Source organism: Shewanella sp. SM69 (assembly GCF_025653985.1).
Lineage (GTDB): Bacteria > Pseudomonadota > Gammaproteobacteria > Enterobacterales > Shewanellaceae > Shewanella > Shewanella oncorhynchi.
In genome coordinates this window covers 57,672-173,014 of record NZ_JAKKRV010000009.1, presented here as the reverse complement: position 1 = coordinate 173,014, position 115,343 = coordinate 57,672, and the positions used below count along the sequence as shown (strand labels likewise).

103 protein-coding genes (1 of these 103 only partly in view) are annotated in these 115,343 nt (G+C 44.0%); 58 read left to right on the top strand and 45 right to left on the bottom strand.

Features of this window, described 5'->3' with window-relative positions; genetic code table 11:
* The 15 genes from L5M37_RS13875 to L5M37_RS13805 form a co-directional block, all read right to left on the bottom strand.
* Positions 1-783 carry the 5' portion of a hypothetical protein gene (locus tag L5M37_RS13875; RefSeq protein ID WP_173248276.1) on the bottom strand. 405 nt of this gene lie to the left of the window's left edge, so the window shows 783 of its 1,188 coding nt (coding positions 1-783); it begins with the start codon at positions 781-783; the stop codon falls past the left edge of the window.
* 168 nt (positions 784-951) lie between these two features.
* Positions 952-1,440 carry a tetratricopeptide repeat protein gene (locus tag L5M37_RS13870; protein WP_173248278.1) on the bottom strand — a complete coding sequence of 163 codons (489 nt, stop codon included), beginning with the start codon at positions 1,438-1,440 and terminating at the stop codon, positions 952-954.
* Positions 1,441-1,469: 29 nt separating this feature from the next.
* Positions 1,470-1,961, bottom strand: a complete 492-nt coding sequence (locus tag L5M37_RS13865; protein ID WP_263162472.1) for a regulator — start codon at positions 1,959-1,961, stop codon at positions 1,470-1,472.
* Complete coding sequence (locus L5M37_RS13860; RefSeq protein WP_173248282.1) at positions 1,948-2,493, bottom strand: type III secretion protein; 546 nt, start codon at positions 2,491-2,493, stop codon at positions 1,948-1,950. Before L5M37_RS13860 ends, L5M37_RS13865 begins: the two co-directional genes overlap by 14 nt.
* Positions 2,493-2,738, bottom strand: a complete 246-nt coding sequence (gene sctI / locus L5M37_RS13855; RefSeq protein ID WP_006079534.1) for a type III secretion system inner rod subunit SctI — start codon at positions 2,736-2,738, stop codon at positions 2,493-2,495. The genes L5M37_RS13860 and sctI overlap by 1 nt, the downstream gene beginning before the upstream one ends.
* A 574-nt stretch (positions 2,739-3,312) precedes the next feature.
* The gene (locus L5M37_RS13850; RefSeq protein WP_173248284.1) at positions 3,313-3,687 is read right to left on the bottom strand and encodes a hypothetical protein; all 375 of its coding nucleotides are present in this window, start codon (positions 3,685-3,687) and stop codon (positions 3,313-3,315) included.
* 40 nt (positions 3,688-3,727) lie between these two features.
* On the bottom strand, positions 3,728-3,961 hold the full coding sequence (locus L5M37_RS13845) for a flagellar biosynthetic protein FliQ (RefSeq protein WP_173248286.1): 234 nt from the start codon (positions 3,959-3,961) through the stop codon (positions 3,728-3,730).
* A complete protein-coding gene (locus L5M37_RS13840; RefSeq protein ID WP_263162477.1) occupies positions 3,948-5,600 on the bottom strand; it encodes a hypothetical protein in 1,653 nt (550 codons plus the stop codon). The genes L5M37_RS13845 and L5M37_RS13840 overlap by 14 nt, the downstream gene beginning before the upstream one ends.
* Positions 5,601-5,604: 4 nt before the next feature.
* The gene (locus L5M37_RS13835) at positions 5,605-6,000 is read right to left on the bottom strand and encodes a hypothetical protein (protein WP_173497860.1); all 396 of its coding nucleotides are present in this window, start codon (positions 5,998-6,000) and stop codon (positions 5,605-5,607) included.
* On the bottom strand, positions 5,954-7,216 hold the full coding sequence (vscN2, locus tag L5M37_RS13830; protein ID WP_263200855.1) for a type III secretion system ATPase VscN2: 1,263 nt from the start codon (positions 7,214-7,216) through the stop codon (positions 5,954-5,956). The genes L5M37_RS13835 and vscN2 overlap by 47 nt, the downstream gene beginning before the upstream one ends.
* Before the next feature lie 2 nt (positions 7,217-7,218).
* Complete coding sequence (locus tag L5M37_RS13825; RefSeq protein ID WP_263200854.1) at positions 7,219-8,682, bottom strand: secretin N-terminal domain-containing protein; 1,464 nt, start codon at positions 8,680-8,682, stop codon at positions 7,219-7,221.
* Positions 8,672-8,959: a hypothetical protein gene (locus L5M37_RS13820; RefSeq protein WP_173248293.1), complete on the bottom strand. Its 288-nt coding sequence runs from the start codon at positions 8,957-8,959 to the stop codon at positions 8,672-8,674. Before L5M37_RS13820 ends, L5M37_RS13825 begins: the two co-directional genes overlap by 11 nt.
* The gene (locus L5M37_RS13815) at positions 8,952-9,629 is read right to left on the bottom strand and encodes a type III secretion system apparatus protein VscT2 (protein ID WP_263200853.1); all 678 of its coding nucleotides are present in this window, start codon (positions 9,627-9,629) and stop codon (positions 8,952-8,954) included. Before L5M37_RS13815 ends, L5M37_RS13820 begins: the two co-directional genes overlap by 8 nt.
* A 7-nt stretch (positions 9,630-9,636) precedes the next feature.
* Positions 9,637-10,332, bottom strand: coding sequence for an EscR/YscR/HrcR family type III secretion system export apparatus protein (locus L5M37_RS13810; protein WP_168826332.1), 696 nt, complete (start codon positions 10,330-10,332; stop codon positions 9,637-9,639).
* Positions 10,333-10,381: 49 nt separating this feature from the next.
* Positions 10,382-10,660, bottom strand: coding sequence for a hypothetical protein (locus L5M37_RS13805; RefSeq protein WP_014620520.1), 279 nt, complete (start codon positions 10,658-10,660; stop codon positions 10,382-10,384).
* A gap of 557 nt (positions 10,661-11,217) precedes the next feature.
* Between L5M37_RS13805 and L5M37_RS13800 the strand changes: the two genes are divergently transcribed.
* Together L5M37_RS13800 and L5M37_RS13795 are read left to right on the top strand one after the other, a co-directional pair.
* Positions 11,218-11,859, top strand: a complete 642-nt coding sequence (locus tag L5M37_RS13800) for a hypothetical protein (protein WP_263200852.1) — start codon at positions 11,218-11,220, stop codon at positions 11,857-11,859.
* Positions 11,860-11,951: 92 nt separating this feature from the next.
* Positions 11,952-12,311, top strand: coding sequence for a C58 family peptidase (locus L5M37_RS13795; protein WP_263200851.1), 360 nt, complete (start codon positions 11,952-11,954; stop codon positions 12,309-12,311).
* A 240-nt stretch (positions 12,312-12,551) separates the two neighbouring features.
* Here L5M37_RS13795 and L5M37_RS13790 read toward each other — a convergent pair whose 3' ends face one another.
* From L5M37_RS13790 to L5M37_RS13775, 4 genes are all read right to left on the bottom strand, one after another.
* A complete protein-coding gene (locus tag L5M37_RS13790; RefSeq protein ID WP_168826328.1) occupies positions 12,552-13,418 on the bottom strand; it encodes a hypothetical protein in 867 nt (288 codons plus the stop codon).
* Between the two features lie 233 nt (positions 13,419-13,651).
* A complete protein-coding gene (locus L5M37_RS13785; RefSeq protein WP_263200849.1) occupies positions 13,652-15,028 on the bottom strand; it encodes a hypothetical protein in 1,377 nt (458 codons plus the stop codon).
* Between the two features lie 395 nt (positions 15,029-15,423).
* The gene (locus L5M37_RS13780) at positions 15,424-15,975 is read right to left on the bottom strand and encodes a transcriptional regulator (RefSeq protein ID WP_263200847.1); all 552 of its coding nucleotides are present in this window, start codon (positions 15,973-15,975) and stop codon (positions 15,424-15,426) included.
* A 517-nt stretch (positions 15,976-16,492) separates the two neighbouring features.
* Positions 16,493-17,953 carry a WH2 domain-containing protein gene (locus L5M37_RS13775; RefSeq protein ID WP_263200846.1) on the bottom strand — a complete coding sequence of 487 codons (1,461 nt, stop codon included), beginning with the start codon at positions 17,951-17,953 and terminating at the stop codon, positions 16,493-16,495.
* 297 nt (positions 17,954-18,250) lie between these two features.
* On the opposite strand from L5M37_RS13775, the gene L5M37_RS13770 reads away from it, so the two are divergent.
* The 4 genes from L5M37_RS13770 (at position 18,251) to L5M37_RS13755 (ending at position 23,989) form a co-directional block, all read left to right on the top strand.
* Complete coding sequence (locus tag L5M37_RS13770) at positions 18,251-19,333, top strand: hypothetical protein (protein ID WP_168826321.1); 1,083 nt, start codon at positions 18,251-18,253, stop codon at positions 19,331-19,333.
* 472 nt (positions 19,334-19,805) lie between these two features.
* Positions 19,806-20,531: a two-component system response regulator OmpR gene (gene ompR, locus L5M37_RS13765; protein WP_006079507.1), complete on the top strand. Its 726-nt coding sequence runs from the start codon at positions 19,806-19,808 to the stop codon at positions 20,529-20,531.
* A 42-nt stretch (positions 20,532-20,573) separates the two neighbouring features.
* Complete coding sequence (gene envZ, locus L5M37_RS13760) at positions 20,574-21,890, top strand: two-component system sensor histidine kinase EnvZ (protein ID WP_173497854.1); 1,317 nt, start codon at positions 20,574-20,576, stop codon at positions 21,888-21,890.
* 128 nt (positions 21,891-22,018) lie between these two features.
* Positions 22,019-23,989: a methyl-accepting chemotaxis protein gene (locus L5M37_RS13755; RefSeq protein WP_263200844.1), complete on the top strand. Its 1,971-nt coding sequence runs from the start codon at positions 22,019-22,021 to the stop codon at positions 23,987-23,989.
* A 37-nt stretch (positions 23,990-24,026) separates the two neighbouring features.
* On the opposite strand, the gene L5M37_RS13750 is transcribed toward L5M37_RS13755, so the two are convergent.
* Positions 24,027-25,319, bottom strand: a complete 1,293-nt coding sequence (locus tag L5M37_RS13750; protein ID WP_263200843.1) for a DUF5666 domain-containing protein — start codon at positions 25,317-25,319, stop codon at positions 24,027-24,029.
* 86 nt (positions 25,320-25,405) lie between these two features.
* Between L5M37_RS13750 and L5M37_RS13745 the strand changes: the two genes are divergently transcribed.
* The 3 genes from L5M37_RS13745 (at position 25,406) to L5M37_RS13735 (ending at position 27,855) form a co-directional block, all read left to right on the top strand.
* The gene (locus tag L5M37_RS13745) at positions 25,406-26,074 is read left to right on the top strand and encodes a response regulator transcription factor (RefSeq protein ID WP_131525518.1); all 669 of its coding nucleotides are present in this window, start codon (positions 25,406-25,408) and stop codon (positions 26,072-26,074) included.
* Positions 26,046-27,311 (top strand): sensor histidine kinase, encoded by a 1,266-nt coding sequence (locus L5M37_RS13740; protein ID WP_131525517.1) that lies wholly within the window; start codon positions 26,046-26,048, stop codon positions 27,309-27,311. Before L5M37_RS13745 ends, L5M37_RS13740 begins: the two co-directional genes overlap by 29 nt.
* Positions 27,312-27,465: 154 nt before the next feature.
* Positions 27,466-27,855 carry a YgiW/YdeI family stress tolerance OB fold protein gene (locus L5M37_RS13735; RefSeq protein ID WP_113940229.1) on the top strand — a complete coding sequence of 130 codons (390 nt, stop codon included), beginning with the start codon at positions 27,466-27,468 and terminating at the stop codon, positions 27,853-27,855.
* Between the two features lie 71 nt (positions 27,856-27,926).
* Here L5M37_RS13735 and L5M37_RS13730 read toward each other — a convergent pair whose 3' ends face one another.
* Both L5M37_RS13730 and L5M37_RS13725 read right to left on the bottom strand, forming a co-directional pair.
* Positions 27,927-28,400: a peroxiredoxin gene (locus tag L5M37_RS13730; RefSeq protein WP_113940228.1), complete on the bottom strand. Its 474-nt coding sequence runs from the start codon at positions 28,398-28,400 to the stop codon at positions 27,927-27,929.
* 80 nt (positions 28,401-28,480) lie between these two features.
* Positions 28,481-29,425: a choice-of-anchor H family protein gene (locus L5M37_RS13725; protein ID WP_263200842.1), complete on the bottom strand. Its 945-nt coding sequence runs from the start codon at positions 29,423-29,425 to the stop codon at positions 28,481-28,483.
* A 367-nt stretch (positions 29,426-29,792) separates the two neighbouring features.
* Between L5M37_RS13725 and L5M37_RS13720 the strand changes: the two genes are divergently transcribed.
* The 10 genes from L5M37_RS13720 (at position 29,793) to L5M37_RS13675 (ending at position 38,898) form a co-directional block, all read left to right on the top strand.
* Positions 29,793-30,095, top strand: coding sequence for a PepSY domain-containing protein (locus L5M37_RS13720; RefSeq protein WP_105250671.1), 303 nt, complete (start codon positions 29,793-29,795; stop codon positions 30,093-30,095).
* Between the two features lie 2 nt (positions 30,096-30,097).
* Entirely contained in the window at positions 30,098-30,793 is a 696-nt protein-coding gene (locus tag L5M37_RS13715; protein ID WP_113940226.1) for a response regulator transcription factor, read from the top strand.
* Positions 30,786-32,150 carry an ATP-binding protein gene (locus L5M37_RS13710; RefSeq protein ID WP_105250673.1) on the top strand — a complete coding sequence of 455 codons (1,365 nt, stop codon included), beginning with the start codon at positions 30,786-30,788 and terminating at the stop codon, positions 32,148-32,150. The genes L5M37_RS13715 and L5M37_RS13710 overlap by 8 nt, the downstream gene beginning before the upstream one ends.
* 148 nt (positions 32,151-32,298) lie before the next feature.
* The gene (locus L5M37_RS13705; RefSeq protein WP_263200840.1) at positions 32,299-33,801 is read left to right on the top strand and encodes a DUF3300 domain-containing protein; all 1,503 of its coding nucleotides are present in this window, start codon (positions 32,299-32,301) and stop codon (positions 33,799-33,801) included.
* Positions 33,802-34,060: 259 nt separating this feature from the next.
* Positions 34,061-34,711, top strand: a complete 651-nt coding sequence (locus tag L5M37_RS13700) for an alpha/beta hydrolase (RefSeq protein ID WP_113940224.1) — start codon at positions 34,061-34,063, stop codon at positions 34,709-34,711.
* Positions 34,712-34,780: 69 nt separating this feature from the next.
* Positions 34,781-34,954 carry a YezD family protein gene (locus L5M37_RS13695; RefSeq protein ID WP_105250676.1) on the top strand — a complete coding sequence of 58 codons (174 nt, stop codon included), beginning with the start codon at positions 34,781-34,783 and terminating at the stop codon, positions 34,952-34,954.
* Between the two features lie 89 nt (positions 34,955-35,043).
* Positions 35,044-36,057, top strand: coding sequence for a sulfate ABC transporter substrate-binding protein (locus tag L5M37_RS13690; RefSeq protein WP_113940223.1), 1,014 nt, complete (start codon positions 35,044-35,046; stop codon positions 36,055-36,057).
* Between the two features lie 68 nt (positions 36,058-36,125).
* On the top strand, positions 36,126-36,950 hold the full coding sequence (cysT, locus tag L5M37_RS13685) for a sulfate ABC transporter permease subunit CysT (RefSeq protein WP_011790693.1): 825 nt from the start codon (positions 36,126-36,128) through the stop codon (positions 36,948-36,950).
* A gap of 4 nt (positions 36,951-36,954) precedes the next feature.
* Positions 36,955-37,806, top strand: coding sequence for a sulfate ABC transporter permease subunit CysW (gene cysW / locus L5M37_RS13680; protein ID WP_113940222.1), 852 nt, complete (start codon positions 36,955-36,957; stop codon positions 37,804-37,806).
* A 27-nt stretch (positions 37,807-37,833) separates the two neighbouring features.
* Positions 37,834-38,898 carry a sulfate/molybdate ABC transporter ATP-binding protein gene (locus tag L5M37_RS13675; RefSeq protein ID WP_113940221.1) on the top strand — a complete coding sequence of 355 codons (1,065 nt, stop codon included), beginning with the start codon at positions 37,834-37,836 and terminating at the stop codon, positions 38,896-38,898.
* 24 nt (positions 38,899-38,922) lie between these two features.
* Here the strand turns inward: L5M37_RS13675 and L5M37_RS13670 are convergent, their stop codons facing one another.
* Positions 38,923-39,399 (bottom strand): cytoplasmic protein, encoded by a 477-nt coding sequence (locus tag L5M37_RS13670; RefSeq protein WP_113940220.1) that lies wholly within the window; start codon positions 39,397-39,399, stop codon positions 38,923-38,925.
* A 97-nt stretch (positions 39,400-39,496) separates the two neighbouring features.
* The gene (locus L5M37_RS13665) at positions 39,497-43,144 is read right to left on the bottom strand and encodes an EAL domain-containing protein (protein WP_263200838.1); all 3,648 of its coding nucleotides are present in this window, start codon (positions 43,142-43,144) and stop codon (positions 39,497-39,499) included.
* Positions 43,145-43,759: 615 nt separating this feature from the next.
* Between L5M37_RS13665 and L5M37_RS13660 the strand changes: the two genes are divergently transcribed.
* The 6 genes from L5M37_RS13660 to cyoE all read left to right on the top strand — a co-directional run bounded on the left by L5M37_RS13660 (position 43,760) and on the right by cyoE (position 49,333).
* Complete coding sequence (locus L5M37_RS13660) at positions 43,760-44,149, top strand: hypothetical protein (protein ID WP_198572438.1); 390 nt, start codon at positions 43,760-43,762, stop codon at positions 44,147-44,149.
* Positions 44,150-44,338: 189 nt separating this feature from the next.
* Positions 44,339-45,442 carry a ubiquinol oxidase subunit II gene (cyoA, locus tag L5M37_RS13655; RefSeq protein ID WP_263200836.1) on the top strand — a complete coding sequence of 368 codons (1,104 nt, stop codon included), beginning with the start codon at positions 44,339-44,341 and terminating at the stop codon, positions 45,440-45,442.
* Between the two features lie 2 nt (positions 45,443-45,444).
* Positions 45,445-47,424 (top strand): cytochrome o ubiquinol oxidase subunit I, encoded by a 1,980-nt coding sequence (gene cyoB, locus L5M37_RS13650; RefSeq protein WP_263200835.1) that lies wholly within the window; start codon positions 45,445-45,447, stop codon positions 47,422-47,424.
* Between the two features lies 1 nt (position 47,425).
* Positions 47,426-48,046, top strand: a complete 621-nt coding sequence (gene cyoC / locus L5M37_RS13645) for a cytochrome o ubiquinol oxidase subunit III (protein ID WP_011787513.1) — start codon at positions 47,426-47,428, stop codon at positions 48,044-48,046.
* Positions 48,046-48,387, top strand: a complete 342-nt coding sequence (cyoD, locus tag L5M37_RS13640) for a cytochrome o ubiquinol oxidase subunit IV (protein WP_011787512.1) — start codon at positions 48,046-48,048, stop codon at positions 48,385-48,387. Before cyoC ends, cyoD begins: the two co-directional genes overlap by 1 nt.
* 13 nt (positions 48,388-48,400) lie before the next feature.
* Complete coding sequence (gene cyoE / locus L5M37_RS13635) at positions 48,401-49,333, top strand: heme o synthase (protein ID WP_263200833.1); 933 nt, start codon at positions 48,401-48,403, stop codon at positions 49,331-49,333.
* Positions 49,334-49,444: 111 nt separating this feature from the next.
* On the opposite strand, the gene L5M37_RS13630 is transcribed toward cyoE, so the two are convergent.
* From L5M37_RS13630 to L5M37_RS13610, 5 genes are all read right to left on the bottom strand, one after another.
* Positions 49,445-49,969, bottom strand: a complete 525-nt coding sequence (locus L5M37_RS13630) for a protein disulfide oxidoreductase (RefSeq protein ID WP_263200831.1) — start codon at positions 49,967-49,969, stop codon at positions 49,445-49,447.
* A 25-nt stretch (positions 49,970-49,994) separates the two neighbouring features.
* The gene (locus L5M37_RS13625; RefSeq protein ID WP_263200829.1) at positions 49,995-50,879 is read right to left on the bottom strand and encodes a thioredoxin domain-containing protein; all 885 of its coding nucleotides are present in this window, start codon (positions 50,877-50,879) and stop codon (positions 49,995-49,997) included.
* Between the two features lie 136 nt (positions 50,880-51,015).
* A complete protein-coding gene (locus L5M37_RS13620; protein ID WP_263200827.1) occupies positions 51,016-53,127 on the bottom strand; it encodes a protein-disulfide reductase DsbD family protein in 2,112 nt (703 codons plus the stop codon).
* A 399-nt stretch (positions 53,128-53,526) separates the two neighbouring features.
* Positions 53,527-53,937: a hypothetical protein gene (locus L5M37_RS13615; RefSeq protein WP_263200825.1), complete on the bottom strand. Its 411-nt coding sequence runs from the start codon at positions 53,935-53,937 to the stop codon at positions 53,527-53,529.
* A 403-nt stretch (positions 53,938-54,340) separates the two neighbouring features.
* The gene (locus L5M37_RS13610; RefSeq protein WP_263176904.1) at positions 54,341-55,090 is read right to left on the bottom strand and encodes a 3-oxoacyl-ACP reductase family protein; all 750 of its coding nucleotides are present in this window, start codon (positions 55,088-55,090) and stop codon (positions 54,341-54,343) included.
* A 185-nt stretch (positions 55,091-55,275) separates the two neighbouring features.
* Between L5M37_RS13610 and L5M37_RS13605 the strand changes: the two genes are divergently transcribed.
* Positions 55,276-56,196 carry a LysR family transcriptional regulator gene (locus L5M37_RS13605; RefSeq protein ID WP_263200823.1) on the top strand — a complete coding sequence of 307 codons (921 nt, stop codon included), beginning with the start codon at positions 55,276-55,278 and terminating at the stop codon, positions 56,194-56,196.
* Positions 56,197-56,242: 46 nt separating this feature from the next.
* On the opposite strand, the gene L5M37_RS13600 is transcribed toward L5M37_RS13605, so the two are convergent.
* Both L5M37_RS13600 and L5M37_RS13595 read right to left on the bottom strand, forming a co-directional pair.
* The gene (locus L5M37_RS13600) at positions 56,243-56,890 is read right to left on the bottom strand and encodes a CatB-related O-acetyltransferase (protein ID WP_263200821.1); all 648 of its coding nucleotides are present in this window, start codon (positions 56,888-56,890) and stop codon (positions 56,243-56,245) included.
* Positions 56,891-57,118: 228 nt separating this feature from the next.
* A complete protein-coding gene (locus L5M37_RS13595; protein ID WP_263200820.1) occupies positions 57,119-57,865 on the bottom strand; it encodes a class I SAM-dependent methyltransferase in 747 nt (248 codons plus the stop codon).
* A gap of 266 nt (positions 57,866-58,131) precedes the next feature.
* On the opposite strand from L5M37_RS13595, the gene L5M37_RS13590 reads away from it, so the two are divergent.
* Together L5M37_RS13590 and L5M37_RS13585 are read left to right on the top strand one after the other, a co-directional pair.
* Positions 58,132-60,396: a GGDEF domain-containing phosphodiesterase gene (locus L5M37_RS13590; protein WP_105250693.1), complete on the top strand. Its 2,265-nt coding sequence runs from the start codon at positions 58,132-58,134 to the stop codon at positions 60,394-60,396.
* Positions 60,397-60,489: 93 nt separating this feature from the next.
* Positions 60,490-61,335, top strand: a complete 846-nt coding sequence (locus tag L5M37_RS13585; protein ID WP_263200819.1) for a 23S rRNA (adenine(2030)-N(6))-methyltransferase RlmJ — start codon at positions 60,490-60,492, stop codon at positions 61,333-61,335.
* A 57-nt stretch (positions 61,336-61,392) separates the two neighbouring features.
* Here the strand turns inward: L5M37_RS13585 and L5M37_RS13580 are convergent, their stop codons facing one another.
* From L5M37_RS13580 to L5M37_RS13570, 3 genes are read right to left on the bottom strand one after another with little or no spacing between them, the layout of a single operon-like run.
* Positions 61,393-62,148, bottom strand: a complete 756-nt coding sequence (locus L5M37_RS13580) for a lytic transglycosylase domain-containing protein (RefSeq protein WP_263200818.1) — start codon at positions 62,146-62,148, stop codon at positions 61,393-61,395.
* Positions 62,148-63,185: a DUF3137 domain-containing protein gene (locus L5M37_RS13575; protein ID WP_131524448.1), complete on the bottom strand. Its 1,038-nt coding sequence runs from the start codon at positions 63,183-63,185 to the stop codon at positions 62,148-62,150. Before L5M37_RS13575 ends, L5M37_RS13580 begins: the two co-directional genes overlap by 1 nt.
* Positions 63,186-63,234: 49 nt before the next feature.
* Positions 63,235-63,801 (bottom strand): LemA family protein, encoded by a 567-nt coding sequence (locus L5M37_RS13570; RefSeq protein ID WP_131524447.1) that lies wholly within the window; start codon positions 63,799-63,801, stop codon positions 63,235-63,237.
* 559 nt (positions 63,802-64,360) lie between these two features.
* Between L5M37_RS13570 and L5M37_RS13565 the strand changes: the two genes are divergently transcribed.
* On the top strand, positions 64,361-65,983 hold the full coding sequence (locus L5M37_RS13565) for an AbgT family transporter (RefSeq protein WP_131524446.1): 1,623 nt from the start codon (positions 64,361-64,363) through the stop codon (positions 65,981-65,983).
* Between the two features lie 56 nt (positions 65,984-66,039).
* Here the strand turns inward: L5M37_RS13565 and L5M37_RS13560 are convergent, their stop codons facing one another.
* The 5 genes from L5M37_RS13560 to L5M37_RS13540 form a co-directional block, all read right to left on the bottom strand.
* Positions 66,040-66,363 (bottom strand): hypothetical protein, encoded by a 324-nt coding sequence (locus L5M37_RS13560; RefSeq protein ID WP_131524445.1) that lies wholly within the window; start codon positions 66,361-66,363, stop codon positions 66,040-66,042.
* Positions 66,364-66,400: 37 nt separating this feature from the next.
* Entirely contained in the window at positions 66,401-66,664 is a 264-nt protein-coding gene (locus tag L5M37_RS13555) for a hypothetical protein (RefSeq protein ID WP_263200815.1), read from the bottom strand.
* Between the two features lie 141 nt (positions 66,665-66,805).
* Complete coding sequence (locus tag L5M37_RS13550; RefSeq protein WP_113940203.1) at positions 66,806-69,940, bottom strand: efflux RND transporter permease subunit; 3,135 nt, start codon at positions 69,938-69,940, stop codon at positions 66,806-66,808.
* Between the two features lie 9 nt (positions 69,941-69,949).
* Positions 69,950-71,095: an efflux RND transporter periplasmic adaptor subunit gene (locus L5M37_RS13545; protein WP_105250703.1), complete on the bottom strand. Its 1,146-nt coding sequence runs from the start codon at positions 71,093-71,095 to the stop codon at positions 69,950-69,952.
* 814 nt (positions 71,096-71,909) lie between these two features.
* Entirely contained in the window at positions 71,910-72,599 is a 690-nt protein-coding gene (locus tag L5M37_RS13540; protein WP_105250704.1) for a DNA-3-methyladenine glycosylase I, read from the bottom strand.
* 206 nt (positions 72,600-72,805) lie between these two features.
* Here L5M37_RS13540 and L5M37_RS13535 point away from each other — a divergent pair, with 206 nt between their 5' ends.
* A complete protein-coding gene (locus L5M37_RS13535) occupies positions 72,806-73,453 on the top strand; it encodes a glutathione S-transferase family protein (RefSeq protein ID WP_131524442.1) in 648 nt (215 codons plus the stop codon).
* Positions 73,454-73,477: 24 nt separating this feature from the next.
* Here the strand turns inward: L5M37_RS13535 and L5M37_RS13530 are convergent, their stop codons facing one another.
* Positions 73,478-74,008 carry a thioesterase family protein gene (locus L5M37_RS13530; protein WP_011791203.1) on the bottom strand — a complete coding sequence of 177 codons (531 nt, stop codon included), beginning with the start codon at positions 74,006-74,008 and terminating at the stop codon, positions 73,478-73,480.
* A gap of 175 nt (positions 74,009-74,183) precedes the next feature.
* Positions 74,184-76,223, bottom strand: a complete 2,040-nt coding sequence (gene prlC / locus L5M37_RS13525) for an oligopeptidase A (RefSeq protein WP_263200813.1) — start codon at positions 76,221-76,223, stop codon at positions 74,184-74,186.
* Positions 76,224-76,492: 269 nt separating this feature from the next.
* On the opposite strand from prlC, the gene L5M37_RS13520 reads away from it, so the two are divergent.
* From L5M37_RS13520 to L5M37_RS13400, 25 genes are all read left to right on the top strand, one after another.
* The gene (locus tag L5M37_RS13520; protein WP_173497829.1) at positions 76,493-77,284 is read left to right on the top strand and encodes a hypothetical protein; all 792 of its coding nucleotides are present in this window, start codon (positions 76,493-76,495) and stop codon (positions 77,282-77,284) included.
* A 152-nt stretch (positions 77,285-77,436) separates the two neighbouring features.
* Positions 77,437-78,003, top strand: coding sequence for a hypothetical protein (locus L5M37_RS13515; protein ID WP_263200887.1), 567 nt, complete (start codon positions 77,437-77,439; stop codon positions 78,001-78,003).
* A gap of 146 nt (positions 78,004-78,149) precedes the next feature.
* Positions 78,150-79,508, top strand: coding sequence for a glutathione-disulfide reductase (gorA, locus tag L5M37_RS13510; protein WP_263200811.1), 1,359 nt, complete (start codon positions 78,150-78,152; stop codon positions 79,506-79,508).
* A gap of 364 nt (positions 79,509-79,872) precedes the next feature.
* Positions 79,873-81,321, top strand: coding sequence for a DUF2235 domain-containing protein (locus L5M37_RS13505; RefSeq protein ID WP_011498005.1), 1,449 nt, complete (start codon positions 79,873-79,875; stop codon positions 81,319-81,321).
* A 178-nt stretch (positions 81,322-81,499) separates the two neighbouring features.
* The gene (gene xerC / locus L5M37_RS13500; RefSeq protein ID WP_263200808.1) at positions 81,500-82,867 is read left to right on the top strand and encodes a tyrosine recombinase XerC; all 1,368 of its coding nucleotides are present in this window, start codon (positions 81,500-81,502) and stop codon (positions 82,865-82,867) included.
* The gene (locus L5M37_RS13495) at positions 82,830-84,569 is read left to right on the top strand and encodes a hypothetical protein (RefSeq protein ID WP_263200806.1); all 1,740 of its coding nucleotides are present in this window, start codon (positions 82,830-82,832) and stop codon (positions 84,567-84,569) included. The genes xerC and L5M37_RS13495 overlap by 38 nt, the downstream gene beginning before the upstream one ends.
* Positions 84,570-84,576: 7 nt before the next feature.
* Entirely contained in the window at positions 84,577-86,700 is a 2,124-nt protein-coding gene (locus L5M37_RS13490; protein ID WP_263200805.1) for a hypothetical protein, read from the top strand.
* A complete protein-coding gene (locus L5M37_RS13485) occupies positions 86,697-87,134 on the top strand; it encodes a hypothetical protein (RefSeq protein ID WP_259527885.1) in 438 nt (145 codons plus the stop codon). The genes L5M37_RS13490 and L5M37_RS13485 overlap by 4 nt, the downstream gene beginning before the upstream one ends.
* Positions 87,135-87,247: 113 nt before the next feature.
* The gene (locus L5M37_RS13480; protein WP_263200803.1) at positions 87,248-87,508 is read left to right on the top strand and encodes a hypothetical protein; all 261 of its coding nucleotides are present in this window, start codon (positions 87,248-87,250) and stop codon (positions 87,506-87,508) included.
* Positions 87,509-87,683: 175 nt separating this feature from the next.
* The gene (locus L5M37_RS13475; RefSeq protein ID WP_263200802.1) at positions 87,684-88,043 is read left to right on the top strand and encodes a hypothetical protein; all 360 of its coding nucleotides are present in this window, start codon (positions 87,684-87,686) and stop codon (positions 88,041-88,043) included.
* Between the two features lie 5 nt (positions 88,044-88,048).
* A complete protein-coding gene (locus L5M37_RS13470) occupies positions 88,049-91,318 on the top strand; it encodes a PIN domain-containing protein (RefSeq protein WP_263200800.1) in 3,270 nt (1,089 codons plus the stop codon).
* A gap of 472 nt (positions 91,319-91,790) precedes the next feature.
* On the top strand, positions 91,791-91,991 hold the full coding sequence (locus tag L5M37_RS13465) for a DUF1656 domain-containing protein (protein WP_131524438.1): 201 nt from the start codon (positions 91,791-91,793) through the stop codon (positions 91,989-91,991).
* A gap of 6 nt (positions 91,992-91,997) precedes the next feature.
* The gene (locus L5M37_RS13460) at positions 91,998-92,861 is read left to right on the top strand and encodes an HlyD family secretion protein (RefSeq protein WP_263200798.1); all 864 of its coding nucleotides are present in this window, start codon (positions 91,998-92,000) and stop codon (positions 92,859-92,861) included.
* A gap of 5 nt (positions 92,862-92,866) precedes the next feature.
* Positions 92,867-94,933, top strand: coding sequence for an FUSC family protein (locus L5M37_RS13455; protein WP_263200796.1), 2,067 nt, complete (start codon positions 92,867-92,869; stop codon positions 94,931-94,933).
* A gap of 163 nt (positions 94,934-95,096) precedes the next feature.
* Complete coding sequence (locus tag L5M37_RS13450) at positions 95,097-95,273, top strand: hypothetical protein (RefSeq protein WP_168826181.1); 177 nt, start codon at positions 95,097-95,099, stop codon at positions 95,271-95,273.
* Positions 95,274-95,276: 3 nt separating this feature from the next.
* On the top strand, positions 95,277-96,773 hold the full coding sequence (gene putP, locus L5M37_RS13445) for a sodium/proline symporter PutP (RefSeq protein WP_263192755.1): 1,497 nt from the start codon (positions 95,277-95,279) through the stop codon (positions 96,771-96,773).
* A gap of 11 nt (positions 96,774-96,784) precedes the next feature.
* Positions 96,785-97,885, top strand: a complete 1,101-nt coding sequence (gene proB, locus L5M37_RS13440) for a glutamate 5-kinase (protein ID WP_105250714.1) — start codon at positions 96,785-96,787, stop codon at positions 97,883-97,885.
* A gap of 48 nt (positions 97,886-97,933) precedes the next feature.
* Entirely contained in the window at positions 97,934-99,181 is a 1,248-nt protein-coding gene (locus tag L5M37_RS13435; RefSeq protein ID WP_168826177.1) for a glutamate-5-semialdehyde dehydrogenase, read from the top strand.
* A 402-nt stretch (positions 99,182-99,583) separates the two neighbouring features.
* Entirely contained in the window at positions 99,584-101,770 is a 2,187-nt protein-coding gene (locus tag L5M37_RS13430) for a TonB-dependent siderophore receptor (RefSeq protein ID WP_263200795.1), read from the top strand.
* Positions 101,771-101,809: 39 nt separating this feature from the next.
* Positions 101,810-102,451, top strand: a complete 642-nt coding sequence (locus L5M37_RS13425; RefSeq protein WP_263200794.1) for a DUF4198 domain-containing protein — start codon at positions 101,810-101,812, stop codon at positions 102,449-102,451.
* A 26-nt stretch (positions 102,452-102,477) separates the two neighbouring features.
* Positions 102,478-103,527: an efflux RND transporter periplasmic adaptor subunit gene (locus tag L5M37_RS13420; protein WP_263200792.1), complete on the top strand. Its 1,050-nt coding sequence runs from the start codon at positions 102,478-102,480 to the stop codon at positions 103,525-103,527.
* Positions 103,528-103,531: 4 nt separating this feature from the next.
* Positions 103,532-106,711 (top strand): efflux RND transporter permease subunit, encoded by a 3,180-nt coding sequence (locus L5M37_RS13415; protein WP_263200791.1) that lies wholly within the window; start codon positions 103,532-103,534, stop codon positions 106,709-106,711.
* The gene (locus tag L5M37_RS13410) at positions 106,704-107,072 is read left to right on the top strand and encodes a hypothetical protein (RefSeq protein ID WP_263200789.1); all 369 of its coding nucleotides are present in this window, start codon (positions 106,704-106,706) and stop codon (positions 107,070-107,072) included. The genes L5M37_RS13415 and L5M37_RS13410 overlap by 8 nt, the downstream gene beginning before the upstream one ends.
* Positions 107,069-108,658 carry a PepSY-associated TM helix domain-containing protein gene (locus L5M37_RS13405; RefSeq protein ID WP_263200788.1) on the top strand — a complete coding sequence of 530 codons (1,590 nt, stop codon included), beginning with the start codon at positions 107,069-107,071 and terminating at the stop codon, positions 108,656-108,658. Before L5M37_RS13410 ends, L5M37_RS13405 begins: the two co-directional genes overlap by 4 nt.
* Positions 108,655-108,981, top strand: a complete 327-nt coding sequence (locus L5M37_RS13400; RefSeq protein WP_263200786.1) for a DUF3325 domain-containing protein — start codon at positions 108,655-108,657, stop codon at positions 108,979-108,981. The genes L5M37_RS13405 and L5M37_RS13400 overlap by 4 nt, the downstream gene beginning before the upstream one ends.
* Before the next feature lie 482 nt (positions 108,982-109,463).
* Here L5M37_RS13400 and L5M37_RS13395 read toward each other — a convergent pair whose 3' ends face one another.
* Positions 109,464-110,405 (bottom strand): hypothetical protein, encoded by a 942-nt coding sequence (locus L5M37_RS13395; protein WP_263200784.1) that lies wholly within the window; start codon positions 110,403-110,405, stop codon positions 109,464-109,466.
* Positions 110,406-110,716: 311 nt separating this feature from the next.
* Here L5M37_RS13395 and L5M37_RS13390 point away from each other — a divergent pair, with 311 nt between their 5' ends.
* Positions 110,717-110,848 carry a hypothetical protein gene (locus tag L5M37_RS13390; RefSeq protein WP_263200782.1) on the top strand — a complete coding sequence of 44 codons (132 nt, stop codon included), beginning with the start codon at positions 110,717-110,719 and terminating at the stop codon, positions 110,846-110,848.
* Here the strand turns inward: L5M37_RS13390 and L5M37_RS13385 are convergent.
* Positions 110,825-112,357 (bottom strand): DUF3612 domain-containing protein, encoded by a 1,533-nt coding sequence (locus L5M37_RS13385; protein WP_168826158.1) that lies wholly within the window; start codon positions 112,355-112,357, stop codon positions 110,825-110,827. The genes L5M37_RS13390 and L5M37_RS13385 overlap by 24 nt on opposite strands.
* Before the next feature lie 255 nt (positions 112,358-112,612).
* Here L5M37_RS13385 and L5M37_RS13380 point away from each other — a divergent pair, with 255 nt between their 5' ends.
* Together L5M37_RS13380 and L5M37_RS13375 are read left to right on the top strand one after the other, a co-directional pair.
* Positions 112,613-113,176, top strand: coding sequence for a malate synthase (locus L5M37_RS13380; RefSeq protein WP_011845404.1), 564 nt, complete (start codon positions 112,613-112,615; stop codon positions 113,174-113,176).
* 286 nt (positions 113,177-113,462) lie between these two features.
* Positions 113,463-114,413 (top strand): YeiH family protein, encoded by a 951-nt coding sequence (locus L5M37_RS13375; protein WP_219251443.1) that lies wholly within the window; start codon positions 113,463-113,465, stop codon positions 114,411-114,413.
* 23 nt (positions 114,414-114,436) lie between these two features.
* On the opposite strand, the gene L5M37_RS13370 is transcribed toward L5M37_RS13375, so the two are convergent.
* Entirely contained in the window at positions 114,437-114,583 is a 147-nt protein-coding gene (locus L5M37_RS13370) for a hypothetical protein (protein WP_105253023.1), read from the bottom strand.
* A gap of 113 nt (positions 114,584-114,696) precedes the next feature.
* Positions 114,697-115,242, bottom strand: a complete 546-nt coding sequence (locus L5M37_RS13365; RefSeq protein ID WP_263141341.1) for a helix-turn-helix transcriptional regulator — start codon at positions 115,240-115,242, stop codon at positions 114,697-114,699.
* Positions 115,243-115,343 lie beyond the last annotated feature (101 nt).

Sequence of the window (115,343 nt, the reverse complement as noted above, 5' to 3'; positions counted from 1 at the left end):
TAGTGCCATACGTAACATAGGCGAGACACCTGCATCACTTGGATATCCAGCATCACCAATAAACGAATATTTATTTTCAAAATTATTTTTAAAGTGGTCGACTAATGCAGATGGTGCGCCTTGTTTATCTTTTAAAAATGTTAGTACTTCATTACACAGGCTGTCTTTCGGAGCATTTTTCAACATAAAGTCAAAGATAGCTGTACTTTTATCTGCGAATTTCTGTCCATTCCAGCCCTCATGATATCCATGTGAACCAGAACCCGTGCTCTCTAAAAAATGCATCATGTCTTCCATCATCTGTGGCGTGAGATCTGGAAAGTCAGCTGAGTGTGAAATGTAATCCATAATGGCTAGCTGAAATAAATCTTCAATTTCATTACCTGTGATACCATCTTTCAGAAAACCTTCGAACATTTCTCTCATTGCACTTTCGAACATCGGCAGACCACCAGTTGTCCAACCTTGTATATGTGCTAATTGTTTACCATAAGCTTCAATGCTTCCCGCCAAAGCAGAGGCGATCGCGCTTTCAGAGCTCAGGCCAACCATTGAGCGTACAACTTCTTTCTGATGGGCAGCAAAAGTAGCAAGCGTCTGAAATGGAGATGGCTCACTCTTAGTAAATGGCAGAGCTTTATTTGTTTTTTCTTCTTGCTGGGAGGCAGACTTAACTAACTTTTCTATATCATTTAGATTTTTTTTATCGGCATCAGTCAAAGATGAACTTTTTTGTTCAAAATTTAGCGCATCTGATAACACTCGTGCATTATTCACTATCATTTATAGAGTCTCTACAATTTAAGAATCCTGTATCCTCTTGATGGTACAGGTTGGGAATGCACTCACACAGAACAGCTAAATGTGTGAGTCATGAAATTGGCTTATATCTCAAGAAAAAACTTAGATTCAAATGGTTGTTTCATATTGACTCTGCAATACTATCTATAATTAAGGTAAATACGGGCTCAGCTGCGACTTAAGATAATGATATCGTTGCAGATAGAAATCATTTAAATTATCTTCTTTTACAATAAGCCAGGTAACACTAGCCTCGGTATATTCATTTAACTTATAATGACACAAAGAAATGTTGAGAATAGTTTCATCTAGATCATTTGTCGGGAAAGTCTTTAATATGTTTAGCACTTCCAAAGCTTTTTTAAATTGCCCTTTTTCCAAAAAAATGGCAGCTAGACATCCTGGGCCTCGATGATCATACGGATTTAAACCAACATAGGCAGAAAAAACAATCTCAGCTTCCTTAAATTGGAAGTCAGTATAAAACTTAACCCCTAATTCATAAATTGATTTTAGTTGAGTTATTGTGATTTTCTGCGACTTACGCATAGCTGCAATATCTTTTTCAATGACTGTGCCACTCAATAGCTCAAAAAAGTCATCACAGGTTTCACCTGGGCGTATTGTATTTTTTTTCATATAAATTCAATCCAATTTTAACGGTTATTTTACCCGCCGCTGAGTTCGATATCTGTATCCTTGGCGACTTGTAAGATAAAGGCATCAAGTCTAGTTGAAGATTTTACTGCTAATATGGATTCTGGCAGTGATATACCTAGTCTTAAAGCCCAAATGATGGCATGACGTGGATTGTGAATAGCCAATAATGCTACTCCAAGTTTTTGGGTGCACATATTTTTTGACACATTAGAATCGAGTTTAATTCCTAGTGTACTTGACCAGAGATATTGACTTTGATTGAGATATTGCTTGCTCAGCAGCCAAGAGCGATCACTCGCGTCACCTTTGCGAGCTTGGTATATGACTACGCTACCCAATACTTTCACTAAAGCAGTAATTTTTGAACGTCTAGGTGTAAACCATACCTGTACCTCACTCTCGGTTAGTGATGTAAGCACACTATATTGATCCGGGGAAAGTCGCCGATTGACCAGTAAATAATGTAAGTATGTTTGATGAAGTTTTTTATACTTTTTCATTACCCGTATTCTGAAAAAAATAACTGACAGTTAATGTATCCAACTCTGAAACTAAGCCTTTCAAAAAACGCTCAATATTCAACTTATTTTCACGTTCGATTTCATCAAAGCTAAAAATAATAACCGAGACTCGCTTATTTTTTTCCCCAGTGACGATAACACTGCTCCGTAGCACATTGGGAATAACACTAATTTTGTTATATATTTCGCGGCTCTCAAGCAAGTTTCCCTTCACTATCTCTAACTTACTCAAGCTAGCAAATTTTGACTCAAGCAGATCATTTAGATCTTCTCGTTCAAAATAGAAATTGAATTTTGTTAACACTTCTCTCGCCTGAGCTAAGTGATCTTTATCAACATAGACAAGATGACGATCCTTACTAATAGATAAAGAAGCGGAAACCTGATATCGGGCCAGCAGAACAACCACTTTATTAGCTGCATCAGCGGAATCAAAATTGGCAACTTCTACTCGGCCCTGATCATTACATCCAAAGAGTACAAGAAAAACTATCCAGTACAGTTTTTTCATCACTGGGCCTTCATGACATCATTTATTGCAGTGGCAGACTTCGAAGCAATTTTAGTTACTGTTTCCTGATACATGCTGTAATGAAATACCGATTGTTGTAAGGCCAACGTATCCTGCAAGGTAATCGTTTTGCCATCATTTATCTTCTGTAAATTATTCATAATCTCTTGAAAACCTTCACCAATATTATTAAAGGTATCTTCAAATACAGAAGGTTGTATCGCTTGTACATTAAGATCTACCATTTCTAAACAACTCTTTAAATCAATACGCTTCACAATGTTTGATATTTAACCGCTGCTATCGTTAGCAAGCAAATGAACAAACTGGAATCAAAGTGAAAAAACACGAGTTTAAAAATAACTTTTTAATACAATGAGTTAATTAATAGCCCCCGAGTTATTAGTTAAACTCCTAACCCGTCATATCCAAATATATGCGCTTTAGGAAAGTATTTATCGGCTTCAGTTTTACGCTTTACCCAAAACTTCAACACCTTTCCTTCTCTAAGTAAGTCATTTGTAGTCGAACAGCTTCGCTATGGCCTACAACATAAATATTCTTAATACTTTATCGGGTAGACAATTGATTGCTAAAAGGGCTATAGATGACACCATTAGTCACATGACGAACACGCGTTGCATTGGATTTAGAATCAATAGCCACTTTTTCAGTGCATTATGGAGCCAGCTTAGTCGGATATACTGGAGACAGTTGATGAACAGATAATAATGAAAGAACATTAAAATTAACTAAATCATTCCTCTTGAATCATCAACTGCAGAAATTTCATTCCTGAATAATGATGTAAATTACTGGCTAGACTTTGATATATGCAACCATGTTATTGAACAGTTTCAGCTTACCGGCCAACACTCGTTCTACATTAGCGATATCTGCGGAAAACTCTGTCACTACTGTTAATTTCTCTTTCTTTATATTGAAAAAAACGTCTTCATCAGACATGAGACTCTCTATTATTTTAGGTGCTTTATTTTTAAGCATGCGTTGATCACGCAAGGGGATTTCAATAAAAGTTTGCAATGTTCTATCATTTATATAAACAAATATCTCTTCTCCGCCATTCAATTCGATTGCGATAGGATCATCACCCTCGATGCGAGATAATAAGCTTGGTGACACATTAAAATCATCTACGAGTGTTTTATAAACAATTTCTCTGAGTTTTTTCATAATACCTTCCGTTTAAAAGTTAATATTTAACTATTCAATGTTAGAGTTGCCCAAAAAGCAGATGGAATTGATCATAAATCCCACCGCCAACTTGTGTAAGTAAAACGATAAATACAACTAATTTAGCCGCCATAGGTAAGCCTGGATCTTGCACACTAAACACAGTTTGCAACAGACCGACAATAACTCCCGTGACGACAAAACTAAGCGAAAAAATAATAATCGCACTCTTGAGAATGTCTAAGCATGCCGCTGTGACATCAATGACGGTCATAATAATCCTCAAGAAAGTTAGTCACTTTGTTATCCTCAAACTGGAATACGTAGTACTTATTGCGAAAAAATACTCGATAGGTGTTCAATTGCGCATATTGGGTAAAATACTCGGGTGCGATTTGGTAATGCAGCATCAACGAAGACAATACAGGTTGGACAGTCATGCCTGCACTCACAGCTCCAATCGCCACAAGTTTAGAACCTAGACTTGGTAATTCCATCTGAGTTACTAAAACTGAAGATTTTTCCTCAATAAAAACCTTATTTATGTGCTGACCTCCCTCCTTTACTTCTAAATTTGAATGAACTGGTACAAAAGCTTTAATAACCGGGTCTTCTTTCTTCTCTCCGGCGGATAAGCCTTTATTAGCATTCGATTCTCGCTGTACTCGAGTCAAAACAGGTACATTAGAGTGAGCAACTGTTAATTCTGATTGCTTTTGAAGATTCACTCCAGACTCCCCCTCCATAGCCGCCAACCGACTTATTGGTGGTGATTTAATTGGTGACGACTGAGTAGGTTGAGGCACTGCCGCCATAGACTGGGGTGGTGTCGTCAGTGAGCGCGTAGCCTGTTCTGAATTCACAACTGGTTGCTCTACTATCAAGGATTTGCCAACCAGCGTCGTTGACACTTGAGCATTCGCTCCAGACTCTCGTCCGATAACAGCGGACGGCTGACTTATTAGTGGCGACTTAATTGGTGACGACTGAGTGGGTTGAAGCACTGCCGCCATAGACTGGGGTGGTGTCGTCAGTGAGCGTGTAGCCTGTTCTGAATTCACAACTGGTTGCCCTACTATCAAGGATTTACCAACCAGCGTCGTTGACACTTGAGCATTTGCTCCAGACTCTCGTCCGATAACAGCGGGCGGCTGACTTATTAGTGGCGACTTAATTGGTGACGACTGAGTCGGTTGAGGCACTGCCGCAATAGATTGAGGTAATCGCGTCTGTGAGCGCGTAGCCTGTTCTGAATTCACAACTGGTTGCCCTACTATCAAGGATTTGCCAACCAGCGTCGTTGACACTTGAGCATTCGCTACTGACTCAAACCCCATTGCCGTAGTAGGTTGCTTTATTAGTGACGACTTGAGTAATGGCTGAGAAAGTTCAGACTTTGCCCTCAGAGGGAGCGTAATCTTATCCGCACCTACTGTTGACTGAGCTGTGTTCAAAGACTTGCTGACTGGCACCGTTGAAGATGACACCTGGGTATTCATCGCAACCTCATCAGTGTTGCTCACTTTTAACTGAGATTGAACATGATTCGCTACTGGTATTGCACGTCTAGGCCGCTGCAAATTAGCCACATTTGCCAATGGTTCACTGGTCTCGAGTTTAAGCCGACTGCCACTAACTGCATCAGACGAATGGATTCTGATAGCTTTACTCGCCGAAAATATATGCTGCCGAAGTGGTACATAAGCCGTGACAGGTACAACATGCCCCCAAATAAAACCCTCTTCTTGCTCAGCCTCATGGCTTTTAATGGCCTCCTTTTCACCATCAAATGTTGATGTATCATGAGAAGAAGCCTGCCGTTTTGATAGATTCAAAAGCTGTTCAAATTCGCTCTCTACTGGGCTCAAACAGGCTATTTGGGCAACTGGGGCAAGTCTATCCATCTTTGTCATTTTGTCACTCATCTCTTAACTGTTCTTGGATCTCAGCTAAAGCGTCCTTTCGTTTTTCTTGCCTTCGCTTTTCAGCGATAACAAGGGCAATCTCGGCTGCTAATTCATTAGCATTTTGCTGGGTCACAGACGCATCGAAGAATAAAGACTCGATATGAGACTTAACGCTTTCTCTTCGCTGAAACAAACGAGAAAGCCCATTTAATTCGTCTTTAACGACTAGACTTTTTAACTTTTGTTGCTCATTGGCGATTAATGCCCATGAGGCCTCTATCGAATCCAATAGCTCTTGATGCTTCAAATTTAGTTTGGCTAATTTACGTTGTTGCTTGCCAATTCTGATGTCAACTACATCAATAAGTTGACCAAATTCGATCCATTGCTTGGAGGGTTTCTTCATATTCGACCCCGTCGTAACCTTGCTTCAAAAACTCCATGATATATGGGAAGCGCTCTATCGCTTCGTCGGTCGCCAAATCGTTACCTTTCTCGTACTCACCGACTCGGATTAACAATTCAACATTAAAATAGCGATACACCATATCTTTGAACTTTTCAGAAAGACTTACATATTGAGGATCCTGAACTTTATTTTGTAGACGGCTCTTACTCTTTAGTACATCAATAGCAGGATAACGGCCAGTAGAAGCAATTGTCGTTGAGTAGACCAAATGTCCATCAATCAGTGACTTAACTTCATGTGCAATAGGATCTTCATCAATTTCTTTTTCAATCAATACCGTAAAAATTCCAGTCACAGAGCCATGAATAGAGTTACCACAATTCTCTACCAGTCGTGACAGTGCCAAAGAGACTCCGATCGGAATTCCGCCCTCGATGGGAGTACCATCTAACATGGCTTGTGCACGTGCAAAACGTGTCAATGAATCGAAATAGAGCACCACTTTCTTGCCCTGAGCCATGTAATGCCGAGCAATAGATACAGCGACTAAACCCGATCTCACTTTCTCCAACGGATTTGCTTCGGATGTAGACACTATAGTGATCGATTTTTGAATCACAGCAGGACCAATCTCCCCCTCCAAAAACTCAACCACCTCCCTTGCACGCTCACCAATCATGGCGAAAATCACCACATCGGCATCCATGTTATTTGCCATGATCGAAACCGTAGTAGTTTTGCCAGCACCTGCGGGGGCAAATAGGCCCAAACGCTGCCCTACTCCAATGGTGAATAAGCCATCAATAATTTTAATTTTTGTTGGAAAGACAGTGTCGATTGGTGCGCGAATATTAAGCGGTATAGGCTTATCGATAATGGGTAAATCATAGTAATCACCCTCACAGCCCAAATATTGTTCACCATACAATGACTCACCATAGCAATTAATGACCTTACCAATAAGAGCGGTTTCATTCAGCGGGAAACAGAAGCGCCGCGGGGTAATTTCAACTTTACTTCCCCGTTGAATAGCCCCAGGCTGAAGCAACTTAATTTCTACTCTTTTACCAGTAATTTTCATTATCTCACCACGAATGCGCTCATTAGCGACTGTGATAATGAAGCACTCCTGCCCCACAAAAGTATTTATACTGACATGACAAATCACTGTATCTTGATAAGATTCTTTAACCTTAAAAAAATGTTTGATCATGACTAGATAACCTTAAATGACACTGATACGTAACGTTTATATTTACGTTTAGTTTCCTTCTTACTCTTAAATAATTCACCTAACCAAGGAATACTTGAAAGGATAGGGACACCACTCTCGACACTATCAGTCACTGTATTGTCAAATCCTCCAAGAATAACGGTCTGCCCTGGTTCAATATAGACTTCTGATGTCAAAGATTGAGAGTTAACTCTAGGCGCCTGAGTCGCTCCGCCCTCTGTCTTATCATCACTCAGTGACTCTTCTATATAGCTAAATTTCGCCTGCACTTTTCCTGATGGCAATAAACGGCCAGTGACATACAAACTATTTTCGGCCTCAATTTTTTGAGTTGATACTTGCTTATCAGATATAAGTACAACTGTAGCCGTTTCTTTTTTACCAAAATGCCCTTGCTGGTTCTCTAAGACTAAGAGATTAGTTTCATATACTCCTCTAGCCATATTATTAGTATACAAAGCTTGAAAATTTTTGAAAAAATCTACTGTATCCGTAAAGGGAGGAACGATAATATCGTACAGACCTCGACTGCCATTCAACCATGAACTATTAACACCTAGTGCTTCAGTTCGCTCTACCGAAACGTCATAAACCCGAAGGAAAAATAGCAACTGCTGCCGTTTAACATCAATAAGAGTGGCAATACGCTTAGCTAACTGGATCTCCTCAGGGGTACCACGAACTAGCAATGCATTACTTCCAGGTAATACCTGGACTTTAGAGGTAAACTCATCCTCTTCAAGCTGTTGTTTATCATTTTGGTTAAGTTTTAGTTTATAAGCGCGCTTAACCATTTCGCCATCGCTAATATTCTCAAACTGACCAATTTTCTCAATTGCCGAAGAGATTAAAGACTGCGCACCAGGAAAAATAACATTACCATCATATGAATCAATTTGGCGATCCATAACAGATATATAATCAAACTCGATCCGTGCCAATTCCAAATTATTACCATTCTCTAAAAACTGATTTTTATCAATCATATTAGAGTAGACAACAACGTCATTAACAAACTTACGCGTTCCTGAAATAAAGATAGAGTTGCCACTGCCCACGAGTTCAATTTTCGTCGTATTATTGGCTCTGAACGTACTCTTTAATTCTTTAAGCAGGCTAGCTGGCGTAATATTTCTTGGTTTAAATGCATGATTTATATAAGCCTGACCAGAGTGAACCGTTAGTGTTCCGCCATATACATACCAATCAAAATCATAAACATCAGAAAGCTGGTCCAACAAATCGAGACCGTCACCAGAGAGTGTTTGAGTAATAGGCTGTTTAGCCTTTTTTTCTTCAATATCATCAACTAACTTTAGCTGCATATCCTTAGCGATTGCCGCCAATGCACCTTTCAAATCGATATCAGACTGCTTGATAAATACCTTTGCCTGACAAGTAAATGCCGTAAACAAAAAGAAAATAAGTAAGATTCTAGACTTCATCAAGTATCTCCTTCATACGTTCCTGACTGACTTTCATTTGTCTGATACTTTGATTAATAATGGCTTGCTCTACTATTTTCATCGTAAACTCTTCTTCAGTAACATAATCATTTTGCTTACTAGCGTGTACTTTTACTTGGCTATCGGAAAATTGTTCACTTAAATGTACTTCACCAGCAGCTTTGAGTTCTGACTCAAACTGAAGGGCATCCTTTTCTGAAGTGGTTTTAATTTGCTGACTATTCAATGTGACATTCAATAAATTAATGTTACTCATACCCTGCCTTTTTCATTATTTGTTTAAAAACATAAAACTGATCTTGTAACAGCCATAGGTTAAGAATAATAATCATGGTGATAGCTTTAATATCTGCTGTTGTACTAATAGATAAAGAAGCTTTTTTGAAAAAAAGGTCAACATAGCCACAACAAATAGTAATACACAACAACAGAACCATGTATTTACCAGTCACCATAGCCATCATAGTTAAGCTATCAGTGATGTAAAAATACAAAGTATCAAAACCAACATTAGCACCTTGTTCAATATTCTCTGAGATCACCGCCAGCAAAGGTCTAAAAACCACACCAGAGTCCAAGGCATACATCAAAAACATCAAAGAGCTAATCTTAGATAGCGCTTCAGACTCATCAGTAAAACGTTTATCTTGTACAGACTGTTCGTTAAGCAATAATAACTGTTGTATAACACTGCCAACCATACCACTGAGCCAATAAGGTACAGATGAAAACATAGCAAAAATAATAACGCTTAATACCCAAAAAGGAGTTGGAATATTTCCTAAATCACTATAATCTATAACAATTGCAAGTCCAACAGCAATAGCAAGTGCCGTCGAATTATCAAGATAAAGACGTGTTGGATTATAAATTTTTAAAAATAAAAATAATCCTGCAAATAACAGCCAGTTAGGAAATAAAAGCATGTCCATATCACTGGAGCGCTCTAAATAAAATAGTCCAACTATCAGAAAAATAAAATACTGCGAGTTTTACAGGTGTCGATATTACCGTCGGTGATAACATAGTCATACCGACACCACTGAGAATCACGGCAATTAAAAAATCAATACTCACAAATATCATGTATAGCTTTAGGCCAAACTCGAAACCTTGATACAAATCTAAAATCAGATTACCAAGAAAATATTTTAGTGTATCACTCCCTGAGTCAAAATTAAGTGGGATGTCAATAATGCCAGTTAGTTCATTAGTTTTACGCTGCGCCCTCGCCAACAGTTCAGGGAAAAACTCAAATACATTGCTGACCAGATAATACATAGTCACTTGTTCTGGCTTTTTATCCTCAAATAGGGAGGATGATTGCAAGACGTCAGGGTCTATTCCTCCATTAATCTGCTCAATAAAATATGGCTTAACCCTCTCTAATCCGGGTTTTATATCAGGCCAAATACTATTAAGCGCCATTAATGCCGCAAGTAAATTCACTACTATTGTAGGTGGAATTTGTTGTGTACCCACCGCATTTTTAATGATGTTAAGTACAATATTATATTTAACATATCCAGAGAAACAGATAAAAAAGACGGTAGACAACAAGATCAGAGTCAGGAGCAAAATTAAATTTGCTCCTGAAAATGCATTATCTGGATTCAATAATTGCAACATCTATAGCACTCTCTATTGCCCATAATGCATTATAAAATTAAAATTAAAGTTAAATGTTTCTTGCCGCTGCAGAAATAGAGTCTTTAATTGATTTTAATGTAGTGGTTGAGGTTTGAGCGGTAATGCTTTGATCTGCCATTAACTGTTGTAGAGATAAAGAATCAGATGCACTCAAAATAAGTGTACCATCTTTATCTGGTGTAAATTTTCCATCTTTATCAACACTTCCAGTATGATCGGTAATGAATGTACTGACCTTATCGTCGGCATTATTAACTAAACCGCCAAAAACACCACTTATATACCCAGTTGATAATTGTTGAGCCATTTAATACATCCCTAGTTATTCATACGTTTATTTCTAATGCTTAACATGCCTACTTATACTTAACATGCCTACTTAATTTTACATACATGCACAAACTTCTAGATAGCTCTAGAATGCGCAAAATATAAGCCATCTGCGCCAGGCCAAGCCAGTGAAAACTTCTGATAAAACACGGAAAAAGCTCATTAAAAGCACAATCAGCTAATGTATTAATTTATCCTTGGCGCTTTGCGCGTCTGTTGAACACGGCCAAAAGCCACTGATTAATATGGTTTTTTAAAAAATCAAATTACCGTAAATCACAATGACCTGTATCTTCTGAACCTTTAAGCTGTAAGCCGCGCCGAACATTCTGCATAGATATTATCTCTTCCCATACATTTAAGTTAAATCAAGCTGCATGACTTATAGTCATTTATATGTTGAATCGACAATTTAAACTCATAAGACTTGCATGGTAACCTTTGCCTTAATATTTCATAAACAATCTTACAATTATATCTAACTAAATATACTAATATTCACTATAAATATTGCAATTAAAATTTTAGGTGTCTATGTCTCTTGTTCCAATTTCAATACGATCTAATCTTGGATTAAGTGTTTCATCGATCGAATTGAGTAATCTTGAAAATATAGATGTAAAAAGCATTAATAAAGTCGACATTTCTCGGTTAGACAAAACATTATTAGTAACAAAAAAGCCTGTTAAACGGGAAAAAGTTATAATATTGAAGGATAAAATTAGTGATGCAAAATATGGTCGAATTTTTGATGTAAAACGAGAAGAAACAAAAAATGAAGTATCAACACTTAGTACTAAAGGATTAACGAAAAGTGTATTAAAAGCATTCAATAAAGATAAACGGCTTGCAAGCATCATTCATAAGACTAATGATAAAACGATTGGCCAATCTGCTATCATTAGAGATTTCCAGCTCGTAGGGGTTAAGCTGACCACTCTCCCTAGCAATTATCGAGAATTATTTGAATTCATAAGAGCAAGCTTCTCAGATAATAGTGTGGTTGATGGCATTTTCAAAAAATATGAAAATCGTGGTCAACTTGATGAAGCTTTAAAACCTAACGCGACTAAAAAAATTCTCTCGATACTTTTTCATTACCACAAAATCAACAACTGCTTGCCAATCATTTCGGTGGATGTCTTGATGTCACTTGGGATCAATCGAGCATACTGAAGAATATTCAAGTAGGTAAAGATGGGCTATGTTCAACGCTCGCCATAAAATGGTGTGCTGACAAACATCAGGGTGTTCACTTTTTTAATGATATGGACACAAAAGAGGGTTTAGAAGAAGTTGTTAACCTAAAAATAAACAAAGAAGTAGCATCATATTTGCAATCTAGTGGGTTAGCTGTCTCGGAAAATGAAACAAACCTTAATATAAAAAAGGCAGGTTTCCATTTATTGGGTCTTTCTCCCAAAAATAAAGGTTATGGACATGAAGTCGCAGCATTTATCGACGACCAAGCGAAACAGTACAAATATTTCGATCCTAATCTTGGAGAGTTTTCTTTTTCAACGTCAGAAAAAATGAAGTCATTTATTCTGACTTCATCGACCAGAATATATACAGACTTAAAGCTGGATCAAGACTTAATATTAACTGCAGTTGAAGAAAATAATTAGCATAGCTCCGAACATTTCTCTGATTTCCCAGTAAAATCCACTTTTCAAAGAAGGAGGTCGTCATTGCGACCTCCACTATCTGCAACTCTTAATGGAGAAATATTAAGCTAGCCTTTTTCACTTCAATTGGTTGCTCGCAGCTTTATAGTGAGGATATTGAGTAACCATTCACTTCCCGACCATTTTTGTCCAGCCGTTTAACACTAACCAATACCCAATGACTATTCAAATTAATGAGTTTTATTTATTATAATCAACATAACGTTGACCATAATAATAAGGACCATGTTGTTGCTTAAACTCACGAACCTCCCTAGAGCGTTCGCTATTGCTCCTCGTTAATCCTATCTGTTTTGCATCAATAGGCAGATAGTCATATCTTCCATGTGAATTTTTGACTTTCATAAAATTATCAGGCTTTACATCAAAAGGTCTAAAACCTGCTTGTTCCATCATAACCAGCACTGAATATGGAATTTTTTCATGATTATCTAGATGCTTTGCACCTGGTATTTTTTGAAAAGTAAACACTCTTACTCGTGGAGAGCCACATACTCTATCATCCCTCATAGTAATAAGGTCATTGTTCGCAAAAATTGCATACTTACCATCATAGAAATTATGATTACGATATACATCATTTACTCTTAAGTCGGCATTAGTTAACGCTCCCCACGTACTATCTTGTTTAAAGATCTTATACCCTCTCCCTGTTTTTTTATCGATAAATACTTCTCGATTTGTCCCCTCAAATTTTTCATATTTTCCCGCCTTAGCCTCCTCTTTTAATTGAGATATTGTTTCTGGATGACGGATGTTTATTGAGTCAACATGACTTGACAGTGCTAGATGCAATGGCAGAACTTCATGCTGCAGTTGTGGCTTCAACCTTGGTCTTGGTAGTAGTAGTTTTTGTGGTGTAGCTAGCTTAGCTAAAAATGTGGCTATTACTTCCCTTTTTTGTATATTCAGGCTCCTTATCAAAGTTTGCTTTAAGCGTAAAATATCCACATTACGAACACTTTTTACATCCAACTTTTTTAATTCACTCGATGATATATTTAACCCAAGCTTTTCTCGAAGGGAAGGAATTATAATAAGTGACATATACACCTCTAAATTTGTTGATGAAAAGCACACCATCTTCCACGAAGAATGCAATCAATGACTATGCAAAATATACATTAATATTATTCTCATACTACAAATGGCTTTAGTTTATAAATATAAAAACATTAACCACATCTTAAATAACATCTGCAATAAAAAACCACTTTTAAAAGTGGTTTTTTATTAACACTGAGACATTGTGATATCAATTAATGCCAGAGACTAACTCATTACCTACGATAAGTCGTTGCCATCAAGTCTGTGATTTTTTTATCTGCATCAGAAATGGCACTCTTTAAACTACTATACATTTCATCATGCTTCATAATTTTATCATTTTTATCCAATACACCTTTATTTATTAGCATATTGGCTATATATGCCCCCTGTATCACTTCAGGTAAACTATGATGCACAGGCTGCTTTACGCTATCACCAACTAAGTGGTCTAAGCATACATCAAGCACTTGTTCGAAATTAAATGTAGCATTGGTGGCACGACAGAGTTTAGCTGTCTGAATGGTATAATGCAGAGCATTTCCAGATACACCTGCAGTGAAACCCTCCATATCAGGACGGCTGAAATTATCGATATTGAGGTTTACAGCTAAATCAAGTATATCTTGGCCTAACGTATCGATATTATTTTGATACATTTTTTCGTTAGGCTTAAAATCAAAATGTAACCCCCCAGAAGCTAAAATCCCCTCATTAAATAAGCCACTTTTACTTTTACTGGAATCGACAGGGTCCCGCATAATACCTTGCAAGGCACCACCAAAAAGCTGACCTAAATTAACTGGCTCACCTTTTTCACTCATAAATGCGTTTAATGCATAGGTTTCATGGAGCTTAGCGCTTGGTCTATCTAAAAGGCTGCTAGGAAAGCCAAAATTCTCAACTAATATCTTATTATTTCTTGCTTCAGTTTCATTTTTAACAACCGCAGCATCACCAGGAAACTCTAACACTAAATTTTCTGGTTTCAAGAGTTTGTTTGTATAAAGGTTATTACCTTGAGTGTCCTTCAATGCATCTTTAGTTAATTTTTCAAATAAGTGTTTCTCTTCACTTTCATTCAATTTTTCATTTTTTGATAATTTGTCTCTGATTGTGTTCAAACGTTCAGATAACTCACTTTGATTAGAATTCATAAACCCATCAAAACATACTGATAACCGTGAAAAGATCTCTGCTTTATGCACTAATGTAAATTGATCAGATGTCACTTTGACAGGCTTACTTTGATCGCATTGAAGAAAGTTTTTCACATATACCTTCTTCCCACTTAGATCTACATCATCTGTTGCCGTATTAAGAATATTAGTTAAACTAGATGCCATTGCATCGAGAGCCCGTTCAGAAGCAGTACTTTTACCATTTATTAATTTATTTTTAATTAAAGAAGAAAAAATTTCACTGCCGCTTTTTAGTTCTACTTTTACTTTTTGGTAAGGTTTTGGACTCAACAATTTACTTAAAGAAACAATGGGATCTTTATTCTCAATGTGGGAAATTTTTTTGACATCTAAATCAATATTTTTTTTATCCATGATTTCAGATGTTTCAGTCTGTCCGCATGCAGCTAGTTTGTTTAATGAAAGCATAATATCTCCTAGAGGTTAAGCTTTAATTATCCATCATCCTGCACATCAATATCACCAGATTACTTATGAAAAAATCCGTAAAAAATAACTATCACCGAACGACATGTATAACAACCAACAGTCGCGCTTATACCAAGATGTAAAAGTGACTTTAAAGGAGCAAAAAAAGCCTTATCCTTGGCTCAAATCTCTGTAGAGAAGCCCATAAATTATAGAATACTAGTAGAATATTTAAGACAATCTTGCGTATGATTTCATTTCGTTTCAAGGTTGAATTTGAACGTGAAAAATTACACTAAAAATCTTTTAGATTGAATCAACTATTATTTTAAAAACAAAAGTCAACCAATATGAATCTTGGCACGCATAAGTTTAAATTTACGTGAAATATAATTTTAAAAAAACTTATTGAAAACGACTATTGCTCCTACTGTTAACATAGATGCAAGAAGAGCAGAGAAAAAACATACCAATAAAAAATATATATTTCTCATTGGTATGTCAGTACGAATTGATAAATTTCGTTCGATTGAATATGGAGAAACATTGATATTACTTAAGGATTCTTTACGACTCTGCTTAATATTCTTTATCTCAAAAATCGGATATTCCTCTTCAATTAAAACGCCTGAAACACTTTCATCCAGAATCAGTATATAACCTTCTTTAGAAATGGTTTTTATTTCGCACGCTAAGTTATCAAATTGCGCAAGAGATTTTCTTAAATTAGAAATGGCTTTGATCAATGATGTTTCACTCACGAAAACCTTACCCCAAACTTTTTCTTGTATATACTCCTTACCTACAACTTCATTTACATGATCACATAGTAGTTTTAATATTACAGCCTCACGTCCACCTATGCTAACTACATTATCCTCAGTGCTAACCTGTCTTTTAAGCACATCAAAAACCATCTGATTTCCTAACGCATAGTTTCTTGCCATTGCTATTCCTCCTAAGAATTACTCGTTCATCACAAAATTAACTCAGAGTTACATTGTGGTCTTTTTTTCAGAATAAAGTAATAAAAAATCGCCAAAAAAAGATGAATTAACCAGAAAAAAATCGAAAAAAACACACTCAAAAAACAAGGTGCGGACCTTTTGCAGCTTTGAAAACAATGGAAAAACAAACGAAACCAAATGTATCAAGCTGCCGAATGTAAATACTAATTATTAAGATTACAGTACATTGTGCTGATATGCTTAGAAGGTGATAAGGAACTACGGGAACCACAGAGAATATAACTAACAAAAACCTAAATATTCATACTTTAAAATATGACACACTTTATTATACTCACCTTAATTATTTTAAATTAAAAATTTACCTTTAGGAAAGTTTAGTGTTGAAACTTAATTTATTAATGTGTACACATATGTTTATGTTTACAAATCTATATACATTAAGTCATAAGCCAGGCCCAAAATATCTACTTAGACCCGACTTACTATTTTTAGCTTAACTGTTAGAATAACCCAGTTTTAATTGTAATGTTTTTATTAACTCACTCTGTTTTTTGACCAAAGCCTCCTGTCCTAAAAAGGTAAAGTCTTCAAATCCAGTTTTCATATGAATCGATAGAAATCTTGATATATCTGCTTTAAGACTGTCGGCTCCATGGATGTTTGCCATGAATTGCTTTTCCAATTTTGCCTGCGCATCTTTACCATTCTTAGTAGCGAATCCTTCCATAAAAGGCATTTCTGTAAGAACTTTGAGTGCTGACTGACGGTAATTGCTACCTAGTAAATTCAATTTTTCTTCATTTGTCGTCAGTTGATTGGCTGTGCGACGAGCCCCATCTAAAATGGCTTCCCCTTTTTTCATCTCAATGGCGCCACGGCTACTATCCGAGCGGAAAAGCCGTGTTTTTCCTGAATCGAGGCGACTCATCGTTTCAGTGGCAACACCTTTACGCTGCGTCTGGAAAGGCTGATCAGACACAACATCGGCTCGCTTCCATAGATCAGGAAAACGTTTCACTTCGGCCCAATAACTTGAAATCGATTTAGACTGCCCGTTCATTGCCGCCTCTAACGCATCAATATCCGCATACTGCCCATATTGATCGAGTAAAATGCCTTCCCAATTAACCTCCATAGCATTGACAACATAATCACTAATTTGTTGGCAGAGCAACTCTCTATTAGCTTGATTCATATTGGGCGCTGTTTTAAGTAATTCATCAGAGTAGAGTTCATCCATGGGCTCATTTTTTGTTGCAGGTGCCTGAACATCGTCATTTTTGATTCCAGTAACTGCTTTTTTAAGGTTGTTTTTATTGAAACCTGTAATTGCATTTAGCAAAGCGTCCTTTCCTCCACCTGACGGCGCAACCACGTCACTTGCCATCGCACCTACTGGCAGGATCGGAGCCGGTGGCGGCAAAGGTGGCGGTGGCGGTGGCGGTGGCGGTGGCAATGTACCACTTGCCATAGTTAATGCGACAGGAGGCTGAATATCTCCTTGCACTGTGGATGGTGCAGTACTTTGGCTGGATAAAACCATCCGAGCGTCTTGCATTTTTTTCAATACTTCTTGTAAAAATGAAGTATCGGCATTGGGCGTCACAGGTCGCGCTTTCTGATCTGCCGTTACCGATCGCAACTCAACGCCATCACGAATCGCTTGCATTAATGACAGTCTAGAATCCGCATTTTGCTTCGGCGCTGTAACTGCCATTTTGGCAACTTGGGCTGGTTTGGCTAACTGAAGCGGTTTATTCGCAACTGACTTTTCTTTGCCATTCTTCGAGCGAGATTTAAGACGGATAGATTGAAACAGCGATAAAAAACGCTTTTTTATACTAGGCCTATTACTCACCTGCTTAATCTCGAGTTTATCAGTTGCGGCGTTACTGACGCCCTCACTCTTGATATCTGATGAAGGTGGATTGATGATGTGATTGGAAATTGGCATCCGGTACTCCTCTGATCATAGGCTCACTAATGTTATAAATGTGTGAGCAATTAACTATCTACTCCATCACTATATAAATAAGTAGAAGAGGGACACACAGACTTTGTCTGAAATATTCTGAGTAAAAGTGGAATGACTTAATCACTCTGTTTATTTAGACAAGTAAAAGTAATCACTAGTTAGTTAAAAATTAGGATTGTGCAAGTAAATTAATCATTTTTTATTCATCATTTGCCATTAACCATTAATAAAATTTTCATTTATTTTAGTATTAATATTCCATTCAGAGATTTGATAATGCCGATTCATACAAGCAATTATTCTAATTTTTCCAGCTATAAAAGCTACAATCAATTCGCAGCTATACCTAACACGCTCAATATCGTAAAACTTTCCCAACGTAGAGCTGATACGCTAAAGCCTGTGAAAACGATAAGTTCATTCGCAGAGATCAACAATGTCAAAAAATCTCTCCATCGAGTGAAAATCGAAGCGGCTCAGCTAATACAAAAAAGTTATCGCTCTTATCAACAAAAAAAAGCTGAAAAAGAGCTCAATACAGTAGGTATTAAATCACTCACAAATGCTAAGGCAGGACGTAGCTACTTCTATAATGCACAAACCGAATTAGTCGCAAAAACACCGACTAAGTTTCAACCTGCTGGGAAAGGAACCTTCAAACAGTTAGTACGCCAAGATAGTCAATTTGTGCAATTACATATTCATAATGACACGTTTGATATAGATAAAAATAAATACAACCAATTAGCAATGAACCAACTTAGATCGCATCCTTCAATTTGTCCTTCTATTTATGTAAACGATTCGACCATGATTGCCCATAATGGTGGCATTGAAGTAGCGCAATTAATTGAACAAGGGGACAAGATTCCCTTAATTCACTTTAAATCACTCTTAGAAGATTTATGTTCCTTACATAGCGAGGAGATATTCCTGCACGATATTAAACCTGAAAATCTAACCTATAAAGGCAGCCATGTGCATCATATTGATGTGGAAAATCTGGTCGCGGCGGATTATAACGATGGCGATAATGGTATTGTCTGCACGCCAGAGTACACCACAGCGCATTTAACAAATGCGATTTTAAACGGGGATCCACTCGCAGACCAAAACCACGATAACTACGCCATTTTATTGAGCATGATTGAAGCCACTAGCGGTGACTTCTTCCCAAATGCCCCAGTTGTAAACCCACAACGTATTTTCGGGCTCATGGGTAAGGATCTAATAAGAGCTCAAGGCTGGATACAAGAGCACATCAAGCCTGAGTACCAAGCGACAGCAGGAGCATTACTTAAGTGTCCAGGAACCAATAGCGATTCAACGCCCTTAATCGATATGATTAATTGGAAATAAACTGTCTCAAACCGCTTGTAACAATAAGCGATTGGAGCTCTATTTCCATAGATGGCTCCATAACCACTTTTTATGGTTATGGAGCTGACAACGGTTCTTAAGTCAGTGATGGTTTTAAGAGCTGAACATGCAAATAGTACATTCATCAAAGTATGTGTACTATTTTTACCCACTAAATCATCTCTGTGCATAATGGCTTTTAAATCACCTCTTTTGCTGATGCCAATTTAGTTACAATTTCAGCTATAGCGTGAATAAACGCGAGTATTCCCATGCAATTTCATTTGCTTAGTATTAACATTGGGCAATCAATGTCAGCATTTATCGCATTCAAGTTACTAAGGTGAGCTAGTCGCCTTGGTTGAATGCGGCTATATTAGGCAGATTCGTTTTCAATTTCAGCCAGTTGGTTAATCTTAACTGTTTCTCATCAGTAGAATAAGCACCAATCTGAGCAATTAAAGGACATCCCATGGGACAAGAAACCTCGAAAATCCTCGTCGTCGATGATGATATGCGCCTGCGAGCGTTACTCGAGCGTTACCTGATGGAGCAAGGTTATCAGGTGCGCAGCGCGGCCAATGCCGAGCAGATGGACCGCCTATTAGAACGTGAAAACTTCCATTTACTCGTGCTCGACTTGATGTTGCCCGGTGAAGATGGCCTGTCTATCTGTCGCAGGCTGCGCCAGCAAGGTAACCCTATTCCTATCGTGATGCTGACGGCCAAGGGCGATGAAGTCGACCGCATTATTGGTTTAGAGTTGGGCGCTGACGATTATCTGCCAAAACCTTTCAATCCACGGGAATTACTTGCGCGGATCAAAGCCGTGATGCGTCGCCAAACCCAAGATGTGCCCGGTGCGCCAGCCCAGCAGGAAGCACAGATTAGCTTCGGTGAGTTCTCGCTGGATTTAGCGACCCGTGAGATGTACCACGGCGACGAATCCATCGCACTCACTAGCGGTGAGTTTGCCGTACTTAAAGTGCTCGTCACCCATCCACGCGAGCCCTTGTCTCGGGATAAGTTGATGAACCTCGCCCGTGGCCGCGATTATTCGGCGCTAGAACGCTCCATCGACGTGCAAGTATCACGTCTGCGCCGCTTAATCGAAAAAGATCCCGCGAATCCTCGCTACATTCAAACGGTTTGGGGTTTAGGTTATGTGTTTGTACCCGATGGTGCTGCGCGTCGATGAGCCGCGCTGCCATCTTAATCTCCTGCGGTTATTGAGCCCACGATGAAACCTAAGTTTTGGTGGCGGTTTGTTCCTCGCAGCGCATTTAGTCAAACCGTGATGCTGATTGGTTGTCTATTACTGATCAATCAGCTGGTGTCTTACGTCACGGTCGCCGTCTATGTACTTAAGCCAAGTTATCAACAAATCAATCAGTTAATCGCTCGCCAAGTCAAATTACTGTTTGTCGACGGCATAGATATTGGCCGCGAACACTTAACCATAGTCGATGCCCTTAATGCCAAAGTCCACGACGATGGCATGAAAATCTACAATCAACAGCAAGCGCATGAAGCGGGTATTGAGCAAGCCACTTACTATGGTTTCTGGTCATCGCAGATGTCGGAATATCTTGGCGGCGATGCTGAAGTCCGCGTCACCCATGGCAGCGTATTACAGATTTGGATCCGTCCACCACAGGCGCCCTCTATTTGGATAAAAGTGCCACTTATCGGCCAAAATGTTTCAGATCTTTCGCCACTCACCCTTTATTTAATGGTGATTGGCGCACTCAGTGTCGCTGGGGGATGGTGGTTTGCTCGCCAGCAAAACCGCCCACTTAGGCGACTACAAAAAGCCGCGATTTCAGTCTCCCGCGGTGAATTTCCCGACCCCTTGCCGCTAAAAGGTTCGAGTGAAATTGTCGAAGTTACCAATGCTTTCAACCAGATGGCACACAGCATGAAGCAACTGGAGCAGGACAGAGCGCTATTGATGGCGGGGATCTCCCACGACTTGCGCACGCCACTCACCCGTATTCGCCTCGCCTCAGAGATGATGGTTGAGGAAGATCAATATCTTAAAGATGGCATAGTCAACGATATCGAAGATATGGACGCCATCATTAGCCAGTTTATTGCGTATATTCGCCAAGATCAGGAAACCAGCCGTGAGCTAGGTCAAATCAATAAACTCATTCAAGATGTCGCTCAAGCAGAAGCCAATCGCGCCGGTGAAATAGAAGTGGTGTTAACTGACTGCCCCGAAGCCCAATTCCAAGCGATTGCCATCAAGCGGGTACTGAGTAACTTAGTCGAAAATGCCTTTCGCTATGGTTCTGGCTGGATCCGCATTAGCTCACAGTTCGATGGCAAGCGTGTCGGTTTTAGCGTTGAAGATAACGGCCCAGGGATCGATGAGTCGCAAATTACCAAATTATTTCAACCCTTTACCCAAGGTGATATCGCCCGTGGTAGTGTTGGTTCGGGCCTAGGCCTCGCCATTATCAAACGGATTATAGATAGACACCAAGGGCAAATTACCCTCTCCAACCGCGCCGAAGGCGGTTTAAAAGCCCAAGTGTGGCTGCCGCTGGAATAACGCGAGATCACATATTTGCAAATCAAATGACAACGCTGACATCCAAGTGAGCACTTGTCATATTAATGTCACCTTAAATTCATAAACTCAGAACAGTTACTGGCTCTGACCATTATGAAGATTGCAAAATGAAAATTTCAACGCTGTCGCTTTCTGCTTCTGCCCTGTTGTTATTGCTCGCGGGATTGCTAGCAGCCGTAGTGCTGTGGAGCAGTGATCAGCGGCAACAAATTGAGCAGCAAACACTTACATTACAAGCTATTCAGCAGGATTTTCTCGTCGGTGTACGCCGCGATCTCGATGGCTATTTAGCCAGTGGCAACGCTAGCCAACTTGAACAAGCGAAAACCAAACTCAGCGCCATTAAGAACCAGCTCACGCAGCTTAACCTCGCAGCCATGGGCGCTACCGACAATGACTTGCAAGCCAGCCTAAGCAACTTCATTCAAGATTTAGATACCAAGTACCGCGCCGCGGGTAAACTCGCAGGCAATCCTAGGCAACTGCTCGCCCACGCCGAATCTGAAATGCTCGACTACAACCGTCGTCTGGGCAGCTATGCCGATAAAGGCTTAGCCACAAATGCGGCGGTCGCCGAACAATATCTGCAATTGAGCCGCGATTTACCTTCTATCGTCTACCAACTTTCCCAGCTGACCGATGGTTATCTGATCGGTAAAAATCAGCAGCTCAAGGGTATTTTAGACAGCACCAGCAAAGAGCTAAATACGTGGCACGACTCCCTCAGCGCACTGCCGTTAATCGGCGTATATGAACAGCAAGAAGCAGATGAATTTGCACTCGGTGCCAGCGAACCGGAACAAATTGAAATAGGCGAGAGTGACCGCAGTGAACTGCTCAGTCTCGCCAATCGATACAACAAAGAAGTCGCCAATACCCACCAATTACTGCAAACCAACCAAGAGATGCAAGATCAACTCATTCAAGCGATTAGCAATGTGGAACAACAGCTTATTGGTTTAGGTGAGGCTCAGGCAGCAAAGAACCAGCAGCTGAAATATGAGTTACAGCTAATCCTCTACACCATGGTTTCCATCATGGCCTTGTTTGCGATTGGTTATTTAATCCTGCAGCAAAATCGTGTCGTCAAACCGCTAAAACGTCTCAACCAAGCTTTTATGAAATTAAGCGAATCGAACAGCCGCGAGCGTTTAGATATTAATCGTCGCTGCGAGACGGGCCAAATCGCAGGTCATTTCAACCAGTTACTGCACAGGTTTGAACAGGAAGACGAGGCACAGCGCCAGCAAATCACGAAGGTTTCTCAATCATTAAGCCAACTGGTAGCGCGCATTACTCAGCTATCACAACACACAGAGCACACCCAAACGATTGTGGCCGATACGCAAACACAGACCGAGCATATCCGCAGCCTCGCCAATGAGGTGAGCCACACTTCGGCACTCGTGGAAGACAGCGCAGCCGAAACCATGCGCCAAATGCAGTCGAGTCAAGCACAAGCAGAGGCGGTATTGAGCGCGACCGAGCAAACACAAACCGCGGTCGGTCTGTGCCATTCGTCCCTTGAAAGCCTAAATAACTCAGTGACGGATGTATCGAAAATCATTGATGTGATTGGCAATATTGCCGAGCAAACTAACTTACTCGCCCTTAATGCTGCCATCGAAGCTGCGCGGGCTGGCGAGCAAGGTCGCGGCTTTGCCGTGGTGGCCGATGAAGTGCGTAATTTAAGCCAACGCACCCAAGTGTCTTTGAATGAGATCGTGAAAATTCTGCAACAACTTACCCAATCAAATCATGCTCTCAGTGAGAGTGTCGATGGCATAGCACAGGCCACCAGCAGCCAGAAACTGCGTGCTCAGAGTCTGTGGCAAGTGGCGCAAACAGTGCAAAACCAAGCAAGTGAAATGGCTAATACCGCCAAACAAGGCTCGCTCAATGCCAAAGAGCAAGTCGATTATCTCGATGAATTTGTTCGCACTATGGATAGTTTAAAAGAACAAGCGCAAACCAGTTCACTGCAGAGTGAGGTCATCGCCCAAGAAGTACAGCAGAGTGTAGAAGATATTGAAACCAGCTTGGGGATTGGGCAAAGCCAAATAAACCGTGCGGCCTAAAACCGCACGTTTATTCACTTAATTTCTCTATTTGTGTTTAATCGTCGATTCGACAATTGTGGATATTAGAGCCATCGAACTGACATTCGACATCAACCCATTTGCCTTCAAATGGCGTTAATGAAGCATCAGTCGCTTGATAGCCCCACAAGGTCTTTTGCATCACTAAACCCGACAAATCAAGTTCATTGCTTCGCACTTCAAGATCAACTTCTTTCACTAACCACTGGTTGTCTGCGAGTTCAACACCTTCTATTTGAATCCATTTTTGGTCAAGTGTCGCTAAGGTTAAACCGTCATCGAATTGAGTTCTGGCATCAATATCAAATGTAAATCCATTAATTTGTAGCTGATTATTGGTAGTCAGTGTCGCCAGACCTTCTAGCTCGAACTTTTTACCTAAGGTTGGAGGTATTCCACCATTATCATGTGATGTTTCAAATTCAACTTCTCTGGCCCATAAACCCTGCGGCATAGATTGAATATCTACATCGACTAGCTTGCCTTCAACCAAGTTAGCTTGCTTGCCATCTTCAAATTGAGTATTTGTAGTGACATAGAGTCGAGTACGGGCATTCAGCTCAAACTGCGTTTTATCTTGGTTGACCCAAGTAATAGTCCCTTCTAGCTCCATATCGTTAAAAGACGCCGTATCTTCCACTTCGACTTCAGAGGCCAAAAATGAAGCACCACTTTGCTGGCCTTCCACTTCAACCCATGCGCCTTCCTGTAAGCTGCCTTCTAAACGTGCGTTGGCATAATCAATCACTGCCGAACCGATATTGAATTGTTGCGTGGCCTTGTTTAATCCAGAGACACGTCCCTCAATTTCAGCAAACGCAAAATTGGGGATAAGGTTTATAGAATTAACCTGCCATTCTCCCATTACCGTTGGATAACCATTTACCGCAACCCAATCGCCTACTTTATACTGAGTCGCGTCCGCTGGTTTAACGATTAAATTAATCCCATTAACGGCAATAGTATTTTGATTAACGGAACTGATTTCACCCACAAGGCTTGGATCTAATATGACATTTTTAGCCTGTTGGCCTTCATTATCAATTTTGACCCTCATCCCCATTTGAATGGCATTAACCGCTAACGGCTGTTGACCATAGTGAATCTTAGCATTAGCGATATTGACGTTATATCCATTGACCGTAATCGAATTATTGTCAGAAGCAATATTTGTTACTGTACCGTTAATTTTTGCGGGTAACGTAGGTTGTGGAACGATAGGATCGGGTTTAGAGGTATCTGTTGATGAATCATTACCACCGCAACCTGCCAGCAAAATGGCCGTAATACAGACTAAGAGTTTATTCATTTTCTTCCCTATTTTGTCTTGTTAAATCAGTGCTGGGCATCTTAGTATGAAGATCGTCAAGCAAATGTGAAGAAATGAATTAACCTATGAAAGTATTAATTGTTGATGATAATCATGATGTTATTGAAACAATCATGGATTATTTAACCCTAGAGGGGATTATTGCCGACTGTGCATATCACGGGGAAAGTGCAATCAATTTAATTCAACAAAACCATTACGATGTCATCATAATGGATATTATGATGCCTAAATTAGACGGTATTAATACGGTCAAAAAACTGCGTGAAGAAATTTATTGTAATACACCGATTATATTTTTAACCGCCAAAGATAGTCTGCAGGATAAAATTGATTCTTTTACATCAGGTGGGGATGATTTTTTAAATAAACCTTTCGCGATGGAAGAATTATGCTTACGACTGCATTCACTGCATAATCGTGGCCCACGTTTAGATGTGGGTATTTTGCGCTTCAGTGATATCAGTTTAAATTTGCAAACCCATCAAGTTACCCGTGCTGGTAAAGAAATTAAGCTCAGTAAAATTCAGCGCACCATTCTTTCACTGTTACTAAAACATGCGCCCGCTATCGTGAGTAAAGAGCAATTGGTAGATACAGTATGGGGAGATGATGCACCTTCGAGTGATTCACTTCGCAGCCACATATACAGCTTACGCAGTGCACTCGATAAAGGTTTTTCAGACTCAAAATTAGAGACTATCCATGGCCAAGGTTACCGACTTATCCCCTGAGCATTTTCCGAGTTTATATAAAAAAATCCGCCTCACTTTTTTAGTATTAACTAGCTTGATGTTTGCCATTTTTTGGAGCCTCATTTATATCGCCGAAGAACAAATTGAGAAGATTAGCCTCGAGCAAACGCTGGCCACAGAGACTCGCGAATATCTAAAAAATTATCAAAGGTTTGGTGATAAAGCACAGCTCCCCGATATCAATGAATTGAAAACATATTGGAGCAAAGAGTTTGTACCAGCTTGGCTGCAACCTTATCAAAATACCGGATTTTACGAACATCAACTGGGTGATGAAGATAAACACTTTTTGATATCCGCTCATCCTTCTGGGCAAGGGCTGTTGTATGTGGTTTATAAGGATGACGCGGACGATTTCCTTGATAGCTATGAAGATAGAATGCACATTTTGATCTCTATTATGGGGATCGGTTTGCTCCTGTTTATCATGGCGTATGGATTGTATTTTGTACGTCTGCTATCCAGTCCACTTGCTGAGATTGAAAATAAAATCAATCAACTATCACCCAAAAGACCGACATCAACACCGAGTACTTCATACCGTGAAACCCGCCAGATTGAGCAAACCCTATTAAGCAACAAAGCTAAAATTGCCGCCTACTTCACTCGGGAACAAGAATTTAGTCGTTTTGCCTCCCATGAGCTACGCACGCCCATTATGGTGATCCAAGGTTCGGTAGAATTGCTCAAAAAAATCCCCAATGCGACAACCGAGGCTCAACAATTAATGGTCAAAAAAGCCATTACACGTATTGATTACGCAGGGCATCAAATGAAAACGCTCACCGAGGCCTTTTTACTTCTCGGAAAAGAAGACATTGAATCCCAGCACTACAGCCAAATTGATTTAGCACCACGCCTTGAACACATTTTAGCTGAAATGGCGCAGCATTTTGCCAAGCAAGAAATCACCTACAGCTTAACGCTTAAAGATTGCTTGAGCATCAAGGCGCCACTGAGCTTTATTGACATAGTGATAGGTAATTTAATTAAAAATGCTTTCAATTACAGTGCCGGAAACATTGAAATTACGATGCAAAGCAACCAATTATGGATACTGAATCCACTAAGTACTCAAAGTACTGATACATCAGGCTATGGCTGCGGATTAATTATTATTGAACGTATTTGCGAGCGAATGGGCTGGGCATTTTCAACCCAAAACGATGGTGCTAGCTATCAGGCTTATGTTCAGTTTATAGATAATGCCCATTAACTGAAGTTAGCTTGGATAAATGACCTCGTTTTAGCAAATTCTGAGTTGCAAACCCAATCTTCACAACCGCTTCACGCTTGTCTTGGCACTATGCTCGCAACACTGTAATAGCCATTGAGGCTGAGTTACATAAAACCATAGAAAGGACAAACAGATGAATAAAATGACTCTTACCGTTTTCGCAATGGCACTTTCATTCACGACTATGGCCAGCCAAGCAGGCTTTCAACCTACAACGGGTGAACCTCAAATACAGGGTGGCTTCCAAGGGCCGAGCGCAAGACAAGTGATTCATGATGTGGTGAGCGCGCTCAATGCCAGTGATGACGCCCAAATTGAGTTAACGGGCCATATCATTTCTTCCATTGGACACGATGATTATATTTTCCGTGACGCTACGGGTGATATTAAGGTCGAAATTGATGATGATTTATGGCGCGGCAACACAGTAACACCTGAGACTCAGGTCATTATTCGTGGTGAAGTGGATAAAGATTGGTCTGAAGTGACCATAGATGCAGACAACATTCAAATCGTACAATAAATGGATTTAGTTAAAGCCAGCCAATGAATGGCTGGCTTTGGTCACATTCAAACTTCATGTCTTAAATACGCTTAGATAGCAGCCAAAACAACTTCAGCTTTACTGGCTTCAAAAGCCTTTGGCTCTTCTACATTCAGTAAAGTCACTACACCATTATCGATGATCATGGCATAACGTTGTGAACGCACGCCACCAAAACCGGCAGTATCCATCTCTAAACCTAAGGCTTTAGTAAAGCTGGCATCGCCATCGGCTAACATCATTAATTCAGAGGCATTTTGTGCTTCGCCCCACGCTTTCATCACAAAGGCATCGTTCACAGCAACACAGGCAATCAAATCCACGCCTTTCGCTTTAAATTGATCGGCTAATACCACATAGCCAGGTAAATGCGCTTCTGAACACGTTGGAGTAAAAGCACCTGGCACTGCAAACAATACGACTTTTTTACCCGCGAACAATTCGGTAACTTGGTGATTCACCATGCCATCTTTAGTTAGTTGGCCTAATGTGGCCGCGGGTAATGTTTGACCTTGAGCAATCATGTCTTTCTCCATTTAGTTAAAATAACTCATCCATACTAGCCCTATTTACCGCAGATAAACACCGAGAGAAATAAGGGCGATTAGACTCGAGTTCGATTCAACCGCAGCCCCGCACACAAACTAAGACATAACAAACCTAATACTGAGAAGGCGCCGCCACTTTCCTCAACAACGATAATGTCGGGCTCTCTGTCTCGATCGCTACTCTCCAATGGCAGCGCATACAAACTATCGGTCTCATCGGCGCTAATGGTCGCAACAATATCGCTGTAACCCACTTCATACACATCAATCAACACATCATAGTGATCCGTCGCATAACCCGTGTAGAGCGTGGTCAACACTTCGTAATCGTCCTGTGTCGAATCGCCGTAAATGGTAAATACGTCTGTGGTGTAGTAATGCACCCAAGGGCCACCATCACGACTGAGATAAAGCTCGGCAAATAAATCAGCTCTTTCATTAAGATATGCACCATTGACATCAACGTCGAAGGTCACGCTAAACGTTTGATAAAACCCATCGTAGTCAAAGTCTTCAAACAAACGACTGCTGGCATCAAAAATCGAAAAGCTGTGATACACAGGTGCGCGGTAGGGATCTTCACTGGTCGCGCTCGAACTCGGAATCCCTTGGCTCGCATGTTTCGCTGTTACTTGCTCACGCGTCATCGGCGAGGCGCCCATAAGTTGCACTCGGTTTGTCGTCTGCGCTTTGGATGATAAGACTGGCGCAAAGGATTTCACGGCCGCAGCGGCGACGCCAGTGACATTTTTGGCAGGCGCGGCTTGCTGTAACAAAGCTAAGGCTTGTTGTTCCTGCTCGGCAGCTTGCTCGCTATTTTCCGCTTTTTTAGCAATGCCAACGCTGGCTGCAGTAAATGGCGTTAAGCTTTGCGATGACTCCAGTTCGCGGGGCTGAGCGCTAGCGGCAGGGGACGCTAAAAACAGAGCTGCAATAGCCGTTGCCATAAACAGCTTAACATTAACTGTGGCTGCCATATCTTGCTTATTGAGTGTGTTCATCTTGAATATCCTATGGATAACCCGTTCAAATTGGAGCTATTAAAGTGCAATGAAGGTGAACATAAGCTGAACATCAACGCCCACTGTTCTCAGCCAGAAGATACGTTCAGCCCGAGTTCATCTGGAATGGGTAACACTCACAAAACTTAAACGATACAAGCGCGAGCATAGAAATAGACTCGCCAACAGAACTTCAGTTCTGTCACGAATAACAAAATAACTGCCAGAGTTAATTTTGAAGGAATTGTGCCAACCAATTGGCTGATCTCTATGTGTTTGTTAAGGTGATGAGGTATTCTTAGTCGACTCGATAAGTTATCCATCTCACTCATTAACTTAAGATCGCTGAACATTGCGGGTACCCGATATGAAACTTGGTTTGACCTTGGCCCTAATCACTTGCTTATCAGCCTCCTTTGGTTGCATAGCAGGTAATGATAGACATGATGATCGTAATCAGCCTCGTAACCAAGGTGCGAAGAATGAGCAGCGCCGTCTAGCGGTCAATAGCCCTGATCAAGCGGTGGCAATGGCGCAACGACAATTTCAAGGCAAAGTATTGAGCGTACAATCCAGCGGATCGGGATATCGTATTAAAATCCTCAATAATGATGGCCAAGTATTTTCTGTTTCAGTAGATGCCGCAACGGGCCGAGTCTCGAGGAACTAACGATGCGATTGTTACTGGTTGAAGATGATATAGAACTACAGACTAACTTAAAGCAACATCTCCTCGATGCCCATTACAGTATCGATGTTGCGAGTGATGGTGAAGAAGGCTTATTTCAAGCGCTCGAATACAACTATGATGCAGCAATTATCGATGTAGGTTTACCTAAACTCGATGGTATCGCCTTGATCCGTAGCGTGCGTGAACAAAAACGCGACTTTCCTATCCTGATTTTAACCGCAAGGGACAGTTGGCAAGATAAGGTTGAAGGACTCGATGCCGGTGCCGACGACTATCTGACGAAACCTTTCCATCCCCAAGAACTCATCGCACGACTAAAAGCCCTGATCCGTCGCTCCGCCGGTAAGGCCAGCCCCCTGATCTACAACGGCCCCTTTAGCCTTAACACCAGCAGTCTAGAAGTACGTAAAGGCGAAGAACTGGTTAATCTCAGTGGTTCTGAATACAAGCTATTCGAATTTTTTATGTTGCATCAAGGCGAAGTCAAATCAAAAACTGTACTCACAGAACATATTTACGATCAGGATTTTGATTTAGATTCTAACGTCATCGAAGTCTTTATCCGCCGGTTACGCAAAAAACTCGACCCAGATAATCAATACAACTTAATTGAAACTCTGCGCGGCCAAGGTTATCGCCTAAAAGCGTTAACGTCTGGGCAAGCAACCGATGAGTAAACGCGCCATGGCGTGGCAAGTGTTGAACTCCCTAAAAGCACGCTTAGTTGCCAGCGCGCTATTATTTATCTTAGTGTTATTACCCTTGATCGGCGTTGCCTTAAACGATGCCTTTACTGAACAAGTTAAAAGCGCAACCAAGAATGAACTCAGTGCCTATGTCTATTCGATTCTCGCGGTGACTGAAGTCGAAAACAAACAAATCTCCATCCCAGAGTTAGTGTTAGAGAATCGTTTTAACCTCATTCAATCAGGACTGTATGCCATTGCAACCACTGAAGACGCCAGCGGCAAACAAGATATAGTGTGGCACTCGCAATCTTTTATGGGGATTACGCCACCGCCACATTTTACCATCCCGGCCACAGGTCAAAGCGCATTTGAGCAAATCGAGCTCGCCGATCAACTCCATTTGATTTATAGCTTTAGTGTCAGTTTTGCCAGCCAAAATCAAAACGTGCCTGTGACAATCCACATCATTAAAGACGAGCGAGAATTTCAGCAGCAAATTGATCAGTTTAATCAACAGCTTTGGACTTGGCTGCTGATCTTAATGTTAGTCATGTTAGTGTTTCAATTAAGTTGGTTACTGTGGACGTTGCGACCTTTAGCACGCTTTACCCAAGAGTTACATTCCGTCGAGCAAGGTAAGTCGATGCAGCTAAGTAGCCAGTACCCCACTGAATTACAAGCGGTTGCTCGGCAGCTTAATATTTTGCTCAATACCGAACAAACCCAACGAAAACGCTATCGTAATGCCTTGGCCGACCTAGCCCATAGCCTCAAAACGCCACTGGCGGTGATCAAGAGTCAGGCCGACTTAAGCGAATCCTCCAGTGAGCAAGTATCAGTGATCAGCCGGATCATTGGCCACCAGCTAAAACGCGCCCAAACCGCAGCGGCGGCCTCGTGGCATTTAGGTATTCGTGTCGATGAAGTCGCCGCTAAGTTATTACGCACGTTAGCTAAAATTTATCGAGAGCCACAAATCAATCTCAGCGGCGAGATGGTAGAACACGCAGTATTCAAAGGGGATGAAGCAGATCTGACTGAAATTCTAGGCAATTTACTCGACAACGCCTGTAAAGCCGCGAAGTCTACGGTGACATTAACGGTCACAGGCGATGCCTATCAACTGCTAATCTGTATCGAAGATGATGGCCCAGGGATCAGTGAAGCCCTGCAAAATCAAATCTTTGAACGTGGTATTCGCGCAGACTCCTACCTTCAAGGTAATGGTATTGGGCTTGCTATCGTGCGCGATTTAGTCGACAGCTATAACGGCAGAATTTCTGTCTCTCGTTCAGAAACCTTAGGTGGTGCCAAATTTAGCATCAGCTTTGCACACTCAGTTTAAGTCTTTATTTTCAATGCGATAGACTTATTACTTCTCTTAAAACTTGGCTATAAATAAATATTTAACCGCAAAACACTTTCAGCTTATGTTCATATTCACACGCCTAATATGCCCATAACATCCTCGAACAGGATTATTGGAGCAAACCATGAACAGACTACATCGATGGAATTGGCTAGTGTTAACGGCGGCATTAGTGGCCTTGCCTTTCACTACCACAGCACAGGCTGCGGGCATATCTGCGAGCCAAGGATCGAGCACAGCGGTAAGCCAAGCCGAACTCGAACAAATGCTGGCGCCTATTGCCCTGTATCCCGATAGCTTACTGACCCACATACTTATCGCTTCAACTTATCCACTCGAAATAGTGCAGGCACAGCGTTGGTTAACCCAACGCCCCAAATCATCGATCGACCAAATTATGTCGCAAGCCGAAGATCAGGACTGGGACCCGAGCGTCAAAGCCTTGCTGGCCTTCCCGACGCTGCTGCAAAAAATGAGTGAAGATCTCGACTGGACTCAAAGACTCGGTGAAGCCTTCTTAGAAGATGAAGGCCAAGTGATGAACAGCATTCAGTCCCTAAGACAACAGGCTGATAAAGCGAATAGCTTAGCAGACATGGATAACATGGCAATTACCCGCGCCAACAATCAGATCATCATAGAACCCGCTAAGCGAGAAATCGTCTACGTCCCCTATTACGATCCACGCGTGGTTTACGGCACATGGCGTTGGGGAGTGGCTTATCCTCCTGTATATTGGGAATTTGGCGGCTATGCTGGCTATCCCTATCGTCCGAGTCATAACCATTTCTACTGGTCACCGGGCATCCATATTTCCTTTAACTACTTCTTCAGTTCGTTCCACTGGCACAACCATAAAGTGGTGGTGATCGACTATCGCCATTCACACCGATATCGCCCACGGGAAAGATACAGTGTTAGCCATGGCGCACAACCTTGGAAACATAAACCCGAACATAGACGCGGTGTGAGTTATCACAATCCAGTGGTGAAACAACGCTATTACCATGATGATAAATATCGCGGCAGAGATTCACACTCAAGCGGCAGTAAACAGCACTTCAATAGCCAATATTCGAAGTCTAAAGAACGCCAAGATACCCATAGTAATCTGGGTAATATGAATAATCAGGGCAATAAAAGTCGTGATAATAAAGACTATCACAACGTCAGCCGTGAACGTGATAACCGCGCGCCGAGTTATCAGAAAACGCAAGCCGAGTTAAAGGAACGTCGATCTGCGACTATGGTACAAACACCAACCCACAAGGAGCGTAATGACATGCAATCAAGACCCGTGCAGTCAAAGCCAATGCCATCAAAGGAGCCTCAGCAAAGGCAATATCAAACTCGGGATTCACAGCCGCGTAATGTCGATCAACAAAGGGCACAGTCACAAAGGCAAGAAAAACCAAGAACTATGACCCCAAGAGTTGAAACGCCACGACCTGAAACAAGACGTACAGAGCCACAACGGATTGAACAACCAAGACAAGCGGCGCCTAGACAACGCGAAGAAGTGAGAGTGAGACAAAGTGAGCCACGCCAAAATGCGCAAACCGCTCGCTCGGTAGAACATAACCAAGGTCGATCAACTCAAAGTCAAGAACGCCGTCATAGGGAATAACAAGATATAAACTGAAAACGAGTGCCCAGGAGACTCCCCCTCTTACTGGGCATTTTTATGGATTATTTATCTGTAACATCACCTCACAAAGGCAACTTCCTCCAGAGTTAATACCCTAAATATATCTCATATTCCAAAATGAACTACAAATAACAATTTTAATAACCAAATTTGCAGATATAGTCAGAGTGCGAGTCAAACTGGCTTCATCCGGTCGTCATTTGGCTCTCTTATAAACTCACATCTTGGAGGATGAAATATGGCAACCTTATTAATTGTGCCAGGGTTTGGTGGTAGCGGCCCTTTACATTGGCAAAGTTGGATTGCACAAAAATATGAATCAGCTATATGGGTCAATGACTTACCACTATTGGAGCCTAAGATTCATATCTGGGCCAATGCCATTTGCCGCGCAATCGATCAAATCGAAGGTGAAATCCTCATCCTCGCCCACAGTTTTGGCTGTTTAGCGACAAGCCTTGCCATCGCTCATCATCCACAGCGGGTAGCAGCAGCTATTTTAGTCGCGCCAGCATCACCAGCACGATTTTCTGAGAATGGACACATTCTGCCTGAACACGATGGCACTCAAACGATCAAACACTTGTTGCCAAGACATCCCTTAGGTGTCACTGGGCTTGTCATTGCCAGTGAAAACGATCCTTGGATGCCCTTTAATCAAGCTGCAAAACTGGCAAAAAAATTGGGATTCCCAACAATCAACTTAGGGTTAAGTGGCCACATTAATGTCGATTCCGGACATGGACAGTGGCCCCTCATTGATGTGCTTATTGGTAATCTTATCTATCAAATAGAAAGTGCAACTCAGAGCCTGTCTAACGATCTCACAAACTCAAACACACAAAAGACACACTTATTACATAAAAGAATATCAAATCGCAAAATGTAACTTTTTAGTTATCAATATTTGATTATAATTCCAATTACGTTGTCAAAAACCACTTACATGAGGACTTATATGGCAACCAAAGAAGATCTACAAACCGTGATCCCCGTGCTCGTCAATAGTTTAGAAAAACTACTGGGTAGAATTGAGTTTGGGACAGTGGAATTAACCTTTCACCATGGGAAATTAGTGCAATTAGAAAAGAAAGAAAAAATTCGTTTAGACCAAGTTACGCCGTCGAAATAAAAACGAAATTTACCACCCAATCAACACAGTTAGACCACATCGCTGACCGGTCAACCGGAAGCCTTATTAAATAATATGAGGATTTCGGTATGAATATTTTATCTCACCTACAAAAAGCAACACTCACCTTAGTTTTGGCCTCTACTAGTTTTCTCGCACTCGCTGAAGATACGCTATTGAATGTTTCCTATGATCCAACCCGTGAATTCTATCGGGAATATAACCAAATCTTCAGCCAATACTGGCAAAAACAAGGCCATAAAGCCCCAACCATACGTCAATCTCACGGTGGTTCAGGCTCGCAAGCTCGCTCAGTTATTGATGGATTAGAAGCGGATGTTGTCACTCTGGCACTGGCCTATGACGTTGATGCATTAAGGCAAAAAGCGGATTTAATTCCTGAAAATTGGCAAAGTCGCCTACCACACAATAGCTCGCCCTATACCTCGACAATAGTGCTATTGGTTCGCAAGGGAAATCCCAAAAATATCCATGACTGGAATGACTTAGTTCGTGAAGGTGTAGAGGTCATTACCCCAAATCCTAAGACTTCAGGCGGGGCGCGCTGGAACTATCTCGCCGCTTGGGGTTATGCACTGAAGCAATACGGCTCAGAAGAAAAAGCGTTAGAGTTTGTCACTCAGATTTATAAAAACGTACCTGTGCTGGACTCTGGCGCCCGTGGCGCAACCAATACCTTTGTACAGCGTAAAATTGGCGATGTGTTCATCGCTTGGGAAAATGAAGCCATATTATCAGTTGAGCAGTTAGGAAAAGGTGAATTTGAAATCATTGTTCCAAGTGTCAGCATTCTTGCCGAGCCACCAGTGACAGTGGTAGATAAAAATGTCGATCGCAAAGGGACACGTAAGTTAGCAGAAGCTTACTTAGCACATCTCTATACTGATGAAGCACAACACCTAGCTGCAAAACACTTTTATCGCCCGACAAACCCAGACATTGCGTTGCAATACAAAGACAAGTTTCCACAACTGAAGCTCTTTACCATTGATGAGGTTTTTGGTGGCTGGAACAAAGCACAAAAAACGCATTTTAATGATGGTGGTCAATTCGATTCTATTTTAACCAAGATTAGCAAGTAATCTTTTACACGGTTTCATTAATACGAAACCGCCCATTGGTTTCACTTATCTCGCGACGGAATAATGATATGAGCAAGGTTGTCATAAAATCTGTGCTACCTGGATTTGGTATTACCTTAGGCTTCTCAGTTTTATATTTAAGTTTGCTATTTCTTATTCCTGTAGCCGGATTAGTTCTGTTTACGCTGCAAATGAGTTGGGCTGACTTTTGGGTCGCAATTAGTCATCCTCAGGTTGTAGCCTCATACAAGCTGTCATTTACAGCGTCTTTTATTGGCGCCAGTATTAATGCCATTTTTGGGACTCTCGTCGCTTGGGTGTTAGTACGTTATCAATTTTTTGGTAAAAAAGTCGTCGATGCTTTAGTCGATCTGCCTTTTGCCTTACCGACGGCTGTCGCAGGTATCGCGCTCGTAACGCTTTATTCGACTACCGGGTGGGTAGGTCAATATTTACACTTATGGGGCATTAAAGTCGCCTACAGTCAAATTGGTGTTGTAATCGCCTTAACTTACATTGGATTGCCCTTTGTCGTACGAACAGTACAACCGGTTTTAGCAGACTTTTCAAAGGAACTTGAAGAAGCCTCAGCGTCCCTCGGTGCTAATCGATTAACCACCATAAGAAGAGTGATCCTACCTGCGGTATTACCTGCATTATTAACGGGTTACGCCTTAGCCTTTGCACGTGCAGTGGGCGAATATGGTTCCGTCATTTTTATCTCGGGCAATTTGCCCTATCGCACCGAAATTACTCCGCTACTGATAGTGTCCAAAGCTGAGCAATATGACTATAACGGCGCTGCGGCTATCGGCGTGGTCATGCTCGCAGCAGCTTTCCTCTTATTGTTATTAATTAATAGCCTACAGTGGTGGGCGAGTAAAAGAGGTTAAGTCTATGGGCCAAATATCGACTGTAAATCATCACGCTACTACTGAGGCTCCTTGGATAAAGTGGAGTTTAATCGGGATCGCATTAAGCTTTCTCGCACTGTTTCTGGTTTTTCCATTAGCGGTTGTGCTCTACGGCGCCTTTGAAGCGGGTCTCAAGGTCTGGTGGCAAGCCGTGACAGATCCCGATGCGCTCGCTTCCATTCGACTCACCTTGTTAGTGTTAATTATTGTTGTACCCACTAATGCTATTTTTGGTGTAGCCATCGCTTGGGCCATTGCTAAATTTGAGTTTAGAGGCAAAACCATACTGATCTCAATAATCGATATGCCCTTCGCTATCTCACCCGTCGTGGTCGGGCTGATTTTTGTGATCCTCTTTGGTGCCCAAGGCTGGTTTGGGCCTTGGCTTGCGGCCCATGATTTAAAAGTGATTTTTGCCGTTCCGGGCATAGTCATTGTCATCATGTTCGGCACTTTACCCTTTATTGCCCGTGAACTCATCCCACTGATGCAGCAACAGGGCAAAGATGAAGAAGAGGCCTCACTCACCCTAGGTGCCAGTGGTTTAAAGACCTTTTGGTACGTCACACTGCCGAACATTAAGTGGGGCTTACTCTACGGCGTGATCCTGTGTAATGCCCGTGCTATGGGCGAGTTTGGGGCGGTAGCAGTGGTCTCTGGACGCATTCGCGGTGAGACCAATACTATGCCGCTACACATAGAAGTGCTTTATAACGAATACATGTTTACGGCCGCGTTTGCCGTGTCATCCCTGCTCACAGGTTTAGCACTGGTCACTATAGTGCTGAAAAGCCTTGTGGAGTGGAAAGATGAGCGCAAACATCAAATTAACTAAACGCAACGTCCTTGGGAACAGAGCATTATGAGCATACACATTCAACAAGTTAATAAGCGTTTTAGTGATTTTGTTGCCGTGGACTCGGTCAATTTAGAGATCAAAACAGGAGAGCTGACAGCCCTTTTAGGTCCATCCGGCTCAGGCAAAACAACGTTACTCAGGATTATTGCCGGACTCGAACAGGCCGACAGTGGCATAGTCAGATTTAATGGCGAAGACATCACCACACAGCATGTGAGTGAACGCGGTGTCGGTTTTGTATTCCAACATTACGCCCTGTTTAAACATATGACTGTATTCGAAAATGTCGCATATGGACTCACAGTCAGACCACGAAAGACACGTCCGACTAAGGCAGAAATTGCCGATAAGGTGCATTCATTACTCAAACTCGTCCAATTAGATTGGACTGCTAATCGCTATCCATCACAACTTTCAGGCGGTCAAAGGCAACGCATCGCACTCGCCCGCGCGCTTGCGGTCGAACCTAAGGTTCTACTGTTAGACGAACCCTTTGGCGCGCTCGATGCAAAAGTCCGCGCAGAATTACGCCGCTGGTTAAGACGCTTACACGATGAGATTAATGTCACTACCGTATTTGTGACCCATGATCAGGAAGAAGCACTCGAAGTCGCAGACAAAATCGTGGTGATGAATCAAGGTCGTATCGAGCAGCAAGGTACGCCAGAAGAAGTTTATGATAATCCAAGCAATCCTTTTGTGTACGAGTTTCTTGGCAATGTGAACCTATTTCATGCCCGGGTAAAACAAGGGCATAGCACTATAGGCAATATCCACATTCCCTCACCTGAACACACGATTAGCGAAGAGCAACAAGGCTTGGCCTATGTTCGTCCACACGAAATCGAAGTACTGACACAACCAACTGAAAATGCCCTTAAAGTCAGTTTAGACTTAGTGACCATAGTTGGCCCTGCAGTGAGATTAGAAGTCCTAACTGAGCTAGATAACCAACTGATCCATGTTGAATTATCTAAAGTGCAATTTAAACAGCTTGGCATAAACAAAGGTGATAGCGCTTGGATCCAGCCGCGCTATACCAAAGTCTTTTTAGGGGAAGGTATTTAGCCACTCACCGCCCTAATCAATAGATCAGAACTTCAAGGTCAAGGACTGACCTTCACCCATTCCCTGCCACTCAACACTCAAATCCATAATCTCATTGAGAATATGATCAAAATCTGTTTGGTTAACAGTAGGAACGGCTAAGTCTCGACTGCTACAGGCTTGCTCTAACAGATAAATAAAGCCGTCATAGGTTGGCGTTTCACCCGACCACAGTAGCGACTGCAGGGTCTCAACTATGGATTCGGTTTGCCACACCTCCGTTTTATCAGCGATGGCGCGGGAGGTTTCATTATGCTCTAAGGTAAAGCTGATATCGGCGCCAGCTCTGATCTGCGAGAAGAAAGCGCCTTGAATATGCAGGCGTTTTTCAACCACATAGTGGATCATATCGTGAGGTGCTATACCTTGTTCTGGCATTTGGGTTTGGGTCGCACTACCGTCCATGCGCACACAGCGCAACTGGCCATAACGCTGAGTACCTTTAGTGAAGATGACTTGCATAAAACCATCCTTAGTATTTTGATTAACGCATGCATAATGCGAACTCAAGTATAGTCCAACTCTGCGCCAGCATTAGAAAAACAACAACACTCTGCCGTTATAAATTACGCTGGATAAAGCGGAAACACTCTTCTGCCGCTAAGGGTTTACTAAAGTAAAACCCTTGCACTAAGTCGCACCCCATACTCGACAATAATACCAATTGCGCCTCGTTTTCAACCCCTTCAGCGACCACAGTTAACCCCAATTCATGGGACATAGAAATAGTTGCTGCGCTAATGGCTGCATCATTCGAGTCGGTCTCAATATCCTTCACAAAGGATCGGTCGAGCTTTAACCTGTCTAAGGGCAAGAGTTTCAAATAGGATAAAGAGGAATATCCTGTACCAAAATCATCGATGGCGAGTTCGATACCATGTTGACGTAATTCCGCTAATAGGCGCGCATTCTGCTCAGGATATTGCATCGCCACACTCTCGGTAATCTCCAGCTCCAGTGCGCCTTTGCCCAACTTATGCTTCACCAGCACATTGGTAATATCGGCGACTATCGTATCCTTACGAAGTTGATGTGCCGACAGATTCACCGCCATTCGCAACTCAGTGGCACCCGCAGCGCGCCAAACAGCAAGCTGCGCCATCGCCGTTTCTAACACCCATTGGCCAATTGGGATGATCATGTCGATCTCTTCGGCAATGGGAATAAAACGGTCAGGCGCTATCATGCCAAATTCGGGATGCTGCCAGCGCACAAGCGCTTCGACACTGACCACTTGCCCGCTTCTAATATCAATTTGTGGCTGATAATGCAGCCGCAATTCATCGTTGGCGAGCACTTGCCTGAGGCCCGTTTCAATATGCTGGCGTTCAGTGATCAAGGTGTTCATTGCCGCAGTAAAGAATTGATAGTTATTGCGTCCAGCCGCTTTTGCGCGGTACATGGCCATATCAGCATTTTTCATCAAGGCTTCAACACTGTCACCATCATTGGGGAATAAACTGATCCCTATACTTGGCGATGAATGTAATGCTTGATTATTAATCACATAGGTTTGACTCAAACCACTGCGCAGCGCCTCGGCTAAACTGGCCACTTCATCATGGTTTGTATCAGACAAGGCAACCACAAACTCATCGCCCCCCAAACGCGCCACAGTATCATTATCACCAACGATGTATTTCAAACGTCGGGCCACCTCTAGCAGCAGTTGATCGCCCACATGATGGCCCAAGGTATCGTTGATATTTTTAAAGTGGTCCATGTCGATAAACATTACCGCTATTTGGCTGTGGGATACCAGAGCATCCTTAAACACCACTTCGAGGCGCGACTGCAAGCTCAGTCGATTAGGCAATAAGGTCAAAGAGTCATGATGGGCAAGGAAATGAATGCGTTCCTCACTGACTTTACGCTCACTGATATCGGTAAAGCTGCCAATATAGTGGCTCACGGCACCAGAATCATCCCGCACCACAGACATCATCAACCATTTCGGGAAATCGTAGCCTTGTTTATGCCTATCCCAGACTTCACCTTGCCAGAAACCCGTTTGCTCGAGGGCAGCACGGACTTGAGAATCGATACTTTTATCCGTTCGTTCAGCCTCTATAAAACGGCAGTTTTTACCAATAATGTCCTCTCGGGAATAACCCGTGATCTGAGAAAATGCGCTATTCACATCCACAATGATATCGTTGGCATCCATAATCGTGATGCCTTCACCACTCTGCTGAAATACTTGCGCCAAGAGATTTACCCGCGCAACGGTACGCTCCTGCTCGGTAATATCTTCGACAATAAACAAAATTAGCTGTTCACCATTAGCACCAGTAACTAAAGCCCCGTTGAGGCGCACCGCCACTAATTGGCCATTTTTATGTAAATAATGCTTCTGATAGGGACCGTAACGGCGCGTCTGCTTTAAGCGCTCTAATTGCTCAGTTTCACTTAATTGATAACGCTTTGGGGTAAGATCCCAAGGATCAAGTTGATTAAGCTCATCGAGTGAATAACCCGTAATCGCTTGAAAGGCAGGGTTAATCGCCACAAATTGACCATCGTCTAAACGTTTAAGCACATGCCCTACAGGTGCCTTATCAAACAAATTACGATATCTTTGCTCGCTTTCGACTAAAGTGGCCTGAAAAGCCTGACGACGGGCAATTTCCTTTGACAAGGCCATGGTTTTTTCCGTCACTTTCGCGGCAATACGTTGACGCTCACCGGAGGAAACCAATGTCATACCACCCACAACGGCACAGGTAATAAAGGCGAGCAGAAGCATCAGTAGCGATAAGCTAAAAGTATCGCCCATCAGCACCGCATAGGATTGATAAATCACTATGTGCCAATGACGATCCGCTAACATCAGGTTTGCCTGAAAATACTGCCCAGTTTTATCGCTGAAGAGCTTACTGCTAAATTCGGGAAACGATTTTCGAGTATTGCTATAAAGTAAGGTACCGCCCGCACTCATATCTGTCAGTTGCCACTGCAACCCTTTTACACTATCAACATCATCAATAATGCCTTGCAAATCAATTACGGCAGAACAAAACCCTGAGATCTTACCCAATCTGTCAAAAGCAGGAGCAATGAGTAAGGTGCCACCAGGGCCATTGGGATCTTGTGCTAATTGAATCTTGGCTGTCATCACGGGTGCTAACGTCGCACGCACTTTTGCGATGGCTGCGGCTCGCGTCGGCTCACTATTGAGATCTAATCCCAAGGCCGCTTCGTTACCTATCTGCGGCTGAATATACATCACAGGGACTAGCCAACCATCAGTATTCGCCTGCCAGCCTTCGGGACGGGTCACTTTGTAGGAACCACCAACCACAGAACGAATGGATGCCTCAAAACTTTGCTGATCGGCTGCCGCCACAAGCGGTGACCAAGACCAAGCTCTAAAGCCATCCTTCATCAACATATTGCGTTTGCCAAACTGTACAAACTCATCCTCAGAAACCTGCTCGCTATTGTCGAACAAGCTTGCTAAGGCAACAATTTGTTGGAGGTTCGCATCTTGAAAACTTTCAATATTGCTAATAATCGCATTAGATTGAACCAGAAACTTATCCTGTAACTGTTGGCGCTGATTCATATCTGAGTAGTAATAAATCCCCACGCAAAATAAAAAGCCCACCAGCAGAGGCACACCCGTCTGAATGCGGCGAGAACGCCAAATAACTCGCTTATCAAATAGCAACATAGTCAGAGGGATAAATATCACGGCACCGAGCAAATCCCCAGTCCACCAATTTATTAAACTACCCAGTAAATCGGACTGTGGAATCGTACCGTTAATCACTAAGGAGAAATTGCCAAAAACAGTCGCTACTGTACAAGTTAAAGCTAAACTCAAGCAGGATTTAATGACGGCGTTAGGATTATCTAGGGTGAATAAATGATCGACTCGCCCAAGAACATAGGCAGAAAGCACTGCCTGTATAGATGAGCCAATTGAAATCGCAAAGGGCAACCACCCCCAATGGATATGTCCGCTGATGTTGAGATTAATCAACAAAGAACCAATCAACACGCCAATCCAAGGCGCATATTCCTTCCATAAAACACAAGCGGCAATAGCAATACCTGCGGCAGGCCAAATTGCAGCAGAATATCCAGGCGGCAAAGCAATCATCAAACCAATTTTACCTACAATAACGTAAGCTAAGGCGATGAAAATGTTTACCTTAAGGTATGGGATAAATGACTTTATGTGTAGTCCTTCATGCTGACGCACTTCGAGAATTGAGAAGCATCATGCCCTACTCACAGGCTCAATCTCAAGCACATATCAGGGGCGAGATAAGTTCACAGTTTAATAATCGGTTTATCTAATGTAAATAGCGTAAATGACTGACACAATCACTCATTTAACGTGATGTTTTTATTTGGGATGCCGATCTCAAATGCACTTAATCACACAGCCAAACTTGGCGAGCCCAATCTTGCGACAAACAAGCTAACCCATCAAGACAACTATCGGCAACATTAGCCCTGCCATAGAAGTTAAGCCTAGTCTTTTTGCGGGTAAAGCAAACATGTTTATAGGGGCTGTAATCAACTCAATGACGCCACGAGCAAATCAACTTTAGTCAAAATGAATAAATGAGAGGCTTCACAATTTTTTATTTTATGAGAACAAAATCAGTTTAAATACTGTTAATCTTGTAAAACTAAAGATCTAATTTGGTTTTAATTAAGGTTTTTTTAATACTAAAGCCCTTTTACTACGGGGATCCGCTTTCATTCAATAGCCGCTTCTTGGTATCCTCCTGCCGCATAAAAAAGTTACATGCTGAATATTTTTTGTTCTGCCAACTGACTCCTTTTCCCGTTCAGCCGGACTCATTAATTGAAATTAGCTCTTAGCCAATTCATTGTTGAAAGATTGAACCTAACTATTCGGCTTTCAACCTTTAGCATGACAAATCTAACCCTGTTTTTCGGGTTATTGTTTGTGCTGCCTATTGCTGACGTTTTATCCGTGTTGATCGGCGGTTGTGTCGATATTAGTGAATTAATCAGCCTCAGCAATGGCTTTTTAGCCGAGTTTATCGGCGCTAGTTTGCTCAGCCTGTTATTACTCAATCCCCTCGTTATTCTGCAGTTATGGCATTTAATCGACTGCTGCTTCAAATTTTTCAATCATCTCGATTTAACTAACGCTTCACTTTTTTTAGCACCCCCAAGGCTAAAATCCCTCGAACATACCGCCCACGGTTGTCGCGCTCCGCCATTTTAACCCTCTGTTTTTAAATTAAAATTAAGCATTAAGCGCTGAAAGCGGATCTTAGATTTGCCTCGGAATGGCGGCACATTGTTGTGTCATGCCTCTTGGGTCTCAGGATTTGCGCTCAGATAACGCCGCTTAGTGTGACTGCCAGTTAACGCTTGGCAGAGTTGTAAACCTTAGGGTTAGAGGAATCTTCCTTTGTTAATTCGAAAATTAAGTAAAGCAGCAATCGCGGCAGTAGCACTCATGCTCGCGGGTTGTGATGGCGGAGTATTGGACCCTAAGGGCCAAATCGGTATCGATGAAAAACACCTGATTATCGTCGCCACCCTACTCATGCTCATTGTCGTTATCCCTGTGATTGCCATGACATTGTACTTCGCGTGGAAATACCGCGATGGCCGTGATCAGGAAATCTATGCGCCTAAATGGGCACACTCAACGGCGATTGAAACCGTAGTGTGGATAGTACCGATTGTGATCGTGATAGTGCTAGGTGTGATCACTTGGGGTTCGACCCATGATCTTGATCCATATAAACCTTTAGAACACGAAGCGAAACCCGTCACGGTTGAAGTGGTGTCGCTGGACTGGAAATGGTTATTCATTTATCCAGAACAAGGCGTGGCATCGGTCAATGAGTTGGCGTTCCCAGCCAATGTGCCGGTGAACTTTAAGATCACCTCTGACACTGCGATGAACTCCTTCTTCATCCCTCAGTTAGGCAGCCAGATTTATTCTATGGCGGGCATGACCACTAAATTGCATTTGATCGCTAACGAGCCAGGCACCTTCGACGGTATCTCGGCTAACTACAGCGGCGCTGGATTTGCGGGCATGAAGTTTAAAGCGATTGCCACTCAAACACCTGCTGACTTCGAGGCATGGGTTGCCAAGTTAAAACAACAGGGCAAGACATTGGACTCAGCGGCCTATGCCACACTGGCTAAACCGAGTGAATACAATCCAGTTGAATACTTTGGCTCAGTGAGCAAAGGGATGTTTGACCAAATCGTGATGCAATACATGCACATGGACTCACATGAGGGCATAAAAGGTCACGAAGGAATGGACATGCACGCAGGCATGGAACACATGGGCACTGAGCACACATCTGACATGGCAGACATGAAAGGTATGCACGACATGGCACATATGGCAGGCGAACACGCGATGGAAAATACACAGAACATGGCCGACATGGATAGCTCAACACCTTCTGTACCGTCATCAACACAGGACTCATCCACAGAACCTTTATCCTTAGAGCACTCATCCACCCAAAAAGTGGAGGCGGAGTAATCATGTCATTTCTCGGTAAATTAAGCTTAGATGCGATTCCGTATCACGAGCCTATCATCATGGTGACCTTAGCGGTCGTCGCAGTGGTAGGTTTGTATATCGCAGCCTTGATCACTAAACACAAAAAATGGAGCGTACTTTGGAACGACTGGTTAACCTCTGTTGACCATAAACGCCTCGGTATCATGTACATAGTGTTAGCTTTGGTGATGCTCATTCGTGGCTTCTCCGATGCCATTATGATGCGTACCCAGCAAGCACTCGCCACCAACGGCGCCGCAGGTTATCTGCCGCCTGAACATTACGACCAGATCTTCACCGCCCACGGCGTGATCATGATTATCTTTATGGCGATGCCATTTATGATAGGTCTGATGAACTTAGTGTTGCCGCTGCAAATTGGTGCCCGCGACGTTGCCTTCCCCTTCTTGAATAACCTCAGTTTCTGGCTGACCGCCTCTGGCGCTGTGCTGATCAATATTTCATTGGGTTTAGGTGAATTTGCTAAGACAGGTTGGGTGGCATATCCCCCCCTCTCAGAACTGGCTTACAGTCCGGGGGTTGGAGTCGATTACTATATCTGGGCACTGCAAATTTCAGGCATAGGGACAACCTTAACCGGGGTGAACTTTATCGCCACCGTACTGAAGATGCGTGCTCCAGGCATGAAGCTGATGCAAATGCCAATCTTCACTTGGACTTGTACTTGGGCGAACATTTTGATCGTCGCGTCATTCCCAATCTTAACCGCCGTGTTAGCCCTGCTGACACTCGACCGTTACATGGATTTCCACTTCTTCACCAATGACGGTGGCGGTAACGCCATGATGTATATCAACCTGTTTTGGGCGTGGGGACATCCTGAAGTTTACATCCTGATTTTGCCTGCTTTTGGTATTTTCTCCGATGTAATCTCAACCTTTACCTCTAAACGTCTGTTCGGTTACACCTCTATGGTGTGGGCGAGTGGTGCGATTTCAATTTTAGGTTTCATCGTTTGGTTACACCACTTCTTCACCATGGGCTCAAGTGCCAACGTCAACGCCTTCTTCGGGGTGATGACTATGGTGATTGCGGTTCCAACCGGGGTAAAACTGTTTAACTGGTTGTTCACTATCTACCGTGGCCGCCTACGTTTAACGGTGCCAGTGTTGTGGACGCTGGGCTTTATGGTGACTTTCACTATAGGCGGTATGACAGGGGTGTTACTAGCCTTACCAGGTGCCGACTACGTTCTACATAACAGTTTGTTTTTAATCGCACACTTCCATAACACTATTATTGGTGGTGCGGTATTTGGTTATTTAGCAGGCTTTGCTTACTGGTTCCCTAAAGCGACAGGTTTCCACTTGAATGAGCGTTTAGGTAAAGCGTCATTCTGGTGCTGGCAAATCGGTTTCTACGTAGCCTTTATGCCGCTGTACGTACTGGGCTTTATGGGTATGACACGCCGTATCAACCACATTGATAACCCAGCGTGGAACGTGTGGATCTACTTAGCCGCCGTGGGTGCTTGCATCATCATGGTCGGTATCATTCTGCAGTTTATCCAACTGTACGTGAGTATCCGTGACCGCGACCAAAACCGCGACACCACGGGCGATCCATGGAATGGCCATACTTTAGAGTGGTCAACCGCTTCTCCACCGCAGTTCTATAACTTCGCTAAGCTGCCACAGGTTGCTGATATTGATGCCTTTACCGATGCGAAAGAAAAAGGCGTGGCTTATCAAGGCCTCAAACACTATCAGCCAATCCATATGCCGAAAAATACCTCAAGCGGTATCTTAATGGCGCTGGGGATCACTGCCGCGGGTTTTGCCGCTATTTGGCACATTCTGTGGTTAGCCATTGTGGGCTTAGTGGGCGCGTTTATCGTGTTCTTATTCCGTGCCTATAACAATGACGTCGACTATTACGTGCAACCCGATGAAGTGGCTCGCATTGAAAATGCCCACTTAAACAATGTAGTAAGGGGCTGATATGAGTATTGCAATCCCAGCAGATTTAGAAGTAGCTCACGCAGAAGATCATCACGAACACCATGATACGAGTGGCAACACTCTGTTTGGTTTTTGGATTTACCTGATGACAGACTGCATTTTGTTTGCCTCGGTTTTCGCAACCTATGCTGTGCTCTACATGAACACGGACGGTGGCGTTTCGGGTAAAGACATTTTCGAATTGGACTTTGTGCTGATCGAAACTGCCGCCCTGCTCGTCAGTAGTATTACCTATGGCATGGCGCTGATTTTTGCTAAACGCCATAACAAAGCCGCGACCTTGGCTTGGTTACTCGTCACCTTCGCCCTCGGTTGTGTGTTTATCGGGATGGAAGTCTATGAGTTCCATCACCTGATTGAACATGGCAATGGCCCACAGCGCAGCGCTTTCCTGTCGTCCTTCTTCACTCTGGTAGGTATGCACGGCTTGCACGTGACCGCAGGTCTGATTTGGATGGCGATCATGATGATTGAAGTGGCGAAAACCGGTTTAGGTCATCGCAGCATCACCCGCCTGAGCTGCTTAAGCCTGTTCTGGCATTTCCTCGACATAGTGTGGATTTGTGTATTCACGGTCGTGTATTTATTGGGAGCACTGTAATGAGCGCACATAGTCATACTGATAAGCCTAGCCATGGCACTGACGATCTGGCCGCGAGCATTAAGTCATATCTAATGGGCTTTGTGCTGTCAGTGGTATTAACTGCCATTCCATTTTGGGCGGTAATGACCCATCACTTCGAGAAAGCGACCACCCTTAGCTTAGTGCTAGTGATGGCGATAGTGCAGATAGTGGTACATCTTAAGTACTTCTTGCACTTAGATTTCTCGAAAGAAGGCAAAGTGAACACCTTCTCCTTCCTGTTTACCGCCCTGATTATTGTCATGGTCGTCGGCTTGTCGGTGTGGATCATACTCGAAGCCAACGCTTTGATGATGTAACGAGAAACAGTCTATGCAAACACAAGACAGATTTATGTCACCGCAATACAAAGCACGCTTCAAAGGGTATGTGCAGGTGACTAAGCCTGGCATCATTTTCGGGAATCTGATTTCCGTTGCTGGCGGTTTTTTATTAGCCGCCAAAGGCGACGTAAATTTGGTCTTGATGCTGGCGAGCTTAGTAGGATTGTCCTTGGTTGTAGCCTCGGGCTGCGCTGTCAATAACTGTATTGACCGTGATATCGACGCCAAGATGCTGCGAACCTGCAAACGCGTAACCGTCACGGGCGAAATTGCCGTGGGTAACGTACTCGCGTTTGGACTCGCCTTAGGTGTGTTAGGCTTTAGCATCTTAGCCTTGTTTACCAATGCATTAGCCCTGCTATTTGCCGTTATTGGTTACATCGTTTATGTGGGGGTTTATAGCCTCTACATGAAACGTAACTCAGTGTACGGCACTTTAGTTGGCAGCTTCTCGGGCGCAGTACCGCCCGTGGTGGGCTATTGCAGCGTGACAGGGCAAATAGACATGGGCGCAGCTATTTTGCTGTTGATGTTCAGTCTATGGCAGATGCCGCATTCCTATGCCATCGCGATTTTCCGTTTTAATGACTATGCGGCAGCCAATATTCCTGTGCTGCCGGTTGCAGAAGGCATGACCAAAGCAAAACTGCATATCGTGCTTTATATTGCCGTGTTCGCCTTAGTCAGTGCGCTGTTACCACTCGCGGGTTACACAGGTATCGCCTTTATGGCAGTCACCTGTGCCACTAGCCTGTGGTGGCTTGCCATGGCATTAAAGGGTTATCGCCACGGCGTCGACATGCACCGCTGGGCTCGCCAAGTGTTTGGTTTTTCAATCATCACTATTACGGCGCTCAGTGTGACTATGGCGCTCGACTTCCAAGTTGTGAGTCAGGCACCACTACTCACTTTAGTGAAGTAAACCCTAAGCTTTCAGCTAGTTGTCTAGTCCTGAAATAAGTTGATAATACAAAAGCGCTAACCAAGATTAGCGCTTTTTTTCTCTTCTAAAACAGCCCCTGAAGCATCACTTCTAAGTGAACATCATTCGCCACCACATACCGGGTAGGCTAGTAAAGCCAGTCGTGTAGTGTTTTAACTCGCCATCTTTAAAGATCATAATAGTTGGCGTCGCCTGCAATGACCAATCACGGGCAATCTTGCTGTCACTATCGTTAATAGTGTCAAAGCCATAGCCTTGATGCTGAAGATATTTTCTCAGTTTCTCATCCTCCCCCGAATTCATGGCAACCGTCACCACGGGGTAATAGGCCGACATTTGATTGACTGCCGGGCTGACAAAATTACACACAGGGCACCAAGTGCCCCAAAAGTATACCAATACCGCCTGATCTTGGCTTAACTTGCCAATATCAAGCGCTTCCCCAGCCAACGTCGTCCCTTGGAGCTGCGGCAAATTATCCCGCGGGATATCTTTGCCGCGCCAGATGTCCATCACGCTGGTCACGATAAGGGCAATGAGCAGCCAAAGTGCCAGCTGCTTAATCCAGCCCAATATGCGTTTAGGTAAAGATGTCGAAACCTGTTCGGCGCTCATATTTTCAGTTTCCTTTGGCGGCATCTTAACTGCTCTTCTGCGTCTTATCTTTAGCGGCAATCGCGGCTTCAAGCTGCTCTTTTAACACTTCGTAAGGCACTAATCCGGGAATAAGCGTATCGGCCACTATCATACTTGGAGTGCCACCTATGCCTAACTCATTCATTAAATTAACATTGTCATCGACCATTTTAGCCACGCGCTCATCTGTGTTGCCGACCCAACGATCAGTTGCCGTCAGTTTAGCGACCTTAGCGATGGCGGCGGCATCGAGTCCACGCGGACTCGACATCAACATATCCTTCACCTTGAGATACTTTTCAGGCTCGTTTAACCAAACCGTTTGGGCAAAATCGACTGCCATTTTGGAGCCTTCGCCCTGCAGCGGCACCATTTTAACTATGATTTTTAACTGCGGAAATTCTTCAATCAGCTGGTTCAGCGAAGGCTCGATTTTCTTGCAGTATGGGCAGTTAAAATCGGTGAAGTACACCATCTCAATCTCAGATGTCGCAGCGCCCTTCCACGGATCGCTTTTGGTCTCATACATGGCTTTATGATGGGTCACAAGACTGGTTTGCATGGCTGTATTGGCACCCTCTTGCTCCCTTGCTTGCCACGCAATAATTGCTTCTCTCATTAGGTCAGGATCATTGATCAAGGCATCTTTAAGAATCGCTCGCACCTCTTGCTGCTGGGCAGCCGATAAACTGCTGTCCTTGGCATAGGCCATGGTGCTCACCGAAGGCAAGGAAACCACCAGCATTGTCATGGCGACACCCGAGACAACAAACATCTGTAACTTGCGATTTTTCCGTAAAGAGCTAAATTTCGACATTTGGGTGCCTCCAATGGCTTGAGTTTTCTGCATTGATTCAGTGTTGTTTTGTACTTCAATTGTCTGTTTCATAATCGATTTCCATTGTCTTAAGTCAGGGTTATCCCTGACCTGAGTATTTGTTGAGTGCCACTCGACTCGCTATTGAATGAGACTCGCCAGTGATATTGCCGAGTGACATGTCCGAGTGAATGGCTGTTCGTTAGCGTTATTTCCCTTCCGCTACGGATGACTTTTCAGGGGACGCTGAGGCCTGCTCAATCGCAGCAAGCACAAGGTCAGTCGATAGAATTTCCGGCAGCTCAATCCCCTGCGGTGCACCCGGGCCGTAAACCACGTTGAATGGCACCCCGAAACGATGATGGCTTTGCAGGTAGTGAGTAATGGGCTCAGAAGGCGTAGTCCAATCGCCTTTCATCGGCACAATATGCTGCTGTTGCAACAGGCTATAAACAGGGTCTTGCAAGATCACGCCAACTTTATTGGCCTTACAGGTGATACACCAATCGGCAGTCACATCGACAAATACTGTCTTGCCCTGGGCGACCTGCTGATTAATCAATGCTTGATCCAATGGCGTCCAAGCAAGATCCGCAGGTAAAGGTTTAGCCCACTGGTTCGCCGTCATAAATGCAATAACCGCCGACAGTAAAATGCCGATACCTAAGCAGCTCACAATGGTAATCGCGCCATATTTTTTAGCCATAAACACCATAAATATCAGTGTAATGACACCCGCTAACGGCCAGAGGTAGAGCACATCAATAAAGCTGGCCAACAAGCTAATCAGCCACAAACTGGTGATGAGCAACATGCCGGAGAAAAACACTTTAACTGTATTCATCCAGCGACCGGGTTTAGGGAAATAACCCGCCACTTGCGGAAATGCCGCCACAATCAACCAAGGGAACGCCATACCCACGGCCAACGCGGTAAAGATGGCAAACAGGCTCAGTACATCGGCGCCCAAAGCGAAGGCGACCGCGGTACCCAAAAATGGTGCACTGCACGGCGTCGCCAGTAGCGTCGCAAACATGCCCTGTAAAAAGTGCCCGCTGTTATTATTGCCGCCCGTTGTCGCTAACTTGGTTTGCACGTTAGAGGGTAAGTTAATCTCAAATACACCTAACATATTGAATGCAAACACTGTAGTCACCAGCGCCATAAAGCCGATAAACCAAGGGTTTTGGAACTGCACGCCCCAACCAATCGCCTGCCCCGTGAGCTTAAGCATTAAGATAAAGCCAGCGAGTAACCAGAATGAGGCCAATATCCCCAGCGCTGATGCGATGAACTGTTGGCGGATTTGATTACGCTTAAGATCAGGTGCAGCAACCACTGAACTGAGCTTCATGCCAAGCACTGGTAACACGCAGGGCATGACGTTTAAGATCAAACCACCGATAAGCGCTAACAAAATCATGCCAAATATCGAGGTACTTTCTTGGGTAATCACCACAGGCTTAACTTCGGCGCTGTATTCCAACGCCCGCTCGCTATCGGCGACAGTCATGTTCAGCGATTTGCCCAAAACTTCAGGCTCGCCCAGCCAACTTTTACCGCTAAAAATACCGACCAATTGCTTGCCGTTAACATCGCTTTCACTCGGTTTTAAGCTCACTAGCTTAAATGTGGTATCTGGCTCACCATCGATAATCACGGTTGGACTCTGCCAGTTGGCATCATTGAGTCTGATTTCAAGTTGACCTTTGGTTACATCCCAACCCATTGTCATCGCAGGATTTTGGCCCTCTTGGGTCAACACTTTTTGTGGCACAAGCGACACAGCCTTGTTGTAGGCCAACATGGCATCGGTATCTGCTTGCAGCGCATTGGGCGTGAAGTCGAGACTAATCTGATAATCCGTCAGTACACAGATAGTGGTACAGGTCGACAAGGTCACTTTGCCGCGCAGCTGAGTTGGGGCAGCGATATCATCGACTTTTAGGGTTAAGGGAAAGGTGGTATTACCTTTATAACCAAAGGTTTGTAACCCCAATAATGAGAATTCCTCTGGCGCAGGCCATCTCCAATCCACTTGCTGTAGATTGTGTGAGCCATCCCATTTTATCGTCGGCGCGATACCGCCTTCCCCAGGACTGCGCCAATAGGTTTTCCAATCGCCCTCAAGTTGTACTTCAAGCACAGCAGGCAAAGTATTCGTTGCAGGATCAACCTCCCCCGTTAGCATAAAACGTACTTTGGCTGGCGGGTGATTATCATTAACCAACCACCCCGTCGATGCGGCCATTAGCGACGGACTCGTCACTATCAAGGCGAGTATCCAGAATCTGGTTAACATGGATTTTAATGTACTCATTTTGTCCCCAAAATATGCATTAACTGTTTGTTATTCAATTGCATATTAATCTCTTCGATATATCGTCAGCATTTGCCATTGCAATACTTAAGCGCTGTTAGACCAAGCTAAGTTAAACAAGACTCTGTGATGCTGCGTGCATACTTACCTTGCTTCTAGGCCATATAAATATTGGCTAACGCTATGTTCTGGTTACCAATATCGTTATGGCTTAAGAAACATCAGCGTGATAGCAGGCTTAAGTTCAAGCAGTCAGATAGGGAGGTGTGATGTGTAAAATCGGATGTTCTGCAGCCGCTTAACTTTCTTTTCTACTGGCAAACTGGCGAGAAAAGTCAAATATTGACTGAGAGAAAGCATGCCTAAACAAACCCACCTATCAAATTGATAAATAAGTTTTTATTCTTGAAAGCGACAATATGTGAGATGTATTCGCCTAGGTTTAGCTTGATAACCTTGTATGGGTAACAGTGTTATCACGCGGGAGGCGCGGGGAAGTAACGGCAGTAGGAACAGCAGGATAAGAAATGGGATGGTACTCGGAGTGTCGATACAGGTTCGGATCGATTTCTCAGACAATTCACATTTTTTAGGTTCACTTTTGACCAGCTCAGTACCCGCCGCTTGAGCATCGGCGTGGCTAGCCATATTGTTTGAAGCTGAACTGGCGTTTAAAGCTGAGTTGGCGCTAAAACCAGCACCAGAAAAAGACGTAGCCGACATCGCTTGCGCGCTCGACTCCTTGAGCAACAAGTTAAGTATTCCACTATTTTGAGTCAAACAGAACAAGGTCAGAATGGTAAACACCATCACGCCCCATAAGTTGCCTGTTTGCTTAGTCGATAACTTAGAAATTTGGATTTCCCTTCGTCTTATTCTTTGATAATAAAGATAAAAAATGATTGTCTTTCAACAGATAGCTGAAGATAAGACCGGCGGATTGTAACAATAGTTCATCAACAAGCAAATTATTTTGCCTTGCCTGACTCAAGCCATAGTCCACCATTTCAATAAAACCGCGCTTTGCTGACAGATAATTTGAGTAACAACGACCTAAGGTCTTACCATCATACTCAACGAGTTTTTATGCTCTAACATATTGATTCTGAATAACTAGCCACAACTTAAGCAAAGCCCGCCAGAGTGACTCTTGTGCAGGCTTATTAATGACTGGAATCAAACTTTTTGCCTAAAAGATAAATACAGACAAAGCTTATGCAGAAAACCCACCATCAATCATCAAACTCGCACCAGTGATATAGCCCGCTTCTGGACCCGCGATAAAGGCGACAAAGCTGGCGATCTCTTCGGCTTTACCATAACGACCCAAGGCGCCCATCGCCTTAACGGGCTCAGATGAATCACCGTTATCAGGGTTCATATCGGTATCCACAGGTCCAGGCTGAATATTGTTCACCGTAATAGCTCGTGGTCCTAAATCCCGCGCTAATCCCTTGGCCAAACCGACTAAGGCCGATTTACTCATGCCGTAAATCGCACCACCTACAAACGGAATGCGCTCAGCGTTCGTGCTACCGATATTGATGATGCGGCCGCCGTCATTCATATGCAGCGCGGCTTCTTGACTGGCCACAAACACACTGCGCACATTAGTGTTAACAGTTCGCTCCCAGTCTTCTAGCGTCAGATTTTCAATGCTATCCCAAATCAGCGTACCCGCATTATTAACCACTATATCTAAGCCACCGAAATGCGCTTTGGTCTCGCGGATGGCACGACGGATCGCCTCAGGCTCTGTACTGTCGGCCTTAATGGCAATGGCTTGACCGCCATGAGTGATAACTTCGTCCACCAGCAATTGCGACTGCGCCTCAGATGAAACATAGGTAAAGGCAACTGCGGCGCCGTCACTCGCCAATCTTTTAACAATGGCAGCACCGATACCACGACTGCCACCTTGTACAAAAGCCACTTTACCTTGCAGATTATTTGACGATTTCATAGTTAGCTCACTCAATAGGGGGTTAAGGTTGATTGTATAGAAAAACCTTTTTAATCAATTACAAAATGACGTTCGCTTGTACGTTAACGCTCATTTTCATACTGTGGTAGTAGCTTACGCGATTCACTTGCCATGATTAAGTCACTAAAATGACATTCACTAAGTCCTATAAGGAATTAATTGCCGTGATAAATAATCAATTTGTTGAGATACGCCATTTCGTCACAGTTGCCCAGCTAGGCAGTTTTACCTTAGCGGCGCAGGCGTTAGGCATGACTGGTTCGGCGCTCAGTAAAAGCATAGTGCGATTAGAAACCCGCTTAGGCACTAAGCTGCTGCACCGCACCACAAGGCGTGTGAGCTTAACCAATGATGGCGATTCGTATCTCACAGATTGCCAAAATGCCATGGCAATTCTAGACAATGCACAGAGCCGACTCGGCAGCGAACAGCAAATTCCCTCAGGTCGAGTGCGAGTAGATTTACCTGTGACGTTTGGGCGGCGATATATACTGCCAACCCTATTATCACTGTCGCAAAAATATCCCAAGCTCGAGTTATCTATTACCTTTAACGATAGAGCGACTGACTTGTTCAGTGACGGCATTGATTTGGCGGTGCGTGTCGGACAACTCGGCGACACTGTGGATTTAGTCGCCCGTAGATTAGGAGAACAACGCCGAGTGATCTGCGCATCTCCCGCCTATTTCGCTCGACTTGGCACGCCACAAGGCAAAGAAGATCTCAGCCAGCACCAATGCATTGTCGGCTGGCCGCTTGGGCAGCAACATCGCTGGTTACTTAAAAATGAGGATGGGGTCACTGAGGCCTATGACATTCCAGTACGCCACGAAATAGCTGATTGCGAAGCCATTTTAGCGGCCACACTGGCGGGAGTGGGTTTAGCGCAAGTGCCGATATGGTTAGTTGAGGACTATCTTAAAACTGGTGAACTTATCTCGGTACTAGACGAACTCGCCAGTGACGACACACCCATCCACTTAATTTGGCTTAAAACTCCTTACCTCCAACCCAAGCTACGTGTGATCATCGAAGAACTGGTCGACTTAGCGAAAGCGCCCAAAAGCAGATTTAAGGCAAGATAAGTGAAAGGCCTCGACTGAGCGCGACCTTTCACTTTGGGACTAACGGCTATTTATTTTGATGTACAGATTGGTCATAGAGAGTGATCGCTTTGCTGAGCGCGTCAAAATCCGCCGAACACAAATACCGCTTTAAGCTTTCAAACTTTTCGGCAGGCCAATCGTAGATTTTTAACGCCAGTAACTCACTAATAACGTCTTTATCGAACCGATACTTGATTAATTTCGCGGGTGATCCCGCCATAATACTGTAGGGTTCGATATTTTGGGTGACAACACTATTTGCGGCAACAACCGCACCTTCACCTATCGTCACCCCTGGCATCAACATACATCTCATGCCTAACCAAGCCCCATCACCAATATGAGTATCACCTTTGCCTACGTAGGCCTCCTCGATGAAATCCATAAAGGGGGATAAACAAAACCAATCTGCTCTATGCGTATGATTTCCGCCCATTAAGATCACAACTTCGGCAGCGATACACACATAGTTCCCGATATAAAGTTTATCGATAGGCCACTTAGGCTCCCACTCACGGCTCACTTCATCGCCATGAAGATATCTCACCACAGATCCCTCAAAGCCAGCATCCCAGCAATCACTGTAATAGCTATGCTGACCTTTGACTATGATATTGGGATTGGTGACCACCTCGTGCAATAACTGAACTTTTGACCAATGCTTTTTCTGCATTGCAAATCCTCTTTATAAACAAAATTGTTAATACGAAACATAATGTTATGAGAAGTTTTACATTAGAATAGTCAGTGAATACGCGGCTGTTTTAGCAGAGGAATGAGTTTCATATAAAAAATCACAAGTGGGTATAAAAAAGAAAATAGCCCATAAAACTGAAATATCGACATGAGCTAAGCCGTTGTCACTGAAAGCATACAATGTTCGCGATGAGAAAAATCTTCGCTATTTCATCGCGGCTTTTACATAGACATCGAAACGGTTTTTCTTGGTTTCAATAACCGTATTAGGCTTAACCCCGTCCAAATCTTCGGCATAGTCTGGGCGCTTAACGACGACACGTTTAGTTGCTAAGGCTAAAGCTGGGGTGAGTAAGCCATCGGCATCTAAATCGGCACCGACTAAGGATTGGAATACACGCATTTCTTTTTTAACAAGGGCCGATTTATCACGATGGGGGTACATAGGATCGAGGTAAACCACATCCACCTCTTGTGCCAATTTCGATAGTGCTTCTAGGCTAGATCCATGAAACAGGCGCATCCGCTCACGCATCCAATCGCCAATTTCAGCATCTTGATAGGCGCGGCGCAGGCCGTCTTCAAGCAATGCCGCAACCACAGAATGACGCTCTACCATAGTCACTGTACAACCAAGGCTTGCGAGCACAAACGCATCACGCCCTAAACCCGCAGTGCCATCAACCACACTTGGTGTTACCCCTTGCTTCAATCCCACCGCTTTAGCGATAGATTGGCCGCGACCACCACCAAACTTACGTCTATGGGCGACGGCGCCAGTCACAAAATCCACCACTATGCCATCGAGCTTAGGCTCATCGCGTTTATGCAGTGATAAAGTATCTGATTCAAAACGCAATTCGAAGGTCGCATTCGCATCGTAGACGAGTTGCCAACGTGCACAAATATCCACAAGTGTTGGGTATTGCTGATTGAAAAAAATCGGGGTCACAGGCTGTCTTCTAACCAACGAAAATGATGGCCATTATGCCTAAAAATCTTGTTTATGAATATGCTAGTAAGCAAAACACATCACCAAGCTCACCACTGTATTAGCCAATTTGTCTCAGTGCGCCCTTAATAATTCAAACAAGTATCACACTGTAATATACTGATTTATAAAGGCAGCAATCTATTTGTATAACAGTTTAGTGATTTATGTTATATGTTACGTCCCCAGCCAACCTGCGTGACTTCCGTACGGGATAAGGACTTTTTTTGCTTCAATGGCTAAAAGGTTTTTTGTTTATCAGGGAGCAAGATTTTTTAAATCCTGACAAAACGATATTAAAAACCAGCTTATTGCGGATTATTCTGCTCAGTGGCGCCATCTTGACCACTAGCATAGTGCTGCATAGCTCTTTAATTGCGTATGAGTTAAACCTCACTTTCATTATCAGCATTACGGTCAGTTTTTTAACCGTACTATTCCTGTCTTTATGGTTTACGCGCAAATATTTACTCGTCAGCTCTATCAGCCTGCTGGCGATGGTTATTGCAGCCTGTTTATCTATGCTGTTGTTTATCCCTGACTTTAACTTATCGCAGGTAGGTATTACTTTCTTATATACCTTGCCCTTGATGGCGCTTTTCCTGTTTGGCAGAAAAGTCGCTTTTATTATGATGTGTTTCAACGTATTGCCTTTTTTACTGCTACTGCGTAACCAAAACCTGCCTCCCATTATCGATATTGATATCAGCCTACCTGCGACCCACGCTTATCTAAACGGTTTGCTGTTTATGTTTTTTAATATCTGTATCCCGTTGTCGGCAATGCGCCTGCTAAAAACCCAGAAAATCCATGCGCAGCAAATGATCCAGCATCAAAATGCACTGCAACATACATTAGACCAATATGCTGAAATCTTTGAAAATAATGGTACAGCCTCTTTCTTCTGCAATGAGGATGGAGTCATTCTCAACCTGAATAATGCCGCGAGGGAAATCGCTGGAGAAGTCACACTAAACAGCACTCGCCTATGTGACATTTTTGAACTTACCGAAGATACCAGCACGAATTTACTGGCGGCCTCGTTTCCGACCCATTTAAAGAACAATAACAGCACTAAATATCTGCTGCAAAAAGCCTCATTACAGCACCATGATACTTTGTTGTTTCACTGCCACGATGTCACAGAACAGGCAAACCATGCGATTGAGCTGAGTCGACTTAAAAAACACCACATCAGCACGCATTTCTATGATTTAGTGACGGGATTACCCAACGAAAATCACTGGTATAACCCAGCGCCAAGCTTGATCCATCAGGAAATGACCGTAGCCTTAATCAAAATTGATAATCTTAGCCAAATTAATGCTGCTTTCGGTATCAGCGTCGGAGATGCCATCCTAAAAGCCTTTGCTATTGAACTCAAAAATCGCTTTGGTCATATCGCAAAAATATACCGATTTAGAGGAGCATCGTTTGCACTCGAGTTTACTAGCCTGCCGCTTATCTCCCCTGAAAACCTAGCGCTACAATTACGCGAGCGTATTCCAACAAACCTACAACTTAAGCAAGAACAACAGACTGAATATCATCTCGAGTGCAGAGTCGGTTGCAGCTCAGGTAATAAAGCCTCACCGCAGCAAGCCGCGGAGCAATGTTTAATTGCCATAAAACAAACCACCCAAGCTAGCCCAGTGATGGTGTATTACATTGGTTTGATTAACAATCTGCTCGAAGCTTCATCGCAAAAAGCCAGAATCCGTGACGCGCTGAAACACAACCGCCTTGAAATGTGGCTGCAACCTAAAGTGATGGCCAATGGCCACATTACTAGCTTTGAAGCGCTAGCCAGAATGTTTGATGAAGACGGCACTATGATCATGCCGAACACTTTTATCCCCATCATAGAGTCATCTCAATTGCAGGCGATTTTTGCGATAAAAGTCTTCAGGCAATTACTACAACTGATCCGTTCTTGGCCTAAAAATGTACCTCTGGTCAGGATTGCCTTTAATTTATCTGGGCAAGATATTCTGTCGGATCGCTTCTTTAAAGTGTTGATCCAAACCTATATGAATCATCCTGAACTCATCCCATTGTTGGAAATTGAAATTACTGAAACCTCTGTATTTTCAACCCATAAAGAAACAGGCCGACGCCTAAACACCTTAGCTCGCATGGGGGTTTCTATCGCCATTGACGATTTTGGCACTGGCCATGCGTCATTAAGCCAGCTCATTGATATCAGTGCCGACACAATTAAAATCGACCGTTACTTTGTCAGTCAAATGGGCATTAGTGAACGCCATACCCAAATTGTTAACGCTGCCATCCTGTTAGCCAAGAGCTTAAAACTCAACGTCATTGCCGAAGGTATCGAAACCGAAGCCCAGTTATTGCAACTCACTGCGCTAGGATGCGAACAATTTCAAGGTTATTTATTCGGTAAACCCGCACCAGCGAATCTCTGGCTGAAAACCTTTCAAATGCAAACCCCCACACACTGGTTCGCCAATAAAAAGAGCGCCAACTGAGGCATTAAATTTACGCCTAGAACCATCGCAGGTATAATTGCCGACTGGCATTTGCCTCTCTTTGCTATATTTGCAAATTACTAGGATTACCCCATGTTAAGTTACCGCCATGGTTATCACGCTGGCAATTATGCCGATGTGTTGAAACACGCCATCTTGCTACAAACCTTGCAGCTGATGCACAAGAAAGACAAACCACTCGTGTATATCGATACCCACGCAGGTGCGGGTGGTTATGCTTTAAGCGATGAATTTGCACAGAAAACAGGTGAATACCTCGAAGGTGTAGCTAAGCTTTGGGATAAAACTGACTTACCACAATCGCTGCAGGACTATGTCGCCGCCGTGCGCCATTTTAATGAAGAAAATCCAGACGAACTCAACTTCTACCCAGGTTCACCCGCCATTATCGACATGGAGCTAGGACCTAAAGATCGCATGGTCTTGCACGAGCTGCACAGCACTGATTACGTGTTATTGGATGATTATTTCTGCGAAGACAGACAAGTTAAAGTGATCAAAGGTGATGGCCTAAAAGGCCTTATCGCCACAGTACCACCATTAGAGCGTCGTGCTCTGGTGCTAGTCGATCCTAGCTACGAGATGAAAACCGACTACCAAGATGTGGCCGAAACCCTGATAAAAGCACACAAACGTTTTGCTACGGGTGTGTTTATCCTGTGGTATCCAGTCGTAAATCGCGCTCAGACCGAAGGTATGCTATCGCGCCTCACCAACAGTAGCATTAAACGTCAGCTGAGAATTGAACAAGCCATTAAGCCCGATTCAGATGAATTTGGCATGACTGCGGCAGGATTATGGATCATCAATCCACCTTGGCAGTTAGACGAAATCGCAACTGAATTAATGGATTACTTGGGTAAAACACTTGGACAAGTGGACGGTAGCATTACCGTAAAATGGGAAGTCGGCGAGTAACATTCGACTCAAATGGCGGCGATGATCTCCGGATTTTCGCCACTTCATTTCAGCTTGCTAAACGTCCTTATGCTCGCGGTAACGCTTCAATAAAATTTTCACACGCTCAACATAGGCTTGGGTTTCAGGATAGGGCGGAATGCCATTGTACTGAACCACGGTCGTCGGCCCCGCATTGTAAGCCGCGCAGGCCAATGCGACATCACCATTGAACTGTTTTAGCATTTGTGCCAAATACTTACTGCCACCTAAGATATTCTCTTCGGGCAAAAATGCATTTGCCACACCCATCTCTTTTGCTGTTTCTGGCATCAATTGCATTAATCCCATGGCGCCAGTTCGCGAAAGTGCACGCGCATTAAAGGCTGATTCCGCGTGGATCACAGCGCGGATTAAGGCGGGATCAAGTTGATGCTTATGGGCTGCATGGGAGATCAAGGCATCATAATTAGCGGTAAATAGCCGAATACCATTCCAGTCTATGGTCGAATCGGGACGACAGGCAAAACAGTCATATAACAAAATTTGATACTGGTTATTTGCGGGGGCTTTGTCGGTAAATACGGTGACACCATTAGCTTGTTGGTATTGATAAATTTTGAGTTTTTCTAGACCTTCACTACTCACTATGCCGCTCTGTGAGTACCGCGCCACAATACGCGGCTTAGCTTTTTCGCGCGCCTCCTCAGCATTTGCATTTATCATCAAACTCGATATCAATAATAAGCACAGGCCTAGCCCCTCAAATCTGCAGGGCAATGAAAAGGCTGCAAAAGTCAGTGTACGAGCAAGCGCTGAGCGAGTAAGCAACATCAAAGTCCCGTGTACTGATTAAGTTTAAGTACTTCAATAATAGCAAAGAGTTGCTTCATTTCTCGGTTTATCTGACTAAATTCTACTGAAAAGGTTGCGCCATGAAAAATGGACTGCATTTGAAAATGCGTTCTGCGATTCGGCAGGAACAAAGTCAATTTATTGCGGAAAAATGCACATTGAATATTGCCATCGAAATGTTTGGCAAGCTCCTGTAAGCGCTCCATAAATGCCGTATTGAGCAAATAACGTGACTCGATTTGATCCGTTGAAAACACGTCGAACTCTTTTTCAAATTGCGGATCTTCAAGTTTGACTCGTACCAGTCCCGCATGGCTGTCGGACAGGAAATTGGCTAAACCACCGCGATCCCTCAGCACAACAGTATGACCCATAAACGCTTTATGGCTACTCAGCTCAACCACTAAGCCACGAAACTGGGTTTCCGTGCGGGTCACAGTTCTGCGCCTGCTGGTACTGACATCCAGCTCTTCGACTTGTACATTCTTGGTCAGGGTAAGCTCATTGACCGCCAACTCAACGCCCTTATAGCAGCCTTGTATATAGTCACCGAAGCTGACTTTGTCGTATCGCGGCAATACTTTAGCCGCAACGAGTCGATTCATGTCGAGGCGCATTTCGCGGCTATAAATAAAATCATCGCCGAAATATTTAAACATCAGCGGATAAATATCATTTTGAACCAAATGCTTAAACTCACGAGTCGGAGCAAAGCTCCACCAGCTTAATCCGACTAAAGCAAGCAATGGCAAAGGCGGGAAATAAGCGCCACCGCTGTAGTAGCCAATAACGGTGAGCAAGCTCAGCCCAAGCACTATCATCAAACTCAAATACAAACGTTTACGCGCCGCCTTAAGGCAAGCCACACGCTTAGTTTCATATTTGCGACTGATGGGCGCGATATGTTCTTCGTAATACGCTTCGAGTTGAGGTAGTTCGTCCAAATCCGCAGACAAACCAACAGGCCCCCGATAAGTCCGAATCGGGCTACCTAAAATAAAAGTGATGATATTCATATTGATGTCATAGTATTGCAGGGTGATAACTCACCCTGCACAGCTAAGCTTACAAGTATTCGGCCGCATCTATGGGCGCTTTTGCCGCTTCGCTCACCTCATAGAATGGCATCACTTTAATACTCGCCATAGAAGCGATAATCGAGCCGGGGAAGATTTCTACCGCAGTATTAAGCTCGGAAACTGCCGAGTTATAAAAACGCCTCGCAGCTGAGATATGTGCTTCGACCTCGTTATAGGTCTGCATCGCCTGCAACATAGTGTTGTCGGACTTGAGCTCAGGATAGTTCTCCACATTCACCATCAAGGTACTCATTTTGTCGTTCAACCGCTCAGCCTGAACTAAATGTTCTTTAACTGCGCTAGGGTCGGCCTTGTTGTAATTATGGCTTAGCAGAGTACGCAATTCGGTGATTTCAGTGAGCAGTGACTTTTCATGCTCCATAAATCGTTTAGCGATTTTTAGAATATTAGGCACAAGGTCGGCACGCTTGGTCAGCTGTACATCGATACCCGACAAGGCTTCGAGCGCTGTATTGCGCTTTTTGACTAGGCTGACGTACCAAAGATAGGTCACGATAAAAATCAGCGTTAATCCCAATAACAATTTTTCCATCTTCCATCCTTAGGTTTCTTATTCTTGTTAATAGGATACAGCTAACCATAAATGAGTGAAAATTTCACCTGCGGGCTGATTAAGACAATGAAATTACTCGCTGGTCAGAGCTGGCGATGTTATCTAACGAGCAATCATCAACGAAACTGGCCATATTCAACGATGAAAAGTGATCATCTGCATAAAAAACAGCATTTAACCTATAAATTTATCGATATTCAGCTCCGATACAGCAAACAACGTCTATAGTGATATGGCACAACATTAGAGCATCCAATTTTGCTCGTGAATACTGGACTCCTCGAGAGTCCATTTTTTTATCCTAATTTTCGCCCTCCTCACTTCAACACAGTCAATAGCAACATTTAAGTTTCAATTAAAACTTAACAATCATACTTTGCCGCTAATTTTTTAACTTTTACCTTAGCTTTCACTCCGAGTCTTGCATCTAGAGTTATCCCCTCAGCCACGTCATCCACAATCGGCCGTCGGCAATGTCTCGAGTCTGTTATAGGGTCAAAATATTGCGCTGCGTAAAGGTCGACATAAAGGAAGGACGATGAGTTTTAATTCCGGCGATATTCCCCCACAAAAAGCTTCTGAACCCAATCCACAACAGGGCGATATCAGCTCTAGTGGTTGGTTTGTACGTTTTCTCAATATTGTTGAACGCTTAGGCAATCTGCTGCCCCATCCAATCACCTTATTCGCACTGTTCTGTGTTGCAGTGGTCATTATTTCAGGTATTGCGGGCTACTTTGGGTTAACCGTGGTTGATCCTAGACCTATTGGCTCACACGGCCGCAGTGCCGACGGTTTAATCCATGTGGTGAGCTTGATGAACGCCGAAGGTTTGCGGATGATTGTCTCGCATCTAGTGACCAACTTTACTGGCTTTACACCGCTCGGCACTGTACTCGTGGCGCTACTCGGCGTCGGGATTGCCGAACGCTCAGGCTTATTATCTGCGGCTATGCGCGCCTTAGTCATGGGTGCCTCTAAACGATTAGTCACTGTGACCATAGTATTTGCCGGCATTATGTCCAACACCGCTGCCGAGCTTGGCTATGTGGTACTTATCCCTATGGCGGCGATGATTTTCCACTCCCTTGGCCGCCATCCACTTGCAGGTTTAGCTGCCGCTTTTGCCGGAGTTTCAGGAGGTTATAGCGCTAACTTATTGCTTGGTACTGTCGATCCCTTGCTATCGGGCATTACCGAAGCTGCGGCGCGTATGATAGATCCTCAATACAACGTCGGCCCAGAAGTAAACTGGTACTTCATGTTTGTCTCCACCTTTGTGATCACTTTCCTTGGCGCCTTTGTCACAGAGAAAATCGTCGAACCTAAGTTAGGTCAATACCAAGATGATGATGCAGACGAAACCGTACTGCAATCGATGGAGAGCATCAGTGCTATTGAGAAACGCGGCTTAAAATGGGCTGGGTTATCTATGTTAGTGCTCGCGGTTATTTTAGCGATTTCAGTCGTACCAGAAGGCGCACCGCTGCGCCATCCTGAAACCGGTCTCATCTCAGGTTCGCCATTCCTCAAGGGCATAGTCGCCTTTATCTTTATCTGTTTTGCCATACCGGGCTTTATTTACGGCAAAGTAGTGGGCAGCATCAAAAATGATAAAGATGTCATCAATGCCATGTCCCACAGCATGAGCACTATGGGCATGTACATCGTCCTCGTCTTTTTCGCCGCGCAGTTTGTCGCCTTCTTCAACTGGAGTAATTTAGGCGCAGTATTGGCGGTGTTAGGTGCCGATGCACTGCAATCCATAGGCTTGACGGGCCCAATCGTATTTTTGTTCTTTATTATGCTCTGCGGCATTATCAACTTGATGCTTGGCAGTGCCTCGGCCCAGTGGGCCATTACCGCTCCTATTTTTGTGCCTATGCTCATGCTGGTTGGTTATGCGCCCGAAACGATTCAAGCGGCGTACCGTATTGGGGATTCGGTGACTAACTTAATCACACCTATGATGAGTTACTTTGGCTTGATCTTAGCGGTTGCCTGTCGTTACCAGAAAAACCTAGGGATAGGTACGCTGATCGCCACTATGCTGCCGTACTCGCTCGTGTTTTTCGTGGGTTGGACAGCGTTCTTCTTCCTGTGGGTATTTGGCTTTGGTCTGCCCGTTGGGCCAGGAGCCGCGACTTACTACACGCCTTAATCGCAATAAAAAAGGCGTCGATGATGAAGTCGACGCCCTTTCTTTATTCGATAGCTTTAGTCGTATAGCCATTCCATTAACAGACTGCAGATCATCAAAAAAATACCTAGATTAAACACATAGGTCTGTAGGGTAGATTTTAATGTCGAGTCCTCAGCTTGCGATACTATCTGGCTCACTGACATAAAAAATAATTGAGGGGCTAGCCCCATGCCCACAAATAACACTGCAGCACCGACACAGCGAGTTAACTCTGGCAGTACAAGCTCCTGCAAGTAAAATGCATAAACGCCATAGGCCAAAAACGCCAGCGCTATGCCATGGCATACCATTCCCACGATAAGTTGCTTAGTGGCAAGATTACCCCACGAAAACACCATGTCACCCCTACACTCAGCTTAACCACAACTATTGATACTATTGGGCGCGCAGTTTATCTCGCTTACGATTAATCTGCACCCACACAAACCAACCAAATAAAATACCGCCAATGGGATAAATATAGAGCGCTCTTTGCAGTTCCGCCCAGAATGGATCGCCCGAGACAAAATAATGTATTAAGGCGACCACGAAGGACGTCAGCATACCCCAGAAAAATACGCCAAAGGCCAAAATGACGTACATCTTACCCTTAGCAATGAGTGCATCTAGTTTTTGCAATTCCAACGCAGCATCATCCATGTTTCGTCCTCTTAACTGCCTCAGCGCAATATGCCAGAACTCGCGCACAGTGCCTATCCATCTTTATAACTAACAGCATTAAAATAACAAAAAGCCCTGCAATTGCAGGGCTTTAGTTTAGAAGTTTAGAAACGATCGAGCTTATTCAGCTGAGTTTGGCTTCTGTTCTTTAGCTTTCTTCTCGCGCTTACTGAAGAGACGCTCCACTATCACGAAGAATAATGGTACGAAGAAGATCCCTAGGAAAGTCGAGCTCATCATACCGCCGAGTACACCTGTACCAATGGCGTTTTGACTACCAGAGCCGACACCGGTACTGATAGCTAACGGCACAACACCCAGACCAAAGGCTAGAGACGTCATTAAGATGGGGCGAAGACGCACACGCACCGCATGTAAGGTCGCCTCGACTAAGCCTGAACCTTTCTCATAGAACTCTTTGGCGAATTCCACAATCAAGATGGCGTTCTTAGTCGCTAACCCTACTGTTGTTAACAGCCCCACTTGGAAGAACACGTCGTTTGGCAAGCCGCGACCATTCATTGCAATCAAGGCACCGATGATCCCGAGCGGAACCACGAGCACAACAGCAAAGGGTACCGACCAGCTTTCATAGAGTGCAGCCAATACTAAGAAGACCACTAAGATCGACAGAGCATACAGCGCTGGCGCTTGGTTACCCGATAGACGTTCTTCATAAGATAGACCGTTCCACGCGACACCAAAACCAGGAGGAAGCTGCTTGGCTAAGTCTTCCATAATTGTCATAGCTGCACCGGTACTGAAACCAGGAGCCGTGGCACCTTGAATGTTCATCGATGGTAAGCCGTTAAAGCGTTCTAAACGTGGAGAACCGTATTCCCATGCACCAGTGGCAAACGCAGAGAATGGCACCATGTCACCCTTGTTATTGCGCACGTACCAAGAATCTAAATCTCCCGGTTGCATACGATACTGGGCATCACCTTGCACATATACTTTCTTCACGCGGCCGCGGTCAATAAAGTCATTCACATAAGAACCACCCCAAGCCGTTGCAAGCACATTGTTCACATTAGTGATTTCAATGCCTAACGCGCTCAACTTAGCGTGATCTACATGTAATTGATAAATTGGCGCATCTTCTTGACCGTTTGGACGCACACCCACCAGATTTGGATTCTGTGCCGCCATACCAAGCAGTTGATTACGTGCCGCCACTAACTTCTCGTGGCCTTGGCCGTTCTTATCCTGCAGGTACATGTCGAAACCGTTCGCCGTCCCCAACTCGATTACCGCAGGCGGTACGAAGGCGAATACTAAGGCATCTTTCATCTGACCGAACACACCCATAGCGCGACCAGCAATAGACTTCACATCCATACCAGGCGCTTCACGCTCAGACCAATCCTTCAAACCAACGAAGGCGATACCCATGTTTTGCCCTTGACCCGCAAAACTGAAGCCCGCCACGCTAAACACCGACCTCACGCCCTCCTCAGCCATAAAGTGATCAGACACTTTCTCCAATACTTTTAAGGTACTTTCTTGAGTTGAGTTAGTCGGCAAAATGGCTTGCGTGAACAAAATACCTTGGTCTTCATCTGGTAAGAACGCCGTAGGCATACGGATAAAGATCCAACCGACTGCAATAACCAGCACAACGTAAATCGCCATCACTCTAAAGCCGCGCTTGATGATCCCAGCAACGCTCGATTCATAACGATTAGTCAGTTTATCGAAACTACGGTTAAACCAACCAAAGAAGCCAGTTTCGATATGAGCATGGCCCTTCTTAATCGGTTTGAGCATAGTCGCACAAAGTGCAGGAGTTAAAATCAAAGCAACTAGAACAGACAACGCCATCGCAGATACGATAGTGATAGAGAATTGACGATAAATAACCCCAGTTGAACCTGACATAAATGCCATAGGGACAAACACTGCGGAGAGGGTCAGACCGATACCGACTAAAGCACCGGTAATTTGATCCATCGACTTACGCGTCGCTTCCAGTGGACTTAAGCCCTCCTCGGCCATTACCCGCTCGACGTTTTCCACCACCACAATCGCATCGTCCACCAGCAAACCAATGGCGAGCACCATAGCAAACATGGTTAAAGTGTTAATCGAGAAACCCGCTAACGACAGAATCGCAAAGGTTCCCAGCAATACCACTGGTACCGCAATAGTCGGGATCAAAGTTGCACGGAAATTTTGCAAGAAGAGGTACATGATGATGAACACTAGTACAATAGCTTCAAGCAGGGTATGCACTACACCTTCTATCGATTTTTCAACGAAAGGCGTTGTATCGTATGGATAAACAACTTCTAGCCCTTGCGGGAAGAAAGGTTTCATCTCAGCAATTTTTTCACGAACAGCTTCAGCAGTATCAAGCGCGTTAGCACCCGTTGCCAGCTTAATCGCTAACCCTGTCGCAGGTTGACCGTTATACAGTGACACCACAGCATAACTTTCAGAACCTAATTCAACCCGTGCCACATCGCTTAGGAAGACGTTTGCGCCTGAAATATCCGATTTAAGGATAATTTTACGGAACTCTTCTGCCGTTTGTAAGCGGCTTTGAGCCGATACCGTTGCGTTCAACTCTTGGCCTGCCACAGAGGGCGCGCCACCTAACTGTCCAGCTGAAACTTGAGCGTTTTGAGAACGAATCGCTGCGATAACGTCTAAACTGGTCAAGTTGTATTGAGTCAATTTCAACGGATCTAGCCATATACGCATCGCATATTGGGCACCAAACAACTGAATTTCACCTACGCCAGGTACGCGACTCATAGGATCTTGAATGTTCGCACCAACATAGTCGGCGATATCGCCTTTATCTAACGAACCATCGGTCGATACGAAGCCTAATACCATTAAGAAGCCTGAACTCGACTTGTTAACGTTAACCCCTTGTGCCTGCACCTCTTGCGGTAACAGGGTCATAGCGCCCTGTAACTTGTTCTGTACTTGAACCTGTGCAATATCCGGATCGGCTTCAGCGTTAAAGGTTAAAGTGATCTCAGCATTACCAAAACTGTCACTGGCTGAGGCGATATAACGGAGGTGATCGATACCCGTCATACGTTGCTCAATCACCTGAGTCACAGAATCTTCAACAATCTTAGCGGAAGCGCCAGGATAGTTAGCACTGATCACCACGGTCGGTGGTGCAATGTTAGGATATTGGGACACTGGCAGCGAGCGGATCGAGAGGATCCCCGCCAGCATAATAATCAAGGAGATCACCCACGCAAAGATGGGGCGATCAATAAAAAAACGTGCCATAGCTATGCCCTATTGTGCTTGCGTTTCAGAAATAACTTTGGTGGTTACTGGAGCGCCGGGACGAACTTTCTGTAATCCTTCCACAATCAACTTGTCGCCCACAGTTAAACCAGAAGTGACTCGCCATTGGTTGTTAATCACTTCTGCGGTCGTCACTGTTTTCGCTTCGACTAAACCTTGGTCATTCACCACCATAGCCACAGCTTCACCCTTAGAGTTACGCGTAATCGCTTTTTGTGGAACCAAGATAGCCTGTGGATCAGTGCCCGCATTTAACATAGCGCGAACATACATGCCAGGTAACAAGATACCTTCAGGGTTAGGGAATTCTGCGCGCAGAATAACGGAGCCAGTGTTTGGATCCACGCTCACTTCAGCGAACTGCAACTTACCCGGATGACTATATTGAGTACCATCTTCAAGCAATAATTTCACGTCTGCATTTTCTGAAGCTTGTAGCTTACCTTGCTGCAACTTAGCTTTAAGACGTAACAACTGAGCACTCGATTGCGCGATATCCACATTGATAGGATCAAGTTGTTGAATCGTCGCCAGCGTTTGGCTCTGGTTGGCAGTGACTAACGCACCCGCAGTCACACTCGATTTACCGATACGACCAGAGATAGGCGCTAATACTTCAGTATATTGCAAGTTGATTTTAGCGGTGTTAATCGCAGCTTCAGCCACGGTTACATTCGCTAATGCTTCTTTATATGCCGCTTCAGCTTCATCGAACTCTTGCTTACTGATGGCGTTGGTTTTTACCAATTGCTGATAACGTGCCGCCTTAGCTTTTGCTGAGGCTAAGCCCGCATTCGCTCTGGCTAAATCAGCATTGGCACTCACTAAAGCAGCTTTATAAGTTGAAGAATCAATCTGATACAGAGATTCACCCTGTTTCACATTGCCACCTTCAACAAAACTACGCTTAGTAATAATACCGTTAACCTGTGGACGAACTTCAGCCTCGAGGAAAGCTTTACTGCGTCCTGGTAATTCCACCTGAATCACTTGTGGCTGGGCAACAACATTAAGGATTCCCACTTCCATACTACGTGGACCAGCACCCGCCTGAGCGCTCTCTTCTTGAGGGCTGCAAGCTGCCATCCATAACGCCACGCTTATAACTGAGGCAAGTTTAATTGTCTGCCGCATGAGAACTCCTTCAAATATTAACTGCCCACATACCAGTACACTTATTGCGCTGACACGAGCCGTAATTGTAACTAAAATCAAATCCGTTATTTATCTCATAGCCTATATGAATCAACAAGGAAGATAACGAAACTAAATTGTAAACTAATGAAAATTTTCACTCATTCAGCATTACTATATTCATCGAATTGTTATTCGATTTAAAAAATCGGTTAACTTTGAGTGGCATTGTTAGGGGGATATGCCGTAAAACACCCAATAAGCCTACTCCATATTGAATATGTTGCAAATCTGTTCATATTCTAGACTTGCGGCAGGCCAAGGCCCACAGCTCAATGACGTTAGCTTAACCGTCACTTGTTGCAATAATTTGTACATAGAGACGAAAACGCAGCGCGCTTGTTTTTACTCAGGCCACTCTCAGTATCAAGTCGTTAAAAACGCCCCTATCAAGACTGACAATACCGAAAAAGAGTAAGCAAAGAGCTGGCTTCAGACTGCTTGTGCGTAAAAACATGAATACATCCGATAGCGGATTGCTGTGCAGTTTATTACATCTACTATTTGTGCACGGCTAAAAGGCAGCGCCAGCGTTATGAGTCAACGCCACACAATTAAACAGTCACAAATAATAGCTAGCGGGCTATTTTAGTGGTTACCCCAAAACGGAGCAAACCCGAAATTCAGATTAATACTCCATTAAATGAAACTCAGACTCCCACAAATAATGCTTCTGTAATGAAAAATATTGCTAGCAAAGCAATATTTGTCTATTAAAACTAATTTGTTCATCTTCAATCACAACTTAACAGGACTAAATTCGATTATCGCCCACGCTGCAAGCCAGAATACGGCTGATATCAGCCAAACAACGACCCGACTCCTGTTGCCACTGATTAAATACGGCTTGCACTTGCTTAAGCGCCGTTTGTGATGAAAAACCCGTATCGACTAACTTATGTGCTTTAAAATAGCCTTGTACATCATCGGTTAACAAAAAAGTATCTTTGCCAATACCGCGCAGAAAATAGGGACCCGTATTGCCGCCCAATCGAGTACCGCGTTTCTTCAACAACGCCCACAAACCAATAATATCCTGTGTCGGCCAAGCGGCGATCAGTTGCGCCAAACTGCCATGTTCGCGAGCAACATCGTGGATCATCAGAGCGTTATCATAAATAGCTTGAGTCTTTTTAAGATGGCGAATCAAGGTCGCATCACTTGCCCGCGCTTGAATTTGTTCAGGCGATAACATCAATACTTTATGCGGTTCGAACCCAAAGAAAGACTTCTCATACTCGGGCCATTTGTTAACAACCACCCGCCATACAAAACCACTTTGAAACACCTGACGGCTCATCGCCGACAATAATTCAGCATCCCGATATTGGCGAATTTCATCATCAGACAGGCAACCAGACAATAAGGCTTCGAGTCCAGCAGGTCCGCCTTTGCGCTCACTGGCTCTGGCATAAATTGATGAAAAACGCTCTAACTGGCTCATATTATTACCTTTAAAATGATTAAATCCCGACACTTTCTATATGGGCTCATAATACCGATTTTTATCCCTGATGGATCACTTGGCTTTGCCAATAAAAATTGTGTTTATTCCAGCATTTTTTAAGAAAACTCTTACAGCAAGCGCTTCAATTACGACTAAAGTTAAAACGTAAAGTCCGTAAAAGACTGGGTTTGGAGTGAGTGCCTATGGAGCTTTTTTATCACCCGTTATCACGCTATTCACAGAAAGTGCTCATCGCACTTTATGAAAAGCAGGCCAACTTCTACCCCAGAATCATAGATCTACGCGACCCTTTGTCCCGCAAGGAATTTCACCAACGTTATCCGCAAGCGCGAATCCCCCTGCTTAAAGCCCAAAATGAACAGCTGATACCCGAATCCAGCATTATTATCGAGTACTTAGATAGGCATTTTGAAAACAGTACCCAACTGCTGCCACAAGAACCACAACGCAACTTACAGGTACGTTTGTTCGATCGCATCATAGACAATGATATTAACAACCCATTATTTCAATTAGAAAAGTTAAAGCATATAGAAGACAGTAATGAATTCGAAATCAAACAATTAGAGAAGCAACTACTGACACAGTTTCAACGCTTAGACGCGCAACTCACACAACATCATTGGGTCTGTGGCGACAGTTTTACCTTAGCCGACTGTGCACTCATCCCTTGCTTAAGCTATAGCTTCCAACATCTAAACCTGTTGGATTTAGATGAAATCGTGCGCTATTGGCAACAGGCACAACTGCGTGGCGCTTGGATGTTAGTACAAGAAGAGGTGTTACTGGCTGAGATGGAGGAAACGGCAGGAATAAGAGGCATACCTTAGCAAGTAAGTCATGCCTCAACACAATCACATATTGCGTTCTTTCTTCAACTGCAAAAACGCTTTCCACTTCACGACTTCGGGCGGCAACTCAGGTGCAGGATCGGTATAACCCGCTTCTTTCACTAGTACATCTAGCGGCACTTGCTTACCTTTGCACACAAACACACCGCGTACATGGACGATACAATGTAGGCCACGTTCGCTCACAAAGCGTTGTTCAATATAGAAATATTTTTCATCCCAACCGACGACTTTGGTTTCAATCTCAAAAGTTTTCAGCGGCTTAATATCGCGAATATAGGTAAATTCGGCGGCGTTAACTATCGGCATCCACTTCAACTTTAAGAAACGTTTCAGCAGACCCATCTCAGCCAACATATAAGTCCGCGCCAGATCCATAAACGCGGGATAGCGAGAATTAGTTAGATGGAAATTGATATCGCAATCGCTCGGTAAAGCACGATAAGTGATACGGCTTGTCCCTAGAAAATCGATCTTACGACAATGGCGCGTGCGCCAGAATAACAACCAAAACAAACGAAAATACAGATTCATAACGCGCCGCCCTTGAAATAAGAGCCACAGGCTAACAGAGGTCATACCACAGGGCAAGCGAGATATAGCTCACAAAAAAGACGCCCTAAGGCGTCTTTTTATCGTTCGATTAAGCTAAATACCCTCAGATAATCAGCCCATTAAAAGGGGCTGATTTATCAAAACTCACAATTGCTTATGCAGCAATGCCTGAATGTCTTAACAGGGCATCGATATTCGGTTCGCGCCCCATAAACTGTTTGAACAAGTCCATCGGCTCGGCTGAACCACCCATTTCGAGGATATTGTGCAGGAAGTTACGACCCGTTTCAGGGTTAAAAATACCTTCCTCTTCGAAGCGGGAAAACGCATCCGCCGACAGCACTTCAGCCCATTTATAGCTGTAATAACCTGCGGCATAACCGCCCGCAAAAATATGGGCAAACCCATGTTGGAAACGGTTAAAATCCGGCGGCGTTAATACGGCCACCTGACGACGCACTTCGTCTAAGGTTTCTTGAATGCGCGCGCCTTTAGCTGGGTCGTATTCGTGGTGCATTCTAAAATCGAACAACGAGAACTCGAGTTGGCGCAGCATCATCATGCCAGACTGGAAGTTTTTCGCCGCCAGCATTTTATCCAACAAGGCTTTAGGTAATGGCTCGCCGGTTTCAAAGTGGCCAGAAATTTCGGCTAATGCTTCTTCCTGCCAACACCAGTTTTCCATAAATTGACTTGGTAATTCGACCGCATCCCAAGGCACACCATTGATGCCCGACACGCCTGCAACATCGATTTTTGTCAGCATGTGGTGGATACCATGGCCAAATTCGTGGAACAAGGTTGTCACTTCATCATGGGTAAACAGCGCAGGTTTGCCATCGACCGGACCATTAAAGTTACAGGTCAAATAAGCCACTGGCTTTTGTAATCCATTGGCGGTTTGACGGCGCACACGGCAGTCATCCATCCAAGCACCACCACGTTTACCTGTGCGGGCATATAAATCGAGGTAGAAGCTACCTCTGTGTTCGTCAGTTTCGTCGAAAATATCGAAGAAACGCACGTCTTTATGCCATCGGTCAAAATCCTTTTGCTCAAGGATTTTAAGGCCGAACAAACGCGATACTGTGTAGAACAAACCTGAGAGCACTTTATCTTCGGGGAAATACGGACGCAGGATTTCCTGTGAAATCTCATACTTATGCTGCTGCAACTTCTCAGCATAGAAACTTAAGTCCCAAGAGGCCATTTCAGTCACGCCATATTCGGCCTCTGCAAACGCTCTCAGCTCAGCCAGTTCTGCCTTAGCTTGATCCTTTGAGCGCAGCGCTAACTCATTTAAAAATGCCATCACCTGCGCCGGTGTTTCAGCCATTTTCGTCGCCAGAGATTTGTCAGCAAAACTATCAAAACCGAGTAACAATGCGAGTTCGTGGCGTAAAGCAAGAATTTTGTCCATCAGCGGGCTGTTATCAAACTCTCCGGCATTGGGACCTTGATCTGAAGCGCGAGTGACAAACGCACGGTAGCATTCTTCCCGAAGACTGCGGTTTTCGCTGTAGGTCATGACGGGTAGGTAAGATGGAAAATCTAAGGTAAATAACCAACCTTCTAGCTCACGCGACTGCGCCATCGCTTTAGCGGCGGCTTTGGCAGACTCAGGCAAACCAGCAAGCTCAGCTTCATCAGTGATCAACTTAGTCCAAGCTTGCGTCGCATCCAGTAATTGATTCGAAAAACCACTGGTGAGTTCAGAAAGACGTTTTACAATCTCGCCATAACGCACTTTTTGCGCGTCATCTAAGCCAATACCCGATAGTTCAAAGTCGCGCAGGCTGTGCTCTATCACCATCTGCTGGGCTTGGCTCAATTGTGCAAATTCATTGGATGCTCGCAGCGCTTTATAGGCTTGATACAAACCTTGGTGTTGGCCAACGTAAGTACCGTATTCCGATAAAAGAGGTAAACAAGCATCATGGGCGGCACGCCACTCATCTGTGCTAGTCACTGAATTCATATGAGAAACGGGCGACCAAATTTGGCTTAGCTCATCGTCAACCTGTTCTAATGGCGCGACCAAGTTGTCCCACGTAAAAGGACCTTGGTTCTGCAGCACTTCATCAATCTTAGTGCGGCACTGAGCAATGGCATGCTCAACGGCGACTTGAATATGTTCCGGTTTAATCTGTGAAAAAAGCGGTAATTTTGCGCCGCTAAGCAAAGGGTTGCTCATATTGACTCCTCAACAATCTGTATCTGTTATAAATAAGGGCTAATGGCCTATTTATCAAGGCGAGAAAACCGATTGTCCCCTTCGAACGCCTTACTTAACCCTATTTCCCCTGAAAAAAAGTGAACTAGTTCGCATTTAGGATTTACGTTTTATTTACCTACACATTGTTGCAATCTTGATCGCAAATCGAATCAATTCGCATTAATGTTTGTATGTGGGCAAGGTATTATCTGCATAACTAACGTACCTCGACCAAAATCAGCAAAAATATGGCAACACACTCAGTGAAACTTATCGCCAGCGTCCTCTGCACATTAGGGATCAACTGCCTTAGTCACAACGCAGTTGCTAATGAGGGCCTAGAACAAGTCGATAGTATTTCAAACACCATATTACCCCGCCAGATAACAGAACCTTTGGCGGTGACGCTGGATTTAGGTTGGGACAGCAAATATGTCTCACAGGGTCGCAATAACTTGCAAAATGGGGGTATTTATTGGCTCAATGCTGCTGTTCAACACGGCAACTTAACCACTTATGCCTTAGTCGGACGCGGTGATAGCCAAGCCTATACAGAGTGGAATATCGGCCTTGAATATGGGTTCAACTTAGCCGAAAACCTAGAGGCCAATTTGGGATATCAGCGCATTGAAGGCTATAGCAATAGCCGCTGCCAAGATAACGAGCTATTTGCAGAACTCGCCTACAGCGCCACAGCTTGGTTGGTACCATCGGTGAGTTATGTCTATTCCACAGAAGCGGCAGGCTACTTTGTTGAAGTGAGTTTGCACAGTTATTGGAATATCACAGACCAGTTCAGCCTCACGCCCTATATCACTCAAGGGTTTGATTTTAAATACCGCACAGAAGAACACGATGGCAGTAATAACCTGCAGTTTGGCCTCGAAGCGAATTATCAACTGACCCCAAGCATGAATATTAGCGGGCACATTAGCCACAGCATTGCCCAGAGTGATATTGAGCAAGAAGCCTCAGCCAATGGCGATATGAGTTCACAGGATCAAACCTATGCAGGCATCCACTTTGCAATAACGTTTTAACGTCGTTTTAGCTCTGTGTTTCTAGCGCTGTATTGCAACCTTCCTCTGTCAATTTATCCCGCGACATTTGGCAAAAACAAAGCTCACTAACTAAACTCAAAATGTCGACGGAGCGACTCACTATTCATATCGATTTTGCCGAGGAACAGGGAATGTTAACGCATCATTTCTATCTTATCCGAACCGCTGTCATTACCTTGCCCCTGCTTTTTATCCAAGTGACAAGCTCGACTAATGCGCAGCAGGTATCTGAGCCTGAACCGAGTCTAGAATCCTTAGCGCAACCGACACAAACCGCGCCTTTGCCCCTAGGCACTTTACTCGACAATGAGGGCAAGCCGATTAATGTGCCTAACCAAGTGCAAAGTGCGTTCGAGTATTCGCCCCCCACTGTTACACCCGCAGAGCCATCCAAAACCACTAAATCAACTAAAGCCACTCAATCGAACAAAGCCGCTAAGAGTAAAAAACTCAGTCGCAAGCAACAGCTCGCCAGTCGTGCACATGTCGCCAATGATCCTAACTGCCGTTGGCTCGATAAACGTATGGATCAGCTAGAGTCCCTACTCGGCGACAAACAAGATAACGCTGCTAAGCATCAAGCCGATGAACTCCGCGCCCGCCAAAAGGAGTGGCAATGTTTGAAATGTGGTGCAGAAGGCCCAGCTCAAAACGATCACTCTAAGTGCCAATATCGCCGCGAAACAGCCACGCGATAACAACTGAATGCAACTTTAGGAGTATTTTTATTAAAAGCAATGCCTTATACGTTAGTGATGCAATAGGCTGGTCTGTTACCGCAAAGCCCCCTACAATGACCTTCTGCTGTAAAGCATCTCATCCTTGAAGTAAGACGGAGAAACTCATGGCTCAACATTTTGACTATATCTGCCTAGGCGCAGGCAGCGGCGGTATCGCCTCAGCAAACCGAGCGGCAATGCGTGGTGCTAAGGTTCTACTCATCGAAGCCAAACACGTGGGTGGCACCTGTGTAAACGTAGGTTGTGTGCCCAAAAAAGTCATGTGGTATGGCGCCCATGTTGCCGAAGCGATGAACCTTTACGCCAAAGATTATGGTTTCGACGTCACTGTTAATAAATTCGATTGGAATACCTTGGTCGAAAACCGCGAAGCCTACATTGGTCGCATTCACGATGCCTATGGCCGTGGTTTTGCCAACAATAAAGTGACGCTGTTAAATGGCTACGGCCGTTTTGTGGATGGCAACACCATCGAAGTGGGCGGCGAACATTACACCGCCGATCACATCCTCATCGCCACTGGCGGCGCACCGACTATTCCGAACATTCCTGGCGCGCAATACGGTATCGATTCCGATGGTTTCTTCGCCCTACGCGAGCAACCTAAGCGCGTTGCCGTTGTTGGCGCGGGTTATATCGCTGTTGAAGTCGCTGGCGTGTTACACGCTCTGGGCAGTGAAACTCACTTATTAGTGCGTAAACATGCGCCGCTTCGTAACTTTGACCCTATATTAGTCGATGCTCTCGTCGATGCGATGGCAACCGAAGGCCCAACATTGCACACCCATAACGTGCCAAAAGCCGTGGTTAAAAATGCCGATGACAGCCTGACATTAAACTTAGAAAACGGTGAAAGCATTACAGTCGATTGCTTGATTTGGGCAATTGGCCGCTCACCTGCAACAGGCAATATCGGCCTAGAAAATACCGAAGTGCAATTAGATAGCAAAGGCTATGTCATCACTGATGAGCAGCAAAATACAACTCACAAAGGGATTTACTGTGTCGGCGACATTATGGCGGGCGGCGTAGAGCTCACCCCTGTTGCGGTTAAAGCGGGCCGTTTGTTGTCCGAGCGTTTATTTAACGGTATGACAGATGCCAAAATGGATTACAGCCTGATCCCAACCGTTGTATTCAGCCATCCACCTATCGGCACTATGGGCTTGACCGAACCAGAAGCCCGTACTCAATACGGCGACGATAACGTCAAAGTGTATACGTCGACATTTACCTCCATGTACACAGCCGTTACGGCCCATCGCCAAGCCTGTAAGATGAAGTTAGTCTGCGCTGGCAAGGACGAAAAAGTCGTCGGTATTCATGGTATTGGTTTTGGTATGGACGAAATCCTTCAAGGTTTTGGCGTCGCCATGAAAATGGGCGCGACTAAAGCCGATTTCGATGCGGTCGTTGCTATCCACCCCACGGGCGCGGAAGAATTTGTTACTATGAGGGGTTAATGTAGAAAACCCACCTACACACGTTTTTTCTGTAGAAAAACCTAGCAAGGCCAGAATTATTTCTGGCCTTTTATCTCATGAAGTTTATTTCGATATCTCACATCAACATGATTGCCTAGAGATGGAAGTTCACTTAAAATTCTTCTGACTGCATATTGTATGAATGATAATGTAGATATTTTCCTATACATACGATATGTGCCAGATTTTATTTATTTTTTCTATATTATGCAACCACATCCATTAACATTCTACTTTATACACCAATTAAAACATGGACTAGCATCATTTGATGTAAAAATATTTATCTGCAGATTAAATTCATATTTAAGAATCGGTTATATGACAATGAAATTCAGGACTTATGATGCATAATACTTATAAAAAAATTCCTCCGATTTTATACGCGCTCATATTTATAATTTTTTTTACATCGTGCTCAAACTTCATTTCAGGCGAAACACCATTACCTTTGCCTTATGAAGAAAGAGAGTTTATTAAATTATCTAAGCTAGTATCAACAATCCCTAACATTACCTATTCAAGCGGTGAGAGAAACATAAAATTCTATGTAGTGGCTTTCGATGGCACGCAAAATAATCAGTACGATTTTGATAAAAATTCAGAACGTGAAACTATTGTGGCCTACTTGTACAATTCCCTCCCAAAAAACTATCAGGGAAATTATTATTTCGGGCCTGGATACAAAGACATTATAGATTCTGTGCTGTGTACTACATGCGTAAGTAAGGCTGAGACAGCAATTAAAGACATAAAAAAGAAGATATCAAATGAATGGGGAGGCATCCCGAATCTTGAAGTTAGAGTTATTGTCTTAGGCTTTAGTAGAGGTGCAGCAATTGGACGACACTTTATGAATTTATTAGATGAGAATTTCCAAACAAGCCTATTAGCATCTATAACGTCTACAGAGCCTTTAGTTAGAACTACCGCAATAATGTTCGATACGGTTCCGACAAGTGTATCAGATAAACTTCAATTATCTATTTCAGAATCTACTGACTACTTTATACATATAATAGCAAAAAATGAAAGAAGAGACTTATTTTATGGTGTAAAAGACTATGATCCAAACTTCATTACACTACCCATTATATATGATGAAACTGAATTTCACACATGTTCAAAAAGTGAAGTAAAGTCATCAAGTAGACTTTTTCAAATCGAACTACCTGGTTCCCACTCAGATATAGGCTCCTCATATAAAAATGGCATTGGCACGCTTTATCGTAATTATGGGTTGTTTATACTCTCCAGTCTTGGATTAATCCATGAAAATCAATTTCAGATCGAAGAGTCATTTTATTCACAAGGATATCATGATTCTCGAGGATATATTGACATAACTAAATCAGCAATTTTTGGAGAGAGACCAATTAGAAAGTATATAAATATATATTCAAAACCACTAATACCAGAAGAGATAGTACTATTGAATGAAAGATTGAACTCTATGTATCTTTCTTCCGCACATAGTTTCATCACTGACACAAAAGAAATACGGCCTATTGTTTTTGATGTATTTAAGAAAAATAATGAATTAACAATCATAGATAATCATAGTGGCATTAAAAGAAGTGACATTAGCTACAGTTATGCAGATGCTTCACATACAATTAAATATCGCTTCAATGATTCAAATAAAGCATCATTAGTAACGATCCATAAAAATATTTGGGAGCAAATTCCAAACAACGAAATGTCAAGAATTGAAATCATTTTGCTAAAGAATGGCAACGTCAACAACCTGTATTTTTACATAAACTGCAAACGTGTACTCGAATATCACTGAGATCTAATGATGATTATTAAATAATCATTAGGTAGATTTCACCCCAAAGAGCCCACTGTAAACGATAAACCTCATTTGCAAGCGCTCAAACTGCCCAAATTGGTACATTACAGGCCTTAGGATCTTGATAGCAGTAGCAGATACTGGATGAACCAACAGTTATTACAAAGTTCATCCCGTGGCTTACTTGATCAAATCAGACGACGTACATATAGGTGGTGAAATCACCACTGAAACGGACCCTATAGAGTTTCTGAATGGCCGAAATCTAGGGTCATTGCCTACTATTTATGACCAAAACTGGGGATATGTTGCACCAGTAAACTACTGGTTCATTCATCTTAAAGCGAACAAACGCCTCGAAAACCTGAGTTCTTATGCAAGAGCGCTTTTGCATTATTGGAATTTTCTTGAATCAGAAAAGTTAACCTGGGACGTCTTCCCCTTAGCAAAAGGTTTAAAGCCTACATATCGATATAGGAATTACAAACTTCTCAAGAGTGTTAAAGCTGGTGAGCTCGCATACTCAACTGCCAACACGTATATGACACATGTCATCCAATTTTATTTATGGGCAGCACATGAACGTTATTACCACATCAGCGAGAAGCACAAACCCTTCGAAATCGAATTTGTAAGAATACAGAGAAGCGACATGCTGGCTCATATGATGCCTAAATTTCTGGTCCAAACTACAGACTTGCGCATCAGAACGCCAAGGGATGCAACCAGTAAGAATATTCGGGGGCTAAAGCCCTTAACTCAAATTTCACTCACTCATTTAGCTCTACATTTACGTAATGTACCTTGCGAATTTAGGCTGATCTGTTTACTCGCAGCTCAATCCGGCTTGCGTATCCAAGAAGCGTCAGGATTGACTTTGGCCGCACTAGAACAATCGGTTCAACGCTCAGGTTCAATAACTCATTTCGAGCTAACAATAGGACCAAGTAATGGTGTACCTACAAAATACAATAAAACTCGAACGATTGAGATAACAAGTCGCCTTTTTTCAGATTTGAAAACTTATGCCATTAGTGAGCGGCGAATGTGCCGACTTGACAAACTTCTTAGCAAAATTGAGTTCCACAAAGGCATCCATGACATAAAAAAGTCCCACTCTGTTCATGTCTCAAAGGAAAAACTCGACGCCCTGACCACAGCCCAGCGATACGAACCCTTATTTATTAGCCAACAAGGTAATCCATACGACCCAAACACAATAGGCTCTCGCTTTGGAGAAGTTCGCCGCTCAATAATTAAGTCAGGAATACAATTTGAGCATAAGTTTCATGATCTTAGATGTAGTTATGCAACTTACCGACTACATAGCCTACTTGAAGCAGGTATTGAGCCTGCGAATGCACTGAGCTTACTGATGGGGTGGATGGGACATAAGAATGAATCCACGACATGGAAGTACTTGCAGTACCTCAAAAGAAAAGAAGCGTTAAAAGAGAAGATATCTGTACTAGACAGCATTATGCACCAGGCATTAGAGGAAGCTAATGAGCAAGACGATGAAATTAATAGCCCCCTGGGTTGAACATCTTTGTATTCCCATACGAAACGGAGCAAACGCACACACACTCTTGGACTTTAATCGATTCAGGTATCGTGGGGTACCTAAAACACATGAAATAAAGCTGGGAAATGTTCAGCTATTAGACCGTGATGATATAGCACAGAAACTGTTTATCACAATTACGGGCAGGGAAGATGCTTCACCAGCAACCAAAGGTAATGTATTCACCGCAGCTAGAAGACACTTTACGTTTTGTGATACGCAAACTCCCCCGCTTCAACCGCTATCGGAAATGGCATATGTTAAAGAGCTAGAATATAAGTCCATTCGTCAGCGACGAGGAGAAATCAAAGATAGTACAGAAAGCAGGCTACGGGCTGATTTATCATCCTTATTCCAGTGGCTAGATCTCCCGGTTCGGAACATTTATCCACAACGGCTACGATCGGGTTACACACAAACAGAGCCAACTCGCGGCTATAGCGATGCAGATCTAAAACAACTGCTTCCGTTGCTAAGAAGTATTTTTAAGCAATTGTACCAGCAATTTATTACCGACCCAGAATTTCATATTCAAGCAAGTTCGAACGTTCACACAATGGTTTTTTCTTGGAAGGGGAAAGATTATTCAGTAGCCGGTGGAGCATCAAAGATTTTTTATGCCGCAACATTCCTTCTAAGTTATTACACGTGGAGTAACAGCACCGTCCTATATAGTTTAAGACGCCCACAAACTAGCACACACGTCATATCAAGTAATTGGTATCAAATGCCAGCATTTAAGCGAAGAGCGTTTAAAACTATCACTGTAGAGCTAGGGGATCATAACACGCTAGAAATTCCTAAGTATGCAACCCAGTTTTTTGACCAATTAATGACTGTCTCAAAACTGGTCGATCCTAAACCTGATGGCTTGCTGTTACCGGCTTACAGCTACCGAAAAAGAAAAGTTCAGATGATGAGTGGGTGCCTGCTCAATGACTTCAAAGCAAATTGGTTAACTAAATATTTCCCGATGACTGATGAACGAGGAGACATATTATGGCCAACACCAAGGAGATTCAGAGCAACGGGTAGTCATTTAACTTTGGCACTAAAAGGCACACTGGAAGCTGCAATTCTTCTGGATAACACACCTAGGACTATTGCCCTCGCATATTCAAGTGGAAACCCTCATGAAAACGATCTGATGAACCGTGATACAAGCCAAACTTTAGAACAGATCGTGCGTGACAGACAAAGTGTGGAGTCAGCGAAACAAAAGGTTAGAGAAGCACAAAAAGTGGAAGTACTTGCCTATGAAGCATACATCCGACGAGCATCTCCTCCCACTCGTAGCGCTCACGGCAGTTATTGCAAAGAGCCGATGGGAGCAATGGCTGAGAAGTTTACATCAAGAGCACGAGCACATGGGCTCATAACTGAAAGTGAAAATCTAGCATGTGCCGATTTAATCAAATGTTGGAGCTGCGAACATCAAGTGCTTGTCGAATCGGTAACTGATTTATGGTGTGCTCTTAGTTTTCGCGAATGCATTGAAGAATCGGCATGCCTGCATATAGATAATGCTCATTATCAGAAAAATTTTGGCGAAGCCTTAGCAAAGATTGACCTCCGCTTAAAACAATTAAGTCCCAAAGTTGTACAGCAAGCTAAAAGAAAATTAGCAGATGAAGGTCGTCATCCCCTGTGGATGGATATAGATAGTGTCAATATTAGCTGAGGACGAAATGAAACCACTATTACATTTGCCAATTGAAGCACCTAGTTCACTCAACCTTTACACCCAAGATGTGGAACGATTAGTCAGAGAGCATAACTGGGACAAATTAAACCAAGTACCTGTATGCATAGATCAACATCAAATATTAAGAGCATACTTCGGCCAAAATCGCTGGGATTGTAGCCCATATGCCTCGGATAAAGGCAGTGATAAAAACCAAAGAGAATTTGATTTCTCTTATTTAGTTGACTCACCTAACTTGCTTCTTGAAGCAAAACTTATAGCCTATGGCTGGTTATACGAACAAGGGCATTGTTTTGGACAAAAATGCAAACTATCCACTTTGACATCTAGGTTTAATATTGGTTTAAAAAGAGCGTTAGTCAGCTTAAAAAATAATGGAGCCAATAGTTTTAGTGAATTAAACAACCATGATATCTGGCAAAAATTTGAAATAGATTTGCAAAATGAGTCATTAAGCAAACGCACCCTTGAACTCGCTTTCACCGCTCTTCAAGCTGTGGAAAGGTTGAATCCGTGGCTACCTTTTCAATTAACATTACCGAGCATCAACTATAGACAGTTGGCAAAAAAGCTTGCAGATCAAGAGAAATTAGAACATAAGCAATCACTTGCTATACCACAAGCATTGGTTAACGTATTGTACGGGCAAGCTGTCAGCTACGTGGAAAAAGCATGGCCACATAGAGAAAAACTCGCCCAACTCGAACGTGATTTACAATCAAACTATGATATTGGCCGTGCAGCCGTAGACTATAAGCTAGCCATCGGTAGATGGAAGTGGCTTTATGATGTGGAAGGCAGGCTTAATAGCAAAAAATACGTTGAGGAAATCAACAAAGCAACTCCTCGTTCTCAATCTGAGATCATCACGCAACATCTTAGGGGAACAGGCTTACTACCCAACCATAATGTTGACGGAAATTGGTTATTTACATGGAGAGCGAATCTTCAAGCCGCTTGTTTTATATGTTGTGGCGCATTCAGCGGAATGAGGGTCAGCGAACTGTTTGAACTCCATGAGGATAGTTTTCGCACTTACACTATCAACGGACAATTATTTCACTCTGTATCAGCGGCAACACATAAGCTTGCAGCTGGTAGAAAAAAAGAAGAGTGGCTCACCAGCCCTATAGTAGAAAAAGCCATATCGCTCGCAATTTCATTGAGCGCATGTGCCCGAGAACAATTGGTAAAACTAGCAGCACATAGTAACGATCCTGGACAAGTAGATAAGCTAATGGAAACATCCAGTAACTTATGGCTTAGCCAAGCACAACGGAAAAACTTGCCAATCCTCATATCTCGCACAAAATGGAACGACAAACTAAAAAACTATGCAAAAAGAGTTGGTGCAATCGTTGATGAAAAAGCATTGTCCGAATGCCGCCAACTCAATCCCAAGAATGGCGGGGCCATAGAAGACAAAGTTAAACTGGGTAAGCCCTGGCCTTTCCTTACACATCAATTTCGACGCACTTTTGCATGTTTTGCCGTCCGCAACGGACTGGGCCACCCTATATCCATTAAGCAACAATTCAAACATATCCATGTTCGCATGAGTGAATGGTATAGCAATGGCGCAATCGAATCCCGCCTACAGGATATAAAGGTAGACAGTGAGCTAATTAACTTGCTCAACGAAGTAAAACTTGAACAAACAACGGCGCACTTTGATAAATGGTTCAATGGTGATGAAAAGCTAACGGGAAGCTTTGGTAAGGCTATTGTCGCCATGCGCGACGACAAACCTGTGATTTATAGCAACTGGGATAGCTTGTATCGATTGGTTAAAGAAAAACGATTAACTTTACATGGCACTCTACATAGCTATTGTAAAAATGGCTATGAATGTGACATGGATGGAGTAATAAATGCCGCATTCTGCGTTGATTGCCGTGGCGGCGGTAGCGTCGTGGATGATAAAAAAGCGTCATGGTGGCAAAAGAAACATCAAGCATTGAGTAGCTATCTGAAGCAGCAATCCGATGTCAGCCATGCAGAGTATGCTCACTGTATTACACAGATTCGAGCTGCCGAGAAAGTGTTGAATGATTTTGGACTGAAATTTGAAAAATATCAGCATCCATTGCAGGTTATCGATTTATGAAAAAGTCAGAAAACACGCTTCTCAAGCTTGAAGCCGCTTTGCAGAGAATCATCGAACGAAAAACCAAACGAATACCCGATCACCGTAAATTATCGGTTCGAGCTGTAGAGGAAGAAGCAGGATTGGGAAATGGCAGTTGCTATTACTATCCAGATTTCAAGCTGAGAGTTCAATCAGAAGTACAAAAACTAAAATGCCTTCCTGACACAGGAGTTCAAGCCGACGTCGAGATTTTGAGAGAAAAGCGCAACCAAGAAAGAAAGATAAAAATTCAGTATCGTGAAAAAGTTGCTGTATTGACCCAAAGATTAACTTCAATGGCCGCAGAACATCATCAACTAAGTCATGCTCTAAGGAATGCACTTTCACGTATTGAAGATCTTGAACTTCAGATAGTTGAACTCAAACAGAGCCAGATTGTGAGAATCAAGTGATTTATACCTAAGCTAGTTTTACTGCTCTTTGCTGGCTAAACTAGCCAAACATACAGAGCTAGAAAAACTTTCACATGTGAAAGTTTTTCAGCTTAACCTCAAAGGCAGAGAAGATGGGTAGAAAACTTGAAGACATCATTGCAGAGCAGCCTCAAGAGGTCGTTTACGCCGCTAAAGAGATAGCGTCAAAGCAGTTGATTCAGCTTCGTCTGATGGAGCTACTAAAGCGTATCGGTGCTGATGCAAGTTTCCAAATTGATAGCTCTACGGTCGATAGCCTACACCAGTTGAAACAAATTGTTGAATCAGGCGGAGGAAAACTCCACCTTCATGTTGACTTACCAGACGGTTCTCATCACGGTTTTAGTCTATGACTCTTGCACTTACACATGTGGAAATTATCAAGGGTGAGCCAAACCATTTGCAAAATTAGCTAACAGTGCTACAAGAGGCTAAAAAGGAAACCTAACTAGAAGGTTAAAACTAGCTGGTTTCGGTGTAACAAAGCTATAAATCGCCCTTTCAAAAGCTTAAATGAAGAGGAACTCAATGGAATACCTAACCGCTGCAATACTTTCAGGCCTCATCTACGATGGAGTTAAAAATGGAGCAACCATAGGTTATGAGTTGCTAAAGTCTAAACTACAAGGTTGGATTGTTGATGAAAACCAAATAAATAGAATTGTGGAACAACTTAAAGAAGCTGGTGTTAATGAAGATTTAGCACCTCATGCTATAGAGCGGAGAATCAGTGAACATCAGCCACTAACTGATCTGTTGAAACAAATACCAATTTTCGTTAACAGCCCTCATATTAGTCAAATTTCAAATGTTGGGCACAACATTAACACCAATGATAATGCTCAAATTCATGTTGGTGATATAGTAGTAAATAAAGGGAATGAGTAAAAATTATGACCAATAGTTCCATCACACAAGGTACTGGTATTGGACACAATATTATCGCTGGTGATAACTCAGGTATAACTATTGGGGATATTATTATCACCAGTCTTTCTTCAAGTGATTTGGTTGCATGTGCAAAGCAATTCCTTCATGCCATAACCCATAGAGATTGGAAAACCGCAAACACGTATTTGACAAGCCTTAATTCCGTGGGCTCCATTGATGCAGAATGCAAGAGTTTACTTGAGATACTTCAGTATAAATTGCTTATCACCCAAGGAAAAGATGCTAATATCAAACAACAACTGTTTATTGAACTACTACGTAGTCCTAGGTCAAATTTCATAATAAAGGATATTGTAGAGTCGATTTATATTCACTACTTATCACTTTCATCAAATAGCGATGCTAGAAATAGATATTATAACTCTCAACACAAAGGCAGCTTTGCAGCAGAAGTTTTCTACGAAAAAATTGCTAGCAAGGAAGAGCTCGTTCAACTTTCATCTCAGAGCATATCAGACTTATTCGAGCATGAATTATGCTCGTTGGTTAGATGTGCAATAAGATGTGAAGACTTCCAACTTGCAATTAACTTTTCAAAAGAGTTAATAAATAGATACCCAAACAGTAACAGTGGAATTCTTTTATATCTTTCTAAATCTTACCAAATCCATAAGTTAGTCAATGGTAATCATTTCTGGCTAATTGACAGTAAATTAATGAAAGAACTAGAAGAGCAAATTATAAAAACTTTAGAGTTAGCAAAAAGTTCTGATGATTTCCGCGTAGTGCACACTGCTGCGATCTTGCTAGCCTCAACACAGTTCCAAGCCTCTGACTTAATAGATTTTTGTTCAAAAAACATTGAAGAAGCTAAAAAAATAATTCCAAACATATCCAGCGTACTACCAAGTACAGATAAATATACAAACAGCTCTATCTCTCCTCGTTTAATACTTAAGCAAGAAGACTTAAAGATAACCGAGGAGGATTTCTCCCAGATTTCTTATGCCGTGGAAAAAGGGGATATCACAAATCGCGAGATAGAGCGATGGTTAGATAATGGAGGAGATGTAATAATACCTGATAAAAAAACAAGAGAGTTCACTTACTTATCTCTCCATGCTATTGCCTGTGATCCTGAAAATACACCGCAAAAAATAGCATTATCGGAAAAAATTGAACATTTCTTAGAAAAAAATTCTGAAAATTTAATTAGTTTTAATGTGTTTGCAATACACCAGTTATGTCAAAATTTGCGGCGAGCAGGACTGCCACTATTTGCCGCTAAACTGATAGAACCTTTATTACCCGCTTCTCCTTGGTGCTCTCCTGTATTAGGTGTATATGCAGAAGCATTACTAGATTCAGACCAGCTTGAAAAATTAGATGACCTGTTAGAAAAAATAGAAGGTGTCAAAGAAAACTACAGATTCATGGCAATTAAGATTGAAAGAGCCATATCATCAGAAAACTTTCCCAAAGCAATTCAACTCACAGAACATGCTTTAGCTAAATATCCAAATTCATGTTACTACTGGAGAGTTCTACTTCGATCTTTGCATCTATCAAACGTGTCACCAGAAGAATTAGCGATTACCATATCAAAAATACCTAAAAACATCATTGAAACATACAGTTATGAAGGGCTTGTACTTCTTCATTTAATTGCGAAAACTGATTTGCCGTTAGCTGAATCAGTCATATTAGAGTGGTTTATTGATGAACCTGTTGGAATGGCTATCAATGTTACCAACCTTCACTTTAATAACCTACACCTCAGTGAATATCCTGTTGATATTAAGTATCCTTCAGAACGATGTTCCATTGCCGTTGTATATCACTCAGGGAATCGTACTGTTACAAAACTATTAGTTGATGGTTGTGGACATAGTGAATATCTATTGGACACTGATACTCCTTTGGGTAAAAGTCTCAAGGATGCTGATGTAGGTGATAAAATTGAGTTAGGAATGACGACCTATCAAGTAATTGAGAGGCTACCGCCTATCGTGGGCGCTTTTCGGATATCGGTTAACATCCGTAACGACATAAATCCTGGTTCTGATTGTTTTTACCAACTTTGGTTTGAAGAGGACAATGTTGAAGATCTCTTAAATCAAATAGGCGCCATATCTCAAAAAAAACAAATAATTGATGCCGAAATTGATGGGCAGACTATCCCTCTCCTAATGCGATTACACGAAACTCATCAAAACGATTTGATTCGAGGTTCATTTCTTTATCTTATTGATAAAAATAGCAATTCAAATTTAAGTTTATATTCTGATGGAGAGATCATTAAAGAGTCAGTTGTCCTTGATGTACTTTCTCTCGCTTATTTATCTCTCACAGGTTTTTGCCATGGCCTGATTCGTACAGGAATCAAACTTTATATCACTAGAGAAACAAAGGAAATTGTTTCTGATTGGTTAGAACAGACTGGTCGTGCTGATTATTTATCCATTTCTAAATCTGAACAAGGCTTCCTAAAAACGACCGCTGATGATATTGCTAAAGATGCTTCTTTTAACAATCTGCAATTGTTGTATGGTAAGTGCGAGTTAATATCATCTCAAAGTATCGATATGCCGGAGATGATAACTAAGGTGCGAGATACTCTCGATATTTCTCACTACAGCTCCCTCAAGGCATCAATGTCTCACTCTATACCTTTCCTCTGTTTAGATTCAATGTTTTGCTCTTTGTATCGCCAGTTAGATATACCATTAGCTAACGTAAGCCAGTTCATGAATGACGCCAGTACAGCTACAAAGACGGCTGAAAGTAGGCACGCAGAATGTCATATCCAATATGGTTTAACTGTCCCGATAATGCACCGAGATGTAGTTGAACTATGTAGCCAGAAAGAGAAAGGCCAATATCTTGCAGCGAAAATACTTAAAATGTATCCGAATAACTACCCATCTACAGATACAGCCCTTCAAGTTTTAACGGAATGTTGTTTGAAATCAATATGCTCAGCATATATTGAACTCAAAGGTCAGCGAAGCTTCTTCGAGTGGAGATATACTGAACATGTTGTGTATGCTTGCAGCGAATCTTCAATGCTCTGTCTCGAAGGCTATACCTGTGAACAGAGGCTTGCGAGATTAATATCGGAAGTTTTCAAAGTATTAGGTTCGGCGAGTAATATTACAAACTTTGCTCTCATTCTATTTCGTCAATTTGTCCAAGGACACTTTCTAGATTCACACCAGATAGATGTTGAGTTAAGAAAATTACTTGCGATTGAAGACTCAAAAGAAATATGAATCTAAATGGCTATGCTTAGTGAAAGTACACTTTGAGCACCAGATTAGTTCCATATTTTAGATGGCTGTAGGGAGATAGGGAGGTTCATAATTATGAACCGTATTCAGTTTTTTATGGAATTAGCAGCATCTTCATAAACTCTGGAAACCGTTCATCTTGAGCCTGTCTAAATCGTTTTTTTTAGAGAAATTCTGGAAAACCTATGTTTGTTAGGTAAACCCATTTAGCATCTGTGTTTCCAGATTTCCTACAGTGGGCATGTGTGGAAGTATCGAACTACCATGAGGTAGAAGCGATTTTCGCTTTGATTTCATCATATTTAGGGCCAGCTTATGCTGGCCCTAATTGATCACAGATAGTATAAAACCATTAACTCTCACGCGACTTTCCTATAATCTCGACTGAGTACTTTGCATTTTAAACACTTAGCGCTGTTATCGCTGCGCCACTGTTATCGGGATGAATAGCGTAATGCTTAAAGAACTCGCGTTCGATGGTTTGTTATTTAGTCCATTAATTATCTTTATCCCCTTAGCTTTTCTGCTTTCCTGCATCACTCGCGGGGTACTCTATCAAACTGGGCTCTATCACAAGCTGTGGCGCGCAGCTTGGTTCGAAGTTGGGCTGTTTATCTGCTATCTGGCTTTGGTCATTTACTTGCTTGGGAGTTGATTGTTCATGGGAAAAATCTTTCGTATCAGCCTCACCCTTATTGTGGTCGCGATTGCAGGTATCGCCGGACATTGGATATGGTCGCACTACCTTTATTCTCCTTGGACCCGCGACGGCCGAGTTCGCGCCGAAATCATTACCATAGCGCCAGATGTATCCGGTTGGGTAAACCAACTGAATGTAAAAGACAATCAAGTCGTTAATAAAGGTGATGTATTGTTCACAGTGGACGATACCCGCTACAAAGCCACGATTGCCGAATTGAATGCCAAAGCGGAAAGCCAAAAATTGGCATGGGAACTGGCAAAACATAAATACAAACGCCGTATCGGTTTGACCAATGCCAACTTAGTCAGCAAAGAAACCTTCGACGAAGCCTTTATCAATACCGAACTGGCAAGAACCAGTTATGAACTCGCACAGGCACAATTGAATACCGCCAAAATTGACTTAGCGCGGACGCAAATTCACGCTCCCGAAAATGGCACCCTGATCAATTTAAGCCTGCGTAATGGCAACTATGTCAGCAAAGGCAACTCAGTATTTTCGCTCGTTAAACAAGACTCTCTCTATATCACAGGGTATTTTGAAGAAACCAAAATCCCCTTGGTTCACATAGGTCAAAACGCCGATGTCAGCCTGATGAGTGGTGGCCATGTCTTGCATGGCAAAGTGGTCAGCATAGGTAAGGCGATTGCCAATACCAATGTCACCACTAATGGGCAGTTATTGCCGCAAATCGGCCAAACCTTTAATTGGGTGAGGTTGTCACAGCGTATTCCGGTCGATATCCAGCTAGACAGCATTCCTAAGGACATAGAGCTGAGTGTCGGCATGACAGTTTCCATCCAGCTACAGACTGACAAATAGTCATTATGACGCTGTTACTTAAGAGTTTATTTTTTCCTGACCGACGAACCCTCATTTTCGCGATTAAAGGCGTGATTTCGATGGCGCTCGCCTTATATGTGGCCATGTTTTTAAATTTAGAACGGCCATATTGGGCGCTGGTGTCGGCGGTATTTTTGCAAATTCGCCCCGAAAGTGGCCTCGTGATCGAAAAGGGCTTATGCCAAATTGGCGGCACCTTAGTCGGCGCACTCGCGGGGATTGCCATACTCAACGGGTTTACGCCCTATCCCGAACTCGCCTTAGGATTACTCGCCTGCTGGATAGGGTTAAATTCTGGGTTGTCGGCCATGGTGCGCCAGCAAAACTTTGTCTATGCCTTTGCTATGGCGGGCATGACAGCCTGCTTGATAGTGCTCATTGTGATGGCGAGCCCAGGCACAGCCGATAGTGCAAAAATATTCGATGTGGCGCAGGCGAGGATCAGCGAAATTATCGTCGGCGCAATTTGTGCCGTCTTGGTCAGTTCGCTACTTTGGCCGACTAAGGTAAAACATGGTCTGCAACTGCATGCTAAAAACACAATTAATCAAACGCTTAACTATCTTGCATTAGAACTCGATTTACAGGGCGTACATGCGAGCCGCCATGAACATATCGACACTATTATGGAATCAGTATCGGCGCTGAGTGACGACTCCAGCGCGGTGATTTATGAAGGTCCAGAAGGACGCGGACAAAGCCATGCGGCAAACTTTCTCTGCAATAAAACCCTTTCGCTGTTGGCGGCAATCCAAATATTTGGCCGACTACAACGTAATCATTCCCATCTAGTCAGCGAACCGCTCGCGAAAACCTTAGCCAATATGCGCAGCAGTTTTACCCTGATGGCGCAATCCACTGATGACCAAGAATGCTACAAAATGGCGCGTACCCTAAGGTATCAACTCCAGCAAAACCTGATGCAATACCGCGACCGAAGCCCATTAGAGACTCGCTTACTCAAAGTTGCGATGGAATTAAGCGCCGATCTGATCATGGTGCTCAAAAGTTATAACGTGCTGACAAGCAATTCTGCGGTACAACTCAACGCGCCGCCAATGGAATTTCACCGAGATCCACTGATAGGGTTTACGACCGGTCTACGCAGCATGGCGGTATTTGTCATTGGTGCTTCGCTGTGGATCGGCACAGGGTCGAGCGCGGTACTCATGATGATCCTGATGCCTGTGGTCTTTTCCATCATGATGGCGCGCCAGCCACTGCCGATGCTAACCACGATTTTGCGCCGTATTCTTGTTGGTATCACTATCGCTGTGCCCCTCACAGTGTTTTACGCTTTACCTTTGCTGGCAGAGAGTAGCGGCGATTTCGAAATCCTCATTTTAGTGCTCGCAGGCCCCTTTTTTATTGGGCTACTCGCCTTAGCGAATCGACCGACCTTGCCCTATGGTCTCGGGATTTGCGTGCCGTTTGCGGTATTAGTACAGCCCAGTAACACCATTTCATTTGCGATAGAAAACACTGTCAGCAATGCCTTAGCGATTTTTGTTGGCGTTACTGTGCTGTATTGGTTGTTTAAATTGATTACCGAACCTAGCCAGCGGTTGATGCAATATCGTCTGCTGCAATCTATCCAAAAAGATCTAGTGCATATCGCGCAACATGATGATCCTGAGCCTTGGTTTAACGCCCGCATGGGCGATCGACTGCTGCGGATAGCCAGTTACGAAAAAGGCTCGGGCAAGAGTTCGAGGGTATTTACCGATCTGGTGTTCACTGCACTGAATCTAGGCCATGTGTCGATTCGAATGCGGCGCATGTTGCAGGGGATTTCAGATACGCACTCGGACTTAGAAAATGCACTCAACCTCTGGCAACACAATTTAGGTCAGGCATTTATCGCCTGCGCCCACGGCCAAGTCGCAGAAGAGTTTAACACCAGCAGCGAAGCCTTATTACAAGCGCTGGCGCAATGCCCGTTACCCCACGAACAATTCACTCTGATTACTGGGATGTTTGAACGCATCACATTAACCTTCGAACGCACTGCCCACAGTATCGCCGAGCAGAAAAACACCGCTGAAAAATAGTCAGTTCTCAAACTATTTTCCGCCGAAAAAGCCACCCTCGTGCCGCAGCCAAAACCATTTAAATCCAATAGAAGCTTGATATTTGGCCGATAAAATGCCTTAATATAATTAGATCACTAACTATATTGGTGATATAAATTCAATTATCAACCAAGGAGCAATTATGTCTACGGAGAACCCACCAGAGGAAAATCTTATCTCGCAAGTAGCAAGCTTTACCCGATTACACGCCAAGGAAACCATGCAGTTTATGTGTTTATGCGCAATATTAAGCACCTATCTCTTTGTCATTTTGAAACCGAGTATTATTCAAAATAACAAAGCGTTAGGAGACAAATAACCCATGAATTACCTGGCTTACGTTTCCTTAGCAATTTACTTTATCGCCATGCTTGCTATTGGCTTATTCGCCTATAAAAAATCCACCAGCGATGTATCCGGCTATATTTTGGGCGGCCGCAAGGTGAGCCCACAGGTCACCGCACTCTCAGCGGGTGCATCTGACATGAGTGGCTGGATGCTAATGGGTCTTCCCGGCGCAATGTTTTTGGTTGGTTTCGAAACCATTTACATCGCACTTGGACTATTAATTGGTGCTCTAATTAATTACTTGGTCGTTGCACCCAAATTAAGGGTCTATACCGAAGTCGCGGATAACGCCCTTACTATCCCGGAGTTTTTTGCTAAACGCTTCGGCAATGCCAACAGTAGTATCCGAATTATCTCGGCCGTGATCATTGTGATCTTCTTTACCTTGTATACCTCAGCGGGTTTAGTGGCTGGCGGTAAGTTATTTGAGTCAGCATTTGGCCTAAACTACGACATAGGTTTAGTCGTCACCCTCGGCGTAGTGGTTTCTTATACCTTGTTGGGCGGATTCTTAGCAGTGAGCCTCACTGACTTTGTCCAAGGCTGTATCATGTTTGTCGCTTTAATCTTAGTGCCTGTGGTGGCATATCAAGAGTTTACCAGCGCTGACACTATGCTGAACTTTGCGTATCAATCGATTCCACACTTCACCGATGCCATGCAAAACGTCACTATGTTAGGGCTTATCTCAAGCTTATCTTGGGGACTCGGTTACTTTGGCCAACCGCATATTATTGTGCGCTTTATGGCAATTCGTTCAGTCGCTGACATTAAAACCGCCAGACACATAGGTATGGGCTGGATGACAGTGACCATTGTGGGTGCACTGGCAACAGGTCTTGTCGGTATCGCTTACGCCAATAAATTTGGCATGAAGCTGACCGATCCTGAAACCATCTTTATCGTGTTTTCTGAGTTGTTGTTCCATCCAATCATTAGTGGCTTCTTATTAGCCGCAATTCTGGCCGCGATCATGAGCACCATTTCATCGCAACTATTAGTGTCATCAAGCTCGCTAACGGAAGATATCTATCGCGTGATGTCGAAAAAAGAATCTAGCGAAAAAGACATGGTGAAAATGGGACGTTTTGGCGTAGCAGGCGTGGCAATTGTCGCAAGTCTACTGGCGCTTGACCGCTCTAGCAGTGTGCTATCATTGGTGAGTAATGCATGGGCAGGATTCGGTGCCGCCTTCGGTCCGTTAGTCTTGTTTAGCTTGTATAAAGCTAACCTAACCCACAAAGCCGCGATTGCCGGCATAGTGTCAGGCGCAGCCACAGTGCTGTTTTGGATTTATGCACCAGTACTTGCTGACGGTAAAGCTTTAACCACAGTGGTGTATGAGATGATCCCCGGCTTTGCCGTGAGCAGTGTGGTGATTTGGATAGTCTCGTTACTCGATACTGATCCCTGTGCCAAAACCACTAAATTATTCCATAAGGCTGGCCGTGTTTTAGCCGAAGACAGATGAGGCGCGCAGGTATGACTGACTTACCCTGGAAACGCATTGTCGTTAAGGTAGGTAGTGCCCTGATTGCACCCCACAAACAAGGTTGCAGCAGCCACTACTTACTCGGCATTGCCCAATTTATTACTTATTGTCGTGCCCAAGGGATCCAAGTTGTCTTGGTCTCTTCGGGCTCAGTCGCCGCGGGATGGCATCACTTTGGCGAGGTTGATAAACCTAGCGTCACAGTGAAGAAAGCCATGGCTGCAGCGGGCCAAGCCGATATGATGGCCACATGGAACAAGTTATTTGATTTCCCAACCGCACAGCTACTGTTAACCCACGGTGATTTACGCAATCGAGATCGTTACATCAGTATTAAAGACACGATTTTCAGCCTACTCGAACATGGGCTATTGCCTATCATCAACGAGAACGATGCCGTGACCGCCGACAAGCTCAAAGTTGGCGATAACGATAATCTCTCAGCCATGGTCGCCGCGGCGGCCGATGCCGATACGCTGATTATCTGTTCGGATGTGAATGGGCTTTACACACAAAACCCCCATGAATATCCCGATGCACAGCTTATCAAGCAGGTGACCGAGATTAATGCCGAGATCTACGCCATGGCAGGCGGCGCCAGCAGTGCCGTCGGTACGGGGGGAATGCGAACTAAGATACAAGCCGCCAAGAAGGCGATTTCCCACGGGATCGAAACCTTTATTATCAATGGTTTTGATGCCGACTCATTCAACCAATTGTTGAAGGGCCAAAACCCAGGAACCTTATTTACCCCCGATGAGAAGCCAATGCAGGATCACTTGCACTGGATGACACATACCTCGCAGGCTCAAGGCGAAGTCATTGTTGAAAATGACTTTAATATCGCCCTTGATATCCATAGCGAGCAATTGACCAGTGACGATGTCGTTGCCATCAATGGGGACTTTTCTGTCGGTGACACCATTTTAGTACGCAAAGACGATGGCACTAAATTGGCCAAGGCCAAATCCAATTACAGCAGTTGTTTACTTAGCTTTATTACGGACCAAGACGATCGCGAGTTTGCCAGTGAATTTCAGCAAAAGACTGGACCGATTATTTCCGAGAAAAACATCGCCATTCTCGAATAAGCATCAGCCGAATAAAACTAAGCGAGTAAACATCTAAGCGGAGTAAATATGACTTTAATCAAAAACTTATCTCAAGAAGCTGCCAAAGCGGCTCTGATCCTCGCCCAAGTTGACGAACAGCTTAAAAATACTGTACTCCTCGATATGGCACGCTCATTACGCGAAAAGTCCTATGAAATCCAAAGCGCAAATTTAATCGACTTACACAGAGCGACCGCCGATAACGTCGGCCCTGCCATGCTCGACCGATTAACGCTAACGCCAGAGCGTATCGAAGCTATGGCGGTAGGCATTGAAACCATCGCCGCCTTGCCCGATCCGATTGGCAACGAACGTTATATAGGTCAACGACCTAATGGTTTATCCATCAGTAAGATGCGCGTTCCCTTAGGCGTGGTTTGTATGATTTATGAAGCGCGTCCCAATGTCACCGCCGATGCGGGTGCCCTGTGTTTTAAATCCGGCAATGCCGTGATCCTGCGCGGTGGTAAAGAGGCGCTGCACAGCAGTAAAATTATCGCCACTATTTTGCAAAGCGTATTGAAACAATACGGCTTGCCCGAGGCGTTAATCACAGTGGTGCCAGACCCAGATCGCGCCCTCATGCTAGAACTGCTGCAGCAACGAGATTATATCGATGTGATCATTCCCCGCGGCGGCGAAGGCTTGATAAACTTTGTGACTGACAACAGTAAAATCCCAGTGATCCAGCATTTTAAAGGCGTGTGTCATTTATACGTCGATAAAGATGCCGATCTGGATATTGCTATGGACTTACTGCTCAACGGTAAAACCCAGCGCACTGGCGTATGTAATGCCCTCGAAGCCCTATTAGTACACCAAGAAATTGCCTCGCAATTCCTGCCTAAAGTAGCCAAAGCGCTGGCCGAGCATAAGGTTAAAATCAATGCTTGTACTCAAGCCGGTGGTTATTTTGAAAACTGTACTTACATGGAAGAAGACGATTTCGGCCAAGAGTATTTAGATCTCGAAATTGCCATTCGCCAAGTCGATCACTTTGACCATGCTATCCAACATATTGCCCGTTTTGGTAGCCAGCACACCGAAGTGATTTGCACCGAAAACGAAGTCACTGCCGCACACTTCCAACGTGCGGTCGATGCTTCTGTGGTAATGGTCAATGCCTCTTCGCGCTTCTCCGACGGCAGCGAACTCGGCCTTGGAGCAGAAATCGGCATCGCGACATCTAAGCTACATGCCTATGGCCCAATGGGACTCGAATCCTTGACCGCTGAGAAGTATTTAGTCTCAGGCACAGGCCAAGTGCGGGCATAAACCTAAGGTGTAAATCACACTTTTAGGCTTAACAAGTCCGCTGGATTTCGATTCAATTGTAAAGATTAAAGGCCACAGTCAGTAACGACTGTGGCCTTTTTGTTGGCTAAATTGACTCAAACCACAACAGCCTGAGTTCCCAGTCAATGCCCTGAAACCGAGTTATAGTAAGGCATGCGCTAAAAGTGCAGATCCCACTGCGACGGCTTATCACAGCTCGCTGACAAGCTATTCGCCAATAAGTTACAACCCAGCTTAAACAATTTACACATTGAGCATATTGCATTTATTTTCAACAAACCTATCATGCGATCGATTCTCATTTGCACCTAAACACTTTATTTGCACTCAGGATCACCAATCATTATTTAATCTGAAATCGCCTGAAAGGATTGAAATACCATGCCTCCCCTATCTGTTTTAACGTCTTGGCGCTCGCCATTGATCCCTGTACTTCTCAGCACACTTACTCTGACGGTTCAAGCCAATACTGATCCTAAGCAAGATGAGAAAAAAGATACAGAACAGATAGAAAGATTGAACGTGGTAGGAACATACACCCGCGCGGCAATGAATAGCGCCACGGGTTTGTCTATGTCACTCAAAGAAACCCCACAAAGCGTCACTTTGATTACCGAAGAGATGATCAGTGACAAAGGTTTGGTCACTATGGAGTCAGTGTTAAATCACACTCCTGGCGTCACTATGGTGGGCGATGCCTCTGAAAATAGTCAGATATTCGTGCGCGGTTATGCACTCGACAGTGGGGTCCAAATTGACGGCTTAATCACGACCTCTTCATCCCATGTTTACAGCGGCTCAATTGATCAAGGTTTAGACCCTGTGATTGCCGAACGGGTTGAAGTATTAAAAGGTGCGGCAGGGATTTTAAGCGGTTTAGGTGAACCTTCTGCCACGGTTAATTTTATTCGTAAACGTCCAACGGATGACACCCGTGCCACGGCAAGTGCAAGTTATGGCTCATGGAATACCTATAGACTTGAGGCCGATGTTTCTGGCTGGCTAACGGATTCTGGCAATGTGAAAGGTCGATTCGTGAGTGCGGTGAAGAAAGGCGATTCTTTTATCGATCGCTATCAGCGCGATACCACAGTGCTCTATGGCGTAGTTGAAACGAGTCTCGGCACAGATACTAGCTTGTCGCTGTTTGCGGACTATCAAAAATCACAAACCGACGGTGTGTATAACTGGAACTCTAATCCCGCATTTTATACCGATGGCACAGCTGTCGATTTTGGCCGCAACTACTCTAGCTCACAGGACTGGACCCATTGGGACGTGACCCAAAAGAGTCTCATGGCCGAATTTAAACATAGATTCGATAACGACTGGTCACTCGTCAGTGCCTATCGTATCGCTAACGCCACCATAGACGCATTGGCCTTTTACCCAGGCGATTATATCGTCAAATCAACCGGCGAATTTGTTGGCCCTTGGGGCGATACTTATGCCGCCCAGCATGATCGCGAGTCAGATACCAACAGTTTCAACCTGTATGCAACGGGTAACTTCGACTTACTCGGCCGTGAACATAGCGCTGTGATCGGTTTTAACTACGGTGACAACGAGTTCGATAACATCAACACTGAATCTGGACGCCAACGTCGCTATAACGTCGCGGATCAGGGCAATTACCCCAAGCCTAATATTCCTAATTCACCCACCAATGGCCAAACCAATGAACAAAGCCAATCGGGTGTTTACGGCACGGTCCGTGTCAATGTGTTGGATTCACTGAAATTAATGGTCGGCGGACGCGTAAGTAACTGGTCCTATGAAAAGCATGATCTCGTGGGTAACAGCACAGATGCGACCATGGAAAAAACCGGTATTTTCATCCCCTACTACGGCCTAGTCTACGATGTGACCGAGCAGATCTCTGTCTACGCTAGCCGTACTGAAATCTTCAAACCTGGCACCTATTTTGGTGAAGATGGCCAACTGCTCGAACCTGCAGAAGGCACAAACGTCGAAGGCGGCGTCAAGGTCGCGCTGTTCGATGACACGCTAAACATGTCAGCCGCCATCTACGAAACCAATAAAGACAACGAACCCGAATATGCAGGGAAAGGTCAGCTACCTTCCGGTGACTCTATCTACGAAAGTGTGGATGGAATTACCACCAAAGGCTATGAGTTAGAAATTGCCGGACGTCTTACCGACTTATGGGATATCAGCGGTGGTTATACCCACAACAATGCAGAAGATAAAGATGGCCTACGTCGTCAAACTTATCTGCCCGAAGATATCTTCAAACTCACCACTAAATATAACTTTGAAGATATTCTACCGGGCATTACTGCAGGTGCGAGCTGGCGCTGGCAGAGCAGCACCTTCTATCAAGGCACTATTTGGGGTGTCGATGGCGCGCCGAATGTGGCTTACCGCCAAACACAATCCGCCTACTCACTCGTTGACTTAATGTTTGGCTACCAAATCACACCTTCTATTTCTATGCAATTGAACATTAACAATATTTTCGACAAGAACTACAACCGTTCACTCTGGGGTTACGCCGACTTTGGCGAGCCACGTAATGCCACACTGTCACTACGTTGGACGCTCTAAAACATAGCCATAACCCGAAATAACATTAAGGATGATCAAATGAAACAAGCACTTGTAATACTCACTTTACTCGGCGGTATCGCTTTTTCGGCTCAAGCACATGAAGTATGGCTTGAGCGTAATAACGATGGTTCAGTTAAAGTGCAATTTGGCGAACCGGGTTCAGAGCAAGCTTCGGCAGAAGAGTTAGCATCGTTAAGCGCGGCGCGTATTTTCGCCGCCAATGCCAAGACACCGTTAACCGCCACAGCGCAGGCCGATCATCTACTGGTCAAAACCCAAGATAGCAAGAGTGACATCAGTTTCTATGCCGATACCGCGTGGCAACCATGGAAAACTGAGACCGGATTGCAGGCTGCAATACTCTATGCCCGCACGGGACAAGAACACACAAAAGCGCTGCAAGATTTTGAATTTACGCCAGTAAAGTCAGGCGCTCCCGAGTTTGTACTTAGCTATAAAGGCGCACCACTGGTGAATCATCCAGTACAAGTTTATCGCCCCGGTTTTTGGAGTAAATCTTTCACCACCGATGCCCAAGGTAAATTCGCCCTCGATACCCCAGATGCAGGCCGCTATTTGCTCGTCAGTAATCACACCACAGAAGGTAAACAAACACTCGCAGGCAACGAGGTTGATAGCGTTTTACACATCACCACCACGAGTTTTATCACTCAGTAATAATCTTATAGTGAGATGGAGTTAACGTGCGTTATTTAATGATAGGTTTATACATGCTGTGTTCTGCAGTCCACGCAAGCACAGCACCTGTAACAGTCGCCTTGCCCCAAACAGGCAGTACCAATGAACTTTTGCCACTCAGTGGCTCCATTAAATCCGCACGGGTAGCCCGCTTATCTGCACGTACCGATGGCCTAGTCGCCAAAGTGCTGGTCGATGCGGGCTCTAACGTTACCGCTGGCCAGCCTCTACTCGCACTCGATGACACCTTAGCCGTACATCAATTAGCACAGCGTCAGGCCGATGTAATGGCCGCTAAGACCATGCTGCTAGAAAAGCAGCGACTCCTCACCGAAGCGCAAACACTCAGTTCTCAGCAATTATTCCCCGAAACTGAGCGCGCGATTCGCCAAGCGGCGTTAACCGAAGCCGAAGCTAATCTGCAGAGTTTAACGGCGGCATTAGCACACCAAAAAGAGGTGGTCGCCCGCCACCAACTGATCGCGCCGTTTGCGGGAGTGATTTCAAGCAAACAAACTGAAACTGGTGAATGGGTCAATGTCGGCACTGAAATCTTCACCTTAGTATCCCAAGAACAGCTCTGGCTCGATATTCAAGTCCCACAGGAAATGTTCCAAAACATAGCCACTGCAACTCAAGTCGATATTGCCGCAGATATGCTGCCTGAACAGCAGTTTATCGGCCATGTGAATGCACTCGTCCCCGTGAGCGACCACAATGCTCGCAGCTTCTTGGTGCGCTTAACCATTCCTGATGCGAGTGGACTTTTGATGCCCGGCACATCGGCCACTGCGACCTTCCACTTACAGCGGGCGCAACACAGTGTTGTAGTGCCGCAAGATGCGCTAGTCCGTCACCCGGACGGCCAGTTCAGTGTCTTTACCGTGCAAAACAACATAGCCCAAAGGCATACCGTTCAAGTGGGCCATACGAGCGCCATCGGGATTGAAATCCTTAGCCCATTACCCAAAGACGCGCCCGTGGTGATCCGCGGTAACGAGAGCCTACAAGACCAACAGTCAGTCTCTGTACTCAACTCTGCTGTAGGAGGTTAGTTGGATGCTGAAGTTTGGAATTAAACATGGTACCTTACTGTCTGTCATCGTCTTGATATTTTGCGTATTGGGCACGGCTGCCGCACTGCGTATCCCAATCCAAATGATCCCCGACTTAGATGTGCGCACCATCAGCGTGGCCACAGGTTGGCCGGGGGCTACGCCGCAAGACGTCGAGAAAGAAATTCTGCTTGAGCAGGAACGCTACCTGCGCACTCTGCCCAACTTACAACGCATGACATCTTGGGCTGATACGGGTTCGGCATGGATAGAACTCGAATTCCCCCAGAGCACTGAGATCAGCGACGCGCTTATTCGTGTTAGCAATGCGCTCAGCCAAGTATCGTCCTACCCTGAAAACGTCGATCAACCACGGCTTTACAGCAGTTCATATTCAGACAACGCTTTCATGTATTTCCGCCTCGTGCCTGTCGCGGGGAACCCGCTGAATCTAGACATAGACATGATGCGCGATTTCGCTAACGACTTTATTCGCCCACAAATGGAGCGCGTCAAAGGCGTTTCCTCTGTCACTATTCAAGGCGGCGCTGAACGGCAAATTCAAATACGGCTCGATCCCGCCAAACTCGCCCAACGCGGCATCAGCATTATGGACGTGCGCCAAGCCATTCGAGATCGCAACAAGGACACTTCTGCGGGCGATATCGACAGTGGTAAAAAACGTTATTTACTGCGGGTAATTGGCCGTTTTGAGGATTTAAATCAACTTAAGCAACTGATTTTAAAACGCCAAGGTAATACGAATATTCTGCTGCAAGACGTTGCCGAGATAAAACTCGACCACGCCGAGATCCGAGAACTGTCCTTTGCCGAACAAGAACGCACCCTCAGCTTAGCGGTCAAACGGGATGTCGGTTCTAACGTTATCGCCATCAAAGATGCCATGATGCCCGTGATTGCGCAGATCAATCAAAATCAACTCGCCCAGCACGCCATGCAGTTAGAGTTATTCAGTGATGATGTGCGCTATGTGCAAGATTCAGTTGAAAATGTGTGGGTGAATTTAGGTCTAGGTGCCTTACTGGCAACCTTGGTCATGTACCTCTTCTTGCGCTCGAATCGAGCAACCCTGATTGGTGTTATCGGTATTCCGCTGTGTACCTTAGCCGCCTTCGTCGGGCTGCTGGTGTTTGATCGCACCATTAATGTCATTTCATTGGCGGGTGTTGCCTTTGCCATAGGCATGACGGTCGATAACAGCATTGTGGTGCTCGAAAGCATTGAACAAGCGCGCAGACGCGGATTAGATCGTCTCGAAGCAGCCATAAGTGGTATCTACGATGTGTGGCCTGCGGTACTGGCCTCGACGCTCACCACAGTACTAGTGTTTGTACCCATTCTATTTATCAAACAAGAAGCGGGACAACTGTACTCGGATATCGCGATTGCCATCGCTTCATCCATTATCGCTTCTATGCTGGTCGCGGTGTTCATCGTACCCGCCGCTATTGCCCGTTTTGGTTTCGGTAAGATGCACTCGGCGCAGACAAACCAAAGTGAGCCCCCCAAAGCATCACGCATATTGAGCTTAGTCAGCCAACTTGTACTGTCGGCAAGACGCCGCACCTTTGTGATTGTGCTGTCACTCGTCTCGACGATCGGGCTTGCGGCTTGGCTGATGCCTCCGGCCGAATATTTACCCGAAGGCGAAGAACCAAAAGCCTTTACTTCTATGGTCGCGCCGCCGGGTTACAACCTATCGGAAATGGCTAAAATTGCTGAAGAATTAACGACTCAGCTATCCGCGAGAGTCAATGCCGAGGCGGCATCCTTTGAACGTGGTGAGCAAAAGATCCCGCCGCTAAAATACTATACCCTCAGCGTGGGTGTCGGCAGTATTTGGGTGATGAGCGAGCCCATTCGCAGCCAAGATATGGATGCCATGATGAGCTCACTCACCGCCTTGTTTGAGCAATATCCGGGTATGCGCGCCTATTCATCGCGGGGGTCGATTATTTCCAGCAACGATGGTGGCACCCGCGCTGTCGCCTTGGATATTTCTGGCCCAAATCAAGCCAGCCTCTATCGTGCTGCCGAAGCGGCGTATCAAGCGGCGGAAAAAGTATTTGCCGAACCGCAGCTGTATTCAGACCCATCGACCTTGTCGCTAGACCAACCACTGTGGCAGATTTCCCCTCGCTGGCAACGTCTTGTAGAACAAGATTTTAGCGGCAGCGAGTTTGGCTATGCGGTTTCGGCACTGAGCGATGGCGCCTATGTCGACGAGTTTTTCCTCAATGATAACAAGGTGGATATCTTTCTATTTAGTCTGGCAGGCAATCAACAGAGTCTGTCGCAATTAGCGCTCGCCCCGATAGTGACGCCTAAGGGCAATGTGTTGCCACTGCAAGCCTTGGCCGACATTAGCGAGCAGATGGATAGCGACAGTTTACGCCGCGTCGATGGCCGCAGAACCGTGACTCTTTACATCATTCCGCCGCGTTCCATTGCGTTAGAAACCGCAGTAGCTAAGGTGCGGGAAGAATTAGTCCCCATCCTCTATCAACTGGGTGCTGTCGGCAAAGATGTCAGTTTGGATATTTCGGGCGCAGCCGATCAACTCGAAGCGACGAAAGCGGCACTCTCCAGCAACTTTCTGGTCGCCGTGTTGATCATCTACTTGTTATTAGTCGCGATTTTTAATCACTGGGGTTATCCGTTATTTGTGCTGATCACTATCCCGCTCGGACTTGCGGGCGGTTTAGTCGGCTTACAAGCGCTTAATTATACTGGCAGCTTATTTACGTATCTTGGCGGCCAAGGTTGGCACCAACCCTTTGATATGATTACTATGCTTGGATTTCTAATCCTACTCGGCACTGTCGTTAACAACCCGATTTTGATCGTGGAACAGAGCCGTAAAAACCTGCAATCGGGTCAGTTTGGTGTCGTTGAAGCCGTAAAATCTGCCGTCGCCAGTCGATTACGACCGATTCTAATGTCTACCGCGACGACCTTGTTTGGCTTATTGCCGCTGGTGTTATTCCCCGGTGCTGGCAGCGAACTCTACCGCGGCGTTGGCATAGTGGTATTGGCAGGCCTCATCGTGGCAACGCTACTCAGCTTAACCTTTTTACCCGCCCTGTTAATCTCTGTGTTGTCCTACACCAACAGGGCCAATTTAACCGCCAGTTCAGCCAAAGTGGCACGCCATCATGATTGAGAAAATCGCCATGACTCAGCCGTTAATACAAAGGCTAACGCGTTGGAAAAAATCCACTATTTGGCGCGATAGCCTGCACATAGGCAATCGCTGCCTCGCAGCAACCTTTGGCGGCTATTTGTTAAGTGCAGTTGCGACTATTTTGCTCGCGCAAATCCTGCCGTTATCTCAGGTTGATCGGGTGTTAACCGCCATGATGCTGTCATTTACTGTGTACACCTGCGCTGTGCTGTGGGTCTTTAGCGTTAAATCAACGTGGCGATACTGGCTGGATTTATTCGCGCTTAGCGGTCTGCTGTATTTAGCCTACCTTGCCGCTAAGGCGTTGGATATCAATCCTATTCAAGGTGGCGGATTATGAAAGACTCCTTTTTTCGTTCAATGACTTGGCTACACACTTGGGTTGGATTACTCACCTGCTGGGTGTTGTTTCTGGTTTTTTTCGCCGGAACAGCGGCCTATTACCGTGCTGAAATCAACCTGTGGATGCAACCCGAAAATCACGGCAGCCAATATGATGCCAATGCGGATAATCAACAATTGATACTCAAGGGCCTCACGTCCTTGGCACAACAAGCGCCTGACGCTGAGTCATGGTGGATTTACTTACCCACACAACGGGTGCCATTACTGACCTATGCATGGAGCGATCCCGCCGCTGAAGGCCAGCGATTTGGTGATTATCATCAAGGCTTTATTAACCCTGCGACAGGTGAAGCCTTACCTAAAGCACGGGAAAGCCGAGGGGGCGACTTTCTCTATCGACTACATTTCGACTTGTACTACATGAGTGTGCTCACGGCGCGTTGGATTGTCGGCTTTTGCACTATGTTCATGCTGGTCGCCATCATCAGCGGGATAGTGATCCACAAACGTATTTTTAAGGATTTCTTTAGTTTTCGCCCCGGAAAAGGCCCGCGCTCTTGGTTAGATGCCCATGTCGCCAGCTCAGTTCTCGCATTGCCCTTTCATCTTATGATCACTTACACCGGCCTAGTGACTTTGATGTTTATGTATATGCCATGGGGACTTAACACGCAATATGGTGATGAAACTCAAGCCTTTTATTCGCAATGGAAACCCATTTACCAAACTCCCGCCGCCACTAGCACACCAGCCACTATGCTCGATAGTCAGAGTTTACTCAGTGCGATTCACAGTGTCGTGGGTGAGTCGCCACTTGAAGGCTTGCAGTTTGATAATATCAACGACAGCAATGCCAGCGTAACAGTCAAAATCGCACCTGAGCACAGCTTAAATCAGCAAGCGCCTTGGTATCACTTGTCCACTGTGACAGGTGCTGTGTTGGCGCAGTCGGCTGTGACTTCGGGAGCGAATCAAACCCAAAGTGCCATGATAGCCCTGCACAGTGGTCGCTTTGCTGGCCAAGGCCTACGTTTACTGTATTTACTGGCGGGATTAACGGGCTGCGTGATGATCGCCAGCGGCGCGATTATGTGGGCCGATAAACTGGCACAAAAGCAGCTTAAAAAAGATAAGAATCATAGCGGGCTCACGCTAGTGAACATGTTGAATCTCGCCACCTTTGCTGGCCTGCCCATTGCGCTAGCCTGTTATTTTTATGCCAATCGACTCTTACCCGTCACCTTTGCGGATAGAGAAAACTGGGAAATCCATTGTTTCTTTATCAGTTGGGCGTTAGTCGCACTGCTCGCTTGTTTCAAACGAGATAAACAAACATGGCAACGACTCTTTTTACTCACAGCCTTGCTCTATGGCCTACTACCTCTGCTCAATGCCATGACTTCACAGTTTCAGCTGATAAGCAATTTACAGCGCCAAGCCTATGTTCTCGCAGGATTTGACCTCATGATGCTCGCACTTGCGGCGCTGTTTTACATGGCAGCCACACGCTTGCGTAGCCCTAAAAAAGTGCTGGCTATACGGCCAACCAAAGCAACCGCAGAATTAGGAGTTGAATCATGACAGCCACAGGCGAATTGTTAACCTGTTTTATCGCCATGGGGCTGTTGGCCTTATCTTATTTTAGCCACCACCGCGCCGTGCGTAACCGCCCGTTAACCGATGCACAGGCACGCGGATTTCGCACCGCTGGTACTACAACGCTCGTCCTGTGCTATTGGCTTGCCAGTCGTCATTACGGCCCAGCGTACGCCAGCGTATTACTGCTCGGCTGGGTATGTTTGAGTTCGATAATTCTAGTGATTTTACTCAGTTACAAACCACGCTGGTTACAGCCCATATTACCCGCCAGCACCGTAGTGTGTTTGCTCGGTTTGTTGTATTAACCAATGATTTTAAACACCAAATGGCGTCAATCAGGCTCAATACAGACAAGATTTAGGGAATTTTTACTACTGGAATTGATGCTGCTATCCGCTAACCATTAGCTAGATAATGGTTCTGATTGAAGCCAATCGCACCGTAAAATTCTAGACCGAACATATTAATAAGCGACGCTGAAATGATTAAGCACTCTCATTCCAGTGACTCGCCGTGAATATATCCCTATAGGCTCGACGGCGGCATCCATGCCGCCAACGGTCACTTACACGCGAGTGCTTAATCTCGTTAATTTCAGTGTATTCCTGTTACTAACGATTTCTAACTCAACCCTATACATAGTGACGGGTGATTCTCAATGAAGTTATAATGGTCATCGCTCAAAAGCCCTTTATGAGTAACAACATTTATAAACTTGCACAATGATCTTAAGCAACTAGATCAATTAAGACAAAGTGTCACGCATTAAAAATTACTCTTAAATAGTTTACGGTTCATTTCTTAAATCTAAAGTAACCAATATTACCTCTGTTTTAATTCCAAGGTACTCATATGCAGCTCTTGTTTTTTTAACAAAGCTTTCATCTCTTGAGAAAATTATGTCTGTGAATGAAGCTATGGATGCATGCCCTTGATCACTAAGTGCAGCGGTAAAGCGGCGCTCTTTATAAGTTTTAGAATCTGGATGATAACCAATAACATTGAGATGATTGTATATGCAGGTAACCTTCTGAAAATCAAAATATGATTTTTCAGGGTAAATAAGGTTTGCTTTGATGAAAAAGAAATCATCTACAGTCCAATTTAAATTTTTATACTCTTCTTTGTCCTTGTATAAATCCCATATTTTTTCAAGAACATTTGGAGGCGATATATTATTTAACTCCACTGGACCAATATTCATGGCGTTTCTGAAGTCTCTTACTCCGGACCAGTTCTCCTCATCGTTCACATTTGATGACATCAAAGATGCTGATTTTTTAAGAACAATCTCCATATGTTCCATGGATACTTTTGCAGTATCTTTAATTATATAGGCTAAATTAGGGCCAATATCCTTGAGAGTATCAACTTGCTCATGAAGATGAACCATGAGATTAGTAAAAGCTCCTAGCAACTCACTATTAATCTCTTCAAAGTTATCACCTTTTCGACCACCATATATTTTGAAAACTGTTTGCATCATTGAACCAAGCAATTCCTGGTACAAAGGTAATTGATCACAATATTCCTTGTAAGCTAAATATGAATCTTTTATAGAAATAGTAACTTTATCAGTTAGTTCAAATGAATTTATCACCATTTGTTTGAGGTGGCATGCATTTAATTCGTTTAACACATCCAGAAATTTATTTGCATAATCTCCAGACCGTTTTATCTCATTTAGTGTCTCATCCGAATAAACAATCTGATAGTTTTCTTTTAGCATATATGCGAAATCTATCATGCCGTACTTTACAAACACATCGAGGATATTCTGGTCAAGGTAAGCAACAGCTTTACCTTGAATTTAGCATTTTATACCTCCATGTGCATAGGTTCTAAAAATAGTAACTTACATTATATACTCTTGATTTATTAATAAAAATCAGAATAATTTAATTAATTATTTAACTAGAAAAATAGAATATATTAATAACTCCATAGTTAACAAAAGACAATAAATGGAAATTTCAAAGCTAAAACTTAACCTTAAGAAACATCAACAGTGTTAAGCGATCAACTAAATTAAGCACTCTCATGGCAGTGACCGTTGGCGGCATGGATGCCGCCATCGAGCCCTCAGGGACGAGTTTATGGCGAGTCACTGAAGTGAGAGTGCTTAACATCAATCCCATCTGCGATACTTTATTCAGTACCATCGCACTGTGACTTACCTGCTTGATAGCAACTGGGTTGACGTGGGCATACGGCGCCGCGAGAGCAAATAAGGCGGGCGTCGTTTTTGATCCCGCGCTCTATCCAGTTGATATTGAGGATTTTTGCGACGCTGACCAGATCACTTTTAATGTGTTTTGGAATAGTGACTGAACCGCCGCTGGCGACACAGGCATCTTTCAGGTCGTGGGCGATAGACAGGGCATCTTTACCTTGGGCTTCAATGGCTGGATTTAAATCAATACCGGCGCAGAGCACATGCGGGTTGCCCGCAGAATCTTCGACCTTAATCGACTCACAGCAGTAAATGCGGGGTTCGTTGCCGACGTTTAAAATCGAAATCTGTGCCGAAGTACCGACCGTCGGCTCACTGATCATCCTAAAGACGGCCCAATGCTGACAAGGGTCTTCCACTAACCGCATATTGCCCCAAGGCAGTGGAATACCGTTACCACGATAAACGGCTTTGAGTTTGCCCGGTGCGTAAGCGTCGAAATAATGCCAATGAGGATAAGGAGATACCACTGTCATGCGCCGCATGGCGACTGAGGCTGACACTTGCAGTTGCTTGTGTACCTCAATCTCATAGCCGTGGCGGTCGAGTAATTGGCGATAAGGCACTTTAGGGCACAGCAGCGCACCGGCGAAGAAGCTCGATTCAAAATCGCGCCACGCATGCAAGATATCCTGCGCATTCAAGGTATTGGACTGCATACCCGCCTCTTCATCCACTTCTAATTTGCGACCTGAGATCATCACACTCTTGAGACCGTCCTTGTTGTGCAACACGCAATGACCTATGTGCACGGCTAAATCATATTTGAGTCTGTTGGGGCGATTTTTGAGGATTTTATTTACATAAATCGTGCTCGGAGGCTCAATAAATGAGGTGACCAACTGACGCGAACTCACGCCCATTTCATCGATAACTTCCTGTGGCGTACTGTCTATCCACTTGATTTTTAATCCCATTCCCTTAGCAATATCCAGCATATCGTCCAGAGATAAGGGCATACGTTTGAGGCCGACTTCTTCGGCGGCACGTTCAAGATCGGGGAAATGATTTTGATGGTGTTCTTGATGGGCGCGGATCAATAAATGGGCAAACTGCCGACCAGAGATCCCTGTCTGCGACAGCATCTCAGGTATCGCTATTTGTAAAATATCATTGGAAAACAAAAAGCTGGGTTCAAGTGCCATACCGCTTATGCCGCCACGTCGGCCCTTGTCTGGCGTAATGGCGTTTTCTTCGGGCACATCGTCTAAGAACCATTCGGCGTCTTTTTGAAAAACCGCGGCGATGACTGCCAGCATTCCGGCACTCGGCACACGCTTGCCACGTTCGATCATCGACAAATATGACACAGAGGGCGCACTTCCGGCGTCGACTCGAATGCATCGTGCCGACAAATCTTCCATAGTTAAATTATTACGTTTCCGTAGGTTACGTATTTTTGTGCCTAGGAAATGTGATTTTCTCATCAAGCTCTGGTCATTGCGCATTTTGTAAAATTCACAGTGTAAAATTTTTATTGTGAAATTGTAGTCAAAAAAAGACTAGACTACAAATCAAGCAATCAAGGAAAGGCTAATGCGAACAAGCTAAGCCATTCCAGTACAAGAAATGTTTAACCACTCCTACTTTAAAGTGGCTAAGCACTCAAAGCGGACAAACCAAATTGAAGACAAACTTTGATAAGCCAAAAGTTAAATCAAAACCCTGAATTTTTTAAATTGAAAGAGTGAGAGGAACAAGCGATGAATATGTCAATTATCAAGAGCAACCAGATCCAACCGAATCTAAACAGCCTCATCGCAGAAGAAGTGCTAGCCGTGGCCCAAGTGAATGTCGCCGAGCACGAGAAGATCGCTAATGCGAAACAATTCCTCGACCGCCTCTTTCCACTTAACTCTGGTTCACACCAAGATGTGAGCAGCTATGTGGTTTACTACCAACACCTGTTAGCCTTTTTTGCCGACGGCAGCCACAGTGGTTTACGTCAGCCAAAACAGTTTGTGGCCTTTAACGGCACTAAAGATGCGCCTTGCGCCATAGTGTTACAGGACCTAGGTTGCCACGTTGAACTCAGTTTCGACCGCAGTGGCATGATAGGTGCGAGAGACGTTGCCAATCTGGAAGATATCCAAATCGGAACGTCATTAAACATGGTAGTCGGAACACCAGAGTCACGTTCTGCCGCATCGCGCCATTGGCTCAGCCTATTACATGCGGGTATGTCCAGCGCCAACGACACCCAAGATAAGTTGTTTACCGCAAAGGATGGCAGCGATTACAACTTGAAAAGTATCGTAAATTTATAATTTCACGCTTTGTAACCTCGCCATTTATTATCTAGCCAAGAAGATGAACTGAGCTCAATTCATCTTCTTCAATTTACCCTCCTGCTTTGCACAATCCTCTGAGAGTCAATAAAACTGACTGATTAGATAAGTTTAATTGATTTTATTGAGGCTCATACACACAGCTATAATGCCCTCTTGCATCTGTCTCCATGATCAATCCAATTGATCGCCATTTTGTATCCGTCGCTTAATGTGAAGATCTGTGGTTGGAACGATAAACCGAATCGCTCGAGCCTAAGGCGTTATGAATTCTTCATCGACATCACAGCAAGATAATAAGACTCATCGCATCGTTTTCATCTGTGCGGGTTTGTTATGCCTCGCGCCTTTTATCTCATCGCCCATGGCGCTAGTGCTCGGTTTTACCTTAGCCAGCCTTGGTTGGGTGCCAGTGCAATGGAATATCGCTGCACTTACCAAAAAACTCCTGTCTTATTCGATCATTGGCTTAGGGTTTGGGATTAACTTAAACGCGGCGATCGAGGCGAGCACCCACAACTTCGGCCTGATTGTTGGCTCAATCTTTTTCACCCTCAGCTTAGGGTTTGTGCTCACCCGCGCCCTGAAATTTGATCATGTCACGGGCCACTTAATCGCCTCTGGTACCGCTATTTGCGGTGGCAGTGCCATTGCCGCAGTCGCTCCGGCCATCAATGCGCGTAACGATCAAACCGCCACTGCATTAGCCTGCGTATTTGTGCTCAATTCAGTCGCGCTATTTTTATTCCCTGCACTCGGCCACTTGCTCAATATGAGCCAATACGATTTTGGCGTGTGGAGTGCCATCGCCATCCACGATACTTCATCGGTTGTTGGCGCGGCTTCAGCCTACGGCGATGAAGCCTTAAAAACCGCAACTACCATAAAACTCGCCCGCGCCCTGTGGATTATCCCGATCGCATTGGTCAGCGCTATGTTGTTTGGTGGCAATAAGCGCAAGCTTAACCTGCCGTATTTTATCGGTTTTTATTGTTTAGCCATTGCCGTGGCCCATTGGTTGCCACAATTCCACGCTGTTTATGACACCTTATTTATGGTGTCGAAACGGGCATTAGTCCTGTGTTTGTTTTTGATTGGTGCAGGAATTACAGTGCAGAAGATGCGGGCGAGTGGCCCCAAACCTTTGTTGCTTGGGGTGATGCTGTGGGCAGCGATTGGTATCACGTCTTTAGTGTATATTCTTTATTTTCAATAGCTAAGATTTAACTCAAAGCCAATCTACTCTGCTGTCGGCTTCATTCGCCAAGCCCAGTAGAGGACGCCAACAAAGGCGGAGAATTCGATAAGTGAGCGCACGAGTCCTGTGGTTTGCGTCGAAGCGACCAAGGCAATCAGGCAAAACACGATAATCAGCCAGTTTTTCAATTGCATCTTCCTGCAAACTTAGGGGATGCTCATTATTGTTTAGAACTAAAAACTCAGCAAATATCGATTTTCAATAACAAATAGCTATAACAGCTAAGCCAATCCTGCGTTGATTAAGCCGCCTTAGGGCTTGATGCCGCTTCATTCGCAGCAAGATCTTGATTATGTTCTTGAATAAAATCTTCCATAAACCAAGCACAAAAAGTATGGCGTCCATCGACTGCCGCTTTACCGTAAATGGTCGATGCCTGTTGTCTGACGGTTTTTTCTTTAGTCTGGCGCACTTCAGCAATTTCTTTAAAACTTAAACCCTTAAGCAGTAAAAATGCCACTTGCTGCTCACTCTTAGTAAAGCCCCAAGTCTCGAATTGCTGCGACACCGCTTGGCTGTATTCTTGTCTGGCAGAGCGCATTTGCGTCGACATATTGTCGATTTTTTTATCCGCATGCTCCAACCGTTTAGCCAACGCTTTCACTTCGCGGGAGCGACGCATAAGGTCATAACTTAAGTACATGGCACCAATCACAGTGAGCACTAATAACATGGCTTCCTGGGCAATATGCCATTGGGGAATGCCCAATTGAATGTCGGAAGTGATGTCAAAAAGCTTAAAGCATATGATCAAGGCCAACAGACCAATAATGACAAGATCCTTCATCGAAAAACTCCTAAATAAAAGCAAAATCAACCCATTAATTTATGGGACATATGTACCATAGACGGTTTTATGATACATGTCCCCCACGACTTTCGCCCACC

Bases quoted from the DNA above. Each gene is read 5' to 3' on its own strand.
- L5M37_RS13870 (WP_173248278.1), bottom strand. From the start codon at position 1,440: ATGAAAAAAAATACAATACGCCCAGGTGAAACCTGTGATGACTTTTTT.
- L5M37_RS13865 (WP_263162472.1), bottom strand. From the start codon at position 1,961: ATGAAAAAGTATAAAAAACTTCATCAAACATACTTACATTATTTACTG.
- L5M37_RS13860 (WP_173248282.1), bottom strand. From the start codon at position 2,493: ATGAAAAAACTGTACTGGATAGTTTTTCTTGTACTCTTTGGATGTAAT.
- sctI (WP_006079534.1), bottom strand. From the start codon at position 2,738: ATGGTAGATCTTAATGTACAAGCGATACAACCTTCTGTATTTGAAGAT.
- L5M37_RS13850 (WP_173248284.1), bottom strand. From the start codon at position 3,687: ATGAAAAAACTCAGAGAAATTGTTTATAAAACACTCGTAGATGATTTT.
- L5M37_RS13845 (WP_173248286.1), bottom strand. From the start codon at position 3,961: ATGACCGTCATTGATGTCACAGCGGCATGCTTAGACATTCTCAAGAGT.
- L5M37_RS13840 (WP_263162477.1), bottom strand. From the start codon at position 5,600: ATGACAAAGATGGATAGACTTGCCCCAGTTGCCCAAATAGCCTGTTTG.
- L5M37_RS13835 (WP_173497860.1), bottom strand. From the start codon at position 6,000: ATGAAGAAACCCTCCAAGCAATGGATCGAATTTGGTCAACTTATTGAT.
- vscN2 (WP_263200855.1), bottom strand. From the start codon at position 7,216: ATGATCAAACATTTTTTTAAGGTTAAAGAATCTTATCAAGATACAGTG.
- L5M37_RS13825 (WP_263200854.1), bottom strand. From the start codon at position 8,682: ATGAAGTCTAGAATCTTACTTATTTTCTTTTTGTTTACGGCATTTACT.
- L5M37_RS13820 (WP_173248293.1), bottom strand. From the start codon at position 8,959: ATGAGTAACATTAATTTATTGAATGTCACATTGAATAGTCAGCAAATT.
- L5M37_RS13815 (WP_263200853.1), bottom strand. From the start codon at position 9,629: ATGCTTTTATTTCCTAACTGGCTGTTATTTGCAGGATTATTTTTATTT.
- L5M37_RS13810 (WP_168826332.1), bottom strand. From the start codon at position 10,332: ATGTTGCAATTATTGAATCCAGATAATGCATTTTCAGGAGCAAATTTA.
- L5M37_RS13805 (WP_014620520.1), bottom strand. From the start codon at position 10,660: ATGGCTCAACAATTATCAACTGGGTATATAAGTGGTGTTTTTGGCGGT.
- L5M37_RS13800 (WP_263200852.1), top strand. From the start codon at position 11,218: ATGTCTCTTGTTCCAATTTCAATACGATCTAATCTTGGATTAAGTGTT.
- L5M37_RS13795 (WP_263200851.1), top strand. From the start codon at position 11,952: ATGGACACAAAAGAGGGTTTAGAAGAAGTTGTTAACCTAAAAATAAAC.
- L5M37_RS13790 (WP_168826328.1), bottom strand. From the start codon at position 13,418: ATGTCACTTATTATAATTCCTTCCCTTCGAGAAAAGCTTGGGTTAAAT.
- L5M37_RS13785 (WP_263200849.1), bottom strand. From the start codon at position 15,028: ATGCTTTCATTAAACAAACTAGCTGCATGCGGACAGACTGAAACATCT.
- L5M37_RS13780 (WP_263200847.1), bottom strand. From the start codon at position 15,975: ATGGCAAGAAACTATGCGTTAGGAAATCAGATGGTTTTTGATGTGCTT.
- L5M37_RS13775 (WP_263200846.1), bottom strand. From the start codon at position 17,953: ATGCCAATTTCCAATCACATCATCAATCCACCTTCATCAGATATCAAG.
- L5M37_RS13770 (WP_168826321.1), top strand. From the start codon at position 18,251: ATGCCGATTCATACAAGCAATTATTCTAATTTTTCCAGCTATAAAAGC.
- ompR (WP_006079507.1), top strand. From the start codon at position 19,806: ATGGGACAAGAAACCTCGAAAATCCTCGTCGTCGATGATGATATGCGC.
- envZ (WP_173497854.1), top strand. From the start codon at position 20,574: ATGAAACCTAAGTTTTGGTGGCGGTTTGTTCCTCGCAGCGCATTTAGT.
- L5M37_RS13755 (WP_263200844.1), top strand. From the start codon at position 22,019: ATGAAAATTTCAACGCTGTCGCTTTCTGCTTCTGCCCTGTTGTTATTG.
- L5M37_RS13750 (WP_263200843.1), bottom strand. From the start codon at position 25,319: ATGAATAAACTCTTAGTCTGTATTACGGCCATTTTGCTGGCAGGTTGC.
- L5M37_RS13745 (WP_131525518.1), top strand. From the start codon at position 25,406: ATGAAAGTATTAATTGTTGATGATAATCATGATGTTATTGAAACAATC.
- L5M37_RS13740 (WP_131525517.1), top strand. From the start codon at position 26,046: ATGGCCAAGGTTACCGACTTATCCCCTGAGCATTTTCCGAGTTTATAT.
- L5M37_RS13735 (WP_113940229.1), top strand. From the start codon at position 27,466: ATGAATAAAATGACTCTTACCGTTTTCGCAATGGCACTTTCATTCACG.
- L5M37_RS13730 (WP_113940228.1), bottom strand. From the start codon at position 28,400: ATGATTGCTCAAGGTCAAACATTACCCGCGGCCACATTAGGCCAACTA.
- L5M37_RS13725 (WP_263200842.1), bottom strand. From the start codon at position 29,425: ATGAACACACTCAATAAGCAAGATATGGCAGCCACAGTTAATGTTAAG.
- L5M37_RS13720 (WP_105250671.1), top strand. From the start codon at position 29,793: ATGAAACTTGGTTTGACCTTGGCCCTAATCACTTGCTTATCAGCCTCC.
- L5M37_RS13715 (WP_113940226.1), top strand. From the start codon at position 30,098: ATGCGATTGTTACTGGTTGAAGATGATATAGAACTACAGACTAACTTA.
- L5M37_RS13710 (WP_105250673.1), top strand. From the start codon at position 30,786: ATGAGTAAACGCGCCATGGCGTGGCAAGTGTTGAACTCCCTAAAAGCA.
- L5M37_RS13705 (WP_263200840.1), top strand. From the start codon at position 32,299: ATGAACAGACTACATCGATGGAATTGGCTAGTGTTAACGGCGGCATTA.
- L5M37_RS13700 (WP_113940224.1), top strand. From the start codon at position 34,061: ATGGCAACCTTATTAATTGTGCCAGGGTTTGGTGGTAGCGGCCCTTTA.
- L5M37_RS13695 (WP_105250676.1), top strand. From the start codon at position 34,781: ATGGCAACCAAAGAAGATCTACAAACCGTGATCCCCGTGCTCGTCAAT.
- L5M37_RS13690 (WP_113940223.1), top strand. From the start codon at position 35,044: ATGAATATTTTATCTCACCTACAAAAAGCAACACTCACCTTAGTTTTG.
- cysT (WP_011790693.1), top strand. From the start codon at position 36,126: ATGAGCAAGGTTGTCATAAAATCTGTGCTACCTGGATTTGGTATTACC.
- cysW (WP_113940222.1), top strand. From the start codon at position 36,955: ATGGGCCAAATATCGACTGTAAATCATCACGCTACTACTGAGGCTCCT.
- L5M37_RS13675 (WP_113940221.1), top strand. From the start codon at position 37,834: ATGAGCATACACATTCAACAAGTTAATAAGCGTTTTAGTGATTTTGTT.
- L5M37_RS13670 (WP_113940220.1), bottom strand. From the start codon at position 39,399: ATGCAAGTCATCTTCACTAAAGGTACTCAGCGTTATGGCCAGTTGCGC.
- cyoB (WP_263200835.1), top strand. From the start codon at position 45,445: ATGTCATTTCTCGGTAAATTAAGCTTAGATGCGATTCCGTATCACGAG.
- cyoC (WP_011787513.1), top strand. From the start codon at position 47,426: ATGAGTATTGCAATCCCAGCAGATTTAGAAGTAGCTCACGCAGAAGAT.
- cyoD (WP_011787512.1), top strand. From the start codon at position 48,046: ATGAGCGCACATAGTCATACTGATAAGCCTAGCCATGGCACTGACGAT.
- cyoE (WP_263200833.1), top strand. From the start codon at position 48,401: ATGCAAACACAAGACAGATTTATGTCACCGCAATACAAAGCACGCTTC.
- L5M37_RS13630 (WP_263200831.1), bottom strand. From the start codon at position 49,969: ATGAGCGCCGAACAGGTTTCGACATCTTTACCTAAACGCATATTGGGC.
- L5M37_RS13625 (WP_263200829.1), bottom strand. From the start codon at position 50,879: ATGAAACAGACAATTGAAGTACAAAACAACACTGAATCAATGCAGAAA.
- L5M37_RS13620 (WP_263200827.1), bottom strand. From the start codon at position 53,127: ATGAGTACATTAAAATCCATGTTAACCAGATTCTGGATACTCGCCTTG.
- L5M37_RS13615 (WP_263200825.1), bottom strand. From the start codon at position 53,937: ATGGTGTTTACCATTCTGACCTTGTTCTGTTTGACTCAAAATAGTGGA.
- L5M37_RS13610 (WP_263176904.1), bottom strand. From the start codon at position 55,090: ATGAAATCGTCAAATAATCTGCAAGGTAAAGTGGCTTTTGTACAAGGT.
- L5M37_RS13600 (WP_263200821.1), bottom strand. From the start codon at position 56,890: ATGCAGAAAAAGCATTGGTCAAAAGTTCAGTTATTGCACGAGGTGGTC.
- L5M37_RS13585 (WP_263200819.1), top strand. From the start codon at position 60,490: ATGTTAAGTTACCGCCATGGTTATCACGCTGGCAATTATGCCGATGTG.
- L5M37_RS13580 (WP_263200818.1), bottom strand. From the start codon at position 62,148: ATGTTGCTTACTCGCTCAGCGCTTGCTCGTACACTGACTTTTGCAGCC.
- L5M37_RS13575 (WP_131524448.1), bottom strand. From the start codon at position 63,185: ATGAATATCATCACTTTTATTTTAGGTAGCCCGATTCGGACTTATCGG.
- L5M37_RS13570 (WP_131524447.1), bottom strand. From the start codon at position 63,801: ATGGAAAAATTGTTATTGGGATTAACGCTGATTTTTATCGTGACCTAT.
- L5M37_RS13565 (WP_131524446.1), top strand. From the start codon at position 64,361: ATGAGTTTTAATTCCGGCGATATTCCCCCACAAAAAGCTTCTGAACCC.
- L5M37_RS13560 (WP_131524445.1), bottom strand. From the start codon at position 66,363: ATGGTGTTTTCGTGGGGTAATCTTGCCACTAAGCAACTTATCGTGGGA.
- L5M37_RS13555 (WP_263200815.1), bottom strand. From the start codon at position 66,664: ATGGATGATGCTGCGTTGGAATTGCAAAAACTAGATGCACTCATTGCT.
- L5M37_RS13550 (WP_113940203.1), bottom strand. From the start codon at position 69,940: ATGGCACGTTTTTTTATTGATCGCCCCATCTTTGCGTGGGTGATCTCC.
- L5M37_RS13545 (WP_105250703.1), bottom strand. From the start codon at position 71,095: ATGCGGCAGACAATTAAACTTGCCTCAGTTATAAGCGTGGCGTTATGG.
- L5M37_RS13540 (WP_105250704.1), bottom strand. From the start codon at position 72,599: ATGAGCCAGTTAGAGCGTTTTTCATCAATTTATGCCAGAGCCAGTGAG.
- L5M37_RS13535 (WP_131524442.1), top strand. From the start codon at position 72,806: ATGGAGCTTTTTTATCACCCGTTATCACGCTATTCACAGAAAGTGCTC.
- L5M37_RS13530 (WP_011791203.1), bottom strand. From the start codon at position 74,008: ATGAATCTGTATTTTCGTTTGTTTTGGTTGTTATTCTGGCGCACGCGC.
- prlC (WP_263200813.1), bottom strand. From the start codon at position 76,223: ATGAGCAACCCTTTGCTTAGCGGCGCAAAATTACCGCTTTTTTCACAG.
- L5M37_RS13520 (WP_173497829.1), top strand. From the start codon at position 76,493: ATGGCAACACACTCAGTGAAACTTATCGCCAGCGTCCTCTGCACATTA.
- L5M37_RS13515 (WP_263200887.1), top strand. From the start codon at position 77,437: ATGTTAACGCATCATTTCTATCTTATCCGAACCGCTGTCATTACCTTG.
- gorA (WP_263200811.1), top strand. From the start codon at position 78,150: ATGGCTCAACATTTTGACTATATCTGCCTAGGCGCAGGCAGCGGCGGT.
- L5M37_RS13505 (WP_011498005.1), top strand. From the start codon at position 79,873: ATGATGCATAATACTTATAAAAAAATTCCTCCGATTTTATACGCGCTC.
- L5M37_RS13495 (WP_263200806.1), top strand. From the start codon at position 82,830: ATGAGCAAGACGATGAAATTAATAGCCCCCTGGGTTGAACATCTTTGT.
- L5M37_RS13490 (WP_263200805.1), top strand. From the start codon at position 84,577: ATGAAACCACTATTACATTTGCCAATTGAAGCACCTAGTTCACTCAAC.
- L5M37_RS13485 (WP_259527885.1), top strand. From the start codon at position 86,697: ATGAAAAAGTCAGAAAACACGCTTCTCAAGCTTGAAGCCGCTTTGCAG.
- L5M37_RS13480 (WP_263200803.1), top strand. From the start codon at position 87,248: ATGGGTAGAAAACTTGAAGACATCATTGCAGAGCAGCCTCAAGAGGTC.
- L5M37_RS13475 (WP_263200802.1), top strand. From the start codon at position 87,684: ATGGAATACCTAACCGCTGCAATACTTTCAGGCCTCATCTACGATGGA.
- L5M37_RS13470 (WP_263200800.1), top strand. From the start codon at position 88,049: ATGACCAATAGTTCCATCACACAAGGTACTGGTATTGGACACAATATT.
- L5M37_RS13465 (WP_131524438.1), top strand. From the start codon at position 91,791: ATGCTTAAAGAACTCGCGTTCGATGGTTTGTTATTTAGTCCATTAATT.
- L5M37_RS13460 (WP_263200798.1), top strand. From the start codon at position 91,998: ATGGGAAAAATCTTTCGTATCAGCCTCACCCTTATTGTGGTCGCGATT.
- L5M37_RS13455 (WP_263200796.1), top strand. From the start codon at position 92,867: ATGACGCTGTTACTTAAGAGTTTATTTTTTCCTGACCGACGAACCCTC.
- L5M37_RS13450 (WP_168826181.1), top strand. From the start codon at position 95,097: ATGTCTACGGAGAACCCACCAGAGGAAAATCTTATCTCGCAAGTAGCA.
- putP (WP_263192755.1), top strand. From the start codon at position 95,277: ATGAATTACCTGGCTTACGTTTCCTTAGCAATTTACTTTATCGCCATG.
- proB (WP_105250714.1), top strand. From the start codon at position 96,785: ATGACTGACTTACCCTGGAAACGCATTGTCGTTAAGGTAGGTAGTGCC.
- L5M37_RS13435 (WP_168826177.1), top strand. From the start codon at position 97,934: ATGACTTTAATCAAAAACTTATCTCAAGAAGCTGCCAAAGCGGCTCTG.
- L5M37_RS13430 (WP_263200795.1), top strand. From the start codon at position 99,584: ATGCCTCCCCTATCTGTTTTAACGTCTTGGCGCTCGCCATTGATCCCT.
- L5M37_RS13425 (WP_263200794.1), top strand. From the start codon at position 101,810: ATGAAACAAGCACTTGTAATACTCACTTTACTCGGCGGTATCGCTTTT.
- L5M37_RS13415 (WP_263200791.1), top strand. From the start codon at position 103,532: ATGCTGAAGTTTGGAATTAAACATGGTACCTTACTGTCTGTCATCGTC.
- L5M37_RS13410 (WP_263200789.1), top strand. From the start codon at position 106,704: ATGATTGAGAAAATCGCCATGACTCAGCCGTTAATACAAAGGCTAACG.
- L5M37_RS13405 (WP_263200788.1), top strand. From the start codon at position 107,069: ATGAAAGACTCCTTTTTTCGTTCAATGACTTGGCTACACACTTGGGTT.
- L5M37_RS13400 (WP_263200786.1), top strand. From the start codon at position 108,655: ATGACAGCCACAGGCGAATTGTTAACCTGTTTTATCGCCATGGGGCTG.
- L5M37_RS13395 (WP_263200784.1), bottom strand. From the start codon at position 110,405: ATGCTAAAAGAAAACTATCAGATTGTTTATTCGGATGAGACACTAAAT.
- L5M37_RS13390 (WP_263200782.1), top strand. From the start codon at position 110,717: ATGGCAGTGACCGTTGGCGGCATGGATGCCGCCATCGAGCCCTCAGGG.
- L5M37_RS13385 (WP_168826158.1), bottom strand. From the start codon at position 112,357: ATGCGCAATGACCAGAGCTTGATGAGAAAATCACATTTCCTAGGCACA.
- L5M37_RS13380 (WP_011845404.1), top strand. From the start codon at position 112,613: ATGAATATGTCAATTATCAAGAGCAACCAGATCCAACCGAATCTAAAC.
- L5M37_RS13375 (WP_219251443.1), top strand. From the start codon at position 113,463: ATGAATTCTTCATCGACATCACAGCAAGATAATAAGACTCATCGCATC.
- L5M37_RS13365 (WP_263141341.1), bottom strand. From the start codon at position 115,242: ATGAAGGATCTTGTCATTATTGGTCTGTTGGCCTTGATCATATGCTTT.